The organism is Nitrospira sp. SG-bin1 (assembly GCA_002083365.1).
GTDB lineage: Bacteria > Nitrospirota > Nitrospiria > Nitrospirales > Nitrospiraceae > Nitrospira_D.
Genome location: LVWS01000016.1, coordinates 1 through 99,168 on the forward strand (window position 1 = coordinate 1; position 99,168 = coordinate 99,168).

Consider the following 99,168-nt stretch of genomic DNA (forward strand, 5'->3'; position numbering starts at 1 on the left):
GCAATTCGATGATCGGCACGATCGTGCCGCGCAGGTTCAACACGCCCTTGATATGCGAGGGGGTGTTGGGAATCTTCGTGACGGCGGTGTAGCCTTTGATCTCTTGCACCCGGAGAATGTCCACCCCGTAGAGTTCGTCGCCCAGATTGAACGTGAGGAACTGGCTGCCGTCCGTCGTCAGCCCGATCTGCTGATTCAGCTCCTTCGTCGCACTTTCCACTGTCGCTGCGGCCATAGAATCCTCCTTCGTGATCGCTCACTCCTCGATTCAGCTCCCGTGCGATGAGCGCGGCTCGGCACACAGGGAGCTGTCACCTGCACGCTGCCCGGACGGTTCGGATACAAGAGAATGACATCTCGCAAGGCTGACCGCAGAAGCGGTGCCTCCATGGCCTGGTTCGTGAAGCAAGTCGTAATGGGGGAATGCTGCTGAAGCAGGATTGTGTACGACTGGCTGACCCCAGCGTTGTCGTGAAACGGGGTCAGCCCCACCAGACGTGGGAACGGCTCACCATTGAGCTCCATGGTTTCTCCTTGCGAGAGGTCCGGCGCCTGGCGCTCCGTTCGAGCGCACGGCCCGTAACCCACACCGAACACTGCTCTTCCCGACTATGCCGTGCTAGATTCTTTTTGTCTCCTTCTATTCAAACTTAAGCTCCTGTACCTCTCCACCGGCCAACAACCGGTCCATGTCCAATAGGGCCACCAGCTTGTCGCCCGATTTCCCGATGCCGTTCAAGAAACTCACATCCACCTGGGCCCCGAACTGCGGCGAGGGTTGGATGTCCTTCTTGTCGATGTTCAACACGTCCGAGACCGAATCGACGACGAGCCCCATCACCTTGTCCCGCACCACCACCACGATGATGACGGTGAACGCCGTGTAGTCGATCGTCGGCATCCCGAACTTGGTGCGCAATTCGATGATCGGCACGATCGTGCCGCGCAGATTCAGCACGCCCTTGATATGCGAGGGGGTGTTGGGAATCTTCGTGACGGCGGTGTAGCCTTTGATCTCTTGCACCTGGAGAATGTCCACCCCGTAGAGTTCGTCGCCCAGATTGAACGTGAGGAACTGGCTGCCGTCCGTCGTCAGCCCGATCTGTTCTTTCAGTTCTTTCGTCACGGGCTCAAGCGTTGTCGCGGCCATGGAGTCCTCCTATGCAAAACTTTCGTTCATCACCGATTCCGTTCTCCGGTTCGATGGAATAGGCGGTCTCCATGGCCCTCCACTCCAGGTTGTGATGACCTACGTCACTCTTGAGTAGTGACTGGACTCCTAGGCCGGTAGTGACCCTATCGGACGGAGCAAGAATTTCTTTAGGGGGCCGACTCACATTTGATGAAGATGGTCAATCGAGCTGACAAGTGGGCATCAAGGACACTGTACCCGGGAGGACGGAATATCTGTGTGTAGGAAATGTCCGCGGGTGCCGTGAGATTTGATTACCGCGGTGAAGGCTTCGTGGGGTTCCCGATTCCGACCAGCGGCGCTGATCTCGAGAAGTCGCTTGGACGGCGGTGAGGCCGGCTACTTGCTACCCCCTCACCCCAGCCCACGCCTTGTCGTGATGGATTTCCTTATGGGGGTGGATGCGTTTGGCCCGTTCCAGCAGAACGTCCCGTGACTCCGGGCGGTCTGGGTCAGGTACGCAACAGTCGCCGATCGGACAGACGGACACGCATTGCGGCTCATCAAAATGGCCGACGCATTCCGTGCAGCGCTCGTGGGTGATCACGTAGATAGTGTCGTCGACGCCCTGCCCCTCTCCGACGTGGTGTCCCCGCTCTTCGGCCGCACTCCGCTTGTCGAAAATCGCTTGGTTGGGACAGGCCGGTAGGCAGGCGTCGCAGGCGATGCAGTTGTTGTTGATCATGAGCGCCATATCAGCCTCCCTTCGGATTAAGGCGACACCAGATCAGGCCCAGAGGATTTCTCTCATCCTCTCCCCGCAGCGGTCAGCCTGACAGTTGCACCTTGTCAGCTTTGTGGATTCAGACCGCCGTCAACAGATGCCCCAGCTTCTCTCTCTTGGTCCTGAGATACCGCACATTGGCTGCGCGAGGAGGCATTTCGATCGGCACCCGCTCGGCGACTCGCAGCCCATAGCCTTCGATGCCGACGATCTTGCGTGGATTGTTCGTAATGAGCCTGATCCGGCGTAACCCGAGATCGGCCAGAATCTGCGCGCCCACTCCATAGTCTCTCAAGTCGGCCTTGAACCCGAGTTTCTCGTTCGCTTCGACCGTGTCACTGCCCTTGTCTTGAAGGCCGTAGGCCTTGATCTTATTGAGCAGGCCGATGCCGCGGCCTTCCTGATTCAGATAGAGGAGCACCCCGCGGCCTTCCGCCTGTATCATGGCCATCGCCCGGTGCAGTTGGTCCCGGCAGTCGCAGCGCAATGAATCCAACACATCGGCGGTGAGACATCCGGAATGAACTCGCACCAAGGCCGGTTGGCCGTCATCAACCCGTCCTTTCACCAAGGCCATATGCGTGGCCCCATCGATCCCGCTTTCAAACGCAATCACCTCGAACTCCCCGAACCTCGTCGGCACCTGTGCCGTCGCGGCTCTCCGCACGAAGGTCTCCCGCTTCATGCGGTATTCGATCAGGGACTTGATCGTAATCATCTTCAGCCTGTGTTTTTTTGCGAACGAGGCCAGTTCCGGCACCCGCGCCATCGTCCCGTCCTCGTTCATGATCTCGCAGATCACTCCGGCCGGCTTCAGTCCCGCCAGCTGCGCCAGATCGACCGACCCTTCGGTCTGGCCGGCTCGCTTGAGCACTCCTCCCTCCTGCGCCTTCAATGGGAAGATATGTCCCGGGCGGGCAAGGTCCGTCGGTCTGGTCTTCGGATCGATCGCCACCTGAATGGTTCGCGCGCGATCAGCGGCCGAGATGCCGGTCGTGATGCCATGCTTGGCATCGACGGATACGGTAAAGGCGGTGCCGAACGTGGCGGTGTTTTCAACCGCTTGTTGGGGGAGATGCAGCTCTTCCACCCGTTGAGCCGTCAGGGCCAAACAGATCAGACCACGGGCATGTTGGGCCATGAAATTGACGGTCTGGGGCGTCACGTGTTGGGCCGCGATGACGAGATCGCCTTCGTTCTCACGATCCTCGTCGTCCACCAAGATGACGCATTTGCCCCGCTTGATGTCTCGAATCGCCGCATCGATGCTGTCGAACCGATCCCGGGGCTCAGGCATGTGTTCCATCCTCATGAGAGCACTCGTTTTGAGTTTCGAGTCGCGATCTCCGTTAGGCACAGGCTCCGTCGTCTACGGCGGTTGCCTGTCCCAGTTCGAACGTGGACACCAAGGGGTGTCACAGTCCCCTGACCTGCGCGAAACCTGAAACCGGAACCAGTCGTTACACGGCGACCGCTTCCACCGGCGCTTGGTGACGGGCGATTTCCAGCAACCCTCGGACATCGAGGATGAATCCAACCGTCCCATCCCCCAAGATCGTGGCGCCGGCGATGCCTTCGACTTTGCGGAAATTCTGTTCCATGCTTTTGATCACCACTTGTTGTTGCCCGAGAATCTCATCCACCATCACCGCGACCCGCTCGCCCTCGGTCTCCAAGATCAGCAGAATGGCTTTGGTCGGAATCGTATGCTCCGGTTGAAGCGAAAAGACTTCATAAAGCCGAACCATCGGCAAATAGGTCCCGCGTACATTGATCAGTTCGCCTTTCCCCACGACGGTCTTGACGGCTCCTTCCTTGGGCTGAATCGATTCGAGAATCGAGAGCAGCGGCACGATATAGGTTTCCTGGCCGACCCGGACGGTCATGCCTTCGATGATCGCAAGGGTCAGCGGCAGCTTGAGGGTAAACGTCGTTCCCCTTCCCTTTGACGTCTTGATGCTGACCGTGCCGCCCAATGCGTCGATGTTGCGTTTCACCACGTCCATCCCGACGCCGCGACCCGACACGTCGGTGATCTTGTCCGCCGTCGAGAAACCCGGCTTGAAGATCAACGACCAGATTTGGTCGTCGGTCAGCTTGTCGTTGTCGCTGATCAGCCCCTGCTTGACCGCCTTGGCGACGATCTTGTCGCGATTCAGGCCTCGTCCATCGTCCTCAACCGTGATGCAGATATTCCCTCCTTCATGAAACGCGTTGAGCTTGATCGTCCCGGTTTCCTGCTTGTTGTTATCGAGACGCTCTTCAGGCGGCTCCAGGCCATGATCGGCCGAGTTCCTGATCAGATGCGTGAGGGGGTCCCCGATGGATTCGATGACCGTCTTGTCCAATTCGGTTTCTTCACCCGAGACGACCAGATGAATCTTCTTTCCGGCCTTGGCCGACAGGTCCCGCACCAATCGCGGAAAGCGGCTGAAGGCCGTGCCGATCGGCAACATGCGGATCCCCATGACGCGTTCTTGAATTTCTCGCGTATTCCGCTCCAGTTGTGCCACACGCTCGAGCAAGACCGGGAGTTGCCGTATCTCGAACCGTGATCCGAGGTCGCTCAGCATCGACTGGGTGATGACGAGTTCTCCCACGAGATTGATCAGCTTGTCGATCTTCGCCGTATCGACGCGAATGGACGTCGTGTCGGTTTTCTTGGCTTGGGCGGTTGATTCTTGCAGCTTTTGCTTCAGCAGGGCCTGCTCGACTTGCTGCGGCGTCGCGGCGTGTTGCTCGATGAGGATCTGTCCGACGCGCTTTTGTTGCGCCAGCGCGTGGTCCAGCGTTTCTCGTGAAACGACGCCGCTTTCGACCAGGATCTCGCCAAGCGGCTTCGGCTCTTCGGGCTCGGAGGTTGGGGCCAAGGTTACGGTTGACCGCTCCTGCGAGCCTCCCTTGATCTTAGCCTCAGCCTTGGCCTTCACCTCTTCGATGGCCAACGTGCTGTCCTCCTTGACGAATTCGAACGCGCCCTCCACCGCTTGGCGATCCTTGCCGGTATTCAGCTGCATGGTCCAGGAGAGGTAACACTTTTCCGGGTCCACATCAGCCAACTCCGGCAACCGAGACATATCGATGGCGACCTGTGAGAGGGTCCCGAAGCTCCTGAGTTCCTTGAAGATCTGCAACGGGTCGAGGCCGCGCTGAAACAGCCATTCCGGCGGAGTCCAGGCGATACGAAACGTTGAGGTCAGGGCTGAGATTAGGGAGGATCCTGAAGGACTCTCCTCAACCTGAGCCTTCGCCTCAACCTTGAGATCGCTGGCCGCCGCCAACTCGGCCGACAGCCGTTGCACGGTCGCGTCATCGACCGCCGCGCCGGTCTTCACCGACTCAAGCAAGGTCTTCAAGCAATCCGTTGATTTCAGGAGCAGATCCGCGATCGCCGGCGAAACGGCCTTTTGCCCGTTCCTGAGCAGATCGAGCAACGTCTCCATCTTGTGCGTGAATTGCGCGACCGCATTGAAGCCGAACATGCCGCTCCCGCCCTTGATGGAATGGGCCGAGCGAAAGATCTTATTGAGGAGATCGCGGTCCTCCGGATGCTGTTCGAGTTCCAACAATCCTTCTTCGACGACGGCCAGATGTTCCGACGCCTCCTCAAAAAACGAGGCTTGAAATTGTTCGAAATCGTTACCCATGTCTACTCCCGCTCCGCGTCATCTCCGACAAGTGACAGGCTTGAGGTCCGAGGTTTGAGGCCGGATGCCCCTGCCTCAGACCCCCGGACTCGAACGTCTCACACTTCTATGCCGGCAACACCTTGGCGATCGTTTTCAAGAGAATCTCCGGGTTAAAGGGTTTTACGATCCAGCCCGTCGCCCCGGCCTCTTTTCCGGCTTGTTTTTTTTCCACCGACGACTCCGTCGTGAGCATCAGAATCGGGGTAAATTTGAACCCGGCCATCTTCCGCAATTCTTTGATGAGGGTGATGCCGTCCATCTCCGGCATATTGAGGTCGGTGACGACAATGTCCATCTTCGGACCGGCGGAGATTTTTCTTACGGCATCCTTTCCATGTTCGGCTTCAACCACCGTAAACCCGGCGTTTGTCAGGGTAAAGGCAACCATCTGCCGCATGGTCGGTGAATCGTCGACGATCAGCGCTGTTCTACTCATATCGCCCCTCCGCTCTGAGTCTGTGTATCCGTTGAACTCACACCTGCGTCACGCTAGAACAGCGTGACCGAATCGATCTCTTTGTTCGACACGTCGGTCGGCACTGGTTCCTGATAGTCCGGCTGCAGCGTGGCCTGGTGGAGGCGACGCTCTTCTTCCATCGTGTAATGTTGTTCGACCTCCTGCAGGGCGGCGATCTCGCGCTTTGCCGCTTCATCGTGCGGCCCCTTGAGTAGGGCCCTGAGGTGGCAGCCGAGCTGATCCAGCGCCAAATTGACGTGTTCTAACTTTTGCCGCGTAATGTCCTGGAACTGCATCGCCATGACCACCTGAGACACACTGGCTGCTCCCTCATGTGAAGTCGTCGTCTCGCCGGCTGCCAGAAGCCGAAGATGCACCATCAACTCCATCGCCGCACGCTCCGTTTCCTGCGTCACTGCGTTGATGTGCGCTTTCAGCACCGGAAGCATGCGGACCGTTCCGGTGGCAAAATCCTCCCAGGCCTGTTGATGCGCTTGTATCGCGCCGTGCGCGGTGTCGTGATCGGCACGACAGTCCTTCGTCATGCCGCCGTGTGCTGTGCCAGAACTCATCGCCTCGTTTCCACGTTCACGCTCGTGAGCCTCGGTCACAGGGCCTCGCAATGCCGCACGACGTAGGCCGTTACTCACTGAGCGAATCGGTAAATCCTAGTTGCCTCAATCGCGTCTGCAGATCTTCGGAAATCCCCGTGACGATCATGCGCCCTTGCTTCCTGGCCGCCAGCATCAGCTGAATCGCCGCCGTGTCCACCCTGGCGGCACCACTGAGGTCCAATGACACCAATCCGTCGTTGGCAAACAGTTTCTGCAACGATTCCTTGAATTCCCCAGCCTCGAAAATGGTGATGTCGCCCGTGGGTGCGAGATGCCTGGGATTCTGAGCCTCAGCCGGTTGGCCTTGTGATGCGGAGGGTTCGACGGTCATCAATTACACGCCTCCTTTGCTGAACCTACTGGATCATCTTGTCGGTTGCCTTTCCGTGGGACTTGAGGGCAGGCCCGACGCATGGTTCGCGATGCTACGGTGTTGGCGATCGCCCTTCGCCCGACACGCCCGGAACTGGCGGTGACGGGTCTTGCGCGGCCTGGTCTAGCGCTTGTTCCGTCTGGTTTGAACCGGTGTCCGGCTGGAGCATCGGATCCGGTGGCGCCTGGTCAAGAATCACCACTTCGACTCGACGATTCTTCGCCCTCTGATCCGCATCCAGATTCTTCGTGATAGGTCTTGTCTCGGCGTGACCCACGGCTGCCAGATGATCCGTCGGTACTCCGTAGAGCTCCGACAACACTCGTACCACCATCACCGCCCGTGCGGCCGATAATTCCCAGTTGGAAGGAAATTGTGCCGTCCGGATCGGCACGTTATCCGTATGTCCCTCGACCCGAACGTGCCGGTTCAATTCCAGGATGACTCCGCCCAGTCCTTCGAGAAACGGCAGCGCTTCGGCTCGAACCGTCGCTTCTCCGCTGTTAAACAGCAGTCTGTCGGGAATCGTGATCACGATATCTCCGTTGATTTTCTGGACGATGGTGACGAACGCCACCAGGTCCTTCATCGGCTTGTCACTGATGATCTGGACCTGCTCGCGGATGCGTCGAAGGACGGCCAGCTTGGCGTCGGAAGGATTCCGCCCCTGTTGGATCGACTTGGCCTCACCGACGTTGATGATCCGGTTCTCGCCGGAATGGTTGGAGAGTGGATTCAGCGCCGCCTTGATCGATTCGCTGACGGTCCGATATCGTCCTTCATTGACGGACGAAATCGAGTACATGACGACGAAAAAAGCGAACAACAACGTAATGAAGTCGGCATAGGAGACCAGCCATCTCTCGTGATTCTCGTGTTCCTCGTGCTTCTGCTTCGCCATACCGTGCGCCGGACGCCTGACCGTTCACCTTCTACGCGTCACTTCTTCACTTCCTTCGTACGTTCGTTGTAGGGAAGGAAGCTTTCCAACTTTTCCTGGAGCAATCGAGGGTTTTCGCCCTGGGCAAGCCCGACAAGCCCCATGATGACGAGGTTGCGGCCACCCGCTTCCGCCTTGAGCTTCATTTTGATTTTGTTGGCCAATGGAAGAAATAGAAGGTTCGCGGCGCCGACGCCATAGACGGTGGCCACGAACGCCACGGCGATACCGCTGCCCAATTTCGAGGGGTCGGCCAGATTCTCCATCACGTGAATCAGCCCCAACACCGCCCCGAGAATCCCGACGGTCGGTGCATAGCCCCCGGCGGCTTCCCACACCTTGGCCGCCATCACGCCTTCCTCTTCATGGTGTTCCACTTCGATTTCGAGGATCTCGTGCACGGCTTTCGGATCGGTTCCGTCGACAATGAGCTGAATCCCCTTTTTCATAAAGGGATCTTTGATGTCTTTTAGCTTCCCCTCAAGCGCCAATAGCCCTTGCTTCCTCGATAGGTTCGCCAGGTCCAGAATAAGCTTGATCGTTCCTTTCTTGTCGATATGCTGGCCGATGATCGCGAGAGAAAGGGCTCCGAACGCCTTGATGACGACCGGCAACGGATTCTGGACGCAAATCGCGCCGACCGTGCCGCCGATCACGATAATGAATGCGGTCAGTTGAAGAATGGAGCCGAGATGCCCGCCTTCGAGCGCTTGGCCTCCTGCGATCGCACCAAACGCCAATATGACCCCGATAATGGTTGCAATATCCATGATTCAGTCAGTCATTTAAACCCGAATTGAGCCAGGATATCGTCGGCAACCTTCTGTTTCATGGCCGTCGTTTTGGATTCCTCGAGTTGCTTCAGTAACTGCCCGGCTAGACTCTCGTCCCTGGCTGCCGGGCCGCCCTCCTGAAGACCGAAGATGACAACGAGTTCCACCAGCTTGCCTTGCACTTCATCGAGAATCGTCACCAGCTTCTTCACCCGCTGCGCGACGAGATCTTGAAAAGAGAGGGTGGTCATGATGTCCGTCAGAGACTTGTCGTCCTGCGCCAGCACGGAGGACACCTTCTCGAGCCGTCCCACCAGGGTCATGCAATCCATTGCCCGCAGGACCTCGATGACCGCGGCAAGATCTTTCGCGACTTGCCCGTGGCCGTCCTGAATCGTCTCAGTCAATCTCATGACCTCAAGGGTGCCGTCTTCCGTCATCTTGCTCAGATCGCTCAAATGGGAGGCCGCGGTCGGAAGCTGGCTGCTGCTGGACATGATCTGGGGGCTGGCCGCCGCGATCGCCGTCATCGCGCTTTCGACAAATCGCGCTAGTTCTCCGAGCTCTTCGTACAATTTATGCGTTTGGTTGTGCACAACACCTCCCTAGCTAGTGGTCCTGCACCTGTAGGGCTGACGACCGTCTATTTAAAAATCTTCCCGATCTTTTCCTGCATGATCTCGGCTGTAAAGGGCTTGACGATGTAGTTGCTCACTCCGGCTTGCACAGCCTCGACCAAATTGGCTTGTTGGGCCTCAGCCGTCACCATCAAGACCGGCAGGGTTTTGAGCTTCTCGTCCGCTCGGATCGCCCGAAGCATGTCGATACCCGTCATGACCGGCATGTTCCAGTCGGACACGACAAAGCCAAACGTATCCGCCCGCAGCTTCTGCAGCGCCTCTTGTCCGTTTTCCGCCTCATCCAAATTGGCGAATCCCAGCTGCTTCAGGATGTTCTTGACGATTCTCCTCATCGTCACCATGTCATCGACGACGAGGATTTTCATGTTTGGATCGGCTGGCATAACGCCTCCTTTTGATCTTACCTAATCGCCGGAACGACGACAGCCGACGGTTTATCCACGGGTATGCTGGACGGACCGCGGCGCAGCCGCTCGACGCTTCGTCAGATATCGGCACGTTCGCCGAACGACCTGAGCCGAAACGGCTCGCTCCTTCACCGATTTCGCCGTAGTGGTGGGAATCAATCGACGTGCGTGGAGAGAGGCGTGTCCCCGGGAAACCGTCACCGGGAGGATCATGCCCACCACTCATGATCTCGGCGGCATGCCGGCCGTGAGTGGGACAGGCGAGCCATGCTGCCGACGAACCGGGCAGCCACTCGTCGGCCGCTAGCCTTGCCGAGACCGACCATGCATCCATTCATGGATATCACGGCGAAGGAAGCGCCAGTGTTTTCCGATCTTTGACGCGGGCAGTTCACCGACTCGGGCCAGCTTATAGACGGTTGACTTGGGTACGCGGAGAAACTGCGCCACCTCCAGCACGGTCAAGATTTCCCCGTCCCGTACAGTGACCTCCCCGGGCTTCATCACTGTTGCTGCGGATACGTCAGTATTCATGACGACTGTGGTATCGGCGTGGCGGTTCCAAAACTTGAGCGCCTGATAGACGCGGATCGCGGCCTACAAGCGTGTTTTCCTGCTGGTTCGACTCAGATGGACGCTGTCCATTCATGTTTCTCCACAACCAGCCGACAAAGGTGTGCGACTGGGCATCAATCACGAGGAACTGCACTCAATGGCGCATGTGATTTCTGTCGCGTCGGGCAAAGGCGGCGTCGGGAAAAGCGTGGTGTCGGTGAACCTGGCTCTTGTCTTGGCGCGCGGAGGGAGACAGGTGGTGCTCGCGGACCTCGACGTCGGCGGCGCCGACGCCCATGTGCTGGTTGGTCTCCTCAACCCTGAGCATACGCTGACAGATTTTCTCAACCATCGCATCGAGCAACTGGATGATCTCGCCCACCGCCTTCCACTGCATCCGAACTTACGAATCATTCCCGGCACCGGTGATACCTTGGCGACGGCCAACATGTCCTATTCGCAGAAGAAGCGCCTGATTCGGAACTTTCAGGATATCCGCGCGGACGTGATCGTCGTCGATATCGGCGCCGGAACCAGCTATCATGCGCTCGATTTTTTTCTGATGGCCGACCACCATGTCGCCGTCGCCACCCCCGATCCGACCTCGGTCCTCGACCTCTACCGCTTCATCAAGCTGGCGGCGATTCGGCGCGTCTTGTCAATGTTCATGATGCGGGAGGTGATGGCGGAAGGGCTTGCCAATCGAGACTACAGCAGCGTGGAGGAGGTGTTGGACGTCGCGGGCAAGACGGATGAGTCCGGTCGCACGATCGCTGCGACCACGCTGCGGGCGTTTCAGCCGGCCCTGATCCTCAATCGCGTGTCGGGACGTGCCCGCGTCAACGTCCTCCAACTGAAGAAGTTACTGAAAGAGTACGTCGGCGGTGATTTGACTCTGCTCGGTGAAATTCCGGAGGATCCGACGATGGAACAAGCGGTACGCGCGTACATCCCGGTGGTTCAATATGCTCCCGCCTCCCCTGCCGCGGCCGCGCTGACCAAAGCGGCGGAGACACTGATGCAGCTCGTTCAATGCCCCCCATCACAGGCGGCATGATCCAGCGAAGGCGACTGGATGGACTTTCCGCACCCAGCCCCATCGCGACCGCCCGATACCCACCGACGCAGTGCGAGCTCGCGGAAATCGGCCGCACCAGGCACCCACCGGGCTACCGCAACTTTCGCACGATCACACCATACCATCCTAGGCCGTCGTACTCCTGGTACCCGAGTGTTTGTGCATAGGCGATTACCTCTTGATCGCCGGTGACATAATACCCTCGTTGACGCCTTTGATGGCTCAGCGCGAACGGCTGCAAGATTCCTTGATCATCGGAGGCAGCGATAATGCGCAGCCCCTTGTCGAGCAACAGAACACGGGTCCGCTTCCATGCCTCCTCGGAGATGGAGGCTTCCTTCTGAACGATGGTTTTTGATTGGGTCTCCCAATCAAACACGACTCCGAGGACACCGGTGACTTTTCCATCCACCCGCCCTTCCTTCCGAATGGCGGCGGCATAGACGGCGACCAATTGATTATCATGAAGAGGATCGTGAAAAATATCGTCCACGACATACTGATCCCCCCTGGTTGTCGCCATGGCCTTTTGAAACCATGGCAACCTTGACCCGACAGTGCCGGTGACCTTGGGATATTTGTCCGGCTGAGAACAGGCCAGTATTGTTCCGTCGGGGGCGACAAGAACCAGGTTGAGATAGACGGAATAGAATCGATTGATCAGGCCGAGTCGTTCGGCGGCATGCAGGAGGGAGGTCCGATCCATCGATTCCAGCGCCTGAACCAACGCGTCGTCCGTCGCCCACCAGCGAACGTCGGCGGTGCGTTCGAACAAGTTGCGCACGATCAACTGCACGAGGGTCTGTGCCATCTCCGACAAGCGATCGCTCTCTTTTTCGGTAAACCGGCGCTCCAATTCGTTCGTTTCCGCCCGGATGTTTCCCAACTCTTTGGAGGTCTCGGCTGCTTGCGCGGCCAATTTTTTCACCTCGGTGGCGACCACGGCAAACCCTCGACCGGCGTCTCCCGCTCTGGCCGCTTCTATGGTAGCGTTTAATGAGAGAATCGTGATCTCACTGGTTATTCTTGCGTTGCTGATCAGATGATCGCCGATCTGTTTGTCGATACTACCGATGATCTCTCTGACATCACGCGGACGCATGTCTGCTGTCTCCTTTCCACTTGAGTCGGTCGAATGATGGGTGACCGCGATGATGCCCTCCAGAGAAGGCTCTGCGGTCGTCTATCGGCTAGCCGGTCTGATTCCGCCTTGCGCGCAACCGCTCGGCTTGGGCATGAAGGATGTGCCGGATCAGGAGTTCCTGATCGTCGGCTTTGAGGTCGACGAATTCCGTGGCGATCGCAAACCCGTGTCCGTCTGTCTGAGGGATGATACGAATCACTTTTGCCTGAGCTTGGATGAGGGTAAACGGCGGAAGGATCAATTTGATCGCGAGGTGATCGCCTGACGCGAATTCCCGAGGGGAGACAAACCCCACCCCTCCACCACTGAGATTGACATCCGTCGGCCGTGCCATGGCGACACTGGACGGCTGGCTGACGACCAAAGCATTGAGGATGACTTCGAGCATATAGTCGACTTTCATGATCCATGGCAGCACCGGCGAGCCGACCAACGACTCTCCTGTGCGCGCAAGCAGATCCGCGGTGGGTTTCGTGACAGCCGCGGAAATCATCTCCGGTGTGGTGGGAGTCCTTTCGACAGGAACAAGGGTTCCGGTCTCCGTCAGCAACCGATATTCCATCAGCACCCGATCATCGATTCTGATCCATTCCCGTCGTTCATCGGCCGAATGCTGGGAAGGCATGGAAGATATCGTCACAGGAGACGCCATGGTTTGGCTACTTTCCGGGTTATGCGGCACAACTCAGCGCCACCGCGCATGCCAATCCCGGCGGTTTCGGTGTATGAAAGACCACTCGGTTTCGCCCCTGGACTTTCGCGTCCCTCAGAGCGGCGGCGCCGACCAACATCCATTCCGCAACGGACGCCACGGTGGCGTCCGGGATTGCGGCGAGGCCGATGCTTGCCGTGGTACGAACCTGTCCCGCCTCGATCGCAAAAGGGTGTCCTTCGATACGACCTCGCAACCGCTCCGCGAGGGCTAGCGCGTTCTGCCTATCCGCATGAGGCAGCACGACCACGAAGGTGTCAGCCCTGGATCGTCCGACGACATCGCTATCGCGGACGGTCTCGCGTATCAGATCCGCTGTCGCCTTCAGCACGTGATCTCCCGCCCTGTGACCGACACAGTCATTGACGGTCTTGAAGAAGTCCAAGTCCAACAGCAACAGGCTGGCCGGCACGCCGTAGCGAACTCCGACACGTAACTCTCTCGACAAGATGTCATCGACCGCCCGTGCGTTGAGCAGCTGCGTGAGCGGGTCGCGGAGGTCGATTTCCTGTTCACACCGATGTGTATCGGCATGGCGTAGGGCGAGAGACAGAGCGGCGCCGATCGTCTCAAGCACGTCCCGCTCCCACTGAGTAAAGCAATTCGGATCTTTCGGTTCAACAAGAAGCAGCCCGCTGTCGTCCGATCCGAGAGCAAAACGTACCTCTTGTCCAAAGGTGGGATCCTGTTCTTGCAGCGATTGCCGTGACGGCAACGGCGGCACGAGATAGAGATGCCGTGATCGGAGGCTGCGCCGAGGGCTGCTCATTGCACTATTGTCGGAAGGAATTTGGCCGAGTCTACGGAGCAAATACCGGCACACGAACGCCTCGCGTTTTCGATTCCGAGGGTTCGACCAAGTCCATACGCGGTTACGATTTGATCTCGCGAAGCCAATGATACTGGTATCGATAAGAGGCGGCAATCGTCTCCCCAAGGTCTTGATGATGCCATCTTCGTCTTGTACGCGCGCGAGTTCATCGATGAGACGATGCAGCGCGGTCAATGTTTGCCCGCACTCTTGCAACTGCAGAGACTTTTGCGTGAATGGAGATAATTTGCCGGACGGCATGTTCACGTCGGGTTCCTGCATGGCCATCGCCCACCCCTGTTTCTGCTACGCTTTCATTGAGACGGCCAGGGGGACGGAACGCTCTCTACCGAGCCGATGATGAAGGTTGTGAAGACGCTGTCGATTCGCCGCCGCCTCAGCCAATAGAGACCCCAGCACGGCTTGCACGGTATGCACTCGATTGCGGATCTGTTCATCGAGCTGCAGCAGACGGCTCCCTTCTTCGAGCGGTGCCTGCATCGTCTCCAAGATGAGGCCGCGCTCACGATAACACTGATCCACGATATCCCATTGTCCGAGTTCTGCCGCCTCCACTGCGGTGTTCGTGAGTCGAACGATATCGTCCCGGAACGTCTCATTCGCAAGGATCATCGTACACCGGCCATCTGATTCTGCTGCGCTGCAATCTCACGCCACCCCTCACGAAGTGTGGTCAAACAACGCAGCGGGCCTTCGAGATGGCGCGCATCGTTTCGTGCATTGGCTGTGACCAATTCGCCGAGCATGTAGTCGTAGAGACGGTGTAGCGACCGAGCGATCTCGCCGCCTTGTTCGAAATCGAGCACGCTGTTGAGCTCCCCTATGATGGAAATGGCCCGTCCAAGAAATCGGCCTTTGTCTTTTGGATTGTTTGACTCGATCCCGGCTCGAGCCAGTTCAATCGATTGGATGGCCGCGTCGTAGAGCAAGACGACGATCTGCACCCGGGACGAGGTCATCACCTGTGTCTGCTGATACTGATTCGAGTATTGAGTGAGCATAGGTCCCTTCCGTGGATGATCCTATTGTCTCCTCGTCAGCGAGGAATTGGTCTGAAGAAAACTGATCTGACTCTGAAGTTGTCCGAGCAATCCGTCGAGCGCGGCGTACTGACGACGGAGCCGCTCTTCATACTGCGCGATGAGATCCTCTTTCTTGGCGATCTCGTCCGCCACATCCGAAATCTGGTCTGTCAGACTGTTCTTGCGAAGCGTCAATGCCCCGGACTCGATGTCGTCTAGCGTATCTACCGCAGTAGTGAGAAGCTGCGCGATGCCAACGCTGCCGGTTTGATTGACGAACAGATTCTTGACAGCCGTGTAGTTTGAGCTCAGTGCCGCGTCGAGTTTGGCATCCTCAACAGTCACGGTACCGTCGCGTTCCGTTTTAAACCCGATGTCACCCGCCGTGGTGTAGGTCGTCAACCCCGGCACGGCAGAGGAGAGCGCGGTCCTCAGCTGGCCGAGCACCGTCCGCACAGTCGGCTCGTTGAAAAAGATTCCGCCCTTCTTGGTTGTGATATCGTAGGTGTTTCGCTCGTTGATGAATTTGACCACATCGTTATAGGCGGTTGCCAGCGCGGTAATGTTGGTTTTGACGCCGGCCACATCCCGTGAGACATTGACTGAGATCGTACTTGAACCGGTGGTCTTCGACAGCGTCAAGGTGACCCCGGAAATGGCGTCGGTGATCGTGTTGCTGCTGCGCTGAAACGTCAGCGGGCTTAGACTTGGATCGCCCACGACCACCACCGCATCCTGAGCCGCCTGCAGCGTATCGGCTCCTCCGGTTCCACTGCTGTTTAGAAAATCAAGGTCGGTATCGTCAGCGACGATCGTGATTCCGCTCGTGGCCCCGGTATTGGTGGAGGTCAATACCAGCCGGTACGCGGGTGACGCCTCGCTCCCCGTATTGACGACCGAAGCGGTGACACCTGCACCGAGGTCATTGATGGCGGTCTTGAGATCTTCGATCGTCGCCGTGGCACTCAGCGTCACGGTTTGATTGCTGCCGCTGCCGACGCGAAAGGTAAACGTCCCTGAGCCGCCACTTACGATGTCGGTTGTCGTGGACGCGACCGCCTTCGCGGACTTATTCGTCACCTGGTGCGACTGCGCCAGTTGCGTGACCTTGACGGTGTAGCTTCCTTGTACGGCCGTCGATGACCCCGTGGCGGTGAGCACGGTCGTGTCGCTGACCGATACGCCGGAACGGTCGAAATTCGACGTCAGACGTATTTTGTCGGCGGCGCTTTGCAGCGCAACCAGCTTTGTGCTCAGCGTGGCGTAGTCGGTCGATTTCGAGTTCAGCGTGGCCTTCTTAGCATTGAGCCGATCGACAGGGAAACGTGACGCCTTGACCAGTTGGTCGATAACCTGGCCGAAGTCCAGCCCATTTCCCAGACCGCCAAAACTTATCGTTGCCATCCCCGCCCCTTGTGCTTGCCCTATGCCTGCTCCTTCAACAACAGCCCTTTCGGACTCGAGAGGTACTTTTCCAGCTCCAGCAGCTCTTCCGGCGGAATCTGCCGAATCACCTCGCCGGATTCCTGTTCGACCACCTTCACGACGACTCGTTCGGTTTCATTGTCCACTCGGATCCGGAGCTGTGGGTTTGCCAGACTCAGGACCTCGTTGACCTTCGTTGCGGCAAGATCGATCACGGCCCGATCAGCGGATGCCTGGGAAGACGACTGTCCTTCCGAGTCGTGTTTTTTTACCTTCGGCTTTTGTCCCACCGCGCCCGATGGCTCTTCTCCACGAGAGCGCTCGACCCGAGGATCTGCCTTTGGTGTAACGCTGTGTATCATGGCAGCCTCCGTACGAAGCTATCGACGCCGCGCCCTCTCTTGGTGAGAGGGCGCGGCCCCGATGGTCTGTTATTACTGGAGTAATGCCAGTGCCTGCTGCGGCAGCGTATTCGCCTGCGCGAGCACGGCGATACCTGTCTGCACCAGGACCTGGTTCTTGGTAAACTGCGAGGTCTCATACGCGATGTCCGCATCGCGGATCCGCGATTCGGCCGCGGTCAGATTTTCGCTGGAGATTTCGAGATTCGCGATCGTCGCTTCAAACCGATTCTGAAGCGACCCATATTCTGCGCGGGCCGTTGCCACGGCGCTGATGGCGCTGTCGATGTTGCTCAACGCGCTCTGCGCATTGTTCGCCGACGACACGTTCACACTGCTGATGCCCAGCGCGGAGATCGTCAGCTGGTTCAGATCCATCGTAAGCGTGTTGCCGGTGCCGCTTTTGAAGCCCACCTGCATCGTGAAACTGATGGTACTGCCGCTGGTCAATGCCTGCCCGTTGAACTCCGTCACCTGCGCAATGCGGTCGATTTCCGAACGCAACGCCAAAAACTCTTGATCAATGTACGATCGTTCGGTGGCACCGACTGTGCCGCTGGACGACTGCGAAGCCAGTTCGCGCATCCGGCCCAGCAAATTGCCGATCGTGGACGCGGCGCCGTCGGCGACCTGCGTCAAGCTGATCCCGTCCGAGGAGTTTCGAACGGCCTGGTTGATGCTGCGAATGTGCGCACGCAAGGTTTCGGATAATCCGAGACCGGCTGCATCGTCGGCGGCGCGGGTAATCCGGAGACCGGACGATAGGCGCTCAACCGAGCGAGCCAGGCTCCCCGTACTCACACCCAGATTTCGCTGGGCCGAGATAGATGCGGGATTGTTGTTAACAATAATTGACATAGCCCCTTCCTCCTTGAAACAAAAACTTGATCAGCCTGTTCGCCTCCGGCATCCGTGCAGAAGCGCGTGCCCGGCTCATCTCTATGAGCGGGTCTGATGCCTTATCGGCCGAATCAAGAGGGACTTGAGCCGCCCACTAATCGAGCACGAACACACCGAGCCGACGACAACGAACATCAATCCGCTGTTCCTAACGGACATCCAACCGTGGCAAAATCTCATATTCCAAGAGGTCGGCTATGCGCACCGAGTCCCTGGTTGTCCGCGCCTCCAACAGCTGCTGAACCCATGGTGCCACGGTCGAGACTCCGTTCCCTGCTTGTGTTGGACCCGTAGCCCCATCCGCGAACTCGAGATAATCGGCCAATTTCCCCAACCAGGAGTCAAGGGTGGAAAGCGGCAATGGTCCGAATCGTAATGGCGACAGCAAAGCCGTCCCTTCGGAACGCAAGGTCTCCGCATATTTTCTCATGGTTCCCTCGGCAGCCCGTATGAGCTCCGGCATGGGTTGCGACACCGCCGTCAACTGGCGATACCGTACAACTGATTCAGCGAGGAATGCGGGGTCTAGATCCCGGTCCGTAATCGTACGATGGTCCAACTGCAGCTTCGTGACGATGCGAGCCCGGGCATGGGCACGTTCGCTCACCTCCGTCAGCACATGTTCCATGGTCAACGGCGCATCCACTTCCCACCGGTCTTGATCGAGCGTGATTTGCATGGATCAATCTCCTCTCATTCGATACCGACATACGACTCAGGCGCAAATAGGCTTGGAATGGACGCTTCTCCCGTGGGTGTAAGGTGGCACGCCACGAATTCTGCTTCACGACGCCAACGATGATACGCCGCCGCATGATACTTCGCCATTCGTTCCAGTCCTTGCACATTGTCTTGATGCAATTGGCGCAGTGCCGCCGTAGTGAGCGGTTTTGTAGCCCATGTGGCCATGCCGACCTGAGCGACCTCTTGACGCTCTCCCGCTTGCATTCTCAGAAGGGCTTGAATGGACTGGGCAGGAATCGGAGTTTGCCCGGTGAGCCGAACGATGTGGTCGGCCCGTCGACAGAGACTATCGAGTAGCGGCATCATCGCCCGAATACAGGCCACCGCTTCACCGGCATGCGGAACAAGACTGTTCAGGGTCGGCAAGCGGCTCGGCTGGCCGGTGAACGACTCGTACCAACGGCGGCGCCAGAAGTCTGCGTACCAAGCGACCGCCGTATCTTCGCGGCCCGAGACGAGCTCAAAGCTCCCTAATTGATCAGCATCGATACCCGATCGATAGAGACGATAGCCGGGCACTACCGATGGCAGCGGGCCCTGTCCCACCACATGATGCATAACCTCAGCGACCACATCGACCGTCAGGCGATCCTTGCAGGCATGGTGCGAACAGACTTGATCGAAGCCACAGGGGGCGCATTCCAGATCCGGCTGCAGAACCCAATGTCCCGGCCCGTATGGACCGGTCTCCTGAAAATCCACATGGCCGACCGATAGATCGATGACGGGAGTTCCCACACCCACGGCCAAATGCATGGGCCCGGTGTCATTGGTGAGCAGTACTTGGCACTGCGTCAGGAGCGCGGCAAGCTGCGCCAGTGTCGTTTGCCCGGCGGCGTTCTTGATGGCGCTGCCCCCGCCCGCCTCACGATATGTTCGGATGACATGGGCAATCGCCTCCTGCTCCGATGACGATCCGATGAACAGAAGGCCGCCATCCCACCGTTGACTGAAACGGGCCAACGTCATACCGAAATGTTGTGGCCGCCAGGCCTTCATCACATCGCTCGCCCCCGCCTGGACGGCGATCCATCTGTCCCCCGGGCCACTTAGGCCGGACAAAAACCGCTTCGCCCAGTCGGTACACTCAACCGGCACCGTCACGGACAGCGGCGAGAACGCACCCGACCGGCTCCCTCCCATCGCATAAATATCGACGAGGTTGAATCGATTGATACGTCGGATCAGATGAATATCGGTGAAGTACGCCATCCAGGGATTGTCGATGACCGTACCACCGTCCCAAGCGCTCCGTGCACCCCGGATATCAGGGGCACCGACATAACTCGCCATAAGCGCGCTGGGCCGATTAAACGTCAGATTGACGATGCGGTCATAGCGACGTCTGGATAAGTCTCCGGCCCATGCGGCCACCTCTTGATACAGCGTGACGATATCCTTGACATTGGCCCGACTCTCATCAATCAATGCGTGGAAATCACGGGTGATGACGTCGCGCAAACCGTTCAGCATGGAGGCCACAGGGGCGAATTGTTTATCAACCACGAGGTCCACCGCCACACCAGGCCATTCTTCTCGGAGGCGGGCCAAGAGGGCGCCCATCTGCACCAGATCGCCCATACGGGTGATGTTGATAATCAAGACCTGTTTCACCGCCAATGGCCTCTCTCTTTCCTGCAATCCCGATTCAGGTCTAACGATCCATGCCTACACCAGATCCCTCGTCTCCATCCGATAACTATCCAGCATCAGAACGAGCAGCTCTTCCCGCGCCAGCTCCCGACCTGCACCTTTTACCTGAATTTGGGCTGCGATCTCCTTGAGCTCCACCCGTTGGTCCGGTGGAAACTGCCTGAGGAGCGTCGTAAGCTCGGGGGGTGAGTCGGCGCGCTGCGCCAGAGTCCCTGCATCACGATCGCCTCGCACCATGGCTCCTATCCGATCCGGCTGGTGCATGCCGATCACGGTTAAGAACTCCCTCATACGATGTCGGTACGTATGGTGCGCCAACACGCGGCGGCGCGCCGCCTCGGCGACCGCGCGCCGGCCGGCGGCATCGGCCAGCCAGGTACGAATAAGTGCCGGCACTTCGGTCACCTTGTTGAACCGGACCATCTCCTCAGCGGCAAAAAGATCGGGGAAGAGAGACCGCTCGTCGACCAGTTGAAACGCACCACATGCCGCCAATTCGAACGTCCGAGGATTGACAAAGTCCGCCTCCGGATCGAGCCCCGCACCGGCACAGGAATGAAGATTCAGATTGACGGACGTGGCGTTGAATACTTTGATGCAGGTTTCCGTGTCGATGCGGGCGCCGCCACGCTGGAGCACCGAGGTGAGATCTTCCGCACCTTTCCATTCATTGCCCCAGAGTTTGAACGACCAGCCCCTCGAGAGCCATTGAGGAAGCACCGTGCGTCGATTGGCGTAGCCGGCTCCGACAAACGACACATCCGCGCCATACTCGGCCTGGTCTGCCTCGCTGAGTGTCAGGGGCCGATGCAAGGAAGGATCTGCGGCCATCGGCAGATAGTTGACCTGGCGGGCGCCGGCTCGCCTGAGCGCCGCGACACATGAGGCTTGCTGGATGACGAACCAATAGTCATATCCGCCCGCCAATTGCTGCCAGTAGGTCAGATGTCGGAAGTTTTCCACGAACCACATCGCCGTGAGAAATTTCTTTTTCCGTAGATGTTCGAGTACCGCAAGATTCAGCGGCGCCTGGGCAAGCGCCAATATGAGATCCGGCGGATCTTCGGCAAGATGCGTCACCACTCCCAAGCTCAACAGATCGGCAAACCGGCTTTGCATGGTGAGGCGATGTCGCGTCTCTCGGTAGGAGCCCAATAGCTCATAACTGGCCTGATACGGACTCTGATCCAACCAGCTGACCCGATGGCCCAGCGATTCGAGTGCCGTGACCGTGTGGCGCGCGATCGGGAGTGACCCTCCATAGATGGGTCCGACGACGGCCACATGCAGTCGTCCACCTAGCTTGACCGCAACGATTCGGCTGAGCTCTCTTTCCAAGTCGCGGTGGGCATCGACGTGGAGACGGGCGGCCGGCCCATACGTCATGAAACGGATCGGTGCAGACGTTGCGCCCAACTGCTCCGCCATGACGACGGGCGCTCCCCATATCCATTCGACCTTGTTGATCCAGGTCTCCATCGGTCTGATTGACACCGCATCTTTGAACTCCGCCGTATCGGGTATGACAACCGCCAGCCGCACCCCCGGCGGCTTCATGACGACCAAGGCTTCGACGTGATAGAGCAAACCCACACCGAGTACGACACCCAGTTCGCCCGCTTTCCATTGGAGCAGTTGGCCTTCAGCCCAAGCGTGGGCTTCCTTACGTGGATCATATCCGCTGTGAACCCATTGTCCTCCATAGGTAGCCGACGGACTCCCTTCTCGGGAGGGTACGATCGTTAGCAATCCACCAGGATGGTCCTGCACGGTCTGGATCAACGCTGGATACCGAATCCGAAGACCTTCGAGATTTTGTGTCAAATAGTTCATGAGAGGACCGGCACCAGTTCATGCCAGAGCGCCTCCCGTTCGCGTGGCGGAATGGCAGCTTGGCCGACCGGCGTATAATAGGCACCCCATCCATCGCAGTGGCTGGTCCATACATTCCAGCCGGGCGATGCCTGACACCCCTGGTCCAAAACCGCCGAGACGGTCTCGTCAACCGGCCAATGCGACGGTGACGGACAACCGGAAACAAGCGAGGAACCGGCTCGCGGTTCGTCATGCTCACGTGTCACTTCTTCAGCTTGCCAGACGATATGATGAAGGCCGTACGGTCCCGTTTCATGGAGACGTGCTCGTGCGAAATACCACCCGATTACCGGCCTGCCGAGCGCCGCAGCGAGATGCAAGGCGCCGGTATCCGAACCGACGACTCGGTGGCAGCGAGCGAGAATCGCCGCAAGTTGCGTCAGCGACGTGCGACCGGTCGTGTCCCAAATTCGGCCCAGAGTTGATGGAGATAACGGCGCTTGAATCTCTGCGGCTCGTTCTCGTTCTGTTCCGACAAGCACGACACGGCCTTGCGGCGCAGACGAAAGAAACGTGGTGATCCATCGTCTCCAGACTTCCGTCGGCACGAATCGTTCGCTCTCTCCCGCGCCTACGATGACGGCAATCCACGGCGCACCCTGTTTTCCGATCGGTTCCAAATCACCCGGCAAGCGGACGGCCGGCGCATCAAGCGCAACGACCTGTCCCGGCGGAGAGACTCCACAGAGCCCACAGAACGCATCCGCGAGATGCACGCGCTGTCCCACTCGTTGTTGTGCCACATTGCGGAGATAGGCTGCCCACGGTGTCAGCCTCTCGCCGAGCGGTCCCTGCAGAACCGGCCCCTTCACCTCTTGTGCAAGGAGAGAGCCGGCCACCAGCGCACGACGATGCTGGTTGAGAACATAGGCGCAATCGTACCGATCGGGTGCCAACGCCATCAGCGCGGTTTCGGCCTCGGCGAGGTGTTCAGCCCGCAAGTTCCGGCAGGCCGCCATCGCGCGGCGTTGCCAACCCGCTCCATCCCACTCGAGGACTTTGCCGACACCCGGCAGCAGATGCCCCGCCTCGGACAGATGCGACGGACAAAGCAGGTCGAATTGGGTCTGGGGATACCGGGTGCGAAGCCCGATGATCGCCGGAAGCGTTTGCAGGAGGTCTCCTAACCGGGCCAGTTGGACGACCAGTGCGCGCGGCATTTCTTCGTACCTCTATTCGTCCTGATCCAGTGGAGAACGCCTTCAGTGCGCTCTTCGAGAGACTGCCCGTGAACGGCAGGCCGAGTCGTCTCAAGGATGCGCGGTTTCCATCACAGACACCGCTTGTTTCGCCGAAATCGCCTGCCCGAGTTCGCTCAAGCCGTCAAAGGTCGGTGCGAGCGCGCGCAGCGTCTCGTATTCCTGGCGCGCCGCCTCCATCTGTTCTCCTCGCACCAGCACACCGCCCAACGCAAAGCGGATCGCCAAATCGCCTGGGTTGCGCAACAGATATTCTCGTAAATGCCGACTCAACTCATCCCAACGGTTCTGTGCGGTACCCGCCCGTAAGAGCCAATGGGCAGCCTCGGCATCGTCCGGATTCTCCTCCAACACTTGCAGAAACCGCTCCCACGCACCCTGCGTGTAGGCCCGACCCATTGCAGCCATTCCCATTCCCATAAGGCATTTCTTGCGATCGGCTCCCTCCTGCAACGCGGAGCCAAAGGCACCCTCCGCTTGCTCATATTGCTCCCGCTGCATGCAGAGGATGCCTTTCATCAACAATGCCTCTTCATGATCCGGAGAAGCCGCGAGTAGGATCCGCAGGTGTTCATCCGCGTCCGCCAGGCGCTTCTGTTCAAGCAGGGTCCTAATCAATGCGAGCCGTTCGGTCGGTGCATCCACCAAGGTCACGTAGCGTGAGAGGAACTTTGCACGGCTATCCGACTCTTGCAGCCGCTCAGCCACCATCGCCCCCCAAGACAGCACATACTGGTCGGATGGCCAGTTCTCAACGAACCCTAGTTCACGTTTAACCGCGTCCCAATCCTTCTTCAACGCCGCGCTTTGCACGGCCGCCACATGCGCCCAGGAAGCGCCGTCCTTCACATCCTCGATCAACACAATATCGCCGCCCAGTTGGTCGTTGCGTAGGATACGTTGGAGTTTGTAACCATCCACATAGAAATGCCGATCTTCGTCGACCGCCCACCATTGCGATCCCCATCGGTCCAAAAAGCGAGTTGCGTTCTGATCGTCGTGGAGCTTCCGTCCGGAAGTCTGGCTTTCGAGATGAACGACGACGCTGCGGGGTTGATAGACGACCGCATAGCCCCGTTCACGCACTTTTAGGCAAAGGTCCGCATCTTCGAATCCATTCATATAGCCTTCGTCGAACCCTTCTACCTCCTCGAATAGGGCTCGCCTGATCAACAAGCAGGCCGCTGTGACGATCTGGAATTCCCGACGTTGATTCACGGCCGGATGGTCTGCTGGAAGATTCTTGTAGATATGGTATGGCAAGCGATGTTCCAGGTCTCGAACGACACCGGCATGTTGAATGGTGCCATTGGGATACAAGAGCTTGCTGCCGACAATGCCCACCTCCTGATGGGCGTCAACTTCGGACACCAACGAGGACAGCCAGCCAGACTGTGGGATCGTGTCATTGTTGAGAAACACGAGATACTGACCCCGAGCCACACGCGCCCCTCGGTTGCAAGCCTTGGCAAACCCGACATTTTCCTCATTTCTGATGATTTGAACGTCACCCTTGAGCTCTGCGAGAAACTCCTGGGTTCCGTCCGTGGATCCGTTGTCGACGATGATCACTTCATATTCAGGCTGGTTCCCGATCTGCGACAACGCAGTCAGGCAATCTCTGGTCAATTCCAGACGGTTGCACACGGGGATGATGATCGAACAGACGTAGGACTTTGCCGAGGCGTCGACCCTGAATCTTTGGAGATGCCGCTGCTGAGCCTCACGTATCGTGGCGTTGCGTTCGGCGTAGGGAGCGTACTTGCGATAGATAATCTCGGTCGTCCGGCGATAGGTATCTATGGTCCCACTGGTCATGGAGGTGCCGTCGTTTCGCCAGGTGAACTCGGCCGTCAGCACAGCCAGATGCTTGAACGGAAACCGTGTGGCCATCCTGATCCAGAGATCCCAATCTTCATGGGCGAAAAGCGATTCATCGAAACACCCCACATCGTCCAAGCATTGCCGCGCATGCATGACACATAGCACAGGGAAATAGTTGCTGATGAGCAGGTCGGCCGGACTGAACTCGCTCGAATACGGCACGTCGCGCGCGGTTTCAACATAGACGCCGTTGACTTTTCGTTCATGCACGCGCCAGGCATCCGTGTACGCGACGCGGCATTCGTGGCGATCCAAATAGCCGACCAGCGTTTCCAGATGGCTTGGGAGGTAGCGATCGTCATCGTCGAGATAGGCAATGTACGCACCCTTCGCCAGGCGCAGTCCGCTGTTGCGTGCCGCCGCCAATCCACGATTCCGATCGTGACGGATCGTCATGATGCGATGCCGATCGGCGCGGGCATCGATGACGGATTCCACCTCGCAACCCGCGTCGTTGACGACGATGACCTCGAAATCTTGATATGTCTGCGCGGCCAGGCTCTCCAGCGCCGTTTGAAGGCGATCGGGACGGTTGTACGTCGGAACGATGACGGACACTTTGGGTGCCCGCGTAATGGGAATCGGGGCCGGATTGGTCGTCCGCTGGCAGGCCCACACCTGATAGATGGGAAGCAAATTCATGGAACGCAGGTCCGCAGGCGTCGGCGCGGGGATATTTCTGAGACTTGACGGTTGGACGTAGATACGTTCGAGACCTACTTCCGAGAATCCCTGCGAGGCGAACAGGACTCGCAGCTGGTCTTCGGTCACCCAATCTTCCACCGGCTGATTGGGCGGCGCGATCGTCTTCCACTGTTCCCACGCTTCACCGCGCGGTGTCGTAAGAATGAGGTAACCGTCGGGCTTGAGCAGTCGGGCTAGTTGTGCCAAAAATGTTTCTTTTTGGCCGTGGGGGACGTGCTCGATGACTTCTGAACTAAGCACGACATCGTACGGGGCGAAATCGGGTCGCTTGAAGACATCCTCCGCCGTCCCTACCTCAAGCCTGAGGTGCGGAAACAGCTTGCGCCCCCAGTCGACGACTCCACTGACAGGCTCAATGCCTTCGCAGGTGCCGTACCCTGCGGCAAGATTGGTGAGCCATCCGCGCCCGCAACCGACATCCAACATTCTGAGCTGCTTGTTCGGCTCCAGCTGCCGTGCACGGCGGAGGATGGACTCCAAGAACGCCGAAATTTTGCTCCATCGGCTCGCTTCATCCGCGTTCGGATGAGGGGTCGACCACGCTGGAGCGTTGACGAACAGATTGACATAGAATGCATCCTGGTTCATGCCTCCTCCATTGATTCCTTTCCTCATATCGCTGGTCGACGGCCCTCTTCCCGCCATTGTCGCCTTCTCAAACTCGGGCTTCACTTGCGCCAATCGGATCACAAACGCCTGTCGTTGGGCGATCGTACGTTCCACTACATCGGCCGGCATGGTATAGGATCGAGTCAGGCATCCTCTCTCTATCAAGTCGATCCAGCCCTCCAACACAAACGACCACTGACGACAGGCTTCCCAGTGCTTGTAGCCGGTTTCCCCGAAAGCTCGGCACAAGGCCGGCTCCTGCATCAGCAGCGTTACCGCCCGTCTGAAATCAGTTACAGGAAGCACCACACCACCGGCATGTTCATGCGCGGCGTCGCATGCGGGTGTCGCCATCCACGGTAACCGGTGACTCATCGCTTCAAGGATGCATAAGGGAGAGGCTTCAGCATGCGAAGGCACCACCAGCACATTCGCCGCCTGCATGGCCGCCGCGATGCCCTGGGAAGGAAGCCCCGCGATATAGAGGACCTCCGGCCGCCCTGCCAACGCCTGCCGCACGCGTTCGACATACCGCACATCATCAGTGGGGTAACCGACGACGACGAGTTTCGCGCCTTGCGGAACAGAGGCAAATGCGTCAAGTAGGCCCAAGTGATTTTTGACCGGGTAGAGGTTTGCAATATGGAGGATAAGAAATGTGTCCGATGAAATTCCGTATTCTTTGCGGAACTCGTCGCCGGATGATTGGGCTGAAATACCGTTTGGCAAATACGTGGTCTTGAGGCCATACTGACCGAAGAAGGAGGCATCGCAACCCTGTTCCGACAACACCACGATGTGATGGGCACGAGCCGCGAGTTGGACCACCAGGTCTTTGCCGTGGTTGATGGTGGGCAACAGATCGAGGATTTCTTTGTTCAACGTCGGCTGAAAGATCAATCGGGTCTTATTCGGCAACAATCCTGTCATTGCTCCATAGAACAGCCCATTGACCGGTGCGCCCAACATCACACAGGCGTCGTATTTGCCGGAGCTGATAAGCCGCTCCACTTCCATCGCACAGACATGAATCGTTCCTTCTTGGCGATCATGGGAAGACAGGGTAATGATCGAAAGTCCCCTGTGGGTCGTGACGCGACGATTGGGATTCGGATACGTGGCAATATCGACACGGTACTCACGACTTAACAGTCCGACTCCAAGCTCTTCGGCGACGCGCTCCACACCTCCAACCGCCGGCCAAAAATGCGGCGTCACAATCAGGGCTGATTTGATTCGCGCTTCGTCCTCCCGCTTCGATGGATAGTCCGACACGGCTGGCGCCAGCTTCCGAGCACACTGTTCCTTCCACTTCACCCGTTCCAGCGGAATCGGCCCGTGGGCGAGTGGCGCCTTGCGTGCCACGCCATACGATTGCGTCAACGGCGGATCAGTCAAAAACAACCGCCTGAACACATCGATCTCATGAAGATGATAGGCTCGGGCATCCTTCTCACGATCGGCTGCCAGCGGCGCGTTGATGATCCCGTGCACGGCGCCCAACAACGCGAAGAGCTGGAGCGGATCGCCGGTCTGGCGATAGGCGTCCGCCTTGCGACGAATGTCGGATGTCAAGACATTCCATTGCCGGATATCTTTCTCATACATCGTCTTGTACCGCCGGTAGATGCTGTCAACCGTGTAGGACGTGCCATGGCGACCTTTGACGTCCGGGTGGAGGATCCAGTGGATGCCGCGACGTCCCATCTGTTCCAAGAGATCCATCTCGCTGGCCTTGACGTCGTGAAACACGAGTGTCTTCATAAGCGACGTCCGATAGATCTTGACTCCTTGAATCGGCAAACCGCGATCATCGTCAAACAAGTGGAAACAGATCATGCCGACGTTGTCCGGCGCCGCCGTCATGACCCCCTCCATCGAGGCCACGGCGTCCGGCTGCAGAATCATGTCCTCGTCGACCTGGATGAAGTATTCGGTCCGGCAATCTGCGATCATTCGTTGAGCCGCTGCGCTGAAGGGGCTGACGTTTCGGATCATTTCCACTTTGAACGTCGTACCCTGCTGTGCATCCAACGCCGCCTTGCAGGCCGGAAAGACCGGATCGTCGACCGTGAGCACAAAGACCGTGGTGGCGGCGCGGATTTCATGATCGGATATGTCGGTAGTGGGTTGGACCAACGGTGGAGACGGGCGTGTATCCAGTACGGCTGTCTCCGCTGTGTCATGACAAACCCCGAGCGGTTGTTCTGTTTCGATCCACTCCAACCACTGCCGAGCTCGATGTTCAGCCGTATGCGACCGCAACAGCTCCGTGCGGGCGGCTTCGGCAAGGTTCCTGGCGTAGTCGATGTCGTGACCTATACGCTGGACATGTTCCTTCAGGACTGCCGGTCGATCCCTGGGATACAAAAGAATTTCTTGCCCTTCCTTAAACAACGCCTGCGTACGAGGCCGATCCGGAATCTTCCATGAGACGACAGGCCGACCGGCGGCCATGGCCTCCACGACACGCCCGGCATAGGATTGAAACAAGCTGGGAAGATTGACGATGGCACTCCAGGTCTTCAGGCTTGCCAACCAATTGGTGAAGACGGCTTCTCTCAAACGACGCCACAGGCCCACGTACTCTGTGAGCGTGGCGAGATCGGGCCGCCATCCGGACCGCATCCGTTCATGCATCTGTTGATGGAGCGTATCGAACAGGCGGGGATAGTCGGTCTCAGTTTCCGGGGAAGGTGGATGGATCAGCAAAGCTTTCAGGTCAGGATCGGTCAACCAGGCATTCCGCTCTCCATAGACCTCCCCATAGAATGCGGCTTCGGAACGTGCGGGTCGATCGATGGATGCTGTGATGAAGCGCGACGGCACCGCCGAAGGCCAGAATAGCGCATGAACCCGACCGCCTTGATTGAAGATGTCCGCATCGCTCTCATCCGCAGCCAAGACATGGGTACAATGCCGCACTTGTCGTTCGACAAACTCACGGCGTTCTCGCAAATGCGGCCATCGCCGACAGTCCTCTTCAGAGTACCGAAGGGATTCCATAATGAGGCCGACCCGTACCGGCGCCAGAGCGCCCACCCACTCCCAAAACGCATCTGAGTAGCGGTTGTGAACCAGCCACACCCAGACCTGATCAAACCGTTGGCCGGCAAGCAGGCCTTTCGCATGATGCACCCATGGCAACGACGCCCCGTCCGGGGTATCGCTGATCGCCGGGAGTACCACACACGCACATCCATTGGCCCGCAGACCCTCTTCAACGGCGAAACTCCCGAGATAGGACCATGCTTTTGCCTGGGCCCATCTCCCGAATTCCAGTTGTACTAATAAGACTTTCGGATTTCCCATACGATCCCGTTGTCCGCCGGCTGGTTTCTTTGCATCACGCCGCAAGCTTTTTTCGTAGGTTGTCGACCAACCGGTCAAACTCGATCAAGGCTGGATGAAACTTGAATTGTCCTCGGTTGACGTCATAGTACGTCACGGCGGCATGATATGATCGTTGTTCACACATGGTGACCAGGCGGTCTAAGAATGTGCGCACCTCTTCCGGCGTCCGTTCGCATGGATCCCTATTCTCGCCGCCTCCTGTTGCCTCAACAGTCTGGCCGAAAGGACATTCCTCCTTGTCGGGAGTCTCCGCCTCAAGCGGCAACAGCAGTTCCCCGTCCTTTGCAATCGGCAGATTGAGTCGGACACGCTTGCAGCAATGTTCGCAGCCCGTCACGACTTGAAGGCCGTGCCTGCGAACGTGCTCGGGCTCCGTCAATTCGACGTATGAGAAGCTCCGTTTGCAATGGGGGCATTCGGCAAAGAGCTCCCAAAACTGGCGACTGCTATTCATCGTCATACGATTGTGAATAGCCCGGTGCACGACACGAGCCACGTCCACCGTCTGGCAGAACGGCAGCGCATCGAATGCGATGATCGCCCGCAAATATCCAATCCATTGCGCGTCGGGTATCTGGGTCATGTTAAACGGAACTTGGTCGATCGTTTGGTAGAACTTCAATTTGTCCGGCATCAGACCCATCTCTTGGCAGACACCGTACAGACCGCTGCCTGGGTAGGGTTGAATGCTGCTCATGAAACAGTGGATGTCTGCGCAATAAGTCCGATAGAACGTCAGGGTCTCGGATATCGTCTCAGGAGTTTCGGCCGGATCGCCAAAGATGAAATTGCCTCCGAATCCGATTTCGGCTTGGTCTGCCAAGGCGATGGCCTCGGCATACTGCTCGGGCTGTGTGCCTTTTTTCATACTTTTCAGTACGCGCTTGCTGGCGCTTTCCATGCCGTAACTGAAGTAGGAACACCCCGCCTGCTTGGCCAGCTTGAGACTGTCGAGATTGAGCCTGGCATTGGCATGCGTTTGGAACATCCAATTGAAGTCCCATCCATATCGTTCTCGATATTCGATCAGCGAGCGGCAGAATTCATCCAGCTTCTGCTTGTTCACAGCAAACAATTCATCGAGGACGATGAGGATATTGAAGTGATAGCGGTCATAGAGCTGCTTGATCTCCTCCATGACGTTCTCTGTCGTGCGGGCCCGGTACTTCGCCCGTCCCCCATGCCCATGCAAACAAAACGTGCAGGCGAACGGGCACTCCCGTGCGGATACGATCGGCATGATTCGAGGATCCTTGCGATAAAACCTATACAAGGGACGGGACGCCAATGAAGCCTCCAACATCCCTTCGACGTCGAACATTGAATAATCAGGGAAAGGTTGCTCATTCAGATCCCGTCCAAATTTAAGATTCTTTTCTGTGAGTACCAAATGACCTTCTTTCTGGTAGCAAAGATTTGGAACGGCGTTGAGATCTCCTTTTCCTTCAAGTGCGTCTGCCAGCATCACGATTGTGTCGTCGGCTTCACCAGCAAGAGAGTAATCCGGTTTGAGCGTTGAATGAATAAACTCCTGGTCGTACGTGATGATCGATCCGCCCATGACCACCGGCGTGGACGGAGCATAATGGCGGATGATGTGCAAGGCATCGTGCAGAAACTTGAAGTCGGTGCAAAGACCCCCGATTCCGATCAAATCCGGCTTCGCATCGGCAATGGCTTGCGCGATCTTCTTGTGGATCATATCCATGGCCGACGGATACCCCGGTGCATTGTTGGGGTTACACCCGAACACCTGAAGACCAGCGGCCTTCAAGGTCGCAGCGATATACGCAAATCCACTCGCGAAATCGCATGGCGCCAAGAAGGAGGGATACTGGGTCGTATAGCGGTATGTCGGCGGTATCAATAACACCTTCATCCTGCACCTCATGTCATCAAAAACATGTCACACGGTATCGCATCGACCCGTAGATGATTCCTGTGCCATTCCGTCCCAACGGTACAGGACAACAGTCCAATCAGTGATACCCACTGTCGGTGTCATGGATGTGAGGGAATCATCAAGATCTGTGCCATCCACGATCAACCGTGAGACTGGCACATTTCAGTGAGAATGCGTACTGACTACAGGTCGTGAGTGCTGGCCCGGCAAATTCTGCCGGTCATGATTGGGTGGCACGAGGAAACCTTTGACCGGTTCGGAAGATGTATGAACAGTGATGATTTACCCGGCTCCGAGCAGCTCATTCCCCTGGGATCGCTGAAAAACACATTGCTCGACCGCCTGCCGCACGGATCCGCCCCACCCGCGATACTCGATGTACTCCAGCTCGTTGAATCGAAACTCGAGGCCGATCATCTCACTGCCATCGCGCGTGTCGGCGTTCTTCACCATCCCAGTCAGATTGGTGATATGTCCCAGTCCCGGCAATTCGAACTCCAGGCGAACCGTGGCGCCCGGACAAAGCCATGCAGGTCTTCGAACCAATGCCACGCTGCATCCTCCCCCGCTGAGGTCCTTCAACAAACCGCCGAAATAGTTGCTTGTAGGGAGCACGGAGTCGGAAGCGCTCTCATGATCAGCCCGCATCAATAGAATCGGTTCGTTGGTTGGCACACGAAGATGTTTCCGCAAATGCATTTCCTCCACGGCCTTCGGATAGGCGACGAACAGCAACGGCACCGGTGAGGTCATGAAATCACGGATTTCACTCCGATACCCGACCAACTTGCCATCATGAAGATAACTGACGGTGCAAGGAGTGCCTCCCGTGATCAGTTGATCATGACCGAGCTGAAGCGGCCATTCGCAAACGATCCAGGCGTGATCCTTCCAGCCGAGAAGTGTCGTGCCGTACATGACCTTCTGTTGTTCAAGCAGAAGGGATAGTTTCAGAGGAAGCCCGACCGATAAAAACGATTCCGCGGGAGGAACAGACACGACAATATCGTTCATACCCGTCGTTCCCCGATAATCATCCGACCTTAACCGACTCTGATGATCCCTATCGGAATGTCACCGATAGACTTGAGGCTGAACAGCACGATGAAAGCAGTCGGGACGGAACCGATCTCAACACGTCACGATTCACTGGTAACGATCAAGTTTGACGCCGGCTTCGCCGATAACACCCAGGGATCTCTCTACCGTCGGCAAGTCCGACCGGAGACCCTTCTGACTTGGAGCCCAAGGCCTATGGCGATAAAACGTATCCCTATCGAGCGATTAACCCCCGGCATGTTCATCACCGAAATGGATGTCCCCTGGTATCGAACCCCATTTTTCTCTCACAAACGACTCATCAAGGACCTCCAGACCATCCAACTCATGAAGCAGCATGGGATCAAGATGGTCACCATCGATACCAGCAAAGGGGCGGATGTCCCTTCGTCATCGGAGTCATTACCGAACACACAGAATACGCAGCACGCCTCGGCCTCATCCCTTCCCAACCCGGACCCCCCTTCTCCAGACCCAAAGGCGGGACGTACGGCTGAGGCGAAATCCGATGATCATTCTGTCACGGTGGTCTATGCACAGGCGCAAGAAGCGGTTGAACGCATCTTCAAGGACCTCGAGCGGGGAATTCCTCCGTCTCCCGAGACGACCAAAGCCATTGTGTCAAACGTACTGGGACAAGTACTCAGTGACCGCGCCGCGATGGCGACCCAAGTCGCCATCCAAAAAATTAAGCAGTTCGACCGTTCCCTGACGGCTCATGCGTTGGACACCTGCATTCTGTCACTCGTGGTAGCCATCGAGAGCGGACTGGATCAACCGACACAAGAATTGGCCGGCATGGGGGCGCTACTCCACGACGCGGGGTACGTCCGTCTGCCACGCAATCTTGTTCGCAAGCGTGAGGAATGCAGCGGAAAGGATAAGACCCTGCTCGAACAACATTGCAAACTCGGCGTCGCACTCCTCTCCGAGCACTCCGACATGCATGAGGACGTCTTGCGCATCGTCAGGGAACACCATGAGCGGGCCGATGGAAACGGGTTTCCAGCACGTCTTGGACACGATCAGATTTCCCGCTTGGCGCAGATCGTCGGCATCGTCGATTTTTATGACGGCATGGTCAGTCGACGCGGTGCCCGTCCGGCAATGATACCCCATGATGCGGTTCGGCAGCTGTTCTTGGCTGGAGAACAAGGACATTTCGAAAAATCTCTTGTGGAGATCATGATTCGGAGCATCGGAGTCTACCCGGTCGGAAGCCTCATCAGACTCAACACCGGAGAACAAGCGGTCGTGGTCGGCGTCAACCCTCAACAACGGCTGAAACCTCTGGTAAAGGTCACGACCGACCCACAAGGAGGCTCCTATGCGAGGCCGATCGAGCTGGACTTGGCGGCACCATCCCCCGATCACACCGTGCGAACCGTGCTGCGCGTCCTAGATCCGACGAAAGAACGAGTCAACATCGGTATACACCTTGATCAAACCCTCTCCGAAGTCGCATGATGAAATCGCCTGGACACAAACGCAGACGCCATCGGTATCGTCCTGCCGCCTTGCGCTCCGCTTCTACAGAGTTCGACCAACTTGAAGCTATTCCGCTGGCCACCGTCATCCTCGACCCGGATCTCACCATATTGAACGTGAACCGGGAAGGCCATCAGCTGTTGGGACCGCGTTTTCCCTCCTCCACGGATCGATCTTTTCCCTCTCTGTGGTCGAAGCTTACTCAATCCGATCCAGCCGCCGTTACCACGCGACTGAATGGGGTGCTGACAAGCCGCCGTCCGACTTCCACGACAGAGCACCTTCTCCTGCGAAAGGCCGCCCACCCCATTCCAGTGGAATGGACTTGCGCGCCCAGCACATTCAAGGGAAGAACCATATTGATCGTCAGTATTCGAAACTTGTCCCGTGAACTGGAATTGGAGGAGGATCGTGATCGATTGGCGGCGATTGCTGAAGAAAGTCCCTTGCCCATGATCGAACTGGACCGGCATATGAGTCTGTTATATGCCAATCCAGCCATGATCTCTCTGCTCTCTCGATTCGGATATAGTCTCGAAGGATTTCCTAACGTAGCCCCCGGTGACCTTCCGGACATCGTGCAACGCTGCCTCGCCACAGGCCAGATGCTGCATGACGAGACGGTCATGCTTCCTGAAGCCAGTTTTTCATGGACCTTCTGCCCGGTCGTCACTCATGGCGTGGTCCGAGGCTATGCCACCGACATGACCGGCGTTCATAAGACACAGCAGGCGCTTCAGCAGTCGGCGGACCAACTCCTCCAAAGTAACCGTCGTCTCGACCAAGCGCTCGAGGAAGCGAGGGAATCCGCACACGTCAAGACGGCGTTTCTGGCGACTGTCAGCCATGAACTCCGAACGCCCATGAACGGCGTGATCGGCATGACCAGTCTATTGATGGAGACCGCCTTGACGCCTGAACAACAGTCTTACGCGGAGACCATTCGACAATGCGGGGAAGCGCTGCTGCAGCTGATCAACGACGTGCTCGAATGCAGCAAGATCGAAGCGGGCAAGTTGGAACTGGAATGCCTCGACTTCAATTTGCGCACCACGGTGGAGCAGGTGTTGGCACAATTCGCCGAGCGGGCGGAGACGAAAGGGTTGGAACTGACCGGACTTGTTCACGCGGCGGTTCCGACGGCACTCAAGGGCGATCCGGGCCGCCTCCGTCAGATCCTCACCAATTTGGTGGCCAACGCAGTGAAGTTTACCGACAAGGGCGAGGTGACTCTGCAGGCCTATCTCGAGGAAGACCAGTCCGACACGGCCGTCATCCGCTTCGAAGTTTCGGACAGCGGCATCGGGATTCACCCGAACACGCAGGCCAAACTGTTCCGTCCTTTCGTGCAGGCGGATAGTTCCACGACGAGAAAATACGGTGGGACCGGCCTCGGTCTTTCCATATCCAAGCAACTCGTGGAATTAATGGGAGGGCAAATCGGGGTACGCAGCACAGAGGGGCAAGGCAGCACTTTCTGGTGCACCGCGAATCTTCGGAAACAGGCCGATTCCCCCCGCGCAATTCTCCCGACCGGAGACCTCACCGGAAAGCGTATCTTGATCGTCGATGACAACGAATCAAACCGTTTGATTCTTCACCACTTGGTATCCGGCTGGGGAATGACGGATGACCTCGCAGAGGATGCAGAATCGGCCATGCGCAGTATCGCCGAGGCAAAGCAGCAAGGAAAACCGTACGATCTGGCAATTTTGGACGTCATCATGCCGGGAATGGATGGTTTGCAACTCGCGCGAGAACTGCAAAGTCACCCGGCTGGATCCGGAATCCGACTCGTTGTCATGACCTCCATACTCCAGCGTGGCCATGCAGAACAGGCTCGCCAGGCAGGCGCGATGGGGTACCTTCCGAAACCCGTCCGCCATGATGAATTACGCGACTGCCTGCGGACCGTGCTCGGCCTGCCCGAAGACCACGCGCCGAAGAACGTCCGGGCAGGCTCCGTCGTGCCTCAACTCGTGACCCGACACATGGTCGCGGAAAATGTGCAACATCGGCGCATTCTGGTGGTCGAAGACAACATCGTCAACCAGAAGCTCGTCGTACGAATGGTCGAAAAACTGGGCTATCAACCGGACGTTGTCGAAAACGGGCAAGAAGCGCTGGCCGCACTTGCCAAGGGAAACTACGCCGTCATCCTGATGGATTGTCAGATGCCCGTCATGGATGGATTTGAGACGACTCGATGCATTCGAGAACGTGAAGCGTCGGCAATATCGCCTGACTCGTCGGGTGGAAACGAGAACCGCTCAGACGAACTTCCACAATCGGCACCGCACATGCCGATTATTGCGGTCACCGCCAATGCGATGCATGGTGATCGCGAGCGCTGCTTGGCCGCCGGAATGGACGATTACCTCTCCAAACCGATCAAACTCGACGAATTGCGGAGTGCCCTGACACGGTGGGTCGCCGCACCGCCCGACGCGGCGGGGCTCGGAAAGCAGATATCCGTTCTCAACGCGGTCGATCCGACCCGGGGAATTTTCGATCCCGTCAAAATGTACCAGAACATCGGGAGCGACAGTGAATTGTTCGCGCAACTCGTCCGTCTCTTTCTGGATCGCCACCAAACCATGCTGACGGACATCAGAACTGCACTGGCCAGTGCCGACGCGATCGCCGTCGAGCGCATGGCCCACACCTTCAAAGGCACCGCCGGAAATCTGTGCGCGTCTGAGGTCGCACTCACCGCCGGCCGCCTCGAAGCGGTGGGCCGGCTCAGCGCACTCCACGACGCCCCACCGGTCTACGCACAACTTGAACTCGAAGTCGCGCGACTCGTCCGTGTGCTTGAATCCTACCGGCACGGATATCAGCCCATTACCCAGGCAGCCGCCTGATCCACGACTCGCCCAAACAACGTATACGTTGGAATCCCGCCATAAGGGATGAGTAGGTGAACAGGCCGTGGTGATGCCATCATACCCGCCATAGTGAACCATACCATGAGTTACAGCGCTCATCACGAATCAGTTGAATTCAATTCATTACTAGTGGGCGCGTTCAGTGCTTTCAGCTCTAGTCCCTCTATTTCTTGAATTGTTTTTCCGGCTATCCCTTGGAGATCTCCATACATCCCCGCCGTTGCCTGCATAACCCGATCGATCTGCTCTTCTCGCTTGGCCCACTGCTTGGTAATGGCCTTCTTCTCTTTCTCGAGGTCCTCCTGCATGGTGGAAAAGGCTTCGACGATCGCCTCGACTCGATGACGAAAACGTGGGCCTGTCAGGTATTGGTAGATCATTTCCGTTTTGGTCTGCTGTCCCTCGGATGCTTGGCGGGCGCATCCGACCTCGATGAGCGTGTGACGCAGAGTATGCGCTAACGGGGATACCGTCTTGGGATGAGTCACCCAGACACCATCGACAACATCAAAAGTTTCTACGTCTTTTGGGAGGGATTGGCTGACGATGACGGCAATCTCCGCCTTGGCAACCCGCTGATCTTCCCGAAGCTTTGCGAGCCAGCCATCGCTCCAGTTTTTAGTTCGTTTCGATTCCCAGATGATCGTCCCACAGGGCTGTCCGTTCGGTGCAATAACACGCTGAAGCACATCCCCACCGTGCTCTCCTTTGGGAACCGGCTCGACTGTGTCGCGAGGGAACTTAGCACGTAGGAGCGCTTCCAGTTCAAGCTCCTGGACTTCTCCCTGCAATTGTTGGGATCCCTGTTCAGCCTTCCGTTTCAGTTCCTCAATCTGCTTTTGCATCGAGGCGATGGTTTGCTCTTTTTCCAGCACTTTGAGCTTCAGCCCTTCTTCAGCTGCTTTCTTGGCCTGTTCTCTCGTCACCGCGAGCCCTTCCTGAACCCGCTTCTCGACGGTCAACTCCAGTTCGCGCTTGGCATCGTCGAGTTCCCGCTGCTTGCGGAGCAGATCGGCCTGAGTTTTTTGTGCCTCGGCAAGCTTTGTTTCACGCTCCTTCATCAATGCGGTGAGGTCTTCAAGTTCCTTGACCTTCTGGTCAAGATCGCTCTGTACGGCCAGCTTCGCTTTCTTGGCCTCCTCGGACGCAATCCTGTTTCGCTCGGATCGAAGTTTCTCCGCGACTTGCTCATCAAGCTGTTCTCTGGCTTTCGTAACGGCTTCTTCGCGTAAGCGAATCTCCGCTTCCCGCTTCGCCGTCTCCGCATCTTTATGAGCCAGACGCATTTCGTAGTCGCGGCGTGTTGATTCAAGCAGCGGCGCGGCCAGAGATTCCGTGAGCTTGATCTCGGTCTTGCACGATGGACAGATAATCGTTGGTTCGCTCATCACGCGTCTTTCGTTGCAATTGTGGAGCGTATAGAAAACAGGTTTGGAACTTATTATTCCCAAAACCCAGCTGACCCATGCACGATCAGCGGAGAGGCTTACCGCTTTTTCTCGGAGAAAGCAATCATCCCGAGGACAGAGAGACTCAAACAATAAAAAGTTCACGAGAGGAAGTCAGGGAACCGTCACTGATCCGGGGATGGTAAGTGGCGTCGCCGGACGGAGGCTCGGGCATCATCCAGTGACTAAACCCGACATTCAGCGGCCAGATCGATCCCCGGCGTCTCAGAAGCCGGAGGACCGAAGGCGGGAAACAGCGGGTGCCGCGTCGGAACATCTTCCCGGAGAACCAACTGCTTTCCGAGTTTGGTCTTATGGCTGATGACCAGCGGCCCTCGTAAATTGGCGGTGATCCGGGATGGATCATCGGACGGAATGGTCAAAATTACAACCAGCGCGAGGTCTTCACGTTCCCCCGCCCTGATTTCAGCCAACGCATCGGGTGGAACGTCGACATGATAGTCCGGATAAAACAGGGCCGGGTCCAGGATCACGAATGCGAGCGCCGGTTCCTCCACGGATTGGAGCCACTTAAAGGGGGCTTCGGTGTCATGGTCCAGAATGACATACCGCTGCTGCTCAGGGAAGCCGAGCAGGCCGGAAGGAAACGTCAAGATGCTTTCGTCATGGACTTCAAATGATCCAAACCGAGTCGACGCGCATTTCACGATGATATCCTCATGAGGCAATCCGAGATTTCGCAGGGATCAAACGACGCAATGCGTCAATGGGCACGACGCGAGTCTTGGCCGCCAACCGGTTCTCTTCTTGAATCCTCGCGTAGACTTCTTCGCGATGAACCGCAACCGTCTGTGGCGCTTCGATTCCAAGACGGACTTGGCCGCTTTTCACTCCAAGCACGACCACACGGATATCCGGACCGATCGTGACGCTTTCTCCACACCGACGACTGAGTACCAGCATACCGGCCATCCTTGGCAATAGGCATGAGTCTCACCTCTTGTCGGCCCGCTCGACGAGAAACTTTACGCGGCACGGGTGCGGCTCATTGGACGGAACAGCCGAGGAGCGCGGCCAATGGCCGACGCTAAAACTGTTCTCATAAATAGTTCAACAGCGAATTCTCAAACACTTTGGTCAACGTCCTGCTCGCCGCTTCGATCGCATATTGTTGTAGAGTAAGGTCCGAGATCGCTTTGGCCAGATCGACGTCTTCGGTTTCCGAGAGTGTCCGCACAAAGAAGCTTTTGGCGTCCTTAAGCTGTTCCGCGCTCGTGGTCAAGCGATTGGATGTCGCGCCGACTTCTCCCTGGATGGCGGCAATCTGCGACAGGCCTTGGTTCAGCCCTCCCAGGCTGTTGCTGATATCCTGCCGATAATTCCCACGTAGCGCACTGACCAATTGTTTGACCTCGGCAAAGAGATCGATTCCGCCTTCGATGAAAGCCCGATTGCCGGCAACGTTGGTCGGCACGGTCTGATCTGTGCCGACTTCGATGGCATGAACTCCCGCGTCCCCTTGGTACTGGAGGCCGGAGACGACGGAAAACAGGTCGCCGGTTGCCGGCGCACCCGTTTCGTTGGTCAACGTCGTCCGGAGGCCGTCGAAGCTGATTTCACCCCCCGATATATAAGTCTGGTTGGTCAGGACATTCTTGGGCGACAAACTGACCGAGAAGGTGTCCCCGGTTTGCGGTCCTCCCTGTTGGCCGTTCGCCAATACGACACGCAAGCCCACGAACGTAATCGCCTCACCCGACACGTAGGTGTTGCCGGACGACAGCGTCGTGCTGGTGGTTTGGTCCACCACCGAATACTGTGTCGGAGACGTGAATAGAATTTGATAGTTGTGCAGTGCCAGCTGTGCCGCGTTGACCATACCGGCGTCCATGACGGCGGCGCCTCCGGCGTTGGATGCCCCACGCGAGGTGGTCACGGGTGCCGTTACATTCAAGACATCGTACGTGGTCGGCGACGTGAACCTGATCACATAGTCGTCCAAGGTGGCGGCATTGTCGTCGGCCACCCGACCCTGTCCCGCAAGCACTCCCCCGGTGTTGCCGACCGACGACGCGACGGTGGCAGTCAGCGCGAACGGCACACCACCGTTCGTCTCGCTGCCGCCCGCGAATCCCAACGCGGAGCGGCCCAGACCTCCGGTGACGCGCACCGTGGATTGCGAGCCGCTCACGGTCGAGGCAATGATCAATCGATCTTCTTCAAACGAGACGGTCACACTCTTTCCGGCATTGGTCAAAGCCGTGTCGGCGTTGATGCGGCTTTGGAGGCGCGCCGCCAGTTGCTCGCCGGTCAAGGATTCCGCTCCGGTCGTCAAATCAATCGTGCCGGATGTCGTCCCATCGACCGTCACGACGAGCGTATCATTGCTGCCGTTCGTCAGCGTCATGGGCGTCGTGACGGCAAGCCCGGTGGTCCGTCCGTGCGTGCTCGTGCCGGTGAAGATCGGATGATTGTTCAGTTCCGTATTGGCCGCTTGTTGGAGCTGCGCGAACAATTGCCGTACTTCCTTGGCCCCGATAATTCGATCCGCTGCACTGTTCGTGTCGTTACGGAACTGCACGGCGAGCTGCTGCACACGGGACAGGGAGGTCATCGCTTGGCTCAACGCCTTGTCTGAGAGATCCAACCTCGTCTGTCCAAACAGGATGTTCCTTTCCCGTTGCTCAATGACGGCAAGCGAGGCTTTGTCCAATGCGATGCGATTGAATGCGCTGGGATCGTCGGACGGCTGACGCACCAACTTTCCGGTCGACACCTGCTGCTGGAGTTCCAGCGCCCGAGCCCTCGCCCGGACGAGATTGTTCGTAAGCACACCGAACGTTTGAAGCTCCGTCACTCGCATGGAAGCCTCGACACTACGGTTTGATCGACAACAGCGTTTGGAACATTTCGTCTGTGATACGGACCAGCCGCGACGCGGCCTCGAACCCTCGTTGAAACTTGATGAGATTCACGAGTTCCTCGTCTATCGAGACGCCGGAGACTTGAGCCCGCAACGTCTCGATCTGGTCCTTCAACATTTCCTTCGCCTCTTTTTCGCGGTCGGCCATTTTGGCGGCGACACCGAGTTCCGCCGCAGCCGATCGATAGGCATCCTGTAAGGTCCCGTCGTCCAAGCTCGCGAATCGGCGGTGCTGGAGTGCCACGAGCGAGAGCACATTGGTATTGTTGCCCGGGACGCCGGTTCGAGTCGAGGAGGCGGCTATGGACGCCGGATTTGTGAGCACCACTTCCAGATCACGGGCCATGTGGCTGTACGAATCGACTCGAAACACATCTCCGGCCGCCGCCGAACCCGTCAACGTCACGCTGAGACCATCGAACGTCAGCGTCGTCGGACTTGCATACGTGCCGGACGCCGATGTACTCGTGCCGCTGAGTAATCCAAGCGACGCGCGGGCCGTGCCGCCGGTCACCGTGACGGCCGATGCAGTTGTCGTATCGTTCGAGGTGATGAGCAGCCGGTTGGTCGTGGTGTCATAGGTGACCGCCACGGTTTTCCCGGCCGCCTGCAAGGTCGTGTCGGCATTGATCTTGTTCTGTACTTCTTGCGCGAGAGCCGCACCGGATGTGTACGGCAAGCCAGGACTTGCGGCTCCTCCCATAGTGATCGTGCCGGATGCCACGCCATCGACCGTGACTGTCAATGTATCGTTCATGCCCGTGACGATGGACAGCGGATTGTCCGGAGAGGGTGCCGCGACGGCTGTGCCCGTATAATTACCGCGGACGGTGGCGCCGGTCGTCATATCGACGATCGTGTAGGCTGACGCAGAGGAGAAACGGATCTCGTAGTCGTGAAACGTTAGGAGGCTATTCGCCGTAATCACACCGCTATTGATCGCAGCAGCCCCTTGATTGGTCGTCATGGCCCGCGTGGACACCGCCGCGGGGCCAAAAAAGTCGAGCCCGGTCGATCCATCGAGTCCATACCCTTGTCGATGGATCATGTTCACGGCGTTCGCGATGGTGGCCGACAGCCTGTCGAATGAGGCTTCCAAATCCCGCACAGTCGTGTCGCGAACATCCAACAGGCTGCGCAAGCGGCCGTTCGAGATCAATGTATCGATACTTAAAGGCCGCGTTCCCCCTGTCTCATACCCGACCGAAAACAGTCCCTCGTTGTCCGGATCCTCTATGGCGCTCAACGGCCGAATGGTAGATCCCTCCACCAGCACCTGTCCGCGAGCCGCAAAGACGGTCAGCGCGCCGGTGCCCGACTCCACGGTCGTGATATCGATGCGTGTGGCCAACTCATTCAAGACTAACTCCCGCTGATCCCGCAGATCATTGGCGTTCTGGCCCGTCACCTCAGCCGTAACAATCTGGTTATTCAGCTCGCCAATTTGCTTCGAGAGGCTGTTGATCTCTGTCACGGTTTGTTGGACCTGGAAATTCAGTGACTGTCGCGCTGCGGCCAGATCCGAAGACACCTGGTTCATGCTCGAGGCCAGCTGTCTGGCGTTTGCCAGCAGGACAGAACGAGCCGCCAACTCGCCAGGATTGGTGGACACATCCTGCAAACCACGAAAGAAATCATTCATTCGCGCGGCGATCCCGTGGTTGCTACTGTCTCCGAACAGGTTCTGCAGCCGAAACAACTCCTCCCGCGATACCGACAAACGTCCGAGATTCTGCTCTACGGTGGTAAGCTGCCGGTTGACGAATTGGTCCGTATACCGCCTGATAGCCGTCGCCTGCACCCCTGCCCCCACCATGCCGGGCTGTCCATGCAGCGGCGGGCGTTCGGTGAGCACCGCTTCCTGCCTGGAGTATCCCGGCGTATTGACGTTGGCCACGTTGTTTCCGGTGACGGCCAGAGCCTGCTGCGACGTAGAGAGCGCACTTCTCGCGATGTCAAAGAGAGAGGTGAGACCGATCATGATCAGCCCTGTTGGTGAATAAGCACGTTCACACGGCTTGCGACGAACGACTGTCCATCGGCTCTATAAAGATCCCGGCTAGGAGCGACAGGAGTACTGGCCGACAGCGCTTGGTCGACGACACCTCGAATCCCTTCGATGAGCACGACGTTCTGTTTAATCTCTTCACGAACTGTCTTGGCCATCGTCATATAACTTCGATAGGCCGTTCGCAAGTCGTCTGAAACAGCAGCATGGAGCGCATCAATGAGTTCCTGGGTCGATACGGCCCCCGATGGCAGACCATAGTGCGTCGCCAGTTCTTGAACTAGCTGCTGCCGCCCCTCTGTAAGAGATTGCAGCGATTCTAGAATCGATAGCCGACGGCAGTTGATCGAATGAAACTCGGCGATCGCAAGTGTTCGGATGGCGGCTCGTTCAGCCTGGACCGTCTCCAGCAACTGATGGCAGGTGGCCTCTTCTTGGCGCAACATTTCGCAGAGCTGGATGATCGACGGTACGGACGTGGACGGGGGCATAGAGACTCCTTTTCAATCAGGTACGTGCAGATGCGTACGCCGCATTCCGCCATCCATTCCCCCCCTCTCCTTCTTGCCTCGGAACGAGGAGGAACGGAACCATGGCGCGTGACTGTTTAGGAGCCTGGCAAGGCGGATACTAGAGTACGGCGTCGGTCAGCACCTGCTTAATGAGGGCATCTCCTACCGAACGACCACTGACATCGTACGTACCGCTGTCAAGCGCCCGCCTGATGCGCTCCACATGTTCCGTCCGCCCAGGATCAGGCTGATTGGCCAGCTCCCGAATCCGCTGAAGTTCCTTCGCTTGGGCAGAAATCTGCACCCGGTCCTTCCCGACCTGGGTGCGGACAGTCGCTTGTCGGCCACCTGCTCCTTCCGTTTCCTGAACCCCAAGCAACAGCTTTGCGAGATGATCGACCTTCCCATGACCTGAAATCTGCATGGCGCCGCTCCTTCCCCGGCTCTTTTCTCCCAACGACCATTCGGAGAGAATTACGGACTTTACCCCGGTCGAGCTTCTTATCGGTTGCTATCCAGTCAAACTTGAGCGTTCCTGAGGAAGTGATGAAAAACATCGTTGCGCATAATCCTGAACCATCTTGGTAATGCCTATTCCCCCGGATTCCGCCGCTCGCTTCCCGATTTCCTCGTCATAAAACGAATAAAAATATGCCCCTTGTTTGTTGGCGAGGGTTCCCTCTGGAACCGTTTCTCTCATAACCTTGAGCAAATAGGAGATAAAATATGCCTCAAATTGCCGCCCGGCTTGGATCAGCTGTTGGTAAGCCTCGGTAGTACTTTGCGATTTTGACGGATTCATGTGTGGGTCCGGATAACTGGTGCGTAGAGCGAACGCCGGATTCATATCCAATGAGGCAGGCGGCATGGAACTGTTTCTATATCGTTCTATATTATTCATATAGTCAATGCGATAGCTAAATTATTTCAAGGTTAGCCTGAAGAGCACCTGCCGACTTCAGAGCTGAAAGAATTGCGACCAGGTCCCGTGGTGTCACTCCCACGGCATTGAGAGCCCGCACGACTTCTCCCAATGTCACGGTTTCATCCACAACCAGGAGCCTCGATTCCTGTTCCTTTACCTCGGTCTGCACGTCCGGCGTGACGGTAGTCTGCCCCGCGGATGAGCCAATGATCGGCGCCGGAGGCTGCGACACGTTCAACGTGTTTTTCACCGAGATGGTGAGATTACCGTGAGAGATGGCGCACGTTGAAATCCGTACATGTTCGCCTAACACCACTGTCCCGGTCCGTTCATTGACGACGACTTTGGCTACGGAATCGACGGTCACATCAAGCCCCTCGATCGACGCAATATACTCGACGACGCGGCCTTGAAACGTTTGCGGAATCGTCGCCTTGACGGACCCGGCGTTCACGGCCACGGCACTGCCCTTTCCAAAGGTACTCTCGATGGCTTCGGCGGTTCTGATGGCAGTCGTAAAGTCAGGTTGCCGCAGGAGTATCGAGACCGTTTCCCATGAGTCGATGTTGACGGGCAGTTCTTTCTCGATAATGGCGCCCCCGGGAACCACACCGGCCGCTTGGTGATTCTTCACCACCGTCGCCCCGCCGGCTCCGCCCGTCCCGCCAAGAAACCCTCCAATCGAGACCGGTCCCTGCGCGACAGCAAACACTTGCTGATTGGCGGCCTTCAACGGCGTGAGCAGGAGAGTTCCGCCTTGCAGACTCTTGGCATTCGCCATCGACGACACCACGGCATCCAGCGTCATCCCTGGTTTCGAGAAGGGAGGAAGCTTCGCCGTGACCATCACCGAGGCGATATTCCTGGTCAGTAACTGGATGGGATCGATCACTAGATTGACGCCCATCTTGTTCAACATGGACATCATGGCCTGAATCGTGAACTGTCCGCCGATTACTCTGTCGCCGGTACTATCCAGACCCACCACCAACCCGTAACCGATCAGTTGGTTTTCTCGCACCCCTTCGATCGCGCCGATATCCTTAATTCTCACCGCATCGGCGCTTGAGGGAGCCCCAAGACAACCGGTCACGATCAGCGCACTGAAAACCTTGGATACTCGTGTCAACATGTGTCGGTACGTATCCTCGCTAGGAACGTTTGAAAACGGACTATGGCGACCTACGGCCAAGATGAAGCGCGCCAGCCATCCTTGCTCCGAGGCTCTTTCTTTCACCGTGCCGGGATCGATCTCCTCCTGTGAATGGAATCGCCTCCCGCCTCCAAAAGAGGGAGGATCGAAATCAGCCCGTCGTACGACTCCACTCCGCACCATCATCTGAAGCGTCAGGCGATTCATAGGTCGTCGCTTGGGAATGCCCCTCGTCCTCGTCTTGTGCCTCAGCGAAGCCTTCATTGAACCGTCCCTCCTCAGAACGGATAGACCCAATCGAGAATACGAATGAACCACCCGGGCCGTTGTACATCGTCCAAAACACCGAGACCTGAATATTCGATTCTGGCATCCGCGATAGCGGATGAGAGCACGGTATTCTTCGTATCGACATCGACTCGACGCACGATGCCGCCGATGCTCATCAGCTGCTTTTCACTGTTCACCGACACTTCGCGACGGCCTTCGATACGAAGATCGCCGTTAGGAAGCACTTCGGTCACGATCGCAGAAATGGTTCCGGTCAACGTCCCTTCTCGGCTCGTCGCGCCTTTTCCGCCGAATTTGCTGTTGGCGCTCGCGTCTATGCCCATGCCCCGTCTCGTTTCATCACTGAATCGTACTCCTGGTATTCCGATATACCCCATGGCGCTACCGACCAGGCTGTTTTTGATCGTCGACTCGCGTTGGGCCGCAGTATCCGCGGACTTCGACCCTTTGTGATTTTCGATGATCTTGACGGTGAGGATATCGCCGATGCGCATCGCGCGGAGGTCCTCATAGAGGTAGGCGCGACCGTTTTCTTCCTGCCACAGCGATCCGACGGTTTTTGGCGGAGGCAAGGGAGACACGACAACCTTGCTCGAGACATTCGGCGGGCTTGAACAGGCCTGAAGGAGCAGTATCGCGGCTGTAGAGTAACAACCGACCGCTGCTCGAATACGACTCCGACGCTCTATTTTCTTGCTGAATCGGATTCGCGTACCGGCCGTTCCCCAGGCCAAGACATCGCGTCGTTTTAAATTGGTGCCGTCAAATGACATCGTGTTAAAACTCCACCTCCACGAGACTAGGGGCGACCACTTTGGCCCGGAGTTCCCTGCCGGAATCGAGATTGGCGACCATGACGGTCTGCCCAACCTGTCCGCTTGACTTCGTAATGCCGTACGTTCGGATCGACAGCCCCCCACGCCGCGCTTCAATAAGCACTCGATCTCCTTTTTTGACCACCGAGGGAAGCTTCACGAATGCGGGACGCAACGGAGTATCGGGGGGGAGCGGGCGAGCCGCGCTTTTCCCGGCGACTTCACCTGGGTCGATGACAAAAGGATGGTTGATCTGATGCACGCGCATTCCGACGGTCTTGAGATCGCCCACATCGATCACTTCGTCCGCCTTAAGGAAGCGGGTCACGACGACCGCCTCGATCATCGCGACAACATCCGCGACCACCTGGATGGTCTTCCGAGGTTTCCCATTCACCATCGCTTCCACATGGAACGCACGCCTTCCTAGTCCTTCTTCAGCAGGATTGGCAAGAACCTGTAACTCCGCCGCTCCCCCGGGGATCATCACTGGGTCAGCGGGATCTATGACCGTCACATGCACCGTCTTGACCGTGCGTCCCCACTCGTGTTCCAGATATTTCTGAATGGCCTTCCGAATCGAATCCGGATGGACCTCGCTGACGGTCGCTCGGTCCGCCCCGGTGTCGGCTGTCTTTTGATTCGGACCTCGGGACACCGGCGAATTGGACCGCGGGTCACCGTTGGAGCCTGCGATGGCCACAGCCACATCGAAGTGTCCGGATGAAAGGATCAGGAGCAGGATCGGCAACAGACCGGGCATGAAGTGCTCCTTATCGTCTAAGATTGTTCGCAATGGCCATCATTTCGTCCGACGCCTGAATCGTCTTGGAGTTGATTTCATAACTTCGCTGAGCGATGATCATGTTGACCATTTCCTCGGCAAGATTGACATTCGAGCTTTCCAAGAATCCCTGCTGGATCGTGCCAAATCCGGTGGTGAAACCTCCTGTCCCCTGCGTCGGGGGTCCTGAGGCGAAGCTGTCAATGAAGAGATTGTTCCCCATCGCAACCAAGCCGGAGGGATTGTCGAATCGTGTGAGCTGGATTTGCCCGACCTGCGAAGCCTGCGTAACACCGGGCAACAATACCGAAACAGTGCCGTCCTGACCGATATCCACCTTCAGTGCGCCGGACGGGATGGTAATCACGGGATTCAGCAGATCGCCGTCGCCCGTCACGAGGTTGCCCACATTGTCCCGCTTAAACGACCCGTTTCTGGTATACATGATCGTCCCATCGGGCCTGGAGACCTGAAAAAACCCGGAACCGTCGATGGCTAGATCCAACTCATTATTGGTTTGCCGCATGTTCCCCTGAAGCCATTCTTTCGCCACCGTCGTCGGCCGAACGCCCGCACCGACCTGAATACCGACCGGAAAGACCCCGACGTTGGATGCATTGGTGCCCGGAAGTCGTTGAATCTGATACAGCAGATCCGCAAATTCCGCACGACTGCGTTTAAAGGAGTTGGTGTTGACGTTGGCAAGGTTGTGGGCGACGGTGTCGACGTTGATTTGCTGCGCCGTCATTCCGGTCGCGGCGGTCCACATGGCTCTGATCATCTCACTCCTCCTCGCTCTCTGACGCCGTCACAGGGTTTCTGGTTTCAAGTGCAGAGTTCCACCTTTACGAGGATACGGCGCACATGAAACACGTCGCGTGCGACTCGAAACGGACGCTACAGAACCCGCCCGACGTCTTGAATTGCGATCTCCGCCATCCGATCGAGCGCCTGAATCAGCTTTTGTGTCGACTCATAGTTGCGCATCCCTTGAATCATCTTCACCATCTCGCCGATGGAATTGACGTTGGACTCTTCGATGTGACCGACCTGAATCTGCGGATTCTTCGCCACTGTGCCTTTCTCCGAGTAGAACAGTCCTTCCGACGACTTCTGCGGCATCTCATTATCCGGAAAGTCCATCACTTTGATCGTCGCCACAGGTTTATCGTCGACTTTGATCTCTCCCTGTGCCGTAATGTCCAACTTGCCGGGAGGAATCTTGATCTCTCCCTTCATCCCCATCACGGGATATCCCAGTCCATTCACCAACCGACGTTGGTTGTCGAGCGAGAGCATGCCGTTGCGGGTATACCGAAGCCCTTGCGGCGTCTGTACTTCAAAAAACCCTTTCCCTTGAATGGCGATGTCCAGCGGATTGCCGGTTAGTCGAATGCGACCCGGCTCAAATGTGGTCTTCACCTTATGCGGCGCGACAAAAGCTCGCTCAGTTGGTCCAAACGGTCTGGCCATGATCTGTTGGGCTAATCCCGCGGTTCGACTCACCGCCGGAATCACCGCCTGGTACCGTGGGAATATGGCTTTGAATGCCTGCTCATCCTGCTTGAACCCAGCGGTATTCACATTGGCCATGTTGTTCGCGAAGACCTGCATCCGCCGCTCATGGGCCAGTGCGCCGGACAAGATGGGATAGATGCCACGATTCATACCGCCGACTCCCTTCGTTTCGAAAGAGAGACAGCAACCCTCATGCCAGAGGCCATGAGAACAGGATGACTTAGGATGGGATTCGAACACTGCTAAATAAGGCCTTGAACTGACATCCGCGGTGAAGCACCAGTCCGACGTTCGCTCGACCCGTCATGGCGAGGGGGTGAATTCTACCCAGCAAGGTGAAGATTATTCCTAGCGAGAGCTGTTGAGAGGAGCCTCGTGTCTGCCGGAAACCGGCGACGGGAGGATATTGGCCTCATGGGGTGTCGCCCATGGCTGTGAAGCTTCCACGATCAACGTATGTTCCGCTCCGTTTGGTCGACCGCTCTTCAAAGCGTCCGCGGCCGCGTCGAGGAGCGTCTCTGCCTTCGTACCACGTTGCGGCCCGACGATTCCCCCAATCCTGCAGGACAGCAGCATTTCCTGGCCTTCGATCAACAGGGGGAGCGCGATGGCTCCGTGGATTTTCTCCGCGATCCATCGAGCCTCGTCCGGTGATGCCACATTATCGACAATCACGGCAAAGGTATATTCGTCCAAGCGTGCCACCACATCATGAGGTCGCAGCGCGCTCTTGATGCGGGCAGCTTGAACTCGAACGACCAGCGTCATATTGGGTGCCGGAGAGGAGGCTGTCAGAGGGCGAAACTGTTCCAACACACACACCAACACCGCGACGTGCCGTGTAGCGGCCTCCGCTCGACTCAGTGCTTGCCCGAGCAAGACAAGATAGAGTCGCCTCGTAGGCAAGCCGGTCACGCTATCGTACGCCGAGATCGCACTCACCTGTCCGCGGCGCGCAGGGTCTCGACGATATGGCCAACACACAAATCCCGCGATGCAAAATCCCGCCGCGATGAACAGGCCCATCCATCCGATGACGAGCCTTGTGGAAAGCGCTTCGGCACCATTCGCCGAACCGACCGAGGTCGTCTCCACCCACGCCATGCTGGCACCGCACACGGTGGCTGAGGCACTCCACCATGCGATCGAGCGGTGGCGCGATGGCAGAAACCCATCTCGTGATGTCTTCAGATCCATCGTCTTGACGGCTGATAGAGGGCCTGATGTGAATTCACTCAACCGGAGGCCCGATCGATTGTCTCAGCCTGATGCGAATTCCCATCCGCTGCACCAGATACCGGTCGTGATCCGCCCCATAAAGGTATCGGTCTCTCACACGCAGAACTGAAGACGGCGATCGCAGGACATGACCGAGGGGACCACCACGAATTCCCGCAATCAGCCGACCGGACCGGTTGACCGATTCGTCAATTCGGCATGTGCAAGTGTGCTTTGAGCCGGATGATGGCCTTGGTATGGATTTGACAGACCCGTGACTCGGTGACTTTCAGGAGTTCGCCGATCTCCTTCATCGTGAGCTCCTCATAGTAATACAGCGTCAGGACGAGACGTTCTTTTTCCGGCAACAGTTGAATGGCCTCGGCGATCGATTCACGTTCGCGCTCGTTGACCAATGAAGAGAGCGGATCCAGCGTGTGCGTATCGGCCAACATCTTCACCACTTTGTGTCCGTCCGGTTCCTGAAGGCTTAAGTCGTCGACACTGATCATCACCGCGCCTCTGGCACGCGTAATGAAATCATCGAGCTCTTCCAGCGACATCTTCAGTTCTGCGGCCACTTCTTCATCATGTGGGGGTCGCCCCAATCGACTCATCAGTGCCGTGTGAGTTTTTTGAAGCAGGCCGATTCGTTCATGAACGGAGCGTGGAACCCAATCCATGGAGCGGATCTCATCGAGCATGGCTCCGCGGATTCTGAACTCCGCATACGTCTTGAACTTCGCTTCGCGCGTGGGATCGTACTTGTCCATGGCGTCCATGAGTCCGATCGTGCCGACCGAAATCAAATCTTCCGCGTCCAAGTACGCCGGGAGCCGGAAGGCCAATCGATGGGCCATCGCGCGAATGACATGGGCAAACTCCTTGATCAATTGTTCGCGTCTGGCGCCCTGAGCCGAAAACGATTTCCGTTCGGATGGTAAGGCTGTTTTGTTCATGATCTTCTCATGTACGGTCCTGTTTCAGTTGCCGGCCGGCGTCGCCGCCCGGTGCCAAACGAGCTGTACCGAACTCTTGAGAAGACGGGGCCTCGGCCACTGGACGATCTGTTGTGCGGCCCGCTTGAATGCTTGCGCGGATGGCGCATCCGGGAACAATTCCAAGAGGGCCTTCTGCTGCATGACGGCCAGATGCACGTAATCGTCATAGGGGATCGCCCCGACCAATTCCACCGCGACATGGAGAAAGTGATCGACGGCCACATCCAACTTACCGAAGACCTCGGCCGCTTCACGTGGGCTCTTGGCCTGGTTCACCAGCACTTTGAAACGACGCTCCCGATACTGACGAGCCAACACCTTGATCAGGGCATAGGCATCCGTGAGCGATGTCGGCTCCGGCGACACCACGATCATCGTCTCATCCGCCGCGGAGGCGAAGAAGGTGACGTTCGGCGAGATGCCGGCGCCGGTATCGATCAAGAGGACGTCCATCTCCGAAGTAAGTTGAGCGAGCTGCTCCTGAATCATCAATTGCTGGGCCTCCGTGAGCGCCGTGAGACGGGGCACACCGGAACTGGCCGGAAGCACATGAATGCCCCCCGGCCCCTTGAGCACGATCTCGTCGAGCGTATGGGTGCCCAGCAAGACGTCTTCGATCGTATGTCGCGGGATCAGCCCGAGCAGGACATCGAGATTGCCCAAGCCCAGATCCGCATCCAAAATCAGCACTCGTTTTCCCATTTTCGTGAGGGCAATGGCCAGATTCACGACCACATTGGTCTTCCCTACTCCCCCTTTACCGCTGGAAACCGCGATGACCTGAGTCGATGGGCGACCTCCACGATTCAGATCCTCCGACATAAGGACGGATCTTCCCGTTCTGAACGGCATATCAGGACCTCCAGTCCGATTATCCATGGTGAATCCCTGCTCCCATGAGCGCAGGTGTTTCGTCCGATGATTGAACCGCGCGGTTGACAAGCACCTGAGCGGCGATGGGGCGTTCCGCGGTCAACAACGCCGCCAATCGTTCCGATGAAGCCACCTCGATATCGCCGGGGACTCGCCGCCCGATACTCCAATAAGAAAGCGGCACACCGGTTTGATGGGCGACCTCGAAGATGGTGCCGAACGATTCCGTCTCGTCGAGCTTGGTGAACAGGAGCCGCGGCTGAGGCAGATCATCGAGGCGCCTCGTGATGCGACAGAGCTCCTGTTCCCTGGTGGACGCCGGAAGGACCAGATGCGTGGTCACCGCCTCGCGCGGGAGAACCCGCCGCAATTCCTGAGCCAATTCAAGATCACCCGACCCGATTCCGGGCATGTCGATCAACACGAGATCGACCTGTGTATGGCGACGGAGCCCGTCCCGAATCTGCCGTGCCGACACGGCGCATGCAAACGGCACCCCCACGACCTTGGCATACCGCCGCAGTTGGTCAACGGCAGTATCACGATAGGTATCAAAGGTGATGAGAGCAACCGATCGCCGTTGTTCAAGACGACAATGCGCCGCCAGCTTGGCGACGGCGGCGGTCTTCCCGGCTCCGCTGGGTCCGATCAGGAGACCGATGGCGGGATAGCCTTCTGCCTTGACGATCGGCCCGCTCGTTCTCACCCGTTTTGCGATTTCACAACGGAGGGCATGCCGCATCGATTCATCGTCGCACGGACCGGAGGCTTGCTCGATCTTACAGGCTTCGTTTACCAGGAGGTCCGCGGTAGCCGGACTCATTCCTTGCTCGACAAGCGAGCGGTGCAGCAACACCTGAACGGATGGCGGCTGACTTTCGATCGCTCGATCGTCCGCCCTGGAGAGATCCTCCAATAAGCGGCCCAATTCTTTCATCATGCTGTGCACATGCCGAATGCGTTTCATCTTTACCGGCATGGCGATCGGCTTCACCGATACGCTTCGCTTACCGACGGCCGGAGTGGTCGTCTCACGATTCGGTTTCAGCATGCCGTGCAACGTCTTTTGAAAGCTCAGCCGGGACGGCGCGTCATCCGCCTCTGGATCAGACGGCCGGCCAGGCGACGCGGCTTGCTGCCCGGGGTCAGTCCCCGAGGAAGACCGACGTCCCTCGTCGTCGGTCGCGGCCATCACTTCAAGAATCGGCCGATTGAATGCCCGCAGGACCCGTCCTCCTTCGCGCACTTCCTTCGCCGACACGATGATGGCATCCGGCCCCAGTTCATCCTTGATGGCACGTAGGGCGTCCTGCATGGTGAGCGCATGAAATGTCTTGACCTTCATGACTTACCTACGACCGGGCCAATTCAAAGTCGATCCGCACCGTATCCAACGATTGCAGACGGACAAAGGCATCCACTTCGTTGAGTCCCATGACCGGAACTGCGTGCAGGATGCGATCGCTGTGCCGGCGAAGATGACGGCGAACCGTCTGCGAGCAAAGAACGATCGGCTGCTGTCCTCGAGCGGCGACCCGCTCGGCGGCTTGCTTGAGAGCGGTCAACAGCTTGTGAGAGAGCGTGGGGTCAAGGTTCAGCGTGGCTCCAGGCGGCAATGCCGCCGCCTGTTCCGCCAATGATCGATCCAAGCGGGGATCCAAGGTAATGACTTGCAGGCTGCCGTCGGGCGCTTGATACTGTTTGGTGATGGTCCGAGCCAGCGCTTGCCTGGCATACTCCGTGAGAACTTCAGCGTCCTTAGTGCTTGTCGCTTGATCGGACAAAGCCTCGAGAATCGAGCGGAGGTCTCGGATAGGAATGCCCTCTTTGAGAAGGTTGCCGAGGACTCTGACCACCGTTCCGAGGGGCACCAACGTGGGAATGAGTTCCTCCACCAGTTTCGGATGCGATTTTCCGACTTCGTCCAAGAGGGCTTGTACTTCTTGTCGCCCCAACAATTCATGGCCATGGCGCTTGATCAGCTCGGACAGATGCGTGGCGATCGCCGAACTCGCATCCACCACGGTGTACCCGGCCATCTGGGCCTGCTCCCGCGCGTCTTCGGGAACCCAGAGTGCCGGTAGCCCGAATGCCGGCTCCTTGGTCGCAATCCCCTGCACCAGACCTTTCTGACCCGTCCCCGGATCGATCGCCAACAGATGCCCGGGTAAGACGTCGGCCTTGGCGACCTCCACTCCCTTCAAAATGATGGCGTATTCGTTCGGGCGCAATTGAAGATTGTCGCGGATATGGATCGGAGGCACGACAAAGCCCATCGATTCGGCACATTGCCTCCGGAGCGCCTTGATCCGATCGAGAAGCGCCGTGCCTTGCGCCCCTTCGACCAGTCCGATCAACCCGTACCCCACCTGAACTTCCATCAGATCGAGCGGAGTGACTCGGGTCAGAGCTTCTTCGGCCTTCGGGGCAACGGGAGCGGGGGCGGGAGCAGCTTGAAGCTGTTCCTGCTGATGGAGGTGGTAGGCGATCCATGCGACACCACCTCCTAGAAGGAGGAACGCCACGTGGGGAAGCCCCGGGACCAATCCCAACGCGAGAAGAATACCCGCAGCGATGCCCACCGGTTTGGAGGACATCAAAAGCTGCCGAGTCATCGCCCCCCCCAAATCCGTTTCCGATGCCGCGCGCGTCACCACGATACCGGCGGCGGTCGATACGATCAGGGCGGGAATCTGCGCCACCAACCCTTCCCCAACCGTCAACACGGTATAGGTTTGAGCCGCGAGTGCCGGACTCATACCCTGTTGCAGAATACCGATCGCCAATCCACCGATGATGTTGACAAGGATGATGATGACGGCGGCAATGGCATCGCCTCGAACAAACTTGCTGGCGCCGTCCATGGCACCGTAAAAGTCCGCCTCTTCCGCAATCTCCCGCCTCCGGCGTCGCGCGTCCGCTTCGTTGATGAGACCGGCGTTCAAGTCCGCATCGATGCTCATCTGCTTTCCGGGCATAGCGTCCAATGTGAACCGAGCGGCCACCTCGGCCACACGTCCGGCGCCCTTCGTCACTACGACAAAATTTATGATGACGAGAATCGAGAACACCACCAAGCCGACCGTGTAATTCCCTCCGACGATGAAGTTTCCGAAGGCTCGAATGACCTCGCCGGCCGCCCCAGCCCCTTCGTTGCCATGCAGCAAAATGAGCCGTGTCGACGCAATGTTGAGGGAGAGCCTGAACAACGTGATCATCAACAGGATCGACGGAAACACGGAGAACTCGATCGGACGCCGTACTTGTAGTCCGACGAGCAAGATAATGACCGACAGGGTGATATCGAAGCTCAACAATAAATCGAGCAGAAATCGAGGCAGCGGTAACAGCATCACCATGAGAATGGCCACCACCCCCACGGAGATGACGACGTCCGGATGCTTGATCAACTGGTTTCGTTCTACTGGTTCTATTGCCGCTGCCATGGTCCCCTACCAGGATGGTGCATACGTGCTCCGGCGCCGTTCTCGCATCGCTTAGACAAATGTTGCGCCTGACTTCTAAGACACTGGGCGCTCACCAACTCGCGCCCGTCCGCAAACGTGAGGCTCCTTATTCGTCGCCTCGCGGACCTCATGGGGTCACGCCTCTGGCGCGATACACAAATGCCAGGATTTCAGCCACCGCGCGGTACAACTCATTCGGAATCTCTTTGCCGATCTCGACGAGTTTAAACAGCGTTCTCGCCACGAGTTTATGTTCCACGACCGGGACACCGTGGTGCCGAGCCAGTGCGCGAATCCGTTCAGCGACCAACCCGGCTCCTTTGGCGACCACGACCGGAGCTCCCATCGTGGCGGTATCGTATTTCAGGGCCACAGCGAGGTGTGTCGGGTTGGTAATCACGACGTCCGCCGTTTTCACGGCAGCCATCATGCGTTTCTTCGTCATCTCACGCTGGATGGTTCGGACGCGACTCTTGATAAGCGGATCGCCCTCCGTGGCCTTGTGTTCCTCCTTGACCTCCTCCTTCGACATCCGCAGACTTCGTTCCCACTCGTAACGCTGGTAGACATAGTCCAGTCCGGCCAGGACCGCGATCGACCCGACGGCGGCCAATCCGACCTTCAATGAGAGCCGTCCGGTTACCTGTAGAACGGTATCCATATCGAACTCGATCAACCCCGGAATCTGGAGCAAGTCATACCGCGCGACCCAAATCCCGACACCCGTCACGATCGCGATCTTGAGCAGCCCCTTCACGAGCTCCATCACCGATCGCAGTGAGAACAATCGGGACAATCCCTTGATCGGGTTGATGCGCTCGATATCCGGTTGAACCGCATTGGCGCGCCATAGCAGCCCGGTCTGCAACAGCGAGGCCCCGCCTCCCAGCAATAGAACGCCCACGATGACCGGAAGGCTCAGCGTCACGACCGTTGCGGCCGCATGGATGACCACCGCATGCACCTGCTCGATCGACATCTCTTTGTAGAAATCGAGCGGGAACGAGAGTGTAAGTCCTTGACGGGTCATCTCCGTCATTTTCTGAACCCCCACCGGCAGCATGCTCGCCAGCAACCCGATGCCGCTCAAGAGAATGACGGCAGTAGACACATCGCGACTGATGGCGATCTGTCCTTTTTTGCGCGCCTCTTCCTTCCGTTTCGGCGTCGCGGGTTCTGTCCTGTTACTCCGATCCTCAGCCATGCCCCAGCGCTTTCATGAGACTCTCGATCGTCCACTGCAATCGCTCTAGTTCCCGAACGAGAAGTTCCACCACAAACGGCACTGACAATCCCATCACCGCCAATCCTCCGGCAATGGTGACGGGAAAACTGAGAACAAACACGTTGATCTGGCTCACCGCCCGTCCAAGAAGGGCCAACAGAATATTGATCAGGAGGATGAGGACGAGCACGGGCGCCGCCAATTTCAACCCCACCGTGAACATGTGCTGGGATAAACGAAGGATATCGTCCCCCATGCCTCCCGGAAGAGAAGCGCCGAACGGCGGAATGGAGTCATAGCTCGAGAGGATCGTGGCCACCAGCAGCAGATGACCGTTCAGCGAGAGAAAAATGAGGGTCGCCAGAAGCGTAAAATATTGGCCGATGATGGGCGTGTGATCGGCTGTCGCCGGATCGAACAGCTGGACGACGCCGAATCCCATCTGCATACCGATCATCTCCCCCGCCAGTTCCAGTGCGCTGAAGAAGAGTCGTACCGCCAGTCCGATCGTGAGCCCGATGGCCATCTCACTGATCAACCCGGCGGTTAAGGCCATCGGGTCATAGGGCACGACAGGAAGTCGGACCAAAGGAGCCAACAACACTCCCAACGCGAGAACCAGGGCCAGTTTGACTTTCACCGGAACCGCCCGACCGCTCAAGACCGGCAACGCGGCCAACAGTCCCCCGATGCGGGAAATAAGGACCAAGAACCCTTGGAATTCCGGCAGAAGAACCTGGATAGTTTGGGTCAACGCCATCGTTTCGTCTTAGTGCACGTAGTTGGGAATATTCATCAGGAGATTCGCCATGTAGGTGGTCATCACGTTCAGCATCCACGGAAGAAAGAACAACAACGCCACGAACAGAGCCACCACTTTCGGGACAAAGGTAAGCGTGGCTTCGTTCAGTTGGGTCATCGCTTGAAACGCACTGACCGCCAACCCGATCAACAGACTGAGCCCCAAGATGGGCGAAGACACCAACAATGTCGTTTCCAACGCTTGCCTACCCAGCTCGGTCACGATTTCCGGCGTCACTCGGTCCCCTCACGGTCGGAACGCGGCCAACGGTGGCCCGGTCCTCAGGCTGCCGATCCCTATTGAAAACTCCGCACCATCGATCCCACGACCAGATACCAGCCGTCGGCCAATACGAACAGGATCAACTTGAACGGCAGAGAAATCACCACAGGCGGAAGAAGCATCATGCCCATCGACATGAGTACGCTGGCGACGACCATGTCCACGATCAGAAACGGAATGTAGATCAAAAATCCGATTTGGAACGCGATGCGGAGTTCGCTCAGAATGAAAGCCGGAATGATCGCTTGCGTCGGCACATCCTCGACCCGATCCGGCTTCGGCAATCGACTCAGCTTGACAAAGAGTTCAAGATCCTTCTCCCTCACCTGCCGCAGCATGAAGCCCCGCACCGGTTCGATGCCTTTGTTCCACGCATCTTCATACGAGATCTGCTCCGCCATCAACGGTTGCAGCGCATTGCTGTAGATGGCCTGCCCGACCGGCGCCATGATGAACATCGTCAAAAACAGCGCCAACGACAATAACACCTGGTTCGGAGGAACGGCCTGCGTGCCCAGCGCTTGCCGAAGGAACGCCAACACGATGACGATTCTGGTAAAGGACGTCACCATGATGAATAACGCCGGCGCCAAGGAGAGCACCGTGAGGAGGATCAGAATTTGGATGACCACCGCGGTTTGCTTCGGCCCGTTTGCACCGAAATCGATGCTCACCGACGGCCCGGCCGCCGGCGCTGAAGTCGGTATCACGAGCAGCATGATCGCCGCGACGGTGATCACCCACGGGATGTGTGGGCGCACCGCGTGCTTTTCAGCCATGGCGTTCCTTGTGTTGATGCAAGTCACCGAACGCTCGGCGCCGAATCCAGGAGGCAAAGATGTCCTGCGGCCCCGGCGCCGTCTCCGTGGAGGGATTTTCGCGCGTCGGGGCGAGTAATTCGCGCAATTCAGCGGAATCGCTGAGGCGCCCCAGCGGGACCAGATCGGTCGCCGTCGTTCCCACGATCAGATATTCTCCCGCCACCGATACGAGGGCGATCGTCTTACGCGGTGCGATGTATCCGCTGGCCAGGACTCGCACGAGCGGACGCCCCCCGGCGATCCCCAAGCGCGGCCCCATCCACCGCCGAACGGCCAGCGTGACAAGCCCCATCAGGGCCAGCACGACGGCCAGGGCCGCGACGGTGCGGAATAGGCTTTCCCACAGATCAATCACGGCCTCTCCCTCGAATCATTCAACGAAGTTGCTGCACGCGTTCCGCCGCACTCACCACATCCGTCAGGCGAATGCCGAATTTTTCATTGACGACCACCACTTCGCCGCGCGCCACCAGCTTGTTGTTCACCATCACTTCCATCGGTTCGCCGGCCAATTTGTCCAGTTCGATGACGGAACCTTGCGCCAACTGCAGAAGATCCCGGATGGCCATCTTCGTGGATCCCACATAGACGGTGACGCTCATCGGAATATCCAGAATGAAATCGATGTTCTTCGGTGCCCCTCCGGTCTCCATGTTTTGGACCGGTGGGAACGAGGCCGGTTGTGGAGATGAGCTCGCGGTCGTTTGCGCATCGGGACGCGTCGCGGAGTCTGACTCAGCCATGATTACTCTCTCGGTGGTATGGTGGCTAATTCAATATTTTGGTCACACGGCACGCATGATTGCCCTTGTAAATTCCCGGACTGCCTTGGAACTTGTGATGTCCTTCGATATAGCAATCGAGAGGATCTCCGGGATGTTGATCGAGCAGCACCACATCCCCGGGGGAGAAATTCATGACGTCCTTCACCGTGACCGTGGCGGTGCCGAGCCGTACTGCGATCGGAAGCGGGCAGTCTTGCAGTCGCTCTCGGAATCGAGAGTTCCACTCGCCGTTTTGATCGACGTGATCGGAGACCAGACCGGAATAGAGCTTCTCTTTGATCGGCTCGAGCATGCCGTAGGGATAGACGATGTACAGTTCCCTGGCCGTTTCTCCCAGAATGACCTGCAACGTGACGACGATCACGATTTCGGATGCGGTCACCACCATCGCGAACTGAGGATTGCTTTCGGAGCGCACATATTCGACCTTGACCGGCACGACGGCCTGCCAGGCTTTTTCCAGATCGACCAGCGATTGCAACAACAGTTTCTTGATGATCCGAAGCTGAACCGGCGTGAAATCCCGTCCCTCCGGTTTCACATGGGTCTGCCCTTTCCCCCCGAAAAAATAGTCCACGATCAGGTACACGAGGAATGCGTCCATTACGAAGAGCCCGCTCCCCCGCAATGGAGACATATGAAACACGTTCAACGACGAAGGCATCGGAACTTTCTTCAGGAACTCGCCGAATTTGATCACCTGCGTTCCAACGACGGCGAAGTCCACTGCCTCGCGAAACATGCTGGTCCACACCACCGATTGACGGCGAATGAATCGATCGTTGATCATCTCCATGGTCGGCATCCGCCCGCGAATGATCCGTTCCTGGTTGAACAGATCGTATCTCAGGACACCCTTGGGTTCCTGGGCGGCTTCCTTCGGAGCCGTGTCGACCTCACCCGAGACGACGCCCTTCAAGAGCGCATCGATTTCGTCTTGCGAGAGAATCTTTTCCATATGAGCCGCTGTTACTGAACGACGAATTCCGTGAAATAGGCCGACCGGACTCCCGGTTTCTTCAAGAGGCCGTTGACGCGCTGTGTGATTTCATCGCGGAGCTGGAACTTTCCCTGCGTCGATCTCACCGCATTGACGTCTTTACTGCTGAGCAGGACAAGCACCGCATCGCGTATCTGAGGAACGCGCGAGGACAATTCCGCGGCGACCGCTTCACTGTCCACCTCGAGTTTAAGGGTGAGCTTCAGGTACCGAACGTCGGGAGTGTCCGCGAGATTGACGATAAAGGGATCCAGGTCGAACATGACACCCGGGGAAGCGGCCTGACCCTGTTTTCCACCAGCCTCGCTTTTCGGCTCAGCCTTGGCCTCCGCATCGGCCTTATGCTCTTCTGAATGTTCGGCGCTCTTGTTCGTTCCTCCCAGGAATTTGACTACCACGAACGCTCCGCCGACCCCGAACACCAGCGCCACAACCGATACGATGATGAGTAGCTTAATAGGGAACGCCGGAGCGGGAGCCGCGACTGGAGTCTTTTCATCGGCTGCGGCTGCATCTGCCATAACTCCTCCTCGATTGACTCGTTGGCCCGGTGCGGAGACTGCAATGCATATGCCACTACGCCTTGCTCCGCACCGATGAAAATCCGCGGGAATCACTATGTTTCGCGGGCAATCCGATACTACACGCCTCATGGAACGACCGGCGCACCATCCTCCTGTCAAGTAAGCTCTTGACAGCGTCAAGAAGCTGACGGGATCGCGGGATGATCCGTCACCGATCACAGGCGCCGGACGGGAATACCCTGGAAGGAGAGCGGGCTGAGAGATCGACCTCACTCCCAGCCCGGCCCTGAATGAAAGGAGCTACCGTTTCAGATTGACCAATTCTTGTAGAATTTCATCCGATGTGGTGATCACGCGGGAGTTCGCCTGAAAACCGCGTTGCGCCGCGATCATGTCGATGAAACTTTCCCCCAAATCGACATTCGACAATTCCAATGAATTTGACAACACCCGCCCGAGCCCCGCGCTGTCCGGCGTTCCCGTAACTGGTTGACCGGAATTGCCCGACTGCGCGAAGGTATTTTTACCCGTCCTCGTCAACCCGATGGGATCAGGGAATCGTGCGAGCACCACCTGAGCCAATGCTCGCAGTTGACCGTTCGAGAAACGTCCGTTGATAACCCCGTTTCCATCTACGGAAAAGGCTTGGAGTGAACCGGCGGCAAAACCATCCTGAGTCTGCTGTACGAGCGCCGAGGTCGACCCGAATTGCGTAGTCCCATCGAGTCCGCTCCCGCCGTCGGTCGTCACACTGGAACCGAAATTCATGACCAGCAATTGGTCAGGCGTCGCACCGGTAAAGTCGATCTGTAGCTCTCCCGGTACTGTACCAGATGTGCCAGCTGCGGTTCCGGTATCGTACCGAATCACCGTGCTCTCTCGATCCAGGGTCCCATCCGTGCCGAACGTCAAGGTACCGGACCCGACGCGAACGATGCCCAAACTGGCGTCGATGTTGCTGGAGTGATAATTCGCCGTCACCACGTCGTTGACTGAGGCCACGGTGTTGTAGTTCCAACTGTTGGCCCCGATCTTCGTGAAGTAGGTCGTCAGCAGATGACTGTTCCCGAGCGAATCGAAGACCGTCATCGACGTCGAAAAATCGGATGTGGCGGGCGGATCGGCGAGCTGGAAGTCCGTCCCAGTCGTCGAAGTCGGCGCCAACATGTTCAGATTGGCCGCCAACGTATCGCCGCCGTTCGCCGTCACCACGACCGTTCCGGTTCCTGTCGTGGAATTGTTCGTGGTTCCGGTCATTCCCGACGTGAACGTGAAGATATTGGACGCATTGACGGACGCGGTGAATCCCGCGTAGGCGGCCGCTTTAAAGGGATCATTGGGGACCAGCGCGCGTACGGCATTTTGAATCGCCGTGGCCAGCGCCGAGCCGGTCAATCCGTTCGCCACGGTGATCGTCTGGGCCCCGTCTCCGTTCAAATTGACATTGAAGGAATTGTTGCCGGCGGCGGTGGTGGTCGTCGACGCCGCCGAAGCTACTACGTTGCCGCGCACCCCGGTCAGCGTGGTCGCCGAGTTCAAGTTGGCCGCGACGAACGCCGTCGTCGTGGCCCGCGGCGACGCAGTGGTAGAGGGCAGCGCGATATCGCCGATCGTACCGGTGATGGTGCCGGTGGTGTCGGCGAGGAAGCCCTGCAATTTGAATCCCGTCGGATCCACCACGTTGTTGTTCTTGTCGAGGCGGAACAATCCGGCACGTGAATAGAAGGTGCCGCCTTGCGCGTCTTCAACGATGAAGAATCCGTTGCCGTCGATGGCCAGGTCCAGCACGTTGGACGAGGTCGCCAGCGACCCTTGAGAAAAATTGCCCTGGACGGACGTCAACGCCACGCCGATGCCGGTTTGAATCGCGCCTGATCCGCCCGATATCGACGAACTGATCAAGTCCGCAAACGTCGCCTTGCTCCCCTTGAATCCGACCGTGCTGAGGTTCGCGATGTTGTTGCCGATGACGGAGAGCGCGGTACCATTGGCGTTAAGCCCGCTGACCCCGGCAAACAATGACGACAGAATTCCCATGGGTGCATGCCTCCTTCTTGAACGGTTCGAGCAGCTCTGTCTCCTATTGCACTTCCACGATCTCCGATGGATCCACGGTGATCGGTCCGACGGCCAACTTCGGTTGTCCATCTTCCATGCGCACCCCCGTGACGGTGAGTTGCGCACGGCCTTTGGCGACGACCGCCGCCTCCTGATGATCGACGGCAGAAACGGCGTACTCGTACAGACCGGGCGGCATGGCGACACCCTTACTATCCTTCCCGTCCCATTGGGCCCGGTTGAGACCGGCTTGCAAATTCGTGTAGTCCAACGTGCGCACGACCTGGCGATTCTGATCGAGAATCGTGATCCGCGCTCGAGCAGCGTTCTTTTCAAGCGCATAGGTCAGCGAGGCTTGACCGTTCTCCAATTGCGTCAAGGGACGGTCGATGCTGACGCGTCGGCCGACCATGGGCAGCAGCGTGAACTGCAGCGAGGCGGTCTGCGCATCGAGACTCTTCTGGAGCAGCTGCGCCTGCTTCGCGGTCTGTTCCAATTGGCTGAATTGGGCGAGCTGGGAAACGAATTCGGTATTGTCGGTCGGCTTCAAAGGATCCTGGTTCTTCAGTTGCGTGATGAGCAACTTCAGAAAATCGTCCTGCCCCAACTGTCGAGGTCCGGTTTTCTCCGGTGTCGATGGGGTTGCAGTGGAGTTGATGGCCGATACATCCGTCATGTCGGTTTCTCCCTCCGCTCTACGCCACCACGTTCAAGAGTCCCTGAAGCGACGGGCGTGGTTCATCTTGTCGCTCCTGACTTTGCCCCCATTTCATGCCCGGCGAATCCTGATGCCAGGCTTGTCCCTGATCCTGAGAAGCGCCCTGTTGGAAGGAACGGCCGGAACCCTGACGATCGATGTCCACACGGAACTGTCCCATGTCCAATCCGTTCGCCTGAAACGCCGCCTGAAGACGGTCTTGTCCATTGACGAGAAATTGTCCCACTTCAGGCCGGTCGGCCGACAAGTGGGTATGAACGACATCGTTCGTCATCGCCACACGGATATTCACACGACCGAGATCAGGCTGGGCCACATCAAACACGATCGATCGCGTCGCGGCACGTACAGCCGAGTCGGTGGTATCCTGGGCCGACACGGCTGGTTGCCCGTGGGCCGCGACAGGAGGCGGAAGCGGAGATGGCGGAGGATTGGAGGCGATGCGCCCGTGAGTTCCCGCCATGATCGTTTCGGCCGGCTGCGCCGTGAAAGCAGGACGATCACCCACCGTGACCTGCGGTAGCTTAGCCTCGGTCTCATCAGGCGGAAGACTATTCTGATCTCTCCAGAACTCGCTGAAACGCTCCGCCCCATCAAGGTTCAATTGCTGCCCATAGGGGGAAACTCCTCGTATTCTCGTTCCGGTATCCCCCTGATCGCGAAGAAAGTATTCCTCCCAGTTCATCAGAACTGGCGAGGAACGTTCCGCCGGCATTCCATCGCGTCTAACGGAATCGGTCTTGGGGATCTCCGACGTACCATCAGGCACCTCGGCTCCGAGATGGGCGGGAAAAACACGACGCACAATCGCCTCCAACTGCTGTGGAAGTGGCGAGCTAGACTGATGATCAATAGGCACCGGATGAGTCTCGACACGGCCGGCGACCGCTGTATCCTCACCGTCGGCAACTACGTGGGCCGCTTGCCTAACAACATGAGCATTTTGCAAGCCGTTGCTGACGTGAATCGCCGGAACATCAGACTCTTGGCCCTGCAGAGTATGCGAAGCGATGTCTGCAGTGTCCGGGGAGGAATGCCCTTCTGCGAAGTCGGACATCGCCGCTGGAACAGTGGTCATTCTCGGTAAGGCCAATGGTACCGGTGAAGAACCGCCGGGGGAAGATTCCATTTCATATTCAGAGGAGGACCTGTCATCGGAGGCGTGATCTACCTCGGCGATCTGCACCTCCCCTCCAGTGCGAACATCGGCCTGGACCGTCGTGTGGGGCACTACCAGTGATGCGATCGGAGACCCTGGAGCCTCAGATGTTTGCCTCATCTGAGCGTCTGATCCTCCGTCACTCTGCGCTGCCGAGGATTCACGGTCTGTCCTTGAATCTTCAGCGCCGTGGTTCTCATCATCGCCGGCTCTGCCTCCGTCCTGGACCTGGACCTGAGAAGATGATGCATCAGCACGCTCAGCCTGAGTCGAGTAGGAATTCCGACCTTTCGTTTCATTCGAACGAGCCTCACGAGCGGACTTGTCCGCTGATCGAACATCTTCCGTTTCTCGCGCCTCCGCCCTCCTCTCTTCCACGCGGACTCCTCCGAGAACAGCGGAAAAACTCTTCCGCCCTCCGCTGGAAGTAAGAGGCGTAGCGGCCCGAGTCGTTCGTACCCCTTCATCTCCAGAAGGTCTAGATGGATGTGGGGTTATGTCTGTAAGCAAGAAATCCACGTTCGCTGACCCTCGTATGATCCGAGCGGAGGGGAATACAAGCCTTGTGCCAATTGCACGGCTCCTAATGTCGCAGAGAATCACGCTTCTTGCGGCGAGGCCATTACGACCCCTGGCTTGACGAGGAAAATCTTACAGCGTAGTAGGCAAAAGTGACCGACCGGCTAGAGCGGGGCTTCCATTTGTGGAGGGAGCTGTTTCTTGGAGCGATCCTCAGGCTGCCTAAATTGGAAATGCCAATCATAGTGGCCGGATTCTGGCACAATGCGGAACCAACTTTCCGCGGCAAAGTGGCGAGTGGACTTCGACTTACCCTCGGGGTAGAACTTGAACCCGAGGTGCTGCTCCTGATCGCTCTTCGTTTCAGGCGAGGCGAGGTTTCCCGAAATTTCCACGTGGTCCTCAAACCGATCGATGGCTTGATCGACCAACGACCGCAGAAAGCTCCGAGTCATCGCTTGCTCGAAGGGTTGATCGGGGTTAAACAATTCAGTGTCAGCCGCCCAGACCGGAACAGTCAGGCACAGAAGAAAGAGCGCGATTACGCCGACTCGTACCATGGGAGAACTCTAATCCCTACCCAGGACATGGTCAAGTCCCCCACAGCAAAAATGTCTCAATCAGTTTCCTCAGCTCTGTCCCTATTCCCAACACAGGAGATGAAAGGGCAGCTCATGCTGAATCGCCCTGAAGTCCGCATGATTGGTCGTGATCACACTGGCCAGCTCGCGCAACTTGGCTGTCTCATAGTGCTCTCGCCGTCTGAGCCGCTGGAGGATCTCGGCGGCCTTCAACCACTGTTGCTCCGTCGGAGTCAACACGTGGCATCGCTGACTCAATTCAAGGACAAATTTCCGCTCAGTGGCTGTCCGAACGCCACGGAATAATTCGTGGAGCACGACGGAAGAACAGCGGATGATATAAGGAGACTGCAGCAGGCGAAACGTGAATCGGCCAGATCGAAAATTCTCAATGTAGATCGCGGTGTCGAGCAGTGCGAACTTAGTGGTCTTCACCGAAGGCATCGAGCTTGCCCACACCGCTATAGCGCTGGAGGATACGATCGTGCACGGCCTTTTCCGTGACCAAATCCAAGGCGCGCTGTAGCGTTTCGTTCGTCGTCTTGGCACCGAGCGCCTTTTGGGCTCGCCGAAGTTGTATGGGATTTAATCTGGCGGATACTTGAATGAGTGCCATGCACGACCTCTTGTCCGACAATGTATCAAATCTGTCCGACAGCGCCAAGACAGCGTACTGCGCCGTGCGCTGAACCTGATCGTGAACACCAACGGCCTGATCGGTAAAAAAGTCGCGCCAAGACACGATTTCGGTGATGCCCAACAACAACCAAGAACAGACCCAATATCAGGATCTTTAATGCGACTTCTATCTGGTTAACGCCAAGGCGAAGGACGCTTCATCGAACGGGAGGTCTTTCATGAAGATGGTGATGGGATCGTCGCGTATCTCCTTGTCGAAGAGGACATTGACATTGGCTGTCCGGGCTAGAATGTCAAATGCCTCTTTGAGCTTGGCATCCTGAAAACGGAGCTAGCGCACCGCACTGAGAATCGCCGTACGGTACGGCACAAGGGAAGGGAGAGTGGTTGGTGAACAGGGCCCATGCCGGAGTCTAGAGTGGCCAGAGCAAATCCGCTCTCCTGCGCTATGCACGATTCAAGTCCTGTCCCCGACTTCTCACTTCGCTATCTTCTCACTGCAACTCGCGCTCTATCGTACGACCTGAAATCTTGCTCCATATGATTCACGAGGATGATTAAGATAGAAGAAGAATAGAAACCTCCCTTGCCCCCGAATTTCTGTTCTCACAATGAGCGCCCCGTCCTGTGCCAATTCAAGCCGATCGATAATGAGCGCCCGCCCAGTGCTCGCCTCCCCTTTGGTTTCCCTAAGCTGCTCAATCATAAGCCGATGGTCTTTGCACCACACCTTGTCCGCTGGTTGAAGCTGCCTGGTTCTTGAAACCGTTGAACCAACGATCCTGACCGATATCGTGTGAGTGCCTGTCTGCATAACTTGGATATCACTGGTTGGCCATCGCTCTGACACGTTGAGATCAAGCCCCAACATATAATCCAAGGCCAATCCGGAATTTATGAACTTGAAATACGGAGGCATTCCGGGAAGCGCCTCTCCATACAATTTATAGATCCCGGTGACATTCGGACAGTTGTCATGACTCCCATGCTCCATGTGGGCATCGTCCGGAAAACCGTTTGCTCCGCTTAAACTACATGAAGTACACAACAGGCATAACAGGATCGTCCTCCAGTAAGAGGGTTCAACGCGTATGAGCTTCAACTCGTGGCTCTTCTTAAGAGTTCCCATGTTGGAACGTTATTGGGCCATGTACGAATACGCAGAAGGAACCGACTATTGCTCTATGGCGTTTGGGCCAGCAGCTGTTCGGTCAGCTTCGCGGCCCGATCGGCTTTGACTTGGGCGAGGATCGCCCCAGCGGTCTTGGCTTTCACCAACTTGAGGATTTCGATGGCTTTCCGATCCGGCATATGTTCGAGACGGGAGGCGGCGTCTTCTGAGGGCATGGACTCGAAGATCTTGGCGAGTTGCGTCCGTTGTTCCTGAACCGCACGTTCTTTTTCCGCACGGAGCTTCACTTGCTGAGGAGAGGAGCGGTCCTGCGCGCTCTGAATCCGCTTCTCCAAGGCCTCGTTCTGGTCTAGGAGTTCTTCAATCTGGCCCCTGACGATCATGAGACGTTCCTCGTTCTGACGAATCAATTGCTCGCGTCGGTCAAGATCGCGTTTGCGTTGGTCCAGCATATCCAATACTTCACGTGGAACATCGATCGCCGGGCCCTGGACGGGAGGTGGGGCCAGCAGTTTGGCATCGTCGTCGGAGTCCGCTTGCGAGCTCTCCTCCTGGACTTGCGGTGGTATTCCTTGCATCGGCCCGCCCGTCGTCGCCCGCTGTGCCTTATCCTTGGGTTCGGAAGAAGCTTGTCCCAACTGCACCATGACCCAGAAGAGAATGGTCGAACCGACGATCCCTCCGATCATCGTCCACAACTGGGAGTGCCGGTTCCCCCTGGGCTTCCTTGTCGCCAGACGATCCCCGCGGCCGACACCGAGACGATCCGACCAACTTCTGACGAACCCTGTGTTCATGAGCCCCGCTCTTTTCCTATGGACCATCGGCGGCTCGCGGTCGCATCCATTGTCCGTTGCTCCTGACGCGCCGTGCCGGCCCGTTGCGTTTCGCGCCGTTGGTCGGCAACAAGATCGAGAAGCTTGCGCTCTTGATTGGCTTCAGCGAGGAGCGCCTTCGTGTGCTCCCACGCCGCGACGGCCTGTTCGATCTCGCGCCGTGCCTGGCGCAACGCCGCCTGTTGCGAATCCATGCGTCCCTGCCATTCCAACCAGGCCTCTATCATCAGCCCGCTCGCCGATTGACGGTCATAGGCAAGGCTGTCCTTCTCGATTTGAGCTTCGATGTCGCGATGCCGCTCTTCGCTCCGTGCCAGCGCCTGCGCGATCTGCGCCAATTCCATCATCAGCGTCTCGACCGTCTGAGTACGGAGCTTTCGCAACGAATCGAGACTCATGTCGCCTGTTGGGCCAACGCCTCGAGTTGCTGCACGGACGAGGACAGGCTGGCCGGTTGCTCCACGTCCTGTCGCAGATACGCATTGATCGCCTCCTGTGCGTGAACGGCACGGTCAAGCGCGGCATTCATCCCCGGCTTATAGGCTCCAAGCAATACGAGATCTTCCGATTGGCGATACCGAGCCACCAGTTCGAGGAGTGTCCTGGCGGCATCGTAGTGCGCCCGGCCGACGATATCCCGCATCACACGGCTCGTACTCTGGAGGAGGTCGATCGCGGGGAAATGATTGCGTGCGGCCAACGTGCGTGACAACACGATGTGGCCGTCCAAGATCGAACGAACGGTATCGGCGATCGGATCGGCCAGATCATCTCCATCGACGAGGACCGTGTACAAGCCCGTAATAGTTCCCGGACCCGGTCCGGTCCCGACACGTTCCAGTAACTTCGGCAAGAGGGTAAACACCGAGGGAGTATAGCCTTTGGTCGTCGGCGGTTCCCCGATCGCCAAACCCACTTCTCGTTGGCTGTAAGCCAATCGCGTCAGCGAATCCATCAACAACAATACCTGTTTGCCCGCGTCGCGGAAATACTCGGCGATGGTCGTGGCCACCAGCGCGGCACGCAATCGAATGAGCGGAGCTTGATCGGAGGTCGCCACCACCACCACCGAACGTCCGAGGGCCTCCGTGCCCAAATCGCGCTCCAGGAATTCATTGACCTCGCGGCCACGCTCTCCGATAAGGGCGATGACATTGACATCCGCTTTGGTATACCGGCTGATCATCCCCAACAGTACACTCTTCCCGACGCCGGAACCCGAAAAGATACCCATCTTCTGCCCACGTCCGCACGTAAGAAACCCGTTGATCGCGCGGACGCCGAGGTCAAGCGGCGTGCGGAGACGGGCCCGTTGTAACGGATTCGGTGCCTCCGCATACAACGGATAGCGTTCCACGGCCGGCAGCGGTCCCTTGCCGTCCATCGGATTCCCACAGCCGTCGAGCACCCTTCCCAATAAGCCCGGTCCGACCGCGAGACTGGCCACCTGCCCGGACATGATAATTCGGCTTCCCGGCCCGATCCCCTGCATGTCGCCTAACGGCATCAGGAGAACGCGGTCTCCACGAAATCCCACCACCTCCGCAGGAATCGACCCTCCGGCCACCTCCTTCGTAATTCGGCAGAGTTCTCCGACGGTCGTCATCGGGCCGTACCCTTCCACGACAATCCCGACCGCCTGCATCACTTTTCCGGAAACTTCGACGGGGTCGATGTGCTCGATCAAATGGCTAAGACTCATGGTGAACCCTATTCCTCAGAACGTCGCCCAAGCGAAACAACTGAGTATTCAACGAGGCATCGACCAATCGCGTCGCAGTGTGCAGAAGGCAGCTGCCTCGTTGGAGTGACGCCACCGGCTCGATGGCAAGCTTGAGAGCGACTTGCTGCCGTCCTGTCAGTTCGGCCCGAACCGCTTCCAGCACGGCGGCATCGGCGGGATGCACTTGTATCACCACGCTGTCCGACGCGTGAACCGCGGCGAGTGCCGTTTTGACCTGCGTGACGATCTGGTCACGATGGGACTCCGCCGACTCATGAAGTATTTTCGACACGATTTGAAGCGCGAGCGCGATGATTTCATCGTCCACCGTCTGCCGAAGCCCGGACCGGGCGGCGTCAAACTTTCTGACGGCCTCGGTCAGGACGGCGAACTCCTGTTGGCGCTGTGCCTCCGACTGGCGACGGCCGTCGGCCAACCCCCGCTCGTATTCCGTCAGACCGTCTTCCCCTCGCTGCGTGCCGTCATCGCCGAACGTCTGGAACGGGACAGTCTGTAGCCGTACGACGCCGGACCGTACGGCGGCATGTTTCAAGACCGTCTGGTCGGCACGCGACCGATGGATCTCCAGCAATCGACGGACCGTCGCGAGAACCGCCTCATGTTGAAAGGGTTTCATCAAGAAATCGCTGGCACCGGCCCTCATCGCACGGACGACAAGTTCGACCGAGGGCGAGCCGGTCATCACAACTCCGATCATGCGGCTATCGATCCGCTGAGCTTCTTCCAGAACCGCAATCCCATCTCGATCCGGAAGGGAGGCGTCCACGATCAACAGTGAAGGAGTCGCCTGCTTGATCGTCGACAGCGCCTCTTGTCCGGATGCCGACAGTCGAATGGACACTCGTTCGGGTAACAGTAACTCCTGAAAACAGGTTCTAACCCCCTCGTCGGCGTCCACGACCAAGACCGTCCCTTGAAGTCGTGGCGCACGGCGCTCTGGAGCGGTCATCGCCGTGAGACTCGTTCCCGTCACTAGAGCATCTCCTCTCCCGCCCCGGCGATGACGATACGGCCTTCTTCCTCCAGTTTGCGGCAGACTTTGAGGATATTCTGCTGCGCTCGCTCGACATCGGACACTCGGACCGGCCCTTTGGCCTCCATATCCTCTTTCAACATTTCTGCGGCACGGCTCGACATATTCTTGAAAAATTTATCCTTCACCTCCGGATTGGCGCCTCGGAGCGCCAATGGGAGGTCGTCCTTACTGATCTCTTTCATCAGTTCCTGTAGACCCCGATCATCGACCTTCACCAAGTCGTCGAAGACGAACATAAGCGCTCGAATCGCGTCCGCCAACGGCTGGCTCTTCTCGGCGATCCTCACCATGATCCCGCCCTCGTTGGCCTTGTCCATGCGTGTCAAAATATCCGCCATCACCTCGGGCCCGCCGATGCTCTGCGAACTCATCCCTTTGCTCGCCAACAACGTCTCTTGCATGCTTTGACTGAGTTCCTCCAAGATATCCGGCTGCACCTCCTCCATGGTCGCAAGCCGAAGCGCCACGTCCCCGCGCATCGATTCCGGCAAGCCGGCGAGGACTTGCCCGGCTTGCTCGCTTTCCAGATGCGCGAGAATGACCGCCACCGTTTGCGCATGCTCGACCTTCAGCATTTGCACGAGGGTTTTCACATCGACCCATTTCAACGCTTCCAGACCCGGATAGCTTTTTCGGGTCATCGATTCAATGATCCGCGCGGCCTTTTCCGGACCCAACGCCTTGGTCAGAACCGTTTTGATGAACTCTTTTCCTTGGAACTGAACCTCACCGGACGCGCTGGCGACCCGAAAATCCGAGATGACCGCATCCTCTTCATCTCGCGAGATTTGGGCCGTGCCGTTCATGAAACTTCCCAATCTCTTGATTTCCTTGGGATCGAGTTGTTTCATCACTTGAGCGGCGGCTTCTTCTCCGATGGCACGGAGAAGAATGGCCGCTTTCTGTTCCCCTGTGAGATTTCTCGCCATGGCTACGCGCTAGATCAGGGTGTTGCACGACCGTAAGTTGTCAGAAATCACCCTATCAGTTTCTCGAACGAGGCCGATGCCGCAGATCCTGTGGAGCGGGCCGACCTCTCATCCCGCCGGTTCCCCTCCTAAATACCGGGATGGTCGTTCACGCTTCATGCGTCCGCGGTCCGCGCGATGCGAGAACGATGGAGGACAAGTTTCGCGGGATCTCAAGTTGGATTCTTCAGCCACTGTTTCACGACCACGGCCGTCGTATCCGGATTCTTTCTCGCCATGTCGATGATCTGCACCCTGTCCGGTGAACCGGCCAATGCAGCCTCCGCCGATCCACCGGAGCCCGGAAGAGCGGATGTCGACGCTTCGGCGGACGTCTGTTCCGACGTCGATCCCAACATGGCCAACAACGGACGGACGACGAACAGGAAAATCACGGTAAACAGAAGGATGCCCACGCCATAGCGCAGGTAGGGCAACCATGGCTTCGAACCTTCCGCCATGGCTTCCGCGGTCGCACCCTGCGTCTCCTCCGGTTCCGTACCGAACTGAACGTTGGTGACCTGCACCTGATCCTGCCGGTCGGCTGAAAAGCCCATCGCCTTCTTGACGATTTCCTCGATCCGCTTGAGGTCTTCTTCCGAACGGGGGATGTATTTGCGCGCGGCCGCCGGTGCCTCCGTCGGCTGTCCCTCGCCGGCTTTGGCGGTTTCATACGTTCCGTCGACCAACACGGCCACGGATAATTGTTTAATGACGCCCACGGGCTCGACGATTTTAGAAACCGTTCGACTGATCTCATAATTGACGGTTTCATTCTTCGTGAGACTGTTGTTCGAACTGGTTTGCGTCGGTTCTTGATCCGTTCCCGGGGGGACGTTCGACTGCACGCCTGGCACGCCGCCGCCGACGCCGTTGGTGCCATTGGCCTTCTCCTGCCCCCGTTGCTCGCTCCGCACCACTTGGCTGTTCGGATCGTATCGCTCCTCCGTCGTCTCGACTTTTCGAAAATCCACCACGCTGGACACACGCACCACGGCTTTGTTGGATCCGACGATCCGCTCCAACATGGTTTGGATCCGCGTTTCCACGTCCTTTTCGATGCTGCGCTGATATTCGAGCTGCGTATTGGTCAGCCCGGCGGTTTCATCCGTCATGGTGGTCGACAGCATACGACCGTGCCCGTCCACGACGGTCACATCGCGGGTCTGCAGGCCCTCCACGCTGCTGGACACCAGATGGATGATCCCTTGCACCTGCGCTTGCGACAGCTGTTGTCCACCGCGAAGCGACACGATGACGGACGCGCGGGCTTTTTCCTGTTCATTGGCGAAGAGACGGCGTTCCGGGATCGCCAGATGAACGCGCGCCCGTTCGACTTCCGGCAGCTGCGCCACGGTTCTCGCCAACTCCCCCTGCAAGGCGCGGCGATAGTTGAGCTTCTGGACGAACTCGGACATGCCGATCGATGTGCGGTCAAAAATCTCGAACCCGATCCCTCCTCCGTGGGGAAGCCCTTGCGTCGCCAACTGCAATCGCAGGTCGTGGACCTGGGCGCTGGGCACCAGCACCGTCGATCCGCCGCCGGAAGTTTCGTACGGCACTTTGGTCTCTTTAAGTTTGTCGATGATGGCGGCGGCATCTTCGCTGCTCAGATTCGTAAACAGCACTTGCATGTCCGGTTGTTGCGTCCACAAGGCAACGGCAATGAGGCCTGCAACCGACCCGGCCAGCGCGATGAGGATGATCAGTCGTTGATTGATGGAAAACCTCGAGAACATGGCCATCTCTTGCCCTCAGACAATCTCAACCGTCACATCTGCATCCGCTGAATTTCCTCGTACGCGGCAACCAACTTATTTCTGACCTGCATCATCAATTGGAAGGACACGTCCGCCTGCTGCAGCGCGACCATCGTGCGGTGAATGTCCTGTGTTTCGCCGGTCATCAGATCCTGCACCGCCCGGCCGGCTTCCATCTGCGTGTCGTTGACCTTTCCGATGGCGGACTTGAGCGAATCCAAGAACCCTGTGGCCCCGACCGTTCCCGCCGGCTCGGCGGGAGCCACATCCGGAATGGGAGCGAGGCCGGCTGTCGGACCGTATATCTGACTCATCATCACCTCCCGATTTCGAGGGCCTTGTTCCACATGGCGCGTGTCGCGTTGATGGCTTGCACGTTCGCTTCGTACGCACGCGATGCGCCGATCATGTTCACCATCTCTTCCATGACATTGACATTGGGGAGACGCACAAATCCTTTGGCGTCGGCATCCGGATGATGGGGGTCATAGATGAGCTGCCCTGGCTTGGGATCTTCCACCACCCGCGCGACGGAGACTCCTTCGAGGGCGTGCGCGGAGGGTCCGACCGCGACTTGGCGAAACGCCCGCTGAAACGTGCTCGGCACCGCCGTGGAGCGAAAGACGACATCCCGTCGCTTGTAGGGACCTCCTCCCGGCGTTTTTGTCGATTGGGCGTTGGCAAGATTGCTCGCGATCACATTGAGCCGCCGACGTTGGGCATCCAATCCGGAAACCGATACGGCTAGGCTATCCGACATTTCCATGATGAACCTCCTGAGTACCAGCCTTAGAACCGACTTGCTCGCCGTGACACATCGACAACGACGCGCTATCTCGCGTCTCGTATCGCACTGAGCAATCCGTGAAACTTCTTGGTCAGTATCGTGGCCGCCGCGTTGTACTGCATGGCATTCTCAGACAGTTTGGCCATTTCCAACTCGAGATTGACCGAATTGGCGTCCAGCGGGAGATCGCCGGCCGGAACTTCACTGAGTTTGCCCGTCACGGCTTGCACACCCTGCGGGCCGTGAACGCCGAAATGGCGAGACTGTGTCGCGGCCATCACGATCGGCGCGCGTCCTTTGCGGGCCGATTGCAATTGGTCCATGAAGGTCAGCTCGGATGCGCGATAGCCCGGAGTTTCCTCGTTGGCGAGATTCGAGGCAATGACGCGTTGTCGCGCGCTACGAAGGTCCAACGTCCGCTCCAGCAATCGCATCGTCTTGTCAAAGATCGTCATGGCTCTACACTCCTTTCGATCGGCAGCGCCTCTCTGTGCAACCTTGATGCCTGTCTCGGGCTGAGGTGATGGCCGGGAGCCGAGCTCGGATACCCGCATCAAGTTTTCGCGTCATTCGTCTTGGAACTTCCACTCGACCGTTGCCCACCTGCGCGAATTTGCCGGTCGGCAAGTCTTGCCGCCCTACGGCGCGGCGGTCGAGCAGGACTGTTCACTCTCCCGATACTCCCGCAGCTTATTTCGTAACGTCCGAATGCTGATCCCCAGTTCCTTTGCCGCGTGAGTACGATTGTCCTTCACTCGTGCCAATGTCTTAAAAATCAATTCCCTTTCCATTTCCCATAACGATCCGTTGATCGCCTGCGGTGCCTGAACAGGCTTGGCCGGTGTGTCTCCGCTCTGCTCAGGAGGACAATGTTCGGGAAGGATTGGGCCCTGTCCGGCCAGCAACACCGCCCGCTCCATGACGTTCTCCAATTCACGGACATTTCCTTTCCACGCCAATCGCTGCAAGTGTGTACCGACAAGGTCGGACAACGCAGGCGGCGTCAGACCGTTTCGTACCGCCGACTGACCGACAAAGTGTCGCGCGAGCAATGGAATATCGATCGTGCGTTCCCGCAACGGCGGGACGGTAACCGGAAAGACGTTCAGACGGTAGTACAGATCTTCACGAAATCGCCCTTGCTCGACTTCTCGATAGAGGCCCCGATTGGTGGTCGCGATGACGCGGATATTGACTGAAACGGGTTCACGTCCCCCGATCCGGTCGACCTCGCGCTCCTGCAACACGCGCAGCAGCTTGGCTTGCAGATTCAGGTTCATCTCGCTGATTTCGTCCAGAAGCAGTGTGCCGGTATGAGCCATTTCAAATTTGCCGATCTTTCTGATCAACGCGCCGGTAAACGCCCCACGCTCGTGCCCGAACAGTTCACTCTCGAGCAGTCCATCCGGCAAGGCCGCACAATTGACGGCGATAAACGGCCGATGCGCCCGAGGACTGCGATTATGGATAAATCGGGCGAGCAACTCCTTACCGGTGCCGCTTTCCCCCTGAATCAGGACCGTGGCTTGACTGGAGGCCACCGCTTCGATCGTACTGAGGAGCCGGATCATTCCGGGATCTTGGGTAAGCAGCGCCCGGTTGTCCGGCGGATGGGTCGAGTGACCGGGAAGGGTTGGTTCGTCTCGCTCCGATTCTCGTCCTGATTTGAGATTCACGATGACGCGTTCCAGCAAATCCATGGAAAACGGTTTCAAGAGATACTCGCTGGCCCCCAACTTCATAGCCTCCACGGCGGTTTCGATAGCCCCATAGGCCGTCATCAGCACGATGGTGACGTGAGGCGCACGCGCCTTGATCTCCTTGATCAAGTCGAGGCCGTTCAGACGCGGCATCCGAAGGTCGGTCAGGACCATCCAGGGACGAAACCTGGCAATCCGTTCGACCGCATCCATTCCATCGACGGCCCCTTGCACGGAATACCCAAGCCGTTTGACCGTTTCCATCAGTGCCGTTCGCATCGATGGGTCGTCATCGACGATGAGAATGCGGTCGTTTTCATCGCCAGGTTCCGGGAATGCACTTCCTTTTTCACTGTCATTCATGTGACCATTCCTCCGCTAAGGTCCCGTCGTGCTCAAGGCGGCTCGCGCCCAGGGACTCCTCCTCGGTCCGTATCGGAGCGTGCGCGTCATCGTGATGTGTGCCCCTGGAAGGATGAGGCAGGATGATCGAACATGAGGTTCCCTGTCCCACCGTGCTTTCGACATCGATCCGTCCTTGGTGTGCTTCGATGATCGAATAGACAATCGCCAAGCCAAGGCCCGTCCCCTCATCCTTCGTCGTAAAGAACGGATCGAATATGCGTGAGCGATGAGCGGGGTCGATTCCAATGCCCGTGTCACGTACGGTCAACCGAACAGCCGGCATACCCAGTGTCTGCGGCGGTTCTTGGTGAAGACGGATTTCCAAGACACCTCCGCTCGGCATCGCCTGAACGGCATTGAGAACCACGTTCACGAGGACTTGTTTCAACTGCCCATCGTGACACCAGATCGAAGGGACTTCCCGACCGACCTCCACGCGAATGTCCACCGGCACTTTGGTGATTGCATGGGCCGCCAACTGGATCGATTCGCCGATCAATGATTCGGCCGAGTGCCAGCCAAGCGTCATTCGGGCCGGCCGCGTGTAGAGCAACAGATTGGCCAGCAAGCGATCCATCGACTGGACGGCCTGCGAGATTTGTCGCGCGTAACCGTTGGCGGATGTGTGCCTGCCGAGATCGCGCTGCAACAAGGAAGCAAAGAGTTCCACGCTGCCCAGTGGATTTCTGATCTCGTGGGCAATCCGACCGATCAGCTCTCCCATAGCTGCCAGTCTTTCTTTGCGCTGCAATTGCTCTTCAAGTTGATAGATACGAGTGATGTCCTGAAACAGGATGAGGCGGCCGGAACGTGCTCCGGAATCGTTGTAGAGCGGAACCTGACTAATGGAGACGACGGTCTGCCCGATGCGTTGCGGTCGATCACATACCTCAAGACCCGCATCCGCCAAGACGTCGGACGCACGGCGGTTCCGCAATTCGGCGTCTGTGGCGCACAGCCACGTCTCGGCGGCTCGATTGCTGCGACTGATCGTGCCGTCATCGTCCATGACCAGCACCCCCGTGGACAAGGACTCCAGAATTCCATCCAGATGCACGCGCATGGCCTCGTTGTCGCACAGCTGTCGGCGAAGCGCCTCGTTGCTCCGCGCCAACTCCACGTCCATCTGTTCCACACGTGCCGTGAGGGCGCTGTACGACTGCTGCAATGTCTGCGCGGCTTCATCAAAACTTCTGAACGCGGCGTGCAGCAGTTCGCGCTCTTCGAGCCGCCTGGTCGTGGCGCTTGTCATAGCCCTTCCGCGCTCCTCGAACCCCCGGCCGTCCGCAAGCTCGTCCTGAGGGACGAGGAAAGCCGATTCAACATGGGATCGCCCGTCACGTCGAGTTCCGCCAGCGCGACCGTGGCGCGGTCATATTGTTTCAAGGACGTCCAATGTTTGGCGATTTGCAGGCGCGCCCAATCGGCTTGGGACACGGTCGGTTTCTTGGTCAGCACCGATTGATAGGCCGCGATCGCGCGTTCATGTCGATTCAATCGCGACAAGATATCCGCATAGGTCATCACCGCGTCGGACGATTGCGCCGCGCCGGTCTTGAACGCCTCTTCGTACGCCAGCGCGGATTCATCCCATTTGTCCAGCTCTCCGAGCGTCTTGGCCAACTGAATGTACATGGCGGGCCGTTCAGGATGGACGGGATGGCGCAAGAGCCACGTACGACACAGGTGAAGCAGTCCTTGCAGATCCCGCTGCTGCCGCATCGCCGCGATCAGAAGATGCACCGCTTCCGCTTCGTACTTGCCGATCGGGAACTGGAACCGGTATCGCTCCAGCATTTTTTTCGCCGCCTCGGGATCACGCTGATCGAGATAGATCTTGCCGAGACCGATCAACGCGGATTCAAGCAACGCCGAATCGTGGTGCGACTTGATGATCTGCTGATGCAACCGTATGGCGACGGAAGCAAATCCCAGGCGTCGATGGGATTCCGCGATATCGCGTAGCAAGGAGGAACCCGCATAGCGTTGTTCGGCCATGGCTCCGTGTCTGTGAAACAAACTGACAACCGTCAGATCGTCGCGCGACGCAACCGCCGCCTCGATCCACGGCGTCAACAGGGCCGATAGGCGCTCCGACGCTTTCATGGCCCATGGATCGTTCCGATCGATGGCCTGAATAGTGATCTCCTTGTAGATTCGAAGCGCTCGATGCATGTCGCCGGTCTGTTCGTATCCTTTACCCAGGTAATATCGGGCTTCACTCCCCATCGGGACGCCGACCTGCGTCGCGATCGTCTCCAACAGCGATCGGTAGGAGGCGTCGGTCTGGTCCGGAAACGGCACATTGTGGATCATGGCGCCGACCGTCAGGCCCAGAGAGTTGCTCCCTGACGGCGACATGTTTTCCGCCCGGAGCGCGGCGAGTCGAAGCTTGGCCGTGGTCTCCATTGCGCTGTACGGATAGAGCGAAGGGATCAGCGCATAAACGAACTCGGCGAGCGGCTGCTTGCCTCCCGCCCACAATCCCTCGGCGACATGCATGAGCGCGGCCGGCGCATAGTCATGGCGTGGATAGAGGTTGTAGAAAAGCAGCATGAGCTCTCGCGCGGGCATCTCATGATGCAGCGTCACCTGCGTGAGGGCATACCGCTGAAGAGACAACGAATCGCCTCTCAACAGCTGCGGCCATCGTCGATAAATCAGATCGTAGACCGGCTGTGCGTCCGCGAATCGTTGTTGCCTGAACAACGCGTGGGCCAATCCCAATGTCGCCCCTTGGAGCAACGGCTCGTCCTCGCTCCGCTTTTGCACGTTGGCAAACGCGTGCTCGGCGTCGCCCCATTTGCCCATGGCCATAAACGTGTACCCGAGCCCCAACAAAGCCCGATTTCCATCGAAAGGAAGATCGAGAGAATGGGCCATGGCTTGCTCGTAAGCCGCTTGCGCCTCGTGGAACGCCCCTTGTTGGAAATACAAATCCGCGATCCGCCATTCCGCTCTCCGAGCGTTCGAGGACCGCGGATGATCCCGCAGAAGTTGTTTATACCCTAGAATCGCCTCGGATCGGGTTGGTCCCGAAACGTCATCCCGCAGCAGAAGCTCCACCAGGAAAGCTTTCGCGGATGGGATGAGTGAGCTTTCAGGATGGTCCTTGACGATTTTCTCGAAGAACCGTTGGGCCTCCGGCCACGCCTTCTTTTTGTACGCGGACAGACCTTCTTGCCAAGCCAAACCATCGATCCCCGAAGACTGCCCTTCCGGGCGAGGCCCGTCATCAGGCGGCGGCTGTGCGAGTCGTTCGCCTGAGATCGGAATTCGTTTCGTGGTGGCCAGTTGCGCCGCTGCAGCAATCGAGGCAGAAGATGGAGAAGGAGGAGAAGAAGACGGGATGGCCGCCCCTGTCGCCGGCGACGGGAGCGCCATCCAGACTGTGAGCCCGAACGTCAATAGACAATATGGTCGCAGGCAGTCATACACGGCGATAGGGCATCAGCAAAGCCCATGCCTGTGCGCGTTTAAGAAACCCTCAACAAATCAGAAGAGTTAAGGAGTGAATTCCCAAACGTGGACGAAGCGCGTCAGGATTGGCATCGGCTAGGTCGATAGGTCGTCAAGCTTTTGACTGGAAGGCCGTGGCCATAGGGGCAGCGTTTCCGTCTGGGATCGGGGATCGACGCCCTTCCGCTTGAGTTTTTCAACCAACGTCGTCCGGTTCAGGTGGAGCAGTTGCGCTGCGCGCGAGGTCACGCCGTTGGCTTTCCTCAAGGCTTCCATGATGAGGTGTTTCTCATATTGTTCAACCTCTCGGGAGAGGTTGATGCCATCGTCGCTGAACCGGATGAACTGTTCCTTCAGCTCAGAACCGGACGATTTTCGGCAGATTTTTTCCGGTAAGTCTTCACTCGAAAGAATTCCCTGTTTCTTCAACACGACCAGCCGTTCAATCATGTTCTCCAGTTCGCGGATGTTGCCCGGCCAGTCGTACTCGATCAAAAGGTGCATCGCCTCGGGGGCAAAACCGGACACCTCGGTGTGCTTGCTCTGGTTGAAACGCCTGAGAAAGTGGTCGATCAGGACCGGAATGTCGCTTCGGCGCTCTCGAAGCGGAGGAATGACGATGGGAATCACGTTCAGCCGGTAGAAGAGATCCTTACGGAATCGCTTTTCCTCAACCATCAGCTCCAAGTCCTGGTTCGTCGCGGCGACGATCCGCACATCCACATGAATCGTCCGGTTTCCACCCACTCGTTCAAATTCCCGCTCCTGCAACACCCGAAGCAACTTCACTTGCAAGGAGAGACTCATTTCACCGATTTCATCGAGAAAGATGGTGCCGCCATTGGCCAGTTCAAAGCGGCCCATCCTCGGATGGGTCGCCCCGGTGAAGGCGCCTTTTTCGTGCCCGAAGAGTTCGGATTCCAGCAGGTTTTCGGGAATGGCACCGCAATTCACCGGGACCAGCGGACGATCCCGCCTCAGACTGTTGAAGTGAAGCATGCGGGCCACGAGTTCCTTGCCCGTGCCGCTCTCGCCTTGAATCATGACCGTGCTGTCGCTGTCGGCAACTTTTTGGACGAACTCCAGGACTTGTTGCATCGACTCACTGACACCCACCAATTGCTCCAGCCGATATTGATCCCGCACGGCCTTCCGCAACAGATGGTTTTCTTGCCGCAGCCGAAGAAATTCCGCCGCCTTCCGAACCACGGCCGCAACGGTTTCGAGATCAAACGGCTTGGTGATGAAATCAAACGCGCCGGACTTCATGGCGCGAACGGCTGTTTCGATCGTGCCGAATCCGGTCATCATGATGGGAATGATCTTGGCGTCCAGCTTCGCCAGACGGTCGATGATCTCCAACCCGTCGAAATCCGGCAGCTGAAGATCGGTGATGACAATGTGCACCACCGAATCCTTCACCGCCTGAACCGCCGCTGCGCCGTTTTCCGCCGTCGAAATACTGAAGTTTTCTTGCAGAAGCACTTCGTGCAGAACGTCCCGAACGGCGGGATCGTCATCGACAATCAGCACGTGAATTGAATTCATATTTGCGACCATTCGGAACACGAACCGCGATGCGGGGTTAGAATAATGATCTGTCACATCTAATGCAAGTTATATCAGTTACTTGGACGCGATCCGACGGGGTGGGAGATTTCTTGACAGGTTCTCCGGGCTATTGGTACTGTGCGAGGCGAAGCGTGAACTGCAATCTCTGAACGGGCTGGCGTAGCTCAATCGGCAGAGCAGCGGTTTTGTAAACCGCAGGTTGGAGGTTCGATTCCTCTCGCCAGCTCCACACCGCACTTCGTGCGACCCGCCGGCTAATCATCGGTTTATTGTATTTATCGCCGCTGGATAAAACCCGCCAGTGTTTCCTTTCCCCGACCGCAAGCATCTTTTCGCAGTATCGTTGTACAAGCGAGCGGGTAAACCCATCCCGTGTTCCTCTCGCGCGTGCCGGCGACTCTTCAGGCAAAGCCTCTCCTCATTGGCATTACAATTTGGTATCTCTCTTTCGTCCGATCGTTCAGCTTTCCCTGTGTAACCACACATGTCACAATCTTCCCTCTTTCTCACTTACAATCACTCTATGACACCCTGCCCGTTCACAGTCCATAGGATTATTAGTCATACTGTTACAGTGATCCTGGATAGATATACTGCGGTGTTCCTCTGCTGTTCGGAATCACAGAGAAGCACCCACTTGAAAACCGAGGCTTATGGGACCATCAACCCGGACAAAAAAGCATGTCACTCGACGAAGCCACTGTTTCCTACTTGAAAGGAAATTCGGCGCTGGCGGATGCGTGAGAACAAGAGCCCTTACGTGAACGCCGCCAGAAAACAAATGACGGTGACAAGCTATCTAGATAGTCACCGAATGACTCATCTAAGATATCCAAGGCGCCTCAAGAACTCCTACTGAATACCATCATGCAACTCGCCATGGCCCTGCTCCTCGCCTTTCTAAGCGGATGCTCTTCGAATCGATGGCCGGCTCCGGCTACGACGTATTACGTCGCCCGTCCGTAATAGATGTCAATGTGACCGCAAGGGAACTGCCGGTCGACAAGGCCGGTGGCGACTTCTCTTCCGGATCGGCTAGTAATGCAGGCGCGTTCGATGCTGCGACCGATGGCCGCAAGATCTGCGAATCGAAGGGAGACAATACGAGCATGGATCGATCAGAACGTGAAGGAAATGGAATCGGCGAGAAAACACCCTAAACCTCGGAATCCAAAAAAGTGAGTGCAAGCGGAATTTTCCCGAGTTGGATTGGACTTCGGGAAATCCACTGCACGGTTAACCGGAGATGGGCCTCTTAAGCATGGGTCTTCTTCATTCACTTGCTCGACCACGGCGGATAAACCTTCCTTGACCTCCCTTGGCAGCAGTTATCGATTCATCAAACTTCTGCTGTCGGCACATGACCGTTTGTGGTTCGACTCAAGTCTGTGGATTCCGATGTCCGGCTATTGCCCCGGATAACTCTCGATAGGAATCATCAGATGCGCATACGGGGTTCCCGCCCACATGATCCAGGGGCCACCGTTCTTTGAGTTCGTCGGCAAGCTCTTCAACGATTCCGGATCGGGCACGAGCACCATGATATGGGCGCCGAGCTTCTCGACCCAATCGTCTCCCGGCCTGGGTTCGGTCGCGTAGGGATCGGTGTTGCTCACCGGCCGGTCGCCCTGAAGCATGTAGGCAACCCCGACCTGCGTGTAGGTGGGCTTCTTCTTATTCTTCAACGCATCCATAAAATTGCGCCACGATTCGTTCATGCAGATGGAGTCCATCCCTGCCGTAGCGGGATCATCCGGCAAGCACATCCACCCATTGGTCCCGATGCGAAGGACTTGTCCGTCCCGATTGAGAATAGTGGCATTCTTCGAGAGCGATGCCGGCGCGGCGTTTTCCGCAGCCGCTGTTTCGGTCGCCTGACGAACCACGTCGCGTCTCGCCCCTCCTTCGCCCAGGACCAATGGCGGTGTGACTGCGACGGTGACGGCCACGATCAACACTCCAGCGAGAACAATCATGGATTTTCCATCTCGCATCATAGACGCCTCTCCTTTCTTCACGGAAGGGCAACCAGCCGCACGTATCCTACGCACTGAAATATCGGGAGTGCAATAAAAAAGGCGGGGCGCAATGAATGGCAGGTGTCCAGATACGCTTCGGTCGCGGCGACAGGAGCCCGAGAGGTAGCTCACTCATAAAGGCCGCGCCACCTCGACGCGGCCTTTTCACCTTCACGCGGGAGTCTCTTCGGACGGAAAAAGTCGAAAACTTATCGTTCCGCTTCAGTCAAGCTCGCTTCGTTTTCGAGCTCCTCCATGTCGGAATCGGGCCTTCCTTTCGTCGTGGAGGGATGAAGACCATACTTCCTCAACATTTTATAGAAGTCGGCTCGGTAGCGCCCGGCGAATTGCGCGGCACGCGAGATGTTTCCTCCCGTCAATTGAAGGACGTTCTTCAAATAGGTTCGTTCGAATTCTTCTTTGGCTTCCGTCAACGGCTTCAGCGGCGAATCGGCCGACACACTGCCTGCCGGCAGCAGATCGGGAGTGATCATGTCCTGCCGTGACATCACCACGGCCTTTTCGACCACATTCTCCAACTCACGCACATTCCCGGGCCACGGATTGATCATCAGTCGATGGAGCGCCGCGGGAGTGAATCCTTTCACCTCCTTGTTGGCCCGTTTCACGCTGAGTTTCAAGAAATGTTGCGCCAACAGCGGGATGTCGTCCCGGCGATCCCGCAGCGGCGGAATGAACAGCGGAACCACCGAGATGCGGTAGTACAGATCGTTGCGGAACGTCCCGTTCTTCACCGCTTCACCGAGGTCCTTGTTGGTCGCCGCGATGATGCGCACATCCACTTTGACCGACGTCTCCGCCCCCACCTCTCGAATTTCCCGCTCCTGTACGGCGCGCAAGAGTTTGACCTGCATGGACAAGGGCATCTCACCGATCTCGTCGAGGAACAACGTGCCGCCGTTGGCCAGTTGAAACAGTCCGCGCTTCGCGCCGAGGGCGCTCGTGAACGCGCCTTTCACATGTCCGAACAGTTCGCTTTCAAACAGCGTTTCCGGTATCGCGGCGCAGTTGAGCGCGACGAAAGGACCTTTTCCCCGCCGGCTGTTCGTGTGAATGACGCGAGCCAGCACCTCTTTGCCGGTTCCGGTTTCTCCAAACAACAAGATGGTCGCATCCGAGTCGGCGACCTGGGCGATTTGCTGAAAGAGCCGTTGCATCGCCGGACTTCGCGCCACGACATTTTCGAGCCCGTACAGTTCCTTGACCAACGACTTGAGCCGCTGAATCTCTTGGCTCATCCGCTGTTGGGCGAGGGCTTTCTCGATCGTGGCTTTCAGTTCCTTATCGTCAAACGGCTTCGTCAAGTATCCGAACGCACCCCGTTGCATGGCCTCCACGGCATTGGGAATACTCCCATGAGCCGTCAGGATGATGACCGGAAGTCCCGGATGGCTCCTGAGGAGTTCTTCGGTGACGTCCAATCCATCTTCTCCGCGAAGGCGCAGATCTGTGATCGCCAAGTTGAACATCGTTTTCTTGGCTTCTCCGACCGCGGCCTGGCCCGTCGTACAGGGTGTGACCGAAAACCCCATCGCGGACAACCGTATTTTCAACAAATGCAACAGCCCTTCGTCATCGTCGACAACGAGAATGTTTTCTTGCTCCATAGGTCAGTCTTCCTTCCGGTGATTCGTTAAGGGATCGTGTCCGGAGCGGGAGCCGGAACGGTCGTCAATGGTGGCCGGATCGGACGCACCTTTTCCCGCATCTCCTGATCGATTCGTTTCAAGGCCTCCAGTTGTGTCGAAAGCTCCTCGATCTTCTTGTCACGCTCGGCCAGCTGTTTCTGCAGAGTTTGAACCGATGCCGGATCGGCTGACGTCCTGGCCGAGTCTTTCTTCGACGAGAGGGCCTCTATTTTGTGCTCTCGATCCGCCAACTCGCGCTGCAGAGCCTCGATGGTATCGGACTCGCCGTCCTTGGAGGCGCGAAGTTGTTGAACGAGCACCTCCCTGTCAAGCAAGTCCCGCACCAGTCGATCGGTGGTCGACGCGAATGACGTATTGACTTCTGAAATGACCGGCGCCCTAAACACAGCTTCAGGCCAGGATCTCTGGCCAGGAATCGGTTGTTGTAGCAGCTCAAGCCACGTCTTGCTTGACGCGGCCAACTGGCTCTTGGGCGCAACGGCCAAGACCTTCGCAAAATATTTTTCAGCGATTTCGCGGCTTTCATACAATCCCACCAACGCGCGCCCATAGTAGACCTGATCGCAAGAATTCGATTCGCCGCATTTTGACGCGGCGCTTTCTTGTTTCTTTGCAAGTAATTGAAAAGTTTTCAGTTCTCGAGGCTCTGCCACAAAATACGGACGAGAGGCGGGCGGAGGCGACGTCCAAGCCGCACACCCTGCCAGCAAGAGGGAACAGAGGATGATGGAATCCCTTGTCGGAGACGGAATTTTTCCGATCACGCTTGCCCTACCTTTTCTGGTTTTGCCAACCGTAGGATAAACCGTACAGTCGCCCCCTTGCCTTTCTCACTTTCGATCCAGATTCTGCCGCCGTGGGCTTCCACCACCTTCTTCACCAATGCCAATCCCAATCCGCTGCCTGCCGTATGTTTGCCTTTCGTGCGACCTTGGTAAAACCGTTCAAAAATATGCGGGAGATCCTCGGGAGCGATCCCTGGTCCCGTATCCGAAACGGCGATCTCCAGAACTCCCGCTTGTAGATCGGGTTTCATCTGAACCTTTACGACCCCTCCCTCGGGGCTGAATTTCAGGGCGTTGGACAGGAGATTGTCGAGCACCTGTTCCAAACGGGCGGCGTCCGCCTTGACCCACGTCCGCTCCCCGATGCTTTCCAGTACAAGTTGCACATGTTTGGAATCCGCCAAGAGGCGAACCTTGTTGATGGAGATGTCCCCGACGCGCTGGAGATCCACCGGGACAATGCGATATTCCATCATTCCGGCTTCCATTTTCGATAAATCCAAGATCGTGGAGATGAGATGGATCAACCGCCGGCTGCTGTCGGCCATGATCTTTAAAATCGTTCGTTGCTCCTGGACGAGCGGACCGGGAATCTCATCGAGGAGCAGGTGCGTGCCTTCTTGAATCGAGGCCATCGGAGTCCGCAGTTCGTGGGACACGTGCGCCAGAAACTCCGTCTTCATATCATCGATTTCCTGGAGCTTTCTGCCCATCCAATTCACGGTATCGACCAATTCTCGTAACTCCGCCGGTGCTTTGATCTGAAGAGAAGCTCCGAAATTTCCTTGCCCGATCCGTTTGATATGCCCTTGCAGCTGTCGGAGAGGACGCAGGATCGTATAACTGGCGATGCCGGCAAGGCCCAACCCGAACACCAACGCCACCAGCACCAGTTGCTCCGTAACCGCCTCCGCTTGAGCAGCGCTGGCCCGAGATTCCGTGACCCCGAGACTCACCCGAGCCTCGTGCAGATCGATGTAGCCCTGAATCGAGGAAGACATCCGATCCATCAGCCCATCGCGCCGGATTTCATATTCCGGAGTCGCCTGACGGAGTTTCCCCCTGACCGTTTGAAATTCATCCTGAAAAAGCTGGAGCCGCTCCTTGAGCAATTCATCGGTCGCCTGGAGCAGTTTCAACCCCTGCGACGAGCTTTCCTGGCCTCGCAGCAGCTGGAGACTGCGCTGAAACTCGTCCAGTTCTTCGGTCAGATGCGTCAGAAAGGTGCGATCTTTCGTCGCAAGATATTTCTTTTCGCTGTTCAATTGCGCATAGAGCGAACCCAACAGTCTCTTCGCGGATTCGGCAGCGGGATAATGGTAAGAGGCCATCTGCGTACTCATCGCCGTCAACTGCCGAAGTTGAAACAGCGCGTACAGGTTGACCCCTCCCATCACAGCAATAATGATGAGGGACGTCATCACCAACCGCCAAAAAATAGAAAGCTGCATGAACACGCGCCTTACCGGACCACGTTCTTGAAGAACGGAGCTCAAGTGTAGGCTAAGCCATACACTATTTCAGCTCTGATCACAAGCCAGACACCATCGCGGCCCAAGAACGGCCTCGGTCTGGTCGAGAGCCCCTGTCATGAAACAACCAGCCGGCGACGGCCTTTATGACGTTTGTCCTCTACTGCCTGGCGCCAAACTGGTGAGCGAATAGCCGCTGCCGTCTGGAGGACCCTTTGAGCGATGCAAACAAGTGGCCTCGGAACAACAAGGCGGCCATGGCCGTGGGCGGAGTCAGGAGTATCAAGACGATCCATTGTCCATCGGGATCAAGGCCGAGATAGGACAACCACCCGCCTATCACCGTGAACGGCAGCATAAGGATCTGGAAAAAATCGAGGCCTGCTCCCCGACCGACGCGGCCGGAGAGTGAAAAAAATTCGAAGAGGCCGCTGGGAGAGAGGATCACGGGCAACATGAAAACGGCGAACGGGAGAAACCATTCGATCCAATGTTCCAAGACAAATTCATAGGAACTCTTGAACACGTCTAAGGTGGACTCGTGTCGGACTTGATAGATGACTTCCGGCGCCGGGTTCAACAGAATGAAGACCAGGAGCAAGAACGCCGAGAGAAGAAATTGACCATAGGAGGGATTGGCTTGCAGACCCATGTCGAGCAACATCGTCGGCAGCCACAAGACGAACCCGACCCCGATCACGTCCCAGAAATAATGCCCAAAGCTGTCGGTGACATCCTTGAGCCCAAGAGTTCTCGAGGCACTGAGCGACTGTTCAATCAGGCGGAGCGTCGCACCCACCAACAGGGCATTCGCGATGCCCAGGATCAATCCGCCGACGATGCCCAGCGGGGCGGCGATCCGCGAGATCGCCACGAACAGCACGGCAAACACGATGAGCGCGATCATGGTCACCCAACTACAGGTGAGGGAACGCACCGTCTTATTCAGGACGTGCCGATAGAGCTGGAACGTGGCGGAAACGAGGTTCACCATGCCAGCGTACCCTAATCGGGATTGCCCGAGAGGTCAAGGTCTCGTCACAGCTTTCGAGGGGATACATTTTCAGTTGACTTGCGCCCCCTGATGATTATCACCTCATGTATCGATCATTTATTGGGTAGGTGATACGCCATGGACATGAACCGAATGACCGTCAAGCTCCAGGAGGCCTTGCAGTCGGCCTCTGCTCATGCACAGCGGAGAAGCCATCAGGGCATCGATGTCGAACACGTACTCCTGGCCCTGCTTGAGCAGGAGGGCGGAACGACTCCGGCTCTCCTCGAAGGAGCGGGACTCGCCTTGCCCGCGGTTCGTCAAGCGACTGAACAGGCATTGGCCAAGCTTCCGCAGGTCCAAGGAGCGGGCGCCGGTCCCGGTCAGATGCATGTGGCGCCTCGTCTTACCCAGGTCTTGACTCGCGCCGAGGATGAGCAGAAGTCCCTCAAGGATGATTTTTTGAGCGTCGAGCATGTGCTCTTGGCCATGGTCCAGGAAGGAGGCGTCTTCAAGAAGCTGGGGCTTACTCGCGACCGCCTCTTGTCCGGTTTACAACAGGTGCGCGGCAATCAGCGCGTCACCTCTCAAGACCCCGAAAGCACCTACCAGTCCCTGGTGAAATACGGGCGCGACCTGACGCAATTGGCCGGACAGGGCAAGCTCGACCCCGTCATCGGTCGGGATGACGAAATCAGACGCGTGATTCAAATCCTGTCCCGTCGAACCAAGAACAATCCCGTGCTCATCGGCGAGCCGGGGGTGGGGAAAACCGCCATTGTGGAAGGGCTGGCCATTCGCATCGTGAAAGGGGATGTGCCCGAGAGTCTCAAACACAAGAAGCTCTTCGCATTGGACATGGGCTCGCTCGTCGCCGGGGCGAAGTTTCGCGGGGAGTTCGAAGAACGGCTCAAAGCCGTGCTCAAGGAGATTCAGTCGTCTCAAGGCCAGATTCTGCTGTTCATCGACGAGTTGCATACCGTCGTCGGCGCCGGAGCGGCCGAAGGAGCGATGGACGCGGCCAATCTGTTGAAGCCGATGCTGGCGCGCGGCGAGTTACACCTCATCGGCGCCACGACGCTCGATGAATACCGGAAACACATTGAAAAAGACGCCGCCCTGGAACGCCGTTTCCAGACGGTCCTCGTCGATCAGCCCTCCGTGGAGAACACCGTTTCGATTTTGCGCGGCCTGAAGGAACGGTATGAAGTCCATCATGGCGTGCGGATCAAGGACAGCGCCCTGGTCGCGGCGGCGAAATTGTCCCATCGGTACATCTCGGATCGATTTCTCCCCGACAAAGCCATCGACTTGGTCGATGAAGCCGCCGCGCGGCTCCGAACCGAGATCGACAGTCTGCCGGCGGAGCTGGATGAGGTCTCACGCAAGGTGCTCCAGCTGGAAATCGAGCGTGAGGCCTTGAAGAAGGAGAAAGACGCCGCCAGCGCCGCCCGGCTGACCGCCCTCGAGGCGGAATTGACCGACAAACAACGCGACTTGCAGGCGCTCAAGACCAGGTGGGAATCGGAAAAGACGTCCGTCTCCCGCCTCCGAAAGACCCGCGAAGCGATCGAGGACGTCAAACTGAAGATCGACCAGGCCGAACGGGCATACGACCTCAATCGCGTGGCGGAATTGCGGTACGGCGAACTGCCTCGGCTCGAACGGGAGCTGTCGCTGGAACAACAACACCTGGAAAAGAAGCAGGATGCGACCAAGCTCCTGAAGGAAGAAGTGGACGAGGACGAGATCGCCGCCGTGGTCAGCCGGTGGACCGGTATTCCAGTGTCTCGATTGCTCGAAGGGGAAACCGACAAACTGCTGAAACTGGAGGAACTCCTGCACCAACGCGTCGTGGGACAGGATGAAGGCGTCCGAGCGGTGGCGGATGCCGTGCTTCGCGCGCGATCGGGCATCAAGGATCCCAATCGTCCGATCGGTTCCTTTCTGTTCCTCGGTCCGACCGGCGTCGGAAAAACGGAACTGGCCCGTGCCCTGGCCGCGACCCTGTTCGACGACGAAGGCAACCTGGTCCGAATCGACATGTCCGAATATATGGAAAAGCACACGGTCGCCCGTCTCATCGGCGCGCCTCCCGGCTATATCGGGTACGAAGAAGGCGGTCAACTCACGGAGGCCGTTCGGCGACGCCCGTTTTCGGTGATCCTGTTCGATGAAATCGAGAAAGCGCACCACGATGTCTTCAACGTCCTGCTGCAAGTCCTGGATGACGGGCGACTGACCGATTCACAGGGCCGCACGGTCGACTTCAAGAACACCGTGCTGATCATGACGTCCAACATCGGCAGTCCCCATATCCTCGAGGCACAGCAGCGCGGCGCGTCCTATGAACAAGTCAGGACGGTCGTCATGGGGGAACTGCGGGAACATTTCCGACCGGAATTCTTGAACCGCGTCGATGAACTCGTGGTGTTCCATCCGCTCGGCACCGAACATCTGGTCAAGATCGTGGAAATACAGCTGGCGCGTCTCCGCGAGCGACTGGCTGAGCGACGGATGTCCCTTGTCCTGAGCCCTTCGGCGCTCAGACATCTCGGTGAACGCGGGTACGATCCGGTGTACGGGGCACGGCCGCTCAAACGCCTGATTCAGCAGGAATTGGAAACACCGATCGCGCGATCGCTGGTCAAGGGAGAAGTGCGGGACGGAGAGACGATATCGGTTGACCTCAAAAACGGAAGCTTGGTTCTGGCGCCGACCGTCGCCGAACCGCAGCCGTCACCATCTAACCGATAGAGACGGCGCCACCTTTGGCGTCCTGCGTGAGCCCGCGCTTCTGCTGCTTCTCGATCCTCCACTCCGTCGGCGAGACGTGGAAGAGACGCCCCTTCATCGTGGGGAATTCTCCCCGTGAAAAAGACACCACGTCGGAGGCCTTCACGTCGAACTGAAAGAGAATTTTCCCGGACTCGGCTTCTCTCAGCGCCACGCTGGTGTTCGTCTTCGTCAACTCATAGGCGCGCCGTTCGTTGAACATCATGGCGCTGTCCACCACCTTCGCCAACATTCGGCCGTTCGAGTCGAACAACGCGAAGTTCACCAAGAGGGCCCCGGACGAAGAATGACGGGCGACTTGGATTTGTGGCACGCCCTCGATTTCGATAGTGCCGTTCGAGTTGCGGTACAGATTGGAACCGATTTCAATGTCCATGGTTGGCTGAGCCTCAGTTTCGTATCTTTCTGTCCGTACTTTTTATCCCTGGGACTTACCCTTTTTCAACCTCCCAGCCGCCGGAATCGGAGCGCTGTCTGGAAGTGTACCGAGATCGGGAGACCTCTACCGTCCAAGCGAGCTTGTACCGCTCATCCCGGACGCACTCCTTCCAAGAGCATCGCTCCCCTCGCCGCCGCCACAACTACAGTGGCCGTTGCAGAGTTACTTCCGCAACCAACGCGATCAATCCACTGATTTAGCTGTGAAGATTAGGCAGATTTTTTGAGTCGCTTGCTCGCGTGCAACACGGTAAAGCCGATAACCTCGTTATCCTCATAGCGGATGATCACGTCTTCATCGGTCATCTCGCTATCAGTGGCGTGACTGGGCTTCTTGTAATTGACATACAGCGTGTCGGCCTCAGCGTCGTATGTCAGCCAGACGGCATGCTGCGGTGCCCGGCTCACAGCCGGAATCAGCTTCAAGTATTCCTGGATGTCGGCTATGGCCATACTTGCCTCCTCTTCTCCAAAGCTCCCGGCGCCTATTCCGTCTTTCCATCTACCCCTAGGCATCTTTGTCTCCGAGGTCATTCATAATCAAGCGAAACTGTTCGAGGGGGGATTCGAGGTTATCAACGTTTCACTCTTCATTGTTCCTCCTCTTTGCCACACTCTGACTCAACTATTAGCCCAGACTTGCGCGGAATCGGCGTCATAAAAAAATACCTGCAGTGGCGTTGGATGCCCAGGTAGTTGAGCTCTGCGATCAGCAATCTGCTGCACGCGCATTCTTGTGGCCTGATTCTCCTTTGAATTTAGATCACCATGCAATCCTACTATTAAGGTAGGGAGTTTCCTTGCTGCAACGATCGCATCAGAAATATGATTATCAGACGGACCTAAGCTATGTCCAAAAACCACCAGTGGACTCTCAATATTCCGGAGTTTGTCCAGACAGTACCACAGGTACCCGTTGCCCTGAATCTGTTCAAGCTTCTTTTCGGGAGAGCCTTCAGCCACAAAAAGTGGATATTGCCCTTTAGCGAACCCATCCCGAATAAGCTCTGTAAGACGTTGTCCACTACGTGTCCAGGTATGCTTCCGTAGCTCTCCATTGTGCAAGTAAAGATGGAGCGCCCCATGAAGATACAGCAATCCTCGCTTATCCTTCAGCCGTTGTGAAAAGACTAGGTAGTGGACGTCAGGCTCGTCTTGATCAGCTCTAAAGCAGTCCTCAAACGGCGGAGGATCTCCTGCATGCATTACCACCCAATAGAGAAGCAAATCATAATTGGTCGTAAACACCACGTGAAACGGTTCAAGAAACTTAGCGGTGGAAGTCTTTCGACCATCGACTATATCTCCGGGTGTTTCGAGGTGAGAACTGGAAATTGCTGTGACAAGTGTTCCCTTAATCACCTCCAGATCTTCGGCCATTCCGCTTGATTTATTCTTGACTAATCCATACGTTCTAGCGACCCAATCTGAACCATCAAGAAGTTTCATTACGCCTTCGAAGTTATTGGTTCCATATCGTTGAAACAAGAGTTGTGCACGTCTGCTCAGTCCAGCCTTAACCGCAGCTTGATACAGACTCCCATACCGAAAAACTGGGTCGCAGGCGATGCTGAAACCGTTTCCGAGAAGGAGATAAGAACGCTTGTCCCTGATCCGACGGCGCACTTCCTCATAAGTAAGGAGGATCGTGCCATCCGATCGTTCTGAGGGTCGGCTGGGCATGAAGTTCACAATTCTCCCTTAAATGCTTTATCCAGGATGGAGGGCAGGAGCGCGGCGAGTTCGGCAGTGGTCTCGGCTTGCAACTTCTTCAGCGCCTCTACCTTGGCCTGCAAACCGTCGAGGTAAGTAACGATACGGCGCTGCTCCTCAATCGTGTGGTTGGGAATCTGCAGAGCAAGGACTTTCTCCTTCGAGATGTTCTTCATGGTCGGCGAGGTCCCTGAGGCTTGACGCTCAATCTGATCGCGTAAGGGAGGCGACTTTAACAGATGCTCCAAATACTCGGGGACTACTGCTTGAGGTTTGCGAAAGACGAAACGAAATGTCTTATCGCTAAGCATCAACTTCGAACGAGTCTTCCGCACGTACGCACACGCTCCAACCAACTCTCGAGTATTTGCACGAGACATCAGGAAATCACCGACTCTCACTTCAAGGTTTGGCGGTGGCATGTACGACAACGGTAACGCCTTATTCTCGCCTTCGTCGAACAAGCCAAAAGAAACTGCGCCAACCTTTAGGACTCCCCATTCATCTCGCGTTGCAGGACGGCCATCAGTTGCGGGGCTCTTACCGTTTTCAATTTCCGCCACATGTCGGCTTAAAGGAATCCAATCGCTGGCTGGCGGGTCACCGATTAATGCTCGGCGACCAGAGGCCAAAATAGCCTCTGTTTCTTTGGCCGTCACTGCTCGTAATCCCCTTGCCTCTTGGATCTCCGCGGCCAGAGATTCGATCCGCGCCACGATCCGCCGCTGTTCCGGAAGCGGGGGAAGAGGAATTTTGTATCCAAGCACATCGTTAGGACGAATGGCCGCATAGTTGGTTGAACCTTGGGCGGCCACCTGGTCGCGAAATGCGGGTGTGCGAATGTAGAAATCGAGGAACCGTCGATCCAGTTTGGTTTGGTCTATTCCGAACAAGAAGTAGTGACTGCTGACTATTGCTTGATCGAGTTCCTCAGGAACAATCCCAAACCCACCAACCTTTGCATCGATCTCCGCTACTAGGAAGTCGCCAGCCTTACAGACTTGCTGCTTCTTTGTTTTGATCTCGGCTCCAGGAACGGTATCCCGCAGAACGATTCCTTGAGCGTGAAGCTGAACGCGGCATCTCTTGTAGGCCGAAAGATCATTGATCGAGACAAACTCCTTGCGACACTGAATCGCCGAAGCCAACGGAGCTGAGAGCCACTTGCTCATACCCCACCCTTCAGAAGACTTTTAATCTCACCCATGATCTCCGCGATGCGCAGCTCTTTCTTCAGGATGTCGTCGGCGAGCTGCTCCGGTGGTAAATGCTCAAAGTCCACTTTGCCGCGCGGATTCTTGATATCGAGATTGCAGCCGTTCTTGAGAATGGCGGCGGCGGGAACTTTCCAAGCCCGGTCGTTTTCCTTCCGCTTCCCCCACCAGACGATGCAATCGGCGAACTCTTCGAATTGAATCGGCTGGGTCTTGGTGTAGTTCTTCCGACCTTCGGGAAGCGGCTGCTCATAGTACCAAACGTGCTTCGTCGGGCCGAAGCGATCGAAGAACATGAGATTTGTTGGAATGTTTGTGTAAGGCGCGAAGACACCGTTGGGCAAGCGGATGATCGTGTGCAGGTTGAAATCTTTCAGCAGTTCTTCCTTGATGCGAGCGCAAACGCCGTCGCCAAAGAGGGTGCCGTTAGGGACAATTCAACTACGGCACCACGATGACATCGCCGCTCTGCAGAAAGAAGTTTCCCGGCACGGCGCTGCCCTTTAGAATGTCGTCATAGCTCACCGGAATTTCGATCTGGCGTTTCTGCTCATGCCCTTCTGACCCGGTGCTCACATTGCGCAACACCTTAATCTTATTCTTGGATGCAAACGGGGCGAAGCCGCCAGCCAACGATATGCCTTGCATCACGTTGGCATAGGACTTCAACGGGTACTTCCCCGGCTTCATCACTTCTCCCAAGACGTAGATGAAATAGCTGTTCACTTCTTTCACTTGGACCGTAACTATTGGCGATGAGACATATTCAGTAAGCCGATCGCCGATGCGCTTAGCCAAAACATTGGCAGTTAGGCCGGCAGCCGGTACATCGCCGATAAGCGGCATGGTAATCGTCCCGTCCGGACGAATCGTCACCTCACCAGACAGATCCTGACTTTTCCAAACCGTCACTCTCAGCACGTCCTCCGGACCGAGGAAAAATTCAGACGGCGCAGTTAGGTTGACTTTGTCATCCATTCTCTTCTCGGCACATCCCACAAGCAGGACAATGGTGACAAACATCCAGCTCAGTAAGATGCGCATCATATGCCTACTCCCGTCATAGCCATCATTGAACATTCTCTAACAATCTCCCCGCACATCTCTGATCAAGGCTGCCCGAAGCGTCGCGTAATCAAGCGTGAGCTCGGCAAATTGTTTTTTCAGCCGCCGATGTTCGTCCTCCAGGGACCGTAACCGCTCTTTATCGCCCGATTGTTGCTCATGGGCAAACTTTGCTCGCCATCGGTAGAGGGAACTGATGGAAATCCCATACTGACGAGAAATCTCTCCAGCCATTCGGCCCGCGTCTAATTCTGAGACCACGGCTCTTATCTGATCTTTGGTAAAACGGGATTTGGGCATGACTGCAGATCCCCCGTCATCTTGCTGGATCGTAGAAAGATTGAAGGGGAATAGGGAGGAAGGTTCACTGCTCGGGCGCGACTTCGTCGCTGCCTATATGGATGAGCGCAGCTCGCTGCAGAAGAGAGGAGCGAATCACTAAGCCATGATGACTCGTTCGGCGAACGAATTGGCCACGGACTCCGATCAACGGACCTCGTATCACTTCGACCCATGCACCTTCTGCGAAGTAATCCCACGGTTCCATCATGGGATTGACCGAGGAAAGTTGCTGGAGCACGGCAATTTCTTCAGCCGGAATGGGTTCTGGTCTCATAGTGCCGACGATACGGACGACACCCGGCGTTTTTAGAACGGCTAGACTACTGGTCATCGCAAAGTTGGCAAAGCAATACCCGCTAAAGAGCGGAAGCGTCGTCCACACTTTGCGATCGGACCATTGACGACGTTGCTTGCCCAACGGGAGCAAGGGTTCTATCCCTACTGCCAACAATCGGTCCCGAACTTGTTTCTCGTGGCGAGACTGGGTCTGAAGGGCATACCATCGGCAATCAGTGCTGGTCTCTATTACCTGTTCTTGTATCTGTTCGTCCCGTTCAATAGGTTTTTTCTGTTTCTGATAGCCAGGGATCATAGCTTCGCCCCGTGAGTCCCAGCCTCTTTAATAAATACAGCCGTTCAGCTGTAATGATAGGGCCTAGCGGACCTATCAATATCAGGGCATACGGCCCTTTCACCATCAGATAGATGTCTAGTTTTCGTGTAGTCACACCAGCACCTTTGTCTAAACGATCGAGCTGAACAGTACTGTTCCTGCCAACGACGCTGCGACGATAAAATCATCGATTCATACTTCAACGTAGGTTATGTCCTATCAATATGAGTTCCTTACTGATAGGTCTGGTGAAGATTGTTCGAGGAAGAAGAAAAATGAAAATAGATAAACGTATTCAATACATTGAATATGCGTGATGTATCGATCCTGCACACCCTACTAATGGGCAGTATCATTTGCACCTATCAAAAGTGGAGAACCATGCACCGTTTGATCCTTCCCGAGGACACAAGCAAACCGAACTCAATAAGAATCAGTTTCACGAGGTTCCCGTTTCCATCTTGAATCAGGAGGCAGCATGCTCGGTGCCGCAATGTCCCCCCTCACGATCGCGATTCTCAGTAGTCAGTGGCTCCTATGGGTGGGATTGCAAAAGATTCTTGAGAGCCACGCAACCATCCCGATGGTCGTGCATCGTCACCCGTGGCGCACCTCGGCCATGTTCCATTCCGAACGACCACCGGACCTGTTCATTCTGGATCTGGAGACCGAGCGCAACCCCACCCAAACCATCACGCAGATTCGAGAGACAGCCCCCGGCAGCAAGATCGTGTTGTTGTGCGGGATCGAGGACAAGGACCGCACCCGTGAAGCGTTTATCTCCGGCGTTGACGGCATCATCCTCACGGTGCAACCGCCGGAAGTCGTGCTCGCGGTAATCGAGGCCTTGTATACTCCCGCGAAGCTCCAGCTCCCCATGGAACGAGATAACACGGGAGGGAGTGATGTCGCGCTATCCGCCAAAAAGAAGAGCAACTCGGACACCCCGCCCGGATGGCCCGAGGCCTTGACTGAGCGGGAACGAGAGATCATCCGCTTGGTGGAGCAGGGACTCTCGAACAAAGACATCGCCTATAAGTTGTCGATCAGCGACAGTACGGTTCGGCATCACATGACGAATATTTTCGACAAAGTCGGCGTGCCCAATCGACAGAAGCTGCTGATTCGCGCCCATCAGTTCAGCTCTAATTCCGCCTAGTCGTCAGAGCGACAGAAAGGAGTTCGGGCTAAATTTCTTTGGCTTTCTTGTGCCGCGCAATCGTCGACCCACGACAACGCCTTTTGTAGAGGAAAGTGTCCCTTACAAAACATGTGGAAGTCCGGCGCATCACCTTGGTAAGATGCGTCCGGCGGTTTTACCGATCGCAAGAGTGGAAACTGCTGATCCGTTACACAAGGGCCTCAGTGCCGAGGTAGCTCAGTTGGCAGAGCACAGCCC

The 99,168-nt window shown here is 57.3% G+C and carries 93 protein-coding genes, 2 tRNA genes and 2 pseudogenes (1 of these 97 only partly in view); 8 read left to right on the forward strand and 89 right to left on the reverse strand.

Annotation, left to right across the window (positions count from 1 at the left end; all coding sequences use genetic code 11):
- The 14 genes and pseudogenes from A4E19_16005 to A4E19_16070 form a co-directional block, all read right to left on the reverse strand.
- Positions 1–235: pseudogene (locus A4E19_16005) on the reverse strand (chemotaxis protein CheW).
- Positions 236–640: 405 nt separating this feature from the next.
- Complete coding sequence (locus A4E19_16010) at positions 641–1,114, reverse strand: chemotaxis protein CheW (GenBank protein OQW35842.1); 474 nt, start codon at positions 1,112–1,114, stop codon at positions 641–643.
- A gap of 424 nt (positions 1,115–1,538) precedes the next feature.
- The gene (locus tag A4E19_16015) at positions 1,539–1,886 is read right to left on the reverse strand and encodes a 4Fe-4S ferredoxin (GenBank protein OQW35754.1); all 348 of its coding nucleotides are present in this window, start codon (positions 1,884–1,886) and stop codon (positions 1,539–1,541) included.
- Between the two features lie 109 nt (positions 1,887–1,995).
- Complete coding sequence (locus A4E19_16020; GenBank protein ID OQW35843.1) at positions 1,996–3,213, reverse strand: bifunctional 3,4-dihydroxy-2-butanone 4-phosphate synthase/GTP cyclohydrolase II; 1,218 nt, start codon at positions 3,211–3,213, stop codon at positions 1,996–1,998.
- Between the two features lie 163 nt (positions 3,214–3,376).
- Positions 3,377–5,563, reverse strand: a complete 2,187-nt coding sequence (locus A4E19_16025) for a hypothetical protein (GenBank protein ID OQW35755.1) — start codon at positions 5,561–5,563, stop codon at positions 3,377–3,379.
- A gap of 106 nt (positions 5,564–5,669) precedes the next feature.
- Positions 5,670–6,041, reverse strand: coding sequence for a two-component system response regulator (locus A4E19_16030; protein OQW35756.1), 372 nt, complete (start codon positions 6,039–6,041; stop codon positions 5,670–5,672).
- A gap of 53 nt (positions 6,042–6,094) precedes the next feature.
- Positions 6,095–6,607: a hypothetical protein gene (locus tag A4E19_16035; protein OQW35757.1), complete on the reverse strand. Its 513-nt coding sequence runs from the start codon at positions 6,605–6,607 to the stop codon at positions 6,095–6,097.
- Positions 6,608–6,704: 97 nt separating this feature from the next.
- Positions 6,705–7,007, reverse strand: a complete 303-nt coding sequence (locus tag A4E19_16040; GenBank protein ID OQW35758.1) for a hypothetical protein — start codon at positions 7,005–7,007, stop codon at positions 6,705–6,707.
- Between the two features lie 94 nt (positions 7,008–7,101).
- The gene (locus A4E19_16045) at positions 7,102–7,950 is read right to left on the reverse strand and encodes a hypothetical protein (GenBank protein OQW35759.1); all 849 of its coding nucleotides are present in this window, start codon (positions 7,948–7,950) and stop codon (positions 7,102–7,104) included.
- A 38-nt stretch (positions 7,951–7,988) separates the two neighbouring features.
- A complete protein-coding gene (locus A4E19_16050) occupies positions 7,989–8,759 on the reverse strand; it encodes a flagellar motor protein MotA (protein ID OQW35760.1) in 771 nt (256 codons plus the stop codon).
- A gap of 11 nt (positions 8,760–8,770) precedes the next feature.
- Complete coding sequence (locus A4E19_16055; protein OQW35761.1) at positions 8,771–9,358, reverse strand: hypothetical protein; 588 nt, start codon at positions 9,356–9,358, stop codon at positions 8,771–8,773.
- A 47-nt stretch (positions 9,359–9,405) separates the two neighbouring features.
- Positions 9,406–9,786: a histidine kinase gene (locus A4E19_16060; protein OQW35762.1), complete on the reverse strand. Its 381-nt coding sequence runs from the start codon at positions 9,784–9,786 to the stop codon at positions 9,406–9,408.
- A 51-nt stretch (positions 9,787–9,837) separates the two neighbouring features.
- On the reverse strand, positions 9,838–10,023 hold the full coding sequence (locus A4E19_16065; GenBank protein ID OQW35763.1) for a hypothetical protein: 186 nt from the start codon (positions 10,021–10,023) through the stop codon (positions 9,838–9,840).
- A 90-nt stretch (positions 10,024–10,113) separates the two neighbouring features.
- Entirely contained in the window at positions 10,114–10,314 is a 201-nt protein-coding gene (locus A4E19_16070; GenBank protein OQW35764.1) for a hypothetical protein, read from the reverse strand.
- A 208-nt stretch (positions 10,315–10,522) separates the two neighbouring features.
- On the opposite strand from A4E19_16070, the gene A4E19_16075 reads away from it, so the two are divergent.
- Complete coding sequence (locus tag A4E19_16075; protein ID OQW35765.1) at positions 10,523–11,422, forward strand: hypothetical protein; 900 nt, start codon at positions 10,523–10,525, stop codon at positions 11,420–11,422.
- Positions 11,423–11,534: 112 nt separating this feature from the next.
- On the opposite strand, the gene A4E19_16080 is transcribed toward A4E19_16075, so the two are convergent.
- The 15 genes from A4E19_16080 to A4E19_16150 all read right to left on the reverse strand — a co-directional run bounded on the left by A4E19_16080 (position 11,535) and on the right by A4E19_16150 (position 32,819).
- Entirely contained in the window at positions 11,535–12,545 is a 1,011-nt protein-coding gene (locus A4E19_16080) for a hypothetical protein (protein OQW35766.1), read from the reverse strand.
- Positions 12,546–12,633: 88 nt separating this feature from the next.
- Positions 12,634–13,212, reverse strand: a complete 579-nt coding sequence (locus A4E19_16085; GenBank protein ID OQW35767.1) for a hypothetical protein — start codon at positions 13,210–13,212, stop codon at positions 12,634–12,636.
- 46 nt (positions 13,213–13,258) lie between these two features.
- A complete protein-coding gene (locus tag A4E19_16090; protein ID OQW35768.1) occupies positions 13,259–14,398 on the reverse strand; it encodes a hypothetical protein in 1,140 nt (379 codons plus the stop codon).
- Between the two features lie 18 nt (positions 14,399–14,416).
- Positions 14,417–14,743, reverse strand: coding sequence for a hypothetical protein (locus A4E19_16095; protein OQW35769.1), 327 nt, complete (start codon positions 14,741–14,743; stop codon positions 14,417–14,419).
- Positions 14,740–15,132, reverse strand: a complete 393-nt coding sequence (locus A4E19_16100; GenBank protein ID OQW35770.1) for a hypothetical protein — start codon at positions 15,130–15,132, stop codon at positions 14,740–14,742. The genes A4E19_16095 and A4E19_16100 overlap by 4 nt, the downstream gene beginning before the upstream one ends.
- Before the next feature lie 21 nt (positions 15,133–15,153).
- Positions 15,154–16,557, reverse strand: a complete 1,404-nt coding sequence (locus tag A4E19_16105) for a hypothetical protein (GenBank protein ID OQW35771.1) — start codon at positions 16,555–16,557, stop codon at positions 15,154–15,156.
- A gap of 20 nt (positions 16,558–16,577) precedes the next feature.
- Positions 16,578–16,940 carry a hypothetical protein gene (locus tag A4E19_16110; GenBank protein ID OQW35772.1) on the reverse strand — a complete coding sequence of 121 codons (363 nt, stop codon included), beginning with the start codon at positions 16,938–16,940 and terminating at the stop codon, positions 16,578–16,580.
- 72 nt (positions 16,941–17,012) lie between these two features.
- Entirely contained in the window at positions 17,013–17,837 is an 825-nt protein-coding gene (locus A4E19_16115; protein OQW35773.1) for a flagellin, read from the reverse strand.
- A 190-nt stretch (positions 17,838–18,027) separates the two neighbouring features.
- Positions 18,028–18,558, reverse strand: a complete 531-nt coding sequence (locus tag A4E19_16120; protein OQW35774.1) for a hypothetical protein — start codon at positions 18,556–18,558, stop codon at positions 18,028–18,030.
- Between the two features lie 14 nt (positions 18,559–18,572).
- Positions 18,573–20,243 carry a hypothetical protein gene (locus A4E19_16125; GenBank protein ID OQW35775.1) on the reverse strand — a complete coding sequence of 557 codons (1,671 nt, stop codon included), beginning with the start codon at positions 20,241–20,243 and terminating at the stop codon, positions 18,573–18,575.
- A 48-nt stretch (positions 20,244–20,291) separates the two neighbouring features.
- Positions 20,292–22,109 (reverse strand): hypothetical protein, encoded by a 1,818-nt coding sequence (locus A4E19_16130; protein OQW35776.1) that lies wholly within the window; start codon positions 22,107–22,109, stop codon positions 20,292–20,294.
- Complete coding sequence (locus A4E19_16135) at positions 22,106–23,311, reverse strand: hypothetical protein (GenBank protein ID OQW35777.1); 1,206 nt, start codon at positions 23,309–23,311, stop codon at positions 22,106–22,108. Before A4E19_16135 ends, A4E19_16130 begins: the two co-directional genes overlap by 4 nt.
- 90 nt (positions 23,312–23,401) lie before the next feature.
- Positions 23,402–29,860 carry a hypothetical protein gene (locus A4E19_16140; protein OQW35778.1) on the reverse strand — a complete coding sequence of 2,153 codons (6,459 nt, stop codon included), beginning with the start codon at positions 29,858–29,860 and terminating at the stop codon, positions 23,402–23,404.
- Positions 29,861–29,894: 34 nt separating this feature from the next.
- Entirely contained in the window at positions 29,895–31,781 is a 1,887-nt protein-coding gene (locus tag A4E19_16145) for a hypothetical protein (protein ID OQW35779.1), read from the reverse strand.
- Between the two features lie 306 nt (positions 31,782–32,087).
- A complete protein-coding gene (locus tag A4E19_16150) occupies positions 32,088–32,819 on the reverse strand; it encodes a hypothetical protein (GenBank protein ID OQW35780.1) in 732 nt (243 codons plus the stop codon).
- A gap of 57 nt (positions 32,820–32,876) precedes the next feature.
- Between A4E19_16150 and A4E19_16155 the strand changes: the two genes are divergently transcribed.
- On the forward strand, positions 32,877–34,331 hold the full coding sequence (locus A4E19_16155; GenBank protein ID OQW35781.1) for a hypothetical protein: 1,455 nt from the start codon (positions 32,877–32,879) through the stop codon (positions 34,329–34,331).
- Entirely contained in the window at positions 34,328–37,216 is a 2,889-nt protein-coding gene (locus A4E19_16160) for a hypothetical protein (protein ID OQW35782.1), read from the forward strand. The genes A4E19_16155 and A4E19_16160 overlap by 4 nt, the downstream gene beginning before the upstream one ends.
- A gap of 122 nt (positions 37,217–37,338) precedes the next feature.
- Here A4E19_16160 and A4E19_16165 read toward each other — a convergent pair whose 3' ends face one another.
- The 47 genes and pseudogenes from A4E19_16165 to A4E19_16395 all read right to left on the reverse strand — a co-directional run bounded on the left by A4E19_16165 (position 37,339) and on the right by A4E19_16395 (position 82,625).
- Positions 37,339–38,628 (reverse strand): hypothetical protein, encoded by a 1,290-nt coding sequence (locus A4E19_16165; GenBank protein OQW35783.1) that lies wholly within the window; start codon positions 38,626–38,628, stop codon positions 37,339–37,341.
- Positions 38,629–38,873: 245 nt separating this feature from the next.
- The gene (locus A4E19_16170) at positions 38,874–39,356 is read right to left on the reverse strand and encodes a hypothetical protein (protein OQW35784.1); all 483 of its coding nucleotides are present in this window, start codon (positions 39,354–39,356) and stop codon (positions 38,874–38,876) included.
- 10 nt (positions 39,357–39,366) lie between these two features.
- A complete protein-coding gene (locus A4E19_16175; protein OQW35785.1) occupies positions 39,367–39,612 on the reverse strand; it encodes a carbon storage regulator in 246 nt (81 codons plus the stop codon).
- A 136-nt stretch (positions 39,613–39,748) separates the two neighbouring features.
- Positions 39,749–41,512: a hypothetical protein gene (locus A4E19_16180; GenBank protein ID OQW35786.1), complete on the reverse strand. Its 1,764-nt coding sequence runs from the start codon at positions 41,510–41,512 to the stop codon at positions 39,749–39,751.
- 13 nt (positions 41,513–41,525) lie between these two features.
- Positions 41,526–43,553, reverse strand: coding sequence for a hypothetical protein (locus tag A4E19_16185; GenBank protein ID OQW35787.1), 2,028 nt, complete (start codon positions 43,551–43,553; stop codon positions 41,526–41,528).
- Between the two features lie 2 nt (positions 43,554–43,555).
- The gene (locus tag A4E19_16190) at positions 43,556–44,071 is read right to left on the reverse strand and encodes a hypothetical protein (protein OQW35788.1); all 516 of its coding nucleotides are present in this window, start codon (positions 44,069–44,071) and stop codon (positions 43,556–43,558) included.
- Positions 44,072–44,210: 139 nt separating this feature from the next.
- Positions 44,211–44,516: a hypothetical protein gene (locus tag A4E19_16195; GenBank protein OQW35789.1), complete on the reverse strand. Its 306-nt coding sequence runs from the start codon at positions 44,514–44,516 to the stop codon at positions 44,211–44,213.
- Positions 44,517–44,603: 87 nt separating this feature from the next.
- A complete protein-coding gene (locus tag A4E19_16200) occupies positions 44,604–44,960 on the reverse strand; it encodes a hypothetical protein (GenBank protein ID OQW35790.1) in 357 nt (118 codons plus the stop codon).
- Positions 44,961–45,009: 49 nt separating this feature from the next.
- Positions 45,010–46,149 carry a hypothetical protein gene (locus A4E19_16205; protein ID OQW35844.1) on the reverse strand — a complete coding sequence of 380 codons (1,140 nt, stop codon included), beginning with the start codon at positions 46,147–46,149 and terminating at the stop codon, positions 45,010–45,012.
- A gap of 299 nt (positions 46,150–46,448) precedes the next feature.
- Positions 46,449–47,234, reverse strand: a complete 786-nt coding sequence (locus A4E19_16210) for a hypothetical protein (protein OQW35791.1) — start codon at positions 47,232–47,234, stop codon at positions 46,449–46,451.
- Positions 47,235–47,238: 4 nt separating this feature from the next.
- Entirely contained in the window at positions 47,239–48,039 is an 801-nt protein-coding gene (locus tag A4E19_16215; GenBank protein ID OQW35792.1) for a hypothetical protein, read from the reverse strand.
- Positions 48,040–48,049: 10 nt separating this feature from the next.
- Positions 48,050–48,841, reverse strand: coding sequence for a flagellar basal-body rod protein FlgG (gene flgG, locus A4E19_16220; GenBank protein OQW35793.1), 792 nt, complete (start codon positions 48,839–48,841; stop codon positions 48,050–48,052).
- Between the two features lie 116 nt (positions 48,842–48,957).
- Entirely contained in the window at positions 48,958–49,728 is a 771-nt protein-coding gene (locus A4E19_16225) for a hypothetical protein (protein OQW35794.1), read from the reverse strand.
- A gap of 198 nt (positions 49,729–49,926) precedes the next feature.
- Positions 49,927–50,775, reverse strand: a complete 849-nt coding sequence (locus A4E19_16230; GenBank protein ID OQW35795.1) for a hypothetical protein — start codon at positions 50,773–50,775, stop codon at positions 49,927–49,929.
- 230 nt (positions 50,776–51,005) lie between these two features.
- Positions 51,006–51,755 carry a hypothetical protein gene (locus A4E19_16235; protein OQW35796.1) on the reverse strand — a complete coding sequence of 250 codons (750 nt, stop codon included), beginning with the start codon at positions 51,753–51,755 and terminating at the stop codon, positions 51,006–51,008.
- Between the two features lie 24 nt (positions 51,756–51,779).
- Positions 51,780–52,649, reverse strand: coding sequence for a flagellar synthesis regulator FleN (locus A4E19_16240; GenBank protein OQW35797.1), 870 nt, complete (start codon positions 52,647–52,649; stop codon positions 51,780–51,782).
- Between the two features lie 19 nt (positions 52,650–52,668).
- Complete coding sequence (locus tag A4E19_16245) at positions 52,669–54,015, reverse strand: hypothetical protein (protein OQW35798.1); 1,347 nt, start codon at positions 54,013–54,015, stop codon at positions 52,669–52,671.
- A gap of 7 nt (positions 54,016–54,022) precedes the next feature.
- The gene (gene flhA / locus A4E19_16250) at positions 54,023–56,116 is read right to left on the reverse strand and encodes an EscV/YscV/HrcV family type III secretion system export apparatus protein (protein OQW35799.1); all 2,094 of its coding nucleotides are present in this window, start codon (positions 56,114–56,116) and stop codon (positions 54,023–54,025) included.
- A 148-nt stretch (positions 56,117–56,264) separates the two neighbouring features.
- Positions 56,265–57,341, reverse strand: a complete 1,077-nt coding sequence (locus tag A4E19_16255) for a hypothetical protein (GenBank protein ID OQW35800.1) — start codon at positions 57,339–57,341, stop codon at positions 56,265–56,267.
- Positions 57,334–58,122 (reverse strand): hypothetical protein, encoded by a 789-nt coding sequence (locus A4E19_16260; GenBank protein OQW35801.1) that lies wholly within the window; start codon positions 58,120–58,122, stop codon positions 57,334–57,336. Before A4E19_16260 ends, A4E19_16255 begins: the two co-directional genes overlap by 8 nt.
- Positions 58,123–58,131: 9 nt before the next feature.
- A complete protein-coding gene (locus A4E19_16265; GenBank protein ID OQW35802.1) occupies positions 58,132–58,401 on the reverse strand; it encodes an EscS/YscS/HrcS family type III secretion system export apparatus protein in 270 nt (89 codons plus the stop codon).
- A 59-nt stretch (positions 58,402–58,460) separates the two neighbouring features.
- A complete protein-coding gene (locus A4E19_16270; protein OQW35845.1) occupies positions 58,461–59,165 on the reverse strand; it encodes a flagellar biosynthetic protein FliP in 705 nt (234 codons plus the stop codon).
- A 52-nt stretch (positions 59,166–59,217) separates the two neighbouring features.
- Positions 59,218–59,622: a hypothetical protein gene (locus tag A4E19_16275; protein ID OQW35803.1), complete on the reverse strand. Its 405-nt coding sequence runs from the start codon at positions 59,620–59,622 to the stop codon at positions 59,218–59,220.
- Between the two features lie 19 nt (positions 59,623–59,641).
- Positions 59,642–60,010 (reverse strand): flagellar motor switch protein FliN, encoded by a 369-nt coding sequence (locus tag A4E19_16280; GenBank protein ID OQW35804.1) that lies wholly within the window; start codon positions 60,008–60,010, stop codon positions 59,642–59,644.
- Between the two features lie 25 nt (positions 60,011–60,035).
- Positions 60,036–61,010: a hypothetical protein gene (locus A4E19_16285; protein OQW35805.1), complete on the reverse strand. Its 975-nt coding sequence runs from the start codon at positions 61,008–61,010 to the stop codon at positions 60,036–60,038.
- A gap of 11 nt (positions 61,011–61,021) precedes the next feature.
- Positions 61,022–61,573: a hypothetical protein gene (locus A4E19_16290; GenBank protein OQW35806.1), complete on the reverse strand. Its 552-nt coding sequence runs from the start codon at positions 61,571–61,573 to the stop codon at positions 61,022–61,024.
- 303 nt (positions 61,574–61,876) lie between these two features.
- Complete coding sequence (locus tag A4E19_16295; protein ID OQW35807.1) at positions 61,877–63,613, reverse strand: hypothetical protein; 1,737 nt, start codon at positions 63,611–63,613, stop codon at positions 61,877–61,879.
- Positions 63,614–63,656: 43 nt separating this feature from the next.
- Complete coding sequence (locus A4E19_16300) at positions 63,657–64,310, reverse strand: hypothetical protein (GenBank protein OQW35808.1); 654 nt, start codon at positions 64,308–64,310, stop codon at positions 63,657–63,659.
- A gap of 19 nt (positions 64,311–64,329) precedes the next feature.
- Positions 64,330–65,631 (reverse strand): hypothetical protein, encoded by a 1,302-nt coding sequence (locus A4E19_16305; protein OQW35809.1) that lies wholly within the window; start codon positions 65,629–65,631, stop codon positions 64,330–64,332.
- Positions 65,628–65,978, reverse strand: coding sequence for a hypothetical protein (locus A4E19_16310; GenBank protein OQW35810.1), 351 nt, complete (start codon positions 65,976–65,978; stop codon positions 65,628–65,630). The genes A4E19_16305 and A4E19_16310 overlap by 4 nt, the downstream gene beginning before the upstream one ends.
- A gap of 216 nt (positions 65,979–66,194) precedes the next feature.
- Positions 66,195–66,590: a hypothetical protein gene (locus A4E19_16315; protein ID OQW35811.1), complete on the reverse strand. Its 396-nt coding sequence runs from the start codon at positions 66,588–66,590 to the stop codon at positions 66,195–66,197.
- Positions 66,591–66,671: 81 nt separating this feature from the next.
- A complete protein-coding gene (locus tag A4E19_16320; protein OQW35812.1) occupies positions 66,672–67,046 on the reverse strand; it encodes a hypothetical protein in 375 nt (124 codons plus the stop codon).
- The gene (locus tag A4E19_16325) at positions 67,033–67,377 is read right to left on the reverse strand and encodes a hypothetical protein (protein OQW35813.1); all 345 of its coding nucleotides are present in this window, start codon (positions 67,375–67,377) and stop codon (positions 67,033–67,035) included. Before A4E19_16325 ends, A4E19_16320 begins: the two co-directional genes overlap by 14 nt.
- Positions 67,378–67,761: 384 nt before the next feature.
- A complete protein-coding gene (locus A4E19_16330) occupies positions 67,762–68,244 on the reverse strand; it encodes a hypothetical protein (protein OQW35814.1) in 483 nt (160 codons plus the stop codon).
- A gap of 188 nt (positions 68,245–68,432) precedes the next feature.
- Positions 68,433–69,179 carry a hypothetical protein gene (locus A4E19_16335; GenBank protein ID OQW35815.1) on the reverse strand — a complete coding sequence of 249 codons (747 nt, stop codon included), beginning with the start codon at positions 69,177–69,179 and terminating at the stop codon, positions 68,433–68,435.
- A complete protein-coding gene (locus A4E19_16340) occupies positions 69,176–69,616 on the reverse strand; it encodes a hypothetical protein (protein OQW35816.1) in 441 nt (146 codons plus the stop codon). Before A4E19_16340 ends, A4E19_16335 begins: the two co-directional genes overlap by 4 nt.
- Positions 69,613–70,920, reverse strand: coding sequence for an EscN/YscN/HrcN family type III secretion system ATPase (fliI, locus tag A4E19_16345; GenBank protein OQW35817.1), 1,308 nt, complete (start codon positions 70,918–70,920; stop codon positions 69,613–69,615). Before fliI ends, A4E19_16340 begins: the two co-directional genes overlap by 4 nt.
- Positions 70,910–71,935 (reverse strand): hypothetical protein, encoded by a 1,026-nt coding sequence (locus tag A4E19_16350; protein ID OQW35818.1) that lies wholly within the window; start codon positions 71,933–71,935, stop codon positions 70,910–70,912. The genes fliI and A4E19_16350 overlap by 11 nt, the downstream gene beginning before the upstream one ends.
- Positions 71,935–72,927 carry a hypothetical protein gene (locus tag A4E19_16355; protein OQW35819.1) on the reverse strand — a complete coding sequence of 331 codons (993 nt, stop codon included), beginning with the start codon at positions 72,925–72,927 and terminating at the stop codon, positions 71,935–71,937. The genes A4E19_16350 and A4E19_16355 overlap by 1 nt, the downstream gene beginning before the upstream one ends.
- A 212-nt stretch (positions 72,928–73,139) precedes the next feature.
- Positions 73,140–74,705, reverse strand: a complete 1,566-nt coding sequence (locus A4E19_16360; GenBank protein ID OQW35820.1) for a hypothetical protein — start codon at positions 74,703–74,705, stop codon at positions 73,140–73,142.
- Between the two features lie 32 nt (positions 74,706–74,737).
- Positions 74,738–75,040 carry a flagellar hook-basal body complex protein FliE gene (locus A4E19_16365; GenBank protein ID OQW35821.1) on the reverse strand — a complete coding sequence of 101 codons (303 nt, stop codon included), beginning with the start codon at positions 75,038–75,040 and terminating at the stop codon, positions 74,738–74,740.
- 2 nt (positions 75,041–75,042) lie between these two features.
- Entirely contained in the window at positions 75,043–75,492 is a 450-nt protein-coding gene (flgC, locus tag A4E19_16370; GenBank protein OQW35822.1) for a flagellar basal body rod protein FlgC, read from the reverse strand.
- A 65-nt stretch (positions 75,493–75,557) separates the two neighbouring features.
- Positions 75,558–75,968 carry a hypothetical protein gene (locus A4E19_16375; GenBank protein OQW35823.1) on the reverse strand — a complete coding sequence of 137 codons (411 nt, stop codon included), beginning with the start codon at positions 75,966–75,968 and terminating at the stop codon, positions 75,558–75,560.
- Positions 75,969–76,151: 183 nt separating this feature from the next.
- Positions 76,152–77,576 carry a sigma-54-dependent Fis family transcriptional regulator gene (locus A4E19_16380; protein OQW35824.1) on the reverse strand — a complete coding sequence of 475 codons (1,425 nt, stop codon included), beginning with the start codon at positions 77,574–77,576 and terminating at the stop codon, positions 76,152–76,154.
- Positions 77,569–78,870 carry a hypothetical protein gene (locus A4E19_16385; GenBank protein ID OQW35825.1) on the reverse strand — a complete coding sequence of 434 codons (1,302 nt, stop codon included), beginning with the start codon at positions 78,868–78,870 and terminating at the stop codon, positions 77,569–77,571. The genes A4E19_16380 and A4E19_16385 overlap by 8 nt, the downstream gene beginning before the upstream one ends.
- Complete coding sequence (locus A4E19_16390) at positions 78,867–81,002, reverse strand: hypothetical protein (protein ID OQW35826.1); 2,136 nt, start codon at positions 81,000–81,002, stop codon at positions 78,867–78,869. Before A4E19_16390 ends, A4E19_16385 begins: the two co-directional genes overlap by 4 nt.
- Before the next feature lie 249 nt (positions 81,003–81,251).
- A pseudogene (locus A4E19_16395) lies at positions 81,252–82,625 on the reverse strand (Fis family transcriptional regulator).
- A gap of 177 nt (positions 82,626–82,802) precedes the next feature.
- Between A4E19_16395 and A4E19_16400 the strand changes: the two are divergent.
- Both A4E19_16400 and A4E19_16405 read left to right on the forward strand, forming a co-directional pair.
- A tRNA-Thr gene (locus tag A4E19_16400) sits at positions 82,803–82,878 on the forward strand.
- A gap of 694 nt (positions 82,879–83,572) precedes the next feature.
- Positions 83,573–83,809 carry a hypothetical protein gene (locus tag A4E19_16405; GenBank protein OQW35827.1) on the forward strand — a complete coding sequence of 79 codons (237 nt, stop codon included), beginning with the start codon at positions 83,573–83,575 and terminating at the stop codon, positions 83,807–83,809.
- Between the two features lie 246 nt (positions 83,810–84,055).
- Here the strand turns inward: A4E19_16405 and A4E19_16410 are convergent, their stop codons facing one another.
- The 5 genes from A4E19_16410 to A4E19_16430 all read right to left on the reverse strand — a co-directional run bounded on the left by A4E19_16410 (position 84,056) and on the right by A4E19_16430 (position 89,588).
- Positions 84,056–84,646 carry a hypothetical protein gene (locus A4E19_16410; protein ID OQW35828.1) on the reverse strand — a complete coding sequence of 197 codons (591 nt, stop codon included), beginning with the start codon at positions 84,644–84,646 and terminating at the stop codon, positions 84,056–84,058.
- Positions 84,647–84,876: 230 nt separating this feature from the next.
- Complete coding sequence (locus tag A4E19_16415; GenBank protein ID OQW35829.1) at positions 84,877–86,295, reverse strand: response regulator GlrR; 1,419 nt, start codon at positions 86,293–86,295, stop codon at positions 84,877–84,879.
- Between the two features lie 26 nt (positions 86,296–86,321).
- Positions 86,322–87,101, reverse strand: a complete 780-nt coding sequence (locus A4E19_16420) for a hypothetical protein (GenBank protein ID OQW35830.1) — start codon at positions 87,099–87,101, stop codon at positions 86,322–86,324.
- Positions 87,098–88,573 (reverse strand): hypothetical protein, encoded by a 1,476-nt coding sequence (locus A4E19_16425; protein ID OQW35831.1) that lies wholly within the window; start codon positions 88,571–88,573, stop codon positions 87,098–87,100. Before A4E19_16425 ends, A4E19_16420 begins: the two co-directional genes overlap by 4 nt.
- 181 nt (positions 88,574–88,754) lie before the next feature.
- Positions 88,755–89,588: a hypothetical protein gene (locus A4E19_16430; protein OQW35832.1), complete on the reverse strand. Its 834-nt coding sequence runs from the start codon at positions 89,586–89,588 to the stop codon at positions 88,755–88,757.
- Positions 89,589–89,726: 138 nt separating this feature from the next.
- Between A4E19_16430 and A4E19_16435 the strand changes: the two genes are divergently transcribed.
- Positions 89,727–92,345, forward strand: coding sequence for an ATP-dependent chaperone ClpB (locus A4E19_16435; protein OQW35833.1), 2,619 nt, complete (start codon positions 89,727–89,729; stop codon positions 92,343–92,345).
- Here the strand turns inward: A4E19_16435 and A4E19_16440 are convergent.
- The 8 genes from A4E19_16440 to A4E19_16475 form a co-directional block, all read right to left on the reverse strand.
- Positions 92,335–92,760, reverse strand: coding sequence for a hypothetical protein (locus tag A4E19_16440; GenBank protein OQW35834.1), 426 nt, complete (start codon positions 92,758–92,760; stop codon positions 92,335–92,337). The two genes, A4E19_16435 and A4E19_16440, sit on opposite strands and share 11 nt — an antisense overlap.
- 272 nt (positions 92,761–93,032) lie before the next feature.
- The gene (locus A4E19_16445; GenBank protein OQW35846.1) at positions 93,033–93,275 is read right to left on the reverse strand and encodes a hypothetical protein; all 243 of its coding nucleotides are present in this window, start codon (positions 93,273–93,275) and stop codon (positions 93,033–93,035) included.
- Positions 93,276–93,443: 168 nt separating this feature from the next.
- A complete protein-coding gene (locus A4E19_16450) occupies positions 93,444–94,514 on the reverse strand; it encodes a hypothetical protein (protein OQW35835.1) in 1,071 nt (356 codons plus the stop codon).
- The gene (locus A4E19_16455; protein OQW35836.1) at positions 94,511–95,707 is read right to left on the reverse strand and encodes a hypothetical protein; all 1,197 of its coding nucleotides are present in this window, start codon (positions 95,705–95,707) and stop codon (positions 94,511–94,513) included. Before A4E19_16455 ends, A4E19_16450 begins: the two co-directional genes overlap by 4 nt.
- Positions 95,704–96,093: a hypothetical protein gene (locus A4E19_16460; GenBank protein OQW35837.1), complete on the reverse strand. Its 390-nt coding sequence runs from the start codon at positions 96,091–96,093 to the stop codon at positions 95,704–95,706. The genes A4E19_16455 and A4E19_16460 overlap by 4 nt, the downstream gene beginning before the upstream one ends.
- Before the next feature lie 97 nt (positions 96,094–96,190).
- Complete coding sequence (locus A4E19_16465) at positions 96,191–96,796, reverse strand: hypothetical protein (protein ID OQW35838.1); 606 nt, start codon at positions 96,794–96,796, stop codon at positions 96,191–96,193.
- Positions 96,797–96,832: 36 nt separating this feature from the next.
- The gene (locus A4E19_16470; protein ID OQW35839.1) at positions 96,833–97,114 is read right to left on the reverse strand and encodes a hypothetical protein; all 282 of its coding nucleotides are present in this window, start codon (positions 97,112–97,114) and stop codon (positions 96,833–96,835) included.
- Between the two features lie 64 nt (positions 97,115–97,178).
- Positions 97,179–97,748, reverse strand: coding sequence for a hypothetical protein (locus A4E19_16475; protein OQW35840.1), 570 nt, complete (start codon positions 97,746–97,748; stop codon positions 97,179–97,181).
- A 499-nt stretch (positions 97,749–98,247) separates the two neighbouring features.
- On the opposite strand from A4E19_16475, the gene A4E19_16480 reads away from it, so the two are divergent.
- Both A4E19_16480 and A4E19_16485 read left to right on the forward strand, forming a co-directional pair.
- Positions 98,248–98,928 (forward strand): hypothetical protein, encoded by a 681-nt coding sequence (locus tag A4E19_16480; protein ID OQW35841.1) that lies wholly within the window; start codon positions 98,248–98,250, stop codon positions 98,926–98,928.
- A gap of 208 nt (positions 98,929–99,136) precedes the next feature.
- Positions 99,137–99,168 (forward strand) — tRNA-OTHER (locus tag A4E19_16485) (it continues 47 nt past the right edge of the window).

What these genes read in the sequence shown, in the direction of transcription:
- A4E19_16015 (OQW35754.1), bottom strand. Translation starts at nt 1,886, where the DNA reads ATGGCGCTCATGATCAACAACAACTGCATCGCCTGCGACGCCTGCCTA.
- A4E19_16020 (OQW35843.1), bottom strand. Translation starts at nt 3,213, where the DNA reads ATGCCTGAGCCCCGGGATCGGTTCGACAGCATCGATGCGGCGATTCGA.
- A4E19_16025 (OQW35755.1), bottom strand. Translation starts at nt 5,563, where the DNA reads ATGGGTAACGATTTCGAACAATTTCAAGCCTCGTTTTTTGAGGAGGCG.
- A4E19_16030 (OQW35756.1), bottom strand. Translation starts at nt 6,041, where the DNA reads ATGAGTAGAACAGCGCTGATCGTCGACGATTCACCGACCATGCGGCAG.
- A4E19_16035 (OQW35757.1), bottom strand. Translation starts at nt 6,607, where the DNA reads ATGACGAAGGACTGTCGTGCCGATCACGACACCGCGCACGGCGCGATA.
- A4E19_16040 (OQW35758.1), bottom strand. Translation starts at nt 7,007, where the DNA reads ATGACCGTCGAACCCTCCGCATCACAAGGCCAACCGGCTGAGGCTCAG.
- A4E19_16045 (OQW35759.1), bottom strand. Translation starts at nt 7,950, where the DNA reads ATGGCGAAGCAGAAGCACGAGGAACACGAGAATCACGAGAGATGGCTG.
- A4E19_16050 (OQW35760.1), bottom strand. Translation starts at nt 8,759, where the DNA reads ATGGATATTGCAACCATTATCGGGGTCATATTGGCGTTTGGTGCGATC.
- A4E19_16060 (OQW35762.1), bottom strand. Translation starts at nt 9,786, where the DNA reads ATGCCAGCCGATCCAAACATGAAAATCCTCGTCGTCGATGACATGGTG.
- A4E19_16065 (OQW35763.1), bottom strand. Translation starts at nt 10,023, where the DNA reads ATGATCCTCCCGGTGACGGTTTCCCGGGGACACGCCTCTCTCCACGCA.
- A4E19_16070 (OQW35764.1), bottom strand. Translation starts at nt 10,314, where the DNA reads ATGAAGCCCGGGGAGGTCACTGTACGGGACGGGGAAATCTTGACCGTG.
- A4E19_16075 (OQW35765.1), top strand. Translation starts at nt 10,523, where the DNA reads ATGGCGCATGTGATTTCTGTCGCGTCGGGCAAAGGCGGCGTCGGGAAA.
- A4E19_16080 (OQW35766.1), bottom strand. Translation starts at nt 12,545, where the DNA reads ATGCGTCCGCGTGATGTCAGAGAGATCATCGGTAGTATCGACAAACAG.
- A4E19_16085 (OQW35767.1), bottom strand. Translation starts at nt 13,212, where the DNA reads ATGCCTTCCCAGCATTCGGCCGATGAACGACGGGAATGGATCAGAATC.
- A4E19_16090 (OQW35768.1), bottom strand. Translation starts at nt 14,398, where the DNA reads ATGGCCATGCAGGAACCCGACGTGAACATGCCGTCCGGCAAATTATCT.
- A4E19_16095 (OQW35769.1), bottom strand. Translation starts at nt 14,743, where the DNA reads ATGATCCTTGCGAATGAGACGTTCCGGGACGATATCGTTCGACTCACG.
- A4E19_16100 (OQW35770.1), bottom strand. Translation starts at nt 15,132, where the DNA reads ATGCTCACTCAATACTCGAATCAGTATCAGCAGACACAGGTGATGACC.
- A4E19_16105 (OQW35771.1), bottom strand. Translation starts at nt 16,557, where the DNA reads ATGGCAACGATAAGTTTTGGCGGTCTGGGAAATGGGCTGGACTTCGGC.
- A4E19_16110 (OQW35772.1), bottom strand. Translation starts at nt 16,940, where the DNA reads ATGATACACAGCGTTACACCAAAGGCAGATCCTCGGGTCGAGCGCTCT.
- A4E19_16115 (OQW35773.1), bottom strand. Translation starts at nt 17,837, where the DNA reads ATGTCAATTATTGTTAACAACAATCCCGCATCTATCTCGGCCCAGCGA.
- A4E19_16120 (OQW35774.1), bottom strand. Translation starts at nt 18,558, where the DNA reads ATGCAAATCACGCTCGATCAAGACCGGTGGGAAGTGGATGCGCCGTTG.
- A4E19_16130 (OQW35776.1), bottom strand. Translation starts at nt 22,109, where the DNA reads ATGAACTATTTGACACAAAATCTCGAAGGTCTTCGGATTCGGTATCCA.
- A4E19_16135 (OQW35777.1), bottom strand. Translation starts at nt 23,311, where the DNA reads ATGCCGCGCGCACTGGTCGTCCAACTGGCCCGGTTAGGAGACCTCCTG.
- A4E19_16140 (OQW35778.1), bottom strand. Translation starts at nt 29,860, where the DNA reads ATGGGAAATCCGAAAGTCTTATTAGTACAACTGGAATTCGGGAGATGG.
- A4E19_16145 (OQW35779.1), bottom strand. Translation starts at nt 31,781, where the DNA reads ATGAAGGTGTTATTGATACCGCCGACATACCGCTATACGACCCAGTAT.
- A4E19_16150 (OQW35780.1), bottom strand. Translation starts at nt 32,819, where the DNA reads ATGAACGATATTGTCGTGTCTGTTCCTCCCGCGGAATCGTTTTTATCG.
- A4E19_16155 (OQW35781.1), top strand. Translation starts at nt 32,877, where the DNA reads ATGTCACCGATAGACTTGAGGCTGAACAGCACGATGAAAGCAGTCGGG.
- A4E19_16160 (OQW35782.1), top strand. Translation starts at nt 34,328, where the DNA reads ATGATGAAATCGCCTGGACACAAACGCAGACGCCATCGGTATCGTCCT.
- A4E19_16165 (OQW35783.1), bottom strand. Translation starts at nt 38,628, where the DNA reads ATGAGCGAACCAACGATTATCTGTCCATCGTGCAAGACCGAGATCAAG.
- A4E19_16175 (OQW35785.1), bottom strand. Translation starts at nt 39,612, where the DNA reads ATGCTGGTACTCAGTCGTCGGTGTGGAGAAAGCGTCACGATCGGTCCG.
- A4E19_16180 (OQW35786.1), bottom strand. Translation starts at nt 41,512, where the DNA reads ATGCGAGTGACGGAGCTTCAAACGTTCGGTGTGCTTACGAACAATCTC.
- A4E19_16185 (OQW35787.1), bottom strand. Translation starts at nt 43,553, where the DNA reads ATGATCGGTCTCACCTCTCTCTTTGACATCGCGAGAAGTGCGCTCTCT.
- A4E19_16190 (OQW35788.1), bottom strand. Translation starts at nt 44,071, where the DNA reads ATGCCCCCGTCCACGTCCGTACCGTCGATCATCCAGCTCTGCGAAATG.
- A4E19_16195 (OQW35789.1), bottom strand. Translation starts at nt 44,516, where the DNA reads ATGCAGATTTCAGGTCATGGGAAGGTCGATCATCTCGCAAAGCTGTTG.
- A4E19_16200 (OQW35790.1), bottom strand. Translation starts at nt 44,960, where the DNA reads ATGCCGCCTGCCTCATTGGATATGAATCCGGCGTTCGCTCTACGCACC.
- A4E19_16205 (OQW35844.1), bottom strand. Translation starts at nt 46,149, where the DNA reads ATGTTGACACGAGTATCCAAGGTTTTCAGTGCGCTGATCGTGACCGGT.
- A4E19_16210 (OQW35791.1), bottom strand. Translation starts at nt 47,234, where the DNA reads ATGTCATTTGACGGCACCAATTTAAAACGACGCGATGTCTTGGCCTGG.
- A4E19_16215 (OQW35792.1), bottom strand. Translation starts at nt 48,039, where the DNA reads ATGCCCGGTCTGTTGCCGATCCTGCTCCTGATCCTTTCATCCGGACAC.
- flgG (OQW35793.1), bottom strand. Translation starts at nt 48,841, where the DNA reads ATGATCAGAGCCATGTGGACCGCCGCGACCGGAATGACGGCGCAGCAA.
- A4E19_16225 (OQW35794.1), bottom strand. Translation starts at nt 49,728, where the DNA reads ATGAATCGTGGCATCTATCCCATCTTGTCCGGCGCACTGGCCCATGAG.
- A4E19_16230 (OQW35795.1), bottom strand. Translation starts at nt 50,775, where the DNA reads ATGGATCTGAAGACATCACGAGATGGGTTTCTGCCATCGCGCCACCGC.
- A4E19_16235 (OQW35796.1), bottom strand. Translation starts at nt 51,755, where the DNA reads ATGAACAAAACAGCCTTACCATCCGAACGGAAATCGTTTTCGGCTCAG.
- A4E19_16240 (OQW35797.1), bottom strand. Translation starts at nt 52,649, where the DNA reads ATGCCGTTCAGAACGGGAAGATCCGTCCTTATGTCGGAGGATCTGAAT.
- A4E19_16245 (OQW35798.1), bottom strand. Translation starts at nt 54,015, where the DNA reads ATGAAGGTCAAGACATTTCATGCGCTCACCATGCAGGACGCCCTACGT.
- flhA (OQW35799.1), bottom strand. Translation starts at nt 56,116, where the DNA reads ATGGCAGCGGCAATAGAACCAGTAGAACGAAACCAGTTGATCAAGCAT.
- A4E19_16255 (OQW35800.1), bottom strand. Translation starts at nt 57,341, where the DNA reads ATGGCTGAGGATCGGAGTAACAGGACAGAACCCGCGACGCCGAAACGG.
- A4E19_16260 (OQW35801.1), bottom strand. Translation starts at nt 58,122, where the DNA reads ATGGCGTTGACCCAAACTATCCAGGTTCTTCTGCCGGAATTCCAAGGG.
- A4E19_16270 (OQW35845.1), bottom strand. Translation starts at nt 59,165, where the DNA reads ATGCTGCTCGTGATACCGACTTCAGCGCCGGCGGCCGGGCCGTCGGTG.
- A4E19_16280 (OQW35804.1), bottom strand. Translation starts at nt 60,010, where the DNA reads ATGGCTGAGTCAGACTCCGCGACGCGTCCCGATGCGCAAACGACCGCG.
- A4E19_16285 (OQW35805.1), bottom strand. Translation starts at nt 61,010, where the DNA reads ATGGAAAAGATTCTCTCGCAAGACGAAATCGATGCGCTCTTGAAGGGC.
- A4E19_16290 (OQW35806.1), bottom strand. Translation starts at nt 61,573, where the DNA reads ATGGCAGATGCAGCCGCAGCCGATGAAAAGACTCCAGTCGCGGCTCCC.
- A4E19_16295 (OQW35807.1), bottom strand. Translation starts at nt 63,613, where the DNA reads ATGGGAATTCTGTCGTCATTGTTTGCCGGGGTCAGCGGGCTTAACGCC.
- A4E19_16300 (OQW35808.1), bottom strand. Translation starts at nt 64,310, where the DNA reads ATGACGGATGTATCGGCCATCAACTCCACTGCAACCCCATCGACACCG.
- A4E19_16305 (OQW35809.1), bottom strand. Translation starts at nt 65,631, where the DNA reads ATGAGGCAAACATCTGAGGCTCCAGGGTCTCCGATCGCATCACTGGTA.
- A4E19_16310 (OQW35810.1), bottom strand. Translation starts at nt 65,978, where the DNA reads ATGAAGGGGTACGAACGACTCGGGCCGCTACGCCTCTTACTTCCAGCG.
- A4E19_16315 (OQW35811.1), bottom strand. Translation starts at nt 66,590, where the DNA reads ATGGTACGAGTCGGCGTAATCGCGCTCTTTCTTCTGTGCCTGACTGTT.
- A4E19_16330 (OQW35814.1), bottom strand. Translation starts at nt 68,244, where the DNA reads ATGGAGCATGGGAGTCATGACAACTGTCCGAATGTCACCGGGATCTAT.
- A4E19_16335 (OQW35815.1), bottom strand. Translation starts at nt 69,179, where the DNA reads ATGAACACAGGGTTCGTCAGAAGTTGGTCGGATCGTCTCGGTGTCGGC.
- A4E19_16340 (OQW35816.1), bottom strand. Translation starts at nt 69,616, where the DNA reads ATGAGTCTCGATTCGTTGCGAAAGCTCCGTACTCAGACGGTCGAGACG.
- fliI (OQW35817.1), bottom strand. Translation starts at nt 70,920, where the DNA reads ATGAGTCTTAGCCATTTGATCGAGCACATCGACCCCGTCGAAGTTTCC.
- A4E19_16355 (OQW35819.1), bottom strand. Translation starts at nt 72,927, where the DNA reads ATGGCGAGAAATCTCACAGGGGAACAGAAAGCGGCCATTCTTCTCCGT.
- A4E19_16360 (OQW35820.1), bottom strand. Translation starts at nt 74,705, where the DNA reads ATGTTCTCGAGGTTTTCCATCAATCAACGACTGATCATCCTCATCGCG.
- A4E19_16365 (OQW35821.1), bottom strand. Translation starts at nt 75,040, where the DNA reads ATGAGTCAGATATACGGTCCGACAGCCGGCCTCGCTCCCATTCCGGAT.
- flgC (OQW35822.1), bottom strand. Translation starts at nt 75,492, where the DNA reads ATGGAAATGTCGGATAGCCTAGCCGTATCGGTTTCCGGATTGGATGCC.
- A4E19_16375 (OQW35823.1), bottom strand. Translation starts at nt 75,968, where the DNA reads ATGACGATCTTTGACAAGACGATGCGATTGCTGGAGCGGACGTTGGAC.
- A4E19_16380 (OQW35824.1), bottom strand. Translation starts at nt 77,576, where the DNA reads ATGAATGACAGTGAAAAAGGAAGTGCATTCCCGGAACCTGGCGATGAA.
- A4E19_16385 (OQW35825.1), bottom strand. Translation starts at nt 78,870, where the DNA reads ATGACAAGCGCCACGACCAGGCGGCTCGAAGAGCGCGAACTGCTGCAC.
- A4E19_16390 (OQW35826.1), bottom strand. Translation starts at nt 81,002, where the DNA reads ATGGCGCTCCCGTCGCCGGCGACAGGGGCGGCCATCCCGTCTTCTTCT.
- A4E19_16405 (OQW35827.1), top strand. Translation starts at nt 83,573, where the DNA reads ATGGCCGGCTCCGGCTACGACGTATTACGTCGCCCGTCCGTAATAGAT.
- A4E19_16410 (OQW35828.1), bottom strand. Translation starts at nt 84,646, where the DNA reads ATGATGCGAGATGGAAAATCCATGATTGTTCTCGCTGGAGTGTTGATC.
- A4E19_16415 (OQW35829.1), bottom strand. Translation starts at nt 86,295, where the DNA reads ATGGAGCAAGAAAACATTCTCGTTGTCGACGATGACGAAGGGCTGTTG.
- A4E19_16425 (OQW35831.1), bottom strand. Translation starts at nt 88,573, where the DNA reads ATGCAGCTTTCTATTTTTTGGCGGTTGGTGATGACGTCCCTCATCATT.
- A4E19_16430 (OQW35832.1), bottom strand. Translation starts at nt 89,588, where the DNA reads ATGGTGAACCTCGTTTCCGCCACGTTCCAGCTCTATCGGCACGTCCTG.
- A4E19_16435 (OQW35833.1), top strand. Translation starts at nt 89,727, where the DNA reads ATGGACATGAACCGAATGACCGTCAAGCTCCAGGAGGCCTTGCAGTCG.
- A4E19_16440 (OQW35834.1), bottom strand. Translation starts at nt 92,760, where the DNA reads ATGGACATTGAAATCGGTTCCAATCTGTACCGCAACTCGAACGGCACT.
- A4E19_16445 (OQW35846.1), bottom strand. Translation starts at nt 93,275, where the DNA reads ATGGCCATAGCCGACATCCAGGAATACTTGAAGCTGATTCCGGCTGTG.
- A4E19_16455 (OQW35836.1), bottom strand. Translation starts at nt 95,707, where the DNA reads ATGAGCAAGTGGCTCTCAGCTCCGTTGGCTTCGGCGATTCAGTGTCGC.
- A4E19_16465 (OQW35838.1), bottom strand. Translation starts at nt 96,796, where the DNA reads ATGATGCGCATCTTACTGAGCTGGATGTTTGTCACCATTGTCCTGCTT.
- A4E19_16470 (OQW35839.1), bottom strand. Translation starts at nt 97,114, where the DNA reads ATGCCCAAATCCCGTTTTACCAAAGATCAGATAAGAGCCGTGGTCTCA.
- A4E19_16475 (OQW35840.1), bottom strand. Translation starts at nt 97,748, where the DNA reads ATGATCCCTGGCTATCAGAAACAGAAAAAACCTATTGAACGGGACGAA.
- A4E19_16480 (OQW35841.1), top strand. Translation starts at nt 98,248, where the DNA reads ATGCTCGGTGCCGCAATGTCCCCCCTCACGATCGCGATTCTCAGTAGT.